Below are 91,994 nucleotides of genomic sequence, written 5' to 3'. Positions count from 1 at the left end.
GGCATCTGCCTGAGTCAGGTAATACGTAACCGTAACATTGGATTGGCCATTGGCAATCTCCAAATCTTTGGTGTTTAAAGTAAACTGCTCAAAACCATCGTTCGGATTGTTGTAATCACACAACTCGTAATCCGTAATTACCGGATTGGCTAGTGGTAATGGGTTTATAACTAATTGTAGCGTGGTAGTCGAATAACAAGTAGGCGAGGCAGTATTGTAAACTTTGATATATAAAGTTTGAGTACCGGGAGCAATATTACAATATAAAACAGACTGGTTTATAGCTGTAGTGCTGGTTGAAGTTTCATAAAAATCAACCACAAGATTAGGATCACCACCGGTGATTTCATTTATTTTAGTAGTTAAATCAAACAAACACGAAAAACCATCATTATTATCATCACATACAACGTATGGGGTTGGATTGGAAATTACAGGCGGCGGAGTAACTGTAATCGTAACTGTACCTGATTCCGGTTGGGTGATAGTACCCGCAATTGTAGTGGTGGTAATGCTCACCAAATCGTAGACTGTTGGACCCGTTACAGGTGGAGTAACAATTGAATTTGTTCCTGCTGCATTCAGAACAATCTGGTTTGGCGTTCCGTTTACGGTATAATCAACAATACCATTTGGCGTTCCGTTAAAAGTAACTATAGCTGTATCACCATTACAAACCGAAGACACATTTGAAGTAATCAAAACAGAAGGCAAGGCTACTACAATCAAATTAAAACTGGTAGTATCATAGCTTGCTGTATTGGCATTATCCTCTAGTCTCACAAAAATGGTTTGAGGATTGGAAGAATTGACAAAAGAACTGATGGAAGTAATCGGATTCGTTCCGGCGTCAGCATCCGCTTGAGTCAAATAGTAAGTAACCGTGTATCCCATAGGACTATTAAGCCCCAGAATAATTGGTGTTTGAGGCGTAAAATCAAAAGTAGAGACTCCTGAATTTAACGTCGTCTCATATTCAATCAAATCGGGTGGCGTTGTGGCCTGTACACACATCCCGGGATTAATACTTAAAGTAAATTGCGTGGTCGTGATACATCCGGTGATATCGTCTTCGACAGCAACGTATATAATTTCTCCGTTAAATCCGGTGTAATTTGTTGGATTGGCAATTGGAGCAAAAAGTTGCTGCGCATTTGCCAAAGTGTGGTAATAACTTACTGTATTTGACATTCCGTTTAAAATAGCCGCCTGATTGTCGGTCAAATTGAATACATCCGAGGCACTGCACTCTACCAATGTACTTGGTGTACCGAGTACTAAAGAAGGAATATGTTCCACAACCGTACAATCGGTTTGGGTACATCCGCCCGGATACGTCAGAGTAACGCAATAAGTTCCGGCCTGATCTAGAGTGTAATTGTAAGTATTGGCTCCCGGAATTGGATTTCCGTCCAAAGTCCAACTGTAAGTCACTCCGGATATCGGCACAGTCCCAGCCTGAACCGTAACAGCTGCAGAACCACAAACTGCATTCGGCCCCGTGAAATCATTCAATCCTGAGTAAGTTCCTGTCCCACCAATGGAAGGAGAACCAATATTAAAACTTCCTCCGCCTAAAAACACTGCAGAATCATAACTGTTGTCATTTCGGTCTGCAACTACCAACTTGATGTGGTAAACATTGTTTGGAATAACCGCAGAACTGGCGGTCATCATAACTGTTTCCCCGTTAAAATTAGTCGCCGCTGTGGCTGCATTTCCTCCTCCGTTATAATTCCCAAAATAAGTCACATTTTGAGAAGAACAACCTGCATTATAGGTATTATCTCTGATAGTTACCACTGAGATTGGCGTGGCTGTACTCGGAATTAACGCCAAATTAGTAGGAGCCGTACCAGCGGTTACATTGGTCAGGAAAAAGGCAAAAGAATCTGAATAATCACATTGAAAAGTCCCATACTCTTCCGAGGCAAAAAGGAAGTCAAAACTCATCGTTGTGGTTAATGGAGTAAAATCAAACTCTAAGACGGTTGCATCGTTGTAACTGTTTAAAAACGGGTCGATTCCTAATCCGGAAATATAATTAAACAAATCATTATCTCCCGGCCAATCCCCATTTCCTTGCGTTGTATTATTAGGCCCCGGTGCTTCGTTAACATCACCGGTACTCAAAATCACCCCTGAAGTCAAAGGGAAATTTGGATTTGTATTCTGAAAATAACCAATCCCATTAGGATTCAATGGGTCAAAATTCGTTCCGGTACTCCATGAAATATTGCTAATGGTACCCACACAAGAGGAACCTCCTCCTCCGGGAGGAGCTGCAAACAAAACATCTTGAACCAGCTGAGGAACTGTATATGTGGTGGTGTTAACCGTAATAGGCTGAGCGAAGGAATTATATCCTGCTAAGAATAAAAAAAGAGGGAGTAGTATTCTCTTCATATATGCTTGTTTTTCAGAGTTTTTCGTGCGATAAAAAAACCCCAATATGTTAATTTCTTGTTTAAATGTCCAAATATAAGTATTCATGGAAAATAAGTTTGTTAAATTTGCAAAAAAATATACTATTACTATGAAAATCACTATAAAAGAAACTCAAAATCCAACCATTTTAAAATTTGAATTTCCCGATTTTATCACTCAAAATGAGAGTTTTGAATATAAGAACATTGATGAAGCTAAAAACTCCCCTCTGGCACAACAACTTTTCTACCTACCGTTTGTCAAAACAGTTTACATTTCAGGGAATTTCATCGCTATTGAAAGATTCAGCATCGTGGAATGGTCAGATGTGCAGGATGCAGTGGCAGAACAAATTGAAAATTACGTTACCAATGGAGGCGTAATTGTGCTGCCTAATGAAAATCCCATCCGAAAACAACCCATTTCAGTTTATGGGGAAACCACACCCAATCCGGCCTCTCTCAAATTCGTAGTCAATAAGGCGTTGACCAAAACTGCTGCGGAATTCAAAAATATAGACGAAGCCAAGCCTTCCCCTATAGCACAGGAGTTGTTCAAATTTCATTTTGTAAAAGAAATTTTCATAGCCGAAAATTACATCTCGATAACCAAATACGACAGCATTTCCTGGGACGAAATTACTCTTGAGCTAAGAACCTTCATCAAACAATTTATAGAAAATGGCGGAACCGTCATCGACGAAAGTCAGATTGAAAACACCGAAAAACAAGAAAAACAGCAAATCAAGAACTTTGACAATCTGGATACCACATCGCAGCAAATCATCAACATTTTGGAAGAATATGTAAAACCGGCGGTAGCTGCTGATGGCGGTAACATTCTCTTTGATTCTTTTGATGAAAACCAAAAGCGTGTAAAAGTGGTGCTTCAAGGCGCCTGTAATGGTTGTCCTTCTTCTACTTTTACCTTAAAAAGCGGCATCGAAAACATGCTCAAAGACATGCTGAACGACAAAGACATTGTGGTGGAAGCACTAAACGGATAATTTATTGCAAAATAAAAACTACTTTTAAGCGTCTGTAAACCGGGCGCTTTTTTATTCACTTTTTGAAGCTGTTTCCTGCTTTCCGCTACAATCTCTTCGAGGATTTTCGCTGCAATCAGGGCTAAAACAAACACATTATGAACGAACTACAATACGAAACCAGCCCTTATCTTTTGCAACATGCCAACAATCCGGTGCATTGGAAAGCCTGGAATACAAACGCATTGGCGCAAGCTCAAAAAGAAAACAAACTCATCATCATCAGTATTGGTTATTCAGCCTGTCATTGGTGCCATGTGATGGAACACGAAAGTTTTGAAGACCATGAAGTAGCTGCCGTCATGAATGCTGATTTTATCAACATCAAAATTGACCGTGAAGAACGACCGGACATTGATGCGGTCTACATGAAAGCCGTGCAAGTCATGACCGGTCAAGGCGGATGGCCCATGAATGTGGTGGCACTCCCCGATGGTAGACCGATTTGGGGAGGTACCTATTTCAGAAAAAACGATTGGATAAACGCCTTGGAAAAACTTCAGGAATTGTATAAGCAAAACCCGGAAACGATTTTGGAATATGCCGAGAAACTTCATGAAGGATTACAATCTCTAAGTGTCATACAAACTCACGCTCCAACTGATTTCAATTTTGAAATTTTGGAAAAACTGGTTGAAAAATGGCAAAAAAGTTTTGATTGGGAATTTGGCGGTATGGCACGCGCGCCTAAATTCATGATGCCAACCAATTACGAATTCCTGTTGCGCTACGGACACCAAACAAACAACTGGTCCTTGCTCGATTTTGCACATCTGACTTTGACCAAAATGGCTTACGGAGGTCTGTTCGACACCCTTGACGGTGGTTTTTCGCGCTACTCCGTGGATATGAAATGGCATGTCCCTCATTTTGAAAAGATGCTTTACGATAACGGTCAATTGGTTTCACTGTATGCCAACGCCTATAAACTGAGCGGAAATAAACTGTATAAAGAAATCATCGAAAAAACTTTGACATTTATCGAAAAAGAATGGCTTACTGCTGAAGGCAGTTTCTATTCCGCACTCGATGCCGATAGTTTGAATGCAGAACAGCATTTGGAAGAAGGTGCTTTTTATGTTTGGAAAAAACCGGAATTACAAAATATCCTCGGTTCTGATTTTGATTTGTTTTCGGAGGTTTTCAATATCAATGATTTTGGTCATTGGGAACACGACAATTATGTTTTGATTCAAAATCAATCTTTGGAAGAAATAGCGCAAAAGTATCCCATTTCTGTAGTGACTTTAGAACAAAAGAAAAAAAGCTGGGAACAAAAACTATACTCCGAGAGAGAAAAACGAAGCAAACCCAGATTGGATGACAAATGCCTGACTTCCTGGAACGCCATTGCAAGCAAAGGCTTTGTCGAGGCATACAAAGCATTAGGCAACCCGAAATATTTGTCCATTGCTTTACAAAATGCGGATTTTATTACCTCAAAAATGTGGCATGCTGAAGGGAATTTGTGGCGCACCCATAAAAATGACAAGGCTACCATTAACGGTTATCTTGAAGATTATGCTCATGTGATTCAGCTTTTTATCAGTTTGTACGAAGTGACTTTGAACGAAAGCTGGCTGAAAAATGCCAAACAACTGACCGATTACTGCTTTGACTTTTTTTATGACGAAAAAGCCCAATTCTTTCTGTTCACTTCACAAAAAGACACGGAGCTAATTACAGCTCATTTTGAAGTGGAAGACAATGTGATTCCGGCTGCAAACTCAGTGATGGCAGGCAATTTATTCCGTTTGAGTATCTATTTTAACAACCAGTATTACGAAACCACAGCCAGACAAATGGTGCAAAACATAATTCCTGCGGTTGATTATCCTTCCGCTTATTCCAACTGGCTTAACGTGTTTTTGAACTTTTCGGAACAAAATCAGGAGTTGGCCATTTGCGGTGAAAAGGCATTGGATTATGTGGCAAAAATAAATCAAAATTATTTGCCGAATATTGTGATTGCCGGAACCCAAACCGATTCAAATCTTCCTTTTTTAATCAATCGTTACACCGAAAACAAAACTTTATTTTATTTGTGCCAAAACAAAACCTGCCAAAGCCCAACATCTGATTTCGAGGAAATTAAACACGAAATCTCATTGAAAAATTAGAAAAAAATCGTAATATTGTTAGTGATAACCAATTAAAACAACAACCATGGGATTAGGGGATTTTTTTAAGAATCTGTTTGGCGGCGCCAAAGGGAAAGCCGTAGACACCACTGACAATTTTATTGATGAGGCCATTGACAAAGCAAAAGAAATGGCAGAACCAATGATGGACAAAGTAGAAGATTTTGTAGAAACTGCGAAAGAAAAGGTTACTGAATATGTACCACAAGCTGCTGATACTATTGACGATTTGGTAAGCAGTGCTAAAGAAAAAGTAAGTGAGCTTACCGACAATGCTGGGGAAACGGTCAAAGCAAAGGTAAGTTCGTTTGCTGACGATGCTTCCGAACACGCCGAAGAGGCTGTTAAAAATGTCACAAATCGGGTTGAGGAGGATGCTGATTAATTTTTAAAATTCTTATTTTTGTACCATACTTTATCCCGATTCGTCGGGATTTTTTTATCATTCCATGGAAAAACAAGAACTACATTATATTCATTCGTTTGCCGAATATGCAGATAATTTTATCAAAGTCTTAATCGATTATTCGCCCAAATTAATTTCAGCTTTTGTCATACTTTTTGTCGGGTTATATACCATTCGTTTTATCAATCGTTTGGCCAAAAAAATTATGGTAAAACGCGAATTGGATCCCACATTGTCCAAATTTCTGGCCGATAGTTTATTATGGGCCTTGAGAGTATTGTTATTTGTAACGTTCATTTCCAAACTGGGCATTGAAACTTCTTCTTTTGTTGCCATTTTGGGTGCCGCAGGCTTAGCCGTTGGTTTATCGTTACAAGGTTCATTGTCCAATTTTGCAGGCGGGGTGCTTATTATTTTATTCAAACCGTTTCGTGTAGGAGATACGATAGAAGCTCAAGGAGTAACCGGTGTGGTCAGTGAGATTCAAATTTTTGTAACCAAATTGATTACGGGAAATAACCAGACCATTTTTGTGCCAAACGGCAATTTGTCCAACGGAACGATTATCAATTACTCCGTAGCCGGGATTCGCAGAGCCGATTTGTTATTTTCACTTTCCTATGAAACTAATATTAAAACCGCAAAAGACATCGTACTACAGGTCATGCAAAATCATCCGAAAGTATTGAAAACTCCGGCTCCAACAGTTTCTGTGAGAGATTTGAGTGATTCTGCCATTCACTTATCGATTAAACCTTGGTCTAAAAACCCTGATTTTGGCGACATGTGTTCGGATATTTTAGAGCATTGCAAAGAGGCGTTTGATTCCGCCGGCATAGTGGTTCAACCTTATGTCAGAGAAGCTTCGAAACAGTAAAATTAAACCACAATCACAGACAAAACCCGTTTTTGATTGGCATGCCAGGGGCTTTATTCTTCTTTTTTGATGGTAATGGTGACATCATCATCAAACTTGTATTCTCCCTTTTTAAAAGTGTCTTTGTTGCTTAAAATGACCTCGTAAGTATAAACCCCTTTGGGGATTTCCAGAAAGCATTCTTTCCCATCGTTTTGAATAACCAAATCCTTTTTGATCTCATTATCATCCTTGTCTTTCCCGGTTATTTTAAAGGTTATTTTTTCAGGCAATTTGTTTTTAACACACAGCATTATTACCGTTTTAGCATCAGAAGTTTTATTTCCTTTAAAAAAACTCAAACCATTGATTAGTGCGCCACCCGCCTGTATTGTTTTTTCAAAATCAGATTGTGAAAATAGAAAAAGAGGAAAGGCTGTGAGTAGGATTAAAAAATATTTTTTCATGATTTTTCTGTTTTAAAATTAGTTTCAAAAATTTTTGTGAAGTTTTGGCTTTCCTGAAAAAAATCTACCGGATAATACAGCAACTCATCTCTTCTCAAAACAGCTTTGTAAAAGGATTCTAGCTTCATCTTTTTAGGATGGAAATTGAATTTTTCTGAATTAGCAATCCGAAGCACTCTTGAACAAAATTCGGAACAATACAACAAATCGTCTTTTCCGTTTAAGTTGAACGCATAATCGAAAAATATTTTCCTGCTGCCATACTTTTGACAGGCCTCTCTTAACTTCAGGAATTCGCGGGAATTATTTTTACACTTCCAAACACTTAGGTAATAGGCTTTATCACAAACAAATGATTTTAAGTCATCTATGACCAATGCTGTTTTGGTGGTGTCACAATCAATAACGTTATAAATTTTCAATTGGTCATTTTCAACAAAACCAATTCCAACATGGGTGATTAACCTGTCCTTAGTATTGAATTTTCCGGCGATGAATCCCGCTTTCGTTTTCGTTCCCCGGCAAAAAACATAAATGGTGTTTTGCTGAAACTTTAAATTTTCAATGTTCTTTTGTGCAATAGTACTTACTGAAACAAGAGCCCATAAAAAAAAGCAATAGTTTCTTTTAACGTTTAAAATCAACCCGATCATTGGATTATTTTATAGAGATATTTGCAGTAAACCGTAAGGCTATATTGTCCTTGAATTCCGGGTTGGAATAATAGCCATACCTGTAATAGCCTCCGACACCGAAACCAATATCAGCCAAATTGAAATAATTAATCTTAATCAAATTATCAAACTCAACTCCCGTTTCAAGATACATCTTATCCTTTGTTTTAAACTCAATCAGCTTATGAAACGCTTCATGAGATAGAGCTCCCCAACCTATATTGTTGTGCCACCATAGAACCGGTTGAAACTTGTTTCTTTTAAACACCAATCCACCGAAATTGTGCGACAAAAATAAATTCACATAGCGATCGGATAAAAATTCATACGGAAGCATCGTTTGAAACGTATTCTTCATAATCAACAGCATGTTTTTATCATGACTCCCTTCCCCGGTGAATAATAGTCCATAGGGCAATGATTTGTTAACATAGCCGGTTTCGACTCTATACCTTGTCGCTCCGATATTTCTGGTGTATAGAGATTGTTCTACAGCCAGTTCTATTTTGGTATAGTCAAAATCTCCTTTGAAAAAGTCTTTGAAGCCTTTTGAAAAAGAAACAAAAACAATTGGATTCTTGGTTCCCGTGCTGATATTTTGATGAAAGGAGTTGACAAATTTTTCTCTGTAGGCAAATCTCAAATCCAACTTAACGGTACTGTTGTTATAATGGGTAAAACTCTGATTGCCGAAAATGAATTCATAGCTATACTTTGGAGTTGTTTTGGATTGGTTAAACCTCAAATCCCATAAAATATATTTGAAACTCCTAAAATGAATTGAAACACCAATCTCATTTATTGCATCGTATTGATATCCTATGAATCTCCTGAAATTTAAAAAATTGTCTTCTGCTGACCTGTTACTGTAACTTCCGGTTTCAATCAAATTATTTTGATAATGAATCCCCAGTTGGCCTTCATTATTTTTAAGAAGCCGAAAAATAAATTCTCCTCCGTATTTCAACGCTTTATCTTTAACACCATAGCCCAGAAAAGCGCCCAAGCTAAACTTTCGAGAAATTCTTTCATTGGTATAAAACCCGGAACCAATACGCAATCCCTCATATCTATTGTACAGCAGAGTTTTCGACAAATCAACATCAAGGCATTTCAAAGGGTACTTACCCTGTAGTATCTTTTCCACTATGGAGAGGTAAGAATCAAAATTCTTTTTTTGACCAATGCTGTCCATTACCCGATAAGTCTTTTGATCAACAGTGTTCAAAGGTTCTACTCGGTACTTTTTCCAAAACAAAGAATCTTTAGAGGCCGATGCCTCGTCTAATCTCACGCTCTGAAGACCGAACCCATTTTTATCCAGCGGCAAATTCAGTTTAACTTGACTTATATAGGATTTGCCATCAATTACCATGGGAGTATGCTCATTCGGGAAATGGTTAAACTGAATGCTGAAATTTAATTGCTCGGGAAACCAGTATTCATTATCCTGCAAAGAATATTTTTGCTGAATTTTAATGTCTATTTTTCCTTTTTCAGCAGGAGATGCTACAACATTTTGAACCGCAAATTTTTTCGAATTGATATAAAGTACTCCTTTTAAGCCATCAAAATTTTTATTCGCTTTCGGTTTGAAGGAGATGATATAGATTGTATCCTTCTCCCTCATTACGGTTTCTTCCAAATGGAACTTATATTTCTTTAAACTCCCTTTACTAATAGGATTAAGATAGTTAATATTGAAAAATTTGATGTTGTCATTATAAAATGAAAACGGCTGAAAATCTGTTGCTATTGAAGCAAAAGAAGGATTTTTAAACCCAGAAACCTTAGTTCCAATCACGACTTCTTCGCTTAAATTGGGTTTCATGAATTTTCTTTCGGTTACGGATTCCATCATAAAAAAATGAGTTCCTCTGAGTTTTTGTCTCAATTGGAGGCTGTCCGTTTTGTCATTTCCCAAAAAGTTATAGTCGTAAATGATTTTATTGTAACAGGAATATTGAAAAGACTTTACGTTCTCAGGATTGTTTTTTTCTTTAAAAACAATCACCTTTTCAATAATACCGTTGGCAGGATTGTCCGCGGCGTTGATAACAACTTCTTTTAAATCATTGAGTACAGGCTCTAATTCAATTACAATAGTTTCATTTTTATGAAATATACATTCTGCTTTTTTAAAACCAACATAGGTACAAATCAGGATATTGCTTTGCGAATGGTTAACAAATGAGAATTTGCCGTTGACATCACAAATGAAGGTGATATCCGTATTCTTAACACTCAAATTTGCAAAAGCCAACGGAAGTTTGGTTTCCTTGTCAACAACTGTCCCCCGGATGAATTCTTGACCATAACTCCGGGTCAGTATAAGACAAAGCAAAAAACAGAATGTATGTTTCATAAAAGCATAGCATTAATCTTTAGAAGAACCCCAAGCAGCTCCAATTATGGCTCCTCCCACGGCACATAAAGGACCGCAAAGTGCCTCACCGACCAGTAGTCCGAGAAGTGCCCCTGCCGCTTGACAAGCATTAGGTCCCGTTTGACCGTCAATATGACACTTGCTGAAGGATTCGGTTTGATTTAAGTTGTACGTTATTGCCAACGAAGTCAGCACAACCTCACTTTCGGAGGCTGATAATTTTTGATGGTTCACCTTATCAACCAGTGCTTCTATATCCGGCGCATTGGTTTGTGATTGCAGTAAAATTTCTTTTGAAAAATCTGTCAGCTTAGAATTCATAACCATATCCTTAACATTAGAAGTCTTCAAGGCATTAACCGTATTTCCCACTACCTCTTCATTTACTGTCGCCTTTATTGGCAGAATACCGAGATAGTAATCTGTAGTAGTTTGATTAATCTCTTTTATTTTCCCATTGTCATAATCGTTTTGTAAAATTCTCAACGCTTTTACAAAATCAACCCCAACAGCATTATAGGAATTGTTTTTTTGACCCATTGTATGCAATACAAAAGAAACGGTGGCCATTACGCCAAAAACTATTTTTTTCATATTTTTGTTTATAATTTTTAATTATTTGCAGTCTTATCTTTTGTCTTCCAAAACACTTTAAGGTAAGGCTGCTTTTTTTGTGGTTTGTTTAATTCTGCTGAAGTCACCAACAAACCTTCTAAAGAAACTTCAGAATCTGTAACTGTCCTGACAAAGTCGATTATTGTTTGTCTCCTGTCACGAAGCGGGGGTGAGCCGGTTGTACACCATTACTTAAGTTTAATGTTATTTGACATAGTAAAAATAACAAGTAATATTGGAATTTTACTACACAAAAAGTGTACTTTTTGTTAAATTACAAAACCTATCTTTCTCATCGTTAAGCAAATAGACAAGAAACATCTCTAAAATAAAAATATGGATTCCGTAGCTGCAGTCAAGTACCTTACAGCATACCTTGGAAAAGAAATATCAGCCGTTTGGAGAAGGGCTGTAAAAGAATAATTATGGCTTTTTGGACAACATGAAATCTTTGAGATAAAACGGCTCAAAATAAGCCACATCCTCAAATTGGTTTTGCTTGAATTTTTCAAAACTGAGCAAACTCATTTCATGGGCGGAAGGAAATACAATTTTGGGAAGAAAAACAAAGTTGGGCTTCGTTAAAACCGTTTGACATTTTTCCTGACAATCGCCAATAAAATAAATTGTTTCCGACGTGTCATTATAACTCTGTTCGTTCAAAACTTCAGCTTGAACTTCTCTCAATTGGGTATGATTGGCATGAAAAACAGCACTGTATACTTCCATTCTTCTCGCATCAATCATGGGTACAATCAATCCGTTTTCTATGACCACTTTTTGGGCTAAAACCTGTAACGTATCAATCGCAATTAAAGGTATGCCTAATGAATAACACAATCCTTTAGCGGTAGAAACCCCAATGCGCAAACCGGTATAAGAACCCGGTCCTTTGCTCACGGCTATGGCTTTTAAATCCCTCACCGTAACACCGGTCTCTTTTAAAATTTCTTCAATAAAAACGTGTAACTTCTCTGCATGAGAATATCCTTGTTCCGCAATTTCTTTGCATGACACGGTAATGCCGTCTTTAGCCAAAGAAACGGAGCAATTTTTAGTAGCGGTTTCTATATTGATGATGTAGGTCAAGGTGGTGCAGATTTATTTTTTAACAGATTTTTCTTTGTCCGGAGTATCTTTAGTGGTTACTTTATCACCCGAATTCAAGTCTTTGGTTACAGTGGTGTAGGGTCCGGTAATAACCACATCCCCCTTCTTCAAGCCGGAAATCACCTCAATATTGGTATCATCCTGAATACCTGTTTTAATCACTCTTATTTTTGCTTTGTCTCCGACTTTCACGAAAACGCATTCAAATTTTTTATCGCTTTTAGTCGTAATTTTTTTGTCTTCTCCCCCTTCTTTCATCTCCGGTTTCTTCGTTGTTGCCGTATCTGATTTGACAACCACCGAACTGATTGGAACCCCGATTACTTTTTCTTTTCGCTTGGTGATAATGTCCACGGTTGCGGTCATCCCAGGTCGGAATGGCGAATAGGTTTCCGGTTTCCCTTTTAACAAATCCTGATACGATTCTTTTAAGATTCTCACTTTTACTTTAAAATTGGTCACCTGATCGGCTGTGGTAGCAGTACTGGCCGAATTAGAAATACTGGTTACTATCCCTTTGAATTCTTTTTTCAAATACGCATCTACCTGGATTTTGGTACTGTCGCCTATGTTGATTTTCACAATGTCATTCTCGTTTACATCCACTTCCACTTCCATATTATTGAGATTGGCTACTCTCAAAAGCTCGGTTCCTGCCATTTGTTGCGTTCCTAAAATTCGCTCCCCTAACTCAACATTCAGTTTGGAAACTGTTCCATCAGCCGGAGCATAAATGGTGGTTCTTCCCAAATTATCTTTGGATTCGGTAACCGTGGCTGAAGCACTCTCTACATTATAATACGCCGATTCTTTGTTTGCTTTTGCACTTTTGAAAGCAGCTTCAGCTTTATCCCAATCTGATTTTGAAATGATGCCTTTATCAAACAAAATTTTGCTTCTCTCATAGTTTGCTTTAGCTTCCTGAAAATTAGCATCGGCTTGATTCAATCCTGCTCTGGTCCCGGATAAATTAGAGACGGAACGTTTTAATCCCGAAGTATATAAATCAGGATTGATTTTCACCAAAAGGTCCCCTTTCTTTACCACTTGCCCTTCTTTTACCGGCAAGTCAATAATTTCACCTGAAACCTGAGACGATATTTTTACTTCTATTTCGGGTTGAATTTTCCCGGTTGCGGAAACCGTTTCAACTATAGTGATTTCATCGGCAGCTGCGGTCTCTACTTCTGTTCCTTTGTTTTTGTTACCAAAAACACCAAACTTGGACATCACCATTAAAATGATGATTATTGCTACTACTATTCCCGTTAGCCAGTATATTCTTTTCTTTGACATGATTTATGGTTTTTGAATGATTGGGATTCCGAAATAAAGTTCAACTACTTTCATTTTAAAAATGTAGTCGTATTTGGCACGAATTGCATCGGATTGCGCATTGGTATAAAGTGTTTGCGATTGATTAAAATCGAAGGCGTTCATCATCCCAACAGCATATTTCTCTTTGGCATAATTAAACGCTTCCTGACGGGCTTCTGCCGTGGCCAGTGACGCTTCATAGGTATTTAGCGCTCCCTTGGCATCCGTTATCGCTTTGTACACATTCGTCTCTAAATCCAATTTGGCTTGTTCAAATGCATTTTTAGATTTTTCATAATTGACTTTGCTGCGGGCAACATTGCCTCGGGCCGTAAACCCATTGAAAATAGGAACCGTCAGTTGCAACCCGAAATTATGTCCCTTGTTGTCACTAAACTGCTCAAAAACGGGTGCCGCTTTGCTGAAAATCGGCAAATAATTGGGCTGTATCACATTTTGTCCGGTTCCTTCCACCTGCCCGATAACAGCGGTGGGATTGGTTGTGCTTAAGGCATATCCTGAGACTCTGTCAGAGTAACTTGCTCGGGTACTGAAGCTGTAAAACCCGGTAAGTCTTGGTTGTAATGCTCCTTTAGTGATGGCGATATCCTTGGCCGCCAAATCTAAATTACTTCGGGCAATTTTGATTTCCACGCGAACTTCGTTGGCTTTGGCCACTATAGCTTCGGGAGTTTCAGCCATGACAGGACTCGGTTTCGCTTCCATATCCACATCGGCTATGTCAAAATTGGCAAAGTCATCCAATTTCAGCAACTGCGCCAAACTCAATCGGGAAATGAGCAAACTGTTTTCAGCAGCAACTACTTTTTGTTTATCCGCCGCTACCGTCGCTTTCATATCCAGCAAGTCCCCTCTGGGTACTGAGCCGGCATCCACCAGCTCCTGTGTTTTGGACAACTGCTTCTCGTCATTATCCTGTTGGTTTTTTTGGACTTTAAGGTTTTCCTTGTTGAACAGAATATCCAAATAGGCATTCGCCACATACAAGGAGATATCATCCTGCATTTTGGTCAGTTGGTATTGCGCTCCCAACTGAGCTAATTTGGCCCGGCGCAGGCGGTTTTGATTTTGCAACCCATTGTAAATGGTGATATCCGAATTGAGGCTAGCCGAGGTATATTGTATGGTTTGATTTTCGAGAAGTCCGGTTGTGATGTTTTGGTTCAAACCGATGTTCCAGGAATGGGAAGCGCCCCCATTTAAACTGGGCAGAAAATTACCAATCGCCAATTTTTTATCGATGCCGGTGGCTTGTAAATCTAACTCTGATTGTTTGATGGAAATGTTGTTTTTGAGCGCGTATTCCACACATTCCTGAATCGTCCATTTCTTAACTTGAGCTGAAGCGGTGGCTGCAAAAAGCAAAACAGAAAAAAGTAAGACTGCTTTTTTTATTATTTCTTTCATAGTGGTTTGGTTAGAAAAGCTTCACGTCCCGGATGAACAAAGATATGATTTTTGTCTTTGAAATCGCTTTGCCAAGACTTACATTCTTAGACTTTACTTTTTTAATTATGTTACACTATTATTGCGCTTTTACATTTATTTTTGTCAAAAATTTATTTCGATTATGTCCTCTTTAAAATCAACATTTGTTTTGCTGCTATTGGCTATATCATTAACCGAATGCTCCACTGCCAAACGAATTGACGCATTAAAACCGTTGCCTTCTGACGACGCTCCGATGGTTTTTACGACCAAAACTTCGTTTGTCAACATGCCGTTGGAAATCTCTTTAAAAGAAATTGAAAACCAATTGAACAAAACGCTAAATGGTCAGATTTACAATGATGACAATTTAAACGATGACAATTCCGAAATGAAAATCACTAAAACAGCTCCTATTAAACTCATCGAAAAAGACGGCAAGATTCAAAGTATCCTACCGCTAAAGATTTGGTCCCGTTTCAAATACGGCACCGACTTCATGGGGATGAACGATACCCGGGAAATTAATTTAAACGGCACCATTATCCTGAACAGCGATGTTCATTTATCGAACTGGAAGATGACAACAACTTCCAAAATTGAAGATTTCAGTTGGTCGGAAAGTCCCACCATAGTTGTGGCCGGAAGAAATGTGCCCATCACGTATATCATCAATCCGACACTTTCGATTTTTAAAGCCAAAATTGCCAAAAAGATTGATGATGCGATTGAAAAAACTTGTGATTTCAAACCCTATGTCTTAGACGTTTTGGAAAAAATGAGTACCCCGTTTTTAACCAGTGAAATGTATCAGGCTTGGTTCAAACTGATTCCAATGGAAGTATATGTAACTGATGCTAAAATTGTCCAAAGCAAAATCAACATGGATTTGGGTTTAAAATGCAACATGCAAACTATGGTAGGACAACAACCCAAGAGCGACTTCAGCCGTGAGGCCATTGCTTTCAAACCCGTGACCAAAGTTCCGGATAAGGTAACGGCAAACGTTGCTGCCATTTCTACTTATGAAAGTGCCGGAAAAATCATCACTGCTAATTTTCAAGGCAAAGAATTCGTTTCGGGTAGTCGAAAAATTGTGGTGCAGAATGTGGGGCTTTGGCATCGCGACAGCAAAATCATCATTGCGTTAGACATGACCGGAAGTATCAACGGAACCATTTATCTTTCGGGGATACCAAACTATAATGCGGTGACCAAAGAAATCTTTTTCGATCAAATGGATTATGTTTTGAGCACCAAAGGACTGCTTACTAAAACCGCCAACTGGCTGTTGCAAGGGATGATTCTGAAAAAAATCCAGGAAAATTGTCGTTATTCTATCAAAGGAAATTTAGAAGAAGGCAAGAAAAACCTGCTGCCTTATTTGAGCAACTATTCGCCCATGAAAGGTGTTTTTGTGAACGGCAGCCTGAATGATTTTGAATTTGAAAAAATGGAAGTCACCGATAAGGCCATGATTGCCTTTATCACCGCCACCGGTAAAATGAACGTGAAGATTGACGGAATGGATTGATTATTGTGAATCCTGACTTTGCGTTCTCTTTTTGGCATACATCTTATACACCACAAAACTGATAACCGCTACTAGAATATAAGGAATGGCCATCAAAAAAACGATACCGTCATTGACGGCTTCTACTTTGGTTTTATTCCCTTCGCTTTCTAAAGAGGCACGACACATGGCGCATTGTGCATTGGCAGCAAGAGACAATCCAAAAGCCATAAGCGATAAAACAAAAACTATTTTGCTGCGTTTGCCTTTTCCCGCTGCGGCTTTGGTTTCTTTACTTAACATAATAAGGAGAAATCATTAAGTAAACAATCACCCCGGTAACGGCCACATACAACCAGATTGGAAAAGTAATCTTGGCTAATTTTTTATGACGGTCAAATTGTTCTGACAAAGCTCTGACATAAGTAAACAAAACCATAGGGATGATGATAACAGAAAGCATTATGTGGGTAATCAAAATAAAGTAGTAAACAAAGCGTATCGCGCCTACTTGTGCTTTTTCCACAACATCTAAAATTCCGTCTCCATTACTGTCTCCGAATTTGGTGTCGCCTGCAGTCATATGATACGCCACATACATTACCAAAAAAATAACCGAACAGCCAATGGCCATGGTCATCAACTTTTCATGCGTTTCCCGGTTACCTTTTTTAATGGCTCTGACTGCCAATATCAGTAACAGCGCCGTGATCCCGTTAATCCCAGCGTAAATGGGTGGTAAAAAAGACAAAGGCTCCACATCAAATCCTAAATCTTTCAACTTTACCGAAAAAAGTAAAGCCACCGCAACCGGAATGATGATGGAAATGGCAATGATTGAACCCTTAAATTTTTTTTCTAATGTTGGTGTTTCTTCTGAATTACTCATTTAATAGCTTTTTAATATCTTCTTGAATTGCTTTTACTCCTTTTTTCTCCAGTCCGTCGTAATACAAAATAGGATTTCCTGAATCATCTTTTCGACAACGAACAAACCCTTTTTTATCAATCAAGGCAAAGAGTCCTGAATGTTCGAAACCGCCTTTGACATTCTTATTTTCGCCGGCATACAAATTAAATCCTTTGTTGGCTATATCAAAGATGTATTGTTTGTCTCCGGTTAACATATGCCAATTGGCAGACTTCACGCCCAAAAGCTCGGCATGCTGCTTGAGCACTTCTTGTGTGTCATGCTCCGGATCGATAGAAATGGAAGCAATACCGAAATTGGGGTTGCCGAAAAAGGCATTTTGAATATCCACCATATTCTTGTTCATTATAGGGCAAATAGACGGGCAGGTAGAAAAGAAAAACTCTACGACATATACTTTGCCCATGTAACTCTTGTTGCTGACTTTATTCCCGTTCTGATCGGTCAGAATGAATTTAGGCGCCGGGCCGATTACCTGCAATCCTGTTTCTTTATTTTTATGGTTCGACACCGCATCAATACGGTCGCCCTGAACCACGGTTCCACTTGTAATTCGGTCTATGATTTTGGGAATAAAAATGATTCCGAAAACCAAGATCACAAACGATATTCCAATGTATGACTTTTTCATCTTCTTTCAAAAAATGCTAAATTTTACGATAAGCATTGTTTCTTTTTAATGCCAAACGATATTCGGCTAAAATGATTTTCACATCATCCACCATATCATTGTGCAGATCGGCTGCCGAAGTGGTATTGTACCCCTCTTTGTACTCAGGGGCTCCTTGAACACTCTTTCCTTTTCGACCGCGAAGGTTTCTCTTTTTGTCAATGATATACACTATCGGGGTTCCGGCTTTATCATCCAGTTTCCCCAGCAATTTCAATTGGGCGTAATACTTTTGTATTTCGGCTTTGGAAGCAAACACAAAATGGTATCCGGACATATTTGAAATCTTGCCTAATTCTTTGACCAAACGCTCCGCCTGCGGCTGAGTTCCTTCGGGTGCGATAAATACAAACTGAAAATCTTTAAACTCGTGGTAGTTGTTATAAATCTTTTGATTCAGGGTAAAAAAATTGCCGCTGTTGTCCATCAGATTTTCACCGGCAAAACCCAAAACCGTAATCTTTTGATTCAGGGTAACAGCTTCTCCGTTCAGGGATTTCCAGTTCGGATTAACGTCGGGGATGGTTTTAGTAATGGTAGGCAATGTGATAAAACTGTTTACACCCGAAGCAAAGAAGAGGTATGCAACTATAGGCAAAACAAACAACACAAAAAGGACAATATTTTTTTTCATTCCAAATGAAGAATTGGTCGTACAAAAATAAAAAAAGGTACGCAATGCGTACCCTTTTTTTTGAATTAATATAGTGTTAAAAATTCCATTTAATAGTGGCATTTTTAAAAACCTCGAAAACGTAATCTGCTTCTACGAGAAGTATAAATAGTAAGTACAATACAAGGAAAATAACGGTGGCTACTACGGCCCATCTCAAACTGCTTCTTTCTCCCTCCATGTGCATGAAAGCCCAAACAATGTAATAAGCTTTATACAAGGTTAAGATGATGAATACCCAGTTCAATAAGTTCATGCTGATAAAATTGTGCATGAATAAAAAGTCAGGTCTTTGAATTCCTAAAAACACTTCAACTGTAGTGACTACAGACAGAAGGGCAAAAACCATCCAGATTCTTTTTGTATTTGAAACGTGTTCGTGTGCGTGTGACATAATGTGTAGACTTTTCTAAAAATTAAACTAAGTAGAAGAATGTAAATACGAAAACCCAAACCAAGTCAACAAAGTGCCAGTAAAGTCCAACTTTCTCAACCATTTCGTAGGTTTTTCTTTTTTCATAAGTTCCTAAAACCACATTCAGAAAGATGATGAAGTTAATCACAACTCCTGAGAATACGTGGAAACCGTGGAAACCGGTAATAAAGAAGAAGAAATCAGCAAACAACTTGCTTCCGTATTCATTTCTTTTAAGGTTAGCTCCTTCAACAACAATGTGAGCATTTCCTACCATTACTTCCGATTCAGCACGAGTTAAAACTTCTCGGTGTTTGTTTTTATTCAATCCCGGTTGCAATGTTTTATTGGCTCTGTCTTCCGGAGTATCTCTGTAGATTTTTTCTGTTCTGATTAACAATTCAGGATGCGCTTTGAAACCGGCTTGTACTTCAGCAACTGAGTACGAGGCCAACGTTTCTTCATCTTTCATAAACCATTTGGCTTTGCTGCGGGTCAACTCTTCTCTTTGTCCCGGTAGTCTCACCGCGAAGTCGGCTAATTTAACACGCTCTCCTTCTTTGTTTACAAATTGAATGATGCTTCCTCCTTTCGTTTCTACTGCTCCGTATTCTCCGCTGATGAAGTTTTTCCACTCCCAGGCTTGAGAACCCACGAAGATTAAACCTCCGATTATTGTCAGCAACATGTAGAAAGCTACTTTCTTTTGTTTCATTTGGTGACCGGCATCCACTGCCAATACCATGGTTACTGATGAGAAAATCAATATAAATGTCATCAACGCCACATAATACATCGGAGCTTCTACTCCGTGCATGAACGGAAAGTGCGTAAACACTTCATCCGCAATCGGCCAGTTGTTAATAAATTTGAATCGAGAAAACCCGTAGGCTGCAAGAAAACCTGAGAAGGTCAAGGCATCCGATACGATAAAAAACCACATCATCAATTTGCCGTAACTGGCCCCCATTGGCTCGTTTCCGCCACCCCAAGTATTTACGTTGTTATTTCCAGTAGTAACTGTAGCTCCCATAAAAGTTATTAGTTAAAAAGTTCCCAAATTTAGATTTTTTTTCTTATTTAAAGAAATATAAAAACAAAAACAAACAAATCCATAAGAAATCAAGAAAGTGCCAGTAGATTGCACCTAGCTCAATTCCAAGCGTTTGCCCTGAATTGTATTTTTGTTTAAAATGATTATAAATTATGATTAAAAGCGAAATCAGCCCTCCTGCAAGGTGTGCCAAGTGTAACACCGCTATCACATACAGAAAAGTCGTGGCAATATTACTCTCCGGACCGGTGAAATAATACCCCGCTTCCATCACTTGTCGGAAGCCCACAAATTGTAAAATCACAAAGCCAATTCCCAAGGCTAAGGTAGCCCAAAGAAAATTAGTGGTGGCCGCTCTGTTGTCTTTCTGAATGGCTTTCTTCGCCAAATGAAATGTAACGCTGCACAGCACTATGGCCAGCGTACTGAAATAAAAAGCCGTTGGTAAATGAAAATCTTTCATCCAGTCCTCTCTGGACTTACTTACCACAAAAGCACTCGTAATCCCGGCAAACATCATCGTCATACTCGCCATGGCAAACCACAGCAACAGTTTGTACGATCGTGAGGTACGGGCTTTATGTTCTTCGGCAGTCATGATTGTTGTTGCCATATTATCTTAAAAATTTATCTGTTATATATACTATTTGTAACAAACTGATGTACAAAACACTCACCAGCATCAGGGTTCTGGCGGCTTTGGCGGTACGCAACTGATACAACTTTATCGCATAAAAAATCATCCAAAGTCCCAACAAAAATACAACTACTGCCGCAATTGGCGAAAGAAATAATCGTCCGGTATATCCCAAACACGGAATTAACGAAGCCAATAACAACCAAACCGAATACAAAATAGTCTGCAAAGCCGTAGAATTGTCTTTCTTTCCGGTAGGCAGCATGAAAAAGCCTGCCTTTTCATAATCGTCATACAAAAACCACCCGATAGCCCAGAAATGAGGAAACTGCCAAAAAAACTGAATCAGAAAAAGAGTTCCTGCTTCAATTCCAAACTGATTGGTAGCGGCGACCCAACCCAGCATAAAAGGTATCGCTCCCGGAAATGCCCCCACAAAAACAGACAGCGGCGTTACCGTTTTAAGCGGCGTGTAAATACTGGTATATAAAAATATCGAAATCGCCCCGAACATGGCCGACTTCGGATTAATCAAATACAAAAGAATCAACCCGACAATAGTCAGCAGGCTGGCCACAAACAACGCATGATTAGGCGACATACGACCCGAAGCCACCGGACGGTTCTTGGTACGGTCCATCAAGGCATCCAAATCTTTTTCAATCACCTGATTGAACGCATTGGAAGCGCCCACCATGCAATACCCTCCTAAAGCCAACATCAATAAAGTGGTAACTTTTAAATCAGCAAAATCAACCACGCCGAGCAAGTAACCGGCAATGGAAGAGAAGACCACGCTTACCGCCAAACCTGCTTTGGTGATTTCTTTAAAATCAACAGCAATTTGCTTCAAGGAAAATGTAGTTGCGGTAGCGCCCATTCGTGGTTTTTAAAACTGGCGCAAAGGTACTTTATAGAAAATGATTTGACAAAAAAATATTGGAGATATATTTCGTGTTTTTTACGTTTGAAGCGAAGTATTCCGCTTTGCGCTACTCCTTTTTACATCCTCAGCAGGTTTAGTCTGAAAGTTGCGCAACTTTCGATAAAATGACCGCCGTCAAATTATAAAAACCTGCTGAACTTTGAACAAAACGACCGCCGTCAAATTGCAAAATGACCGCCGTCGTTTTAAAGGATACTGCGGAAGAATCCGCTTCATCATGCGCAAAAATGGTAACAAAGTATTGCATAAAGCAATTCAAACTTCAAAACAAAACACCCGATACACTTAAAAAGTCTATCGGGTGTGAGGTTACAGTAGGGATTTTGATTCCTAATAATCAAAATACCAGTTGAAAATATCACAGCGCAAGCCTACCGAAAACCAAGTAGTGCTTTCTTTAATGGCTGTGGCGGTTTCCGTCATCGGGTTGAAATTGCGGTAAATAAAACTACCGAACAATTTCATGTTTGTCGCCGGATTAATCAGATATCCCGCCTGAATGTCGGCAATAAATACTTTGGTTTTATTCCCTTGACCAATGTTTACATTCTCATCATACGGACGGTTCTCATCGTAGTCCCGGTAAATATCACTTCCGTAATTAAAGTTGTCCGTACCGTTATTAAAATCCAAGCCGCGTTCACCCACCGTCACTTTGGCGTCGGCAAAATAGCGTCCATGATGGTAACGGGCAATGGCAATGAACTCCTTAAAGTTCCCGCCCCACGGGTGTCCTAAACTCTGATTGTTGTGACCATAGTTGGTAATAGGGTCACTGTGGGCATATACATACGGTCTCACGTGATTGTACTCTGCCTGCAACAACAGGTTTTTAATGTTAAATGCATTGTAGTATTTGACACCCAATTGGTAACCGTATTTGTTTTTCCAGCTTTTTTTTCCGGCCTTCATATCGTTTAACGAAAACTCATCCAACAGGAACTGACCGTAGAAATTCACCTGATTGCTAAACTTGTATTTCGTAGTTAATCCCAACATAGCGTTTCCGGTACGTGCCGAAGATTCAAACTCCACGGAACGGTAGAAAATAATCGGATTCACAAAACTCATATCGAAACCGCGATTGTTCTTATTGGTCCAAATTACCGATTCAAAGAAGCCCAAATTCCAACGGCTGGTAACATTCAAACTCAAGTAGTGACTCGCAGCAAACTTAGTGGCATACGTTCGGTCCACGGTAACTTCGGGGCGTACATCTTTGAGCCAGGTATAAACGTTGGTGTATTTTATTTTCCAAAAAGTGGTATTCAGTTTTAAATACGGATACGGACTGGCCCCGTCGCCTAACAGCAACGAACGATATCCGTCTCCGATAAAGTTCTTTCCGTAACCCAAATTCAGGTTGATGAATTTGCTGGGCGTATAAGACAAATTGGCTTCTGCCATTGGAAAGTCATAAGCATCCGACTTGAATTCTTTGGCAATTCCAATCCCGGGGATAATCGCCGGGTTTCCGCCGTCAGGCTTTATCGATTCCGCATAGCGGTTGAAGTAGTCGGCAAATCGGCCCTGGCTTTCATAAATTGTAGTGGTAAAGTTGAGCTCTTTACCCAACCCTCCGTTAAACTGAACCCCTCGGGTATTGACATACGTATATTTTGACACCGAAGGATCACTCTTTCCGAATTGCAAATCAACAATAGGGTTGAACGTAAACCAGTAATCTTCTCCTTGAAACTCGACCAGATTTTCGTTCCAAAACTTTCGGCCCCACCAGCCTTGTTTGTTTTTCAGCAGCTTTTGGTTTTCTTCCTTTAAGTTATAATACTTGGTTACTTCGGCATAATTATAGGGTTTGGAAGCCGTATGATTGTTGGCGCCAATCTGATTCATTTCGTCATCAAACTGCGAATAATAGCTGTGCGAGAAAGGAATATTCAAATGGCTTTCGTACTGCGGATTGGTGAATTTTTTATACTTAATACTGTCCAGTTCCGGCAACTGTCGGTCATTTGGCGTAAATTTAAATGATACTTTTTCAGTCTGCGCTTCCGCTTCTTTTTGAGCCTGAGTTTCAGCCGCACTTTGTAATGGAATGGCGATTTTAATCGTATACTTGGCATACGTCGGATTGCCGTTGTAGGTCGCCGGACTGATTTTAGGGAACATCCCGAAAACCCTTTTACTTTCTGCCACTAAAGTTTCATCAATGGCATCCACATACATTACTTTGAAGGTTCCTTCGTTGTTTACTTCAAAGAGCACATTGACAAATCCTTTGTAATTGCTTTCCTGAAGCTTTTGCGGTACTTTAAAATGGTTGTAAACAAAGTCCTGAACCTGATTGTTAAAGCAGGTTTCCAATGCCTGATGTTCCATCCCCTGACAGGCCGGAAAAACCGGAAAACGTTCGGTTATTTTCGAGACTTGGGCCTTACACACAAAGACAACAGTGCAACTTAAAAGAAGAATTATTTTTTTCATTTGCAGGGAAATAATAAATTAATAATTGCCGGAAGCGGTCTCGCCGTTAGCAATTGTTTTGGCTGCTGAAGTACCGATGCGTTTCACACCAAGGCGAATCATCTCCTCCGCTTCTTCATAGGTTCTGACACCACCGGCAGCCTTTACCGGAAGTGGCGAGGCATTTTCAAGCATCATGATAATGGTTGGAAAGGTAGCGCCGTTGGGCAATCCGTTTTCGGTTTTATAAAAACCGGTAGACGATTTTACGAAAACATTGGGCAGACAGTTTTCTTTGAAATTGGTAATGACCACATTCTTAATCAAAGCGGAGAACTGTATAATCTGAGCATCGGTCAAGGCAGCCACTTCTATAATCCATTTGACGGCTTTGTGGTTTTCCAATCCCAATAGCGTTCCATTGTAAATTTCGTTTTTTACCAAATCGGTTTCTCCTCTTTTGAACGCTTCGTAATTGGCTACATAATCCAATTCGTCGGCACCGTCTTCTATAGCCTGTAGGGCTTCAGCCAGTTTCTCTTCTAAAGAATCAGTTCCTTCGGGGAAGGAAATCACAGTACCTACCAGCACTTTCGATTTGGCTTTGGCAATCATTTCCCTGGCCATCTTTACTTTGTCCGGCCGAATCATAATCAATTTAAACCCTTCGTCTATGGCTTCCTGAATAAACCCTTGGACAACGGTATTGTTATCTGCTTCTGAAAGACCGGCCTGCTCGGCCGTTTTCAGATAAGTGGAATCGAGGTATTGTTTTATATTCATGGGATAAAAGTAAAAAAAAATCCCGACTTACATCGGGACTTTATGGGTTTACTACGAGCTGATTTTATTTCGTCAGTCTTTATATTTTTTGAGAAAAACAAAAACCAGAAAAGCCATTACTGCTCCGCTCAAATTGGCCAGGACATCCAGTATGTCAGCATGCCTGGTTAGAGTACAAGTTTCCTGTAAGAACTCTATCAGTATGCCGTACACTAAAGAGACCGCTACTACTTTGGCTATTATTTTCAGACTTCGGGAATTTTGGCCAAGCCAAAGCACATGACCCCAGAGCAGGGTAAAAATAAAATGAAAGGTAAAGTGAACGTATTTGTCGGCTCCCGAAAGCGGAATGGTTGGCAACTTTCCAAACTTAACCAGACACAGCACAGCGATAACAGCTGTCCAGCCTATGGCCAAAGCTTTTAGAGTTTTTTTAAGCACCAATAAGCTCTTTGTACGCGTCGGCAGAAAGCAATTCTTCTGCTTCAGCGGCATTGGCAATTTTCACTTTAATCATCCATCCTTTTCCATACGGATCACTATTGACAGCTTCCGGATTGGATTCTAAATCATCATTAAATTCAATGATTTCACCAGATAACGGCAAGAACAAATCTGATACGGTTTTCACGGCTTCTACCGTTCCGAATACTTCATCTTTGTCTAAGGTTTGGTCAAGAGTTTCTACTTCAACATAAACGATATCGCCCAATTCTTTTTGAGCAAAATCGGTAATTCCTACTGTAGCAGTGTCGCCTTCAATTAAAACCCATTCGTGGTCTTTGGTATACTTTAAATTACTTGGTATGTTCATTAGTTTGTAGTTATTTAATTTTCTCCAAAAGTATGATTTCTGGAGAGATTATTAAAGTGATTGTTTTAAAAGTTTCTTAATTTCCAAAATTGTATCTCAAGGTGAATCCGGCCCTGATGTTTGTTAACGGGAACGAAGTAGAAATCACCGGTTTAGAGAAGGAATGATCGTAGAAGAAAATGGCCGTCAGGTTTTTGCTCAACGAATAATCTGCCGTCAGCTTGGCCGACCAGATGTTTTGACCGCCTCCCAACTGATTGTTATTATAATCTAAATAACGCACGATGGTTTTATTGTTTCTGTAAGAGAAATCAATTTTCACATTCAAATCACTCTTGATAATTCCGGTTGGATTGTCGGCTAATTTAGAAGAGAACACAACGTCTTTGAATCGGTATCCTAAACCAATCGTATATTCCTTTCCTTGAACTTCGGTCAATAAATTATTATCGAAACTCATAGACAAGCTTCGGTCTTTTTTCATTTCGGCCAAGAACTTGAACGAGTTTTTCATTTCAAAATCAAAACGAACCAACGGATTGAATTGCTCAACCAAGTTGATATTTCCGATTACAATTTTATTGTAATAGTTTCCGTTAGCATCGGTTCCTCCCGGAGTTTTGTCATAATCAAAATTAGAACGGAAAGAGTTAATGGTATACGAAGCACGGTAAGCATGCTGGATAGAGAAACGTTTAAAAGTATCTTTAAAGAATTTATAACGCATCAAACCACTGTATTTCACATTCCAGTTCGGAATAGGGATGTTACGGAAAGCGTCAAGTGAAATACTCTTAGCGGTTTCCCCCTGCCCTGTACTGTACAACCCGGTGTAGGCAGCTAACAAGGACGGAATCAATACCGCCTGGCTGTTTTTACCATATCCCAAAGGATAACCCTCCGCATCTAAATTCGCCGGATTATTGATATCAATACCTCTTTGCACCGCTAAACGGTTGGCAATAATGATACGGTTATTTCTAAACTCATCAAAAGCCGAAGAGCCGGTTTCATCACTTTTCTTAAAGGATGTTTTTAACATTACCGTTGAAATGGCAAAATTTCCGGTAGTATAAGGCGAATGTGGGTTGTATTGTCCGGTAAGTTCATCTACGTCAAACTGCTCCGAATAATTACTGGCATAGGTTCTGTTGGCTGTCAAATCAATTTTGAAATCAGGGAACAAATCCATATTGGCTGTAAAATCGAGTGTTTTGGTCACCACTTGCGAATAGTTTTGGTTAAAGTTCGGATAGGTCGTTAACCACCCGTTTTTAGCCGCTTCAAAACGAACATCATCCTGAGCCCCGAAGACAAACCCTAAAGACGGTTTGGCCGAACCAAAGAAGCCCAATCCCGGTAGGAAACCAGGGAGTACCGTTCCTTCATTTTGCGTATAGTTCACCTGAATATTTTTCACACTGGTCAGCACCCCTTTCAGTCCGTCTAAAAATACATTACTTGATTTAGCCGGTTGGGCATTGGTATTCGTTATCTTTTGCCCCGGTTTCGGCTGCGCAATCGGTTTTGCAGCAGGAGTTGCCGGTTTCTTTCCTAACCCGATATATTTATAGAAAGTCTCCATATTGAATGTGGTGTTCAGTTTATGAGACCCTGCATTTTGTATGGTATTCCCTAAATCATATCTGACATCCGGATCGGTAGGCGACGGCACCTGTTGCATCGCAACTGAAGCACGTTGCCAACTGTAGTCACCAGTATAAGTATAGCTTGCTTTTATAAAGGCAAATACCGGCAGTTTGTTGATTGGCAAGTCATAGTTAACTACAATTTGCTGATTGTGTTGATTGGGCTCCCCAATATTCCAGAAATCAGTCCAAATGGTATTGCTGTTATCAATAATGTTATTTTCGTCAATATAATTGCGTACAATGTTGTGCGAAGCCGCCGAGTAGTTAATCTTCAGGGATTTGGTCAAATTATAGTTAAACCCATACTGGTAATTGAACAAATAATTTCTTCGGAACAACGGATCCAATTGAATCCCGGCCACATCTACCTGTCGGAACTGTTGTCGGTTGTACTGTCTGGTAATATTGGTACTAAACGAGATGTTGGACGGTAAATAATTAAAATTGAAATCACTCAACATTTTCCAATAATTGCTTTTCTTCAGGTATTTGCTTTTCTTGAAGGGCTCTACGGTTTTAGGTTGGAAAGCATATGTATAATCAGCCGTAGTTGTTACTTGCTGGTCGATGTAATTTTCAATTTCAAAATTGTGTTTTTCCACTTCATTATAGGAATACGATAGGGTTAAATTCTCCGGATCGTAAATGTGTTGTTTTTGTTCCGGAGCTCTTTCCTTTTTCACCCCAATAAAGTTGATACTCCTTCTTTTGGTGTAATCAATAGCCCTGTCTTTAATGTTTGCTTTTGCATTTCCGTCAGCCGTGTTGTCCAACAACTGTTGCAAACGAATATCCTGATTAAACGGATCGTACTCAGGAGTGATGATTTCTTCTCCTACAGCATAATTAAAAGGCAGGTTAATCCCCCATTTTTTAGGCAACAATTTACCCAAACTAAGATTAGTTACAATGTTGTACTGTTTGGTATCTTCACGACTTCTTTCGTTCGGCCCCTGCTCTATTGATCCGAAACCAATCGTGCTTTTTCTTCCGGTGGCCGAAACAGTAGCAAAGTCTGCCATATTCGCATCTACGTTTAACACCGCAGCCATACCGCCTTTATTGTTCATATCTGCCAAACGCAATTCGTTGAACCATACTTCCCCTTCAATTTTGGAGCTCGGATTGGTCGAAGGATTTTTAACCCCCACCATCAAGGTTCTTACCAGACCGAAATTTGGATTTCCTTTAATTCCGAGTCTCAATTTTGTATCACCGTCTCCGTCCGGCAACGTAATATCATCGTCCGGATAATAAATTCCATCCGGCGGCAAAGAGGATTGTGCCACGCTGAATGATCTTACCTTCATGTCGGTTAACAATGACATTGCCAAATTGATTTCATTTTCTTCCGGCCAAATAAATTCAGCTTTTTTCTCACCTTCCTGTGTCACTTTCAGTGGTATTTCAACCTGATAGAAGTTATTGGTAAAGTCATTTCCAAAACGGATAAAGGCTACCATTTGCCCATCCTGCAATATGGTGGTTCCCGGAGAAGTTGAAGGTAATGACTCTGCGTGCAAAAACATTTTCAACTTATTGTACTGACGCATGTCTACGCTTACATTTTTGAATACCGCTCTTGAGTCGCCCGCTTCCAATCCGTCGCCTGAAACTCTTAACGACAAGGATTGCTCATTCAGGTTGATAATCTGCCCGCTTCCTACGGCCTGTTGTTCACGAACCACTCCCGGTGGAGTAACATAAGGAATCGGGGAACGTTGTGAGTTCTCCTGAATATTTACAGACAGCACGTCAAAATTAGTACTTGTATCTTCGGTATTCCCATCGGGATCCTGAGCTACCGTCTGGAATGAATTTTCATATCTTCTCCACTCGCCTCGTACCAAATCTAAAGCTCCAAAACGAAGCGTAACGGGCTGACTGAATCCGGTCATAAACATTCTCATGAAACGAATCGAACGGAAATCACTGATGCTTCCTATAGTAGTTGTTGGTTTTGAAACCGGTATTTTAATTTGTATCCAACGGGCTTGTCCATTAGAATTCCCATTTGGCAAACTAATATTAGGTACCTCTCTCACGTCGGTCACATAGTTCTCTCCAACTTGCATGTTAGGTTTGATGTCGATAGCATATTCATAATAGGCATCTACCGTATTCATGGTATTATCCCGATTGACATCTTCAACATCGGGCAAGGTAGTTGAACCTCTGTTGTTATCGGTAACATTTACCGGGGAGTTGCCCTGCACATTATTGTAGTTTTTATAGCGTTGAAAAACACTACCCGACGCATTTAAAAAGTATTGGTAATTATCTCCTGCCGGGTCACTTAAAGCGGCAAAACCTGATTCTGTAGGTGAAGAAACAATTAGATTCCGTTCGCCATCATCATCTAAACCGTCAAAACCAACATCCTGTGCAGTTCTGTTGGCGCCGTCTGCATCAAAAGCATAAATAAGTGATTGCGAAGATGGTACTTTACCCCAAACCGTTTCGTTGGTTAATGTGTTTGACGTAGGGCTTTGCGGTAATCCGTTTTCATATTGTTTACGTTCATCATTCAATATGTCTTCTGAAATTTCTCCCAAGTTGAAATACAGTTTTCCAATATTACTATGAGGAACTTCTCCTTGCGGGTTAGCCGGATCATAATACGGATCCAACATCCAAAACTGTATGTATTCTACATTACTTTGTTCAAAGTTCGTTGAATTAATCGCACGCATGATTCCTCCGAAATTTTTCTTCGGATCATTGAATCCGGTAGGAGACAATGCTTCAGGATTGTAGTTGTACGGACCTCTTTCATTTGGATAATAAGATAAATCCAAAGTATTGATTACTTGAGACTGCCCAACCTGAATATCTGTATTTGGAAATAATTCGCTGCTGAAGACTCTTCGGGTACTGTTTAACGACAAATCATCATTGGTGATGTCCCCTGGTGTTTGTACATAAATAGTAGGATCGATGCTGTACCAACTTAATTTCCCTCTGTAATTGCCATAGGTTCTGTCAACATGATCGGAATAAAAATCTTCGTAAGCTACGCCGGCTTGCCATTTCGGGACACTGGACAAACTCCAGGAAAGAGGCGCTCGCATGTCGATGGTGGTTTGCGAGCCTTCAAAATCATCTACATATACGGTAGACTCTCCTCTGAAACGGTCTGCGGTTGGCGTGTCCGGTCTCAAAAAAGCTACTTCACCGCGAATGGAAATATTTGACGGCGCATCGGTATCAATGTTTGGCAACTTGTTAACCAATCGAGTCAGAAAAGGAACCTCAGTGGTATAATTTCCATTAAATCCAAAGATGGTATTGTTTACCGATTCCTGACCGTAATTTGATTTACTGGTAAACGGTCTTTCAGTCATTTTGATAAAAGTACCACCCAATAAAAATTTATCTGAAAATTTGTGTTCCACATTAACCCCCATAAATCTTCGGGTTTGTTGACCAAATGTGGAATTGTTCTCTACAGAAACCTGGATAGGAGTGTTAGATGCCTGTAAGGAAGGATCTAATATTTGCACTTTTCCGGCCTGATAATTTACACTGTAATCAATCCCTTCCTGCAACACTCTTCCTCCTGCGGTTACCACGACAGAACCTCTCGGAACGTTGTAGGCCCCAATGGGAATTCCGTCACCTCCCATAGATTTGAATCTTCCTTTTAACTGGAATTTATTTTTTTCCGCATCCTGCAAAGCTCCGGCTTGGGAACTTCTATACATATTTCGGAATACGTATTTGGCCTGGTTGGCGTTGAAATCAGAAGTTAAGGTAGGATCACCATCATAATTTTCAGTGGTGTTGTTTCTCAGTTTCTCAAATAACGTTTTACCAAAGGGTTCCACCGTGGTAAAAATAATTCGTCCGTTTTGTGTGTCAACCGTCAGTCCCGGCAGGAAATCGAAAAATCCGTCTCCGCCTACTTGTGGGTCATTGGTAGAATTCAGTCGATCCAGATTGAATACTTTTAACAATGGGGTTTCATTAACATTGTTTTCAGGATGCAACGGATCATTCGCCGGGAAAGAGGTTCCCGCCACAGGCGAAATATAGTTTATGGGAGAAGGATCTGTATATAAAATATTAAATCTGAAATCCTCTTGTTGCAATTGGAACGCTCCCGGAATCTGATAAATATTCTTCATCATCAAATTCCAAACAGGAGTTGTCACTTTGACCGTAGGATTCGTTGATACAACCCTGTCGATATTGGTCAAGTTACTTTTCAACATTTTTAAAATCAAACTCTGAGAAGAAACTGCTTCAGTAGAAGTTCCTCCACCGGTAACTACTGTAGCATCTACTCCATCGGTACCAAACTCCCCAACCTGATAAACATTATCTCCCACCGTATATTGATATGCTACGGCTAACACTTCATCATTAGCCAAGCGCTGCTGCAATGAAAGGTATCCCAATTGTGGATGAAAAGTATATTCCGAAGGTGATAACTTTCGGGCATTTTCCAATTTTGAATAATCGGTTCCCTCGTCAGGATTAAGATTTGGGTCAAGATAGGTAAACCCTTGTGAAGAGGTAACAATATCTCTAATGTTTGAATTCAATATACCGCCTCCACTTGGAATAAGAGCAGGGTCATATTTGTTGTTCTTATTATCTGCAGGAGTATCCACAACTGAATTCAAGAAGAAATTATTATTGGTGATTTCATTTTGTTTGACTACTACCACCTGATTATCGTTCAATCCTGAAAGTCTGGCCTCTCCCAAATCCTGAAGAGCAATAATGTTTCTTAAGTTGTTGTTGGTTGTTGCTACACGATTTTGCTTGTTGGTTACCCAAACTTCTATACGGGTAATTTGAACCCTACTGTCAATGAACGGATAATTCTTCATTGCCTTATCATACTGGTTTCGGAAGTATTGTGATAAGAAAAAGTGACGGTCATTGTCGTAATCCAAAGCAAACAATTCAAAATTTTGAATGGTTCCTCCTCCTTGTGCTGTTACCGATTTGGTTTGTGATTTTTGTTCCGAGAAAACACCGGTAACCGTAGTTTTTCCAAACTGTAATTGTGCTTTTACTCCAAATAAACTCTGTGCTCCGCGAATCAATGAATTCGATAGCGGCATGCTCACATTTCCAACCTCAATCTTTTGGATAATGTCATCTTCGGTTGGCGCATATTCCAATTTGATAAGGTTTTGGAAGGCAAAAGTAGATTGTGTATCATAATTAGCATTCACACTCAAACGGGTCCCCACTTTCCCCATCAAACTCATGCTGATTCTTTGGTTAAAATCAAAAGTGGTTTGTGCCCTGTTTCGGGGAGAAAAAGCCGGATTATCTTGCTTGGTATACCTCACCCCCAAATCCATCTCAACAGACCCGGTTGGTTTAACGTCTATGGTATTCCCTCCGAAAATTGTTTCAAAAAAACCGGAATTCACATAGTATCTCGGTAGCAAGTCTTTTTTCTTTTCTTCCGACCCCTCCTTTTTACCGTCAATAGCATCTGATTTTTCTTTGAAATACTCCCGCATCGATTCCCTTAGCACCAATTCTTCATATTCCTTTGGTGTTAATATAATGGGATAATTGATATTAAATCCTTCAAAAGTGCTGGTGTAGATATAACGATTGGTTGCCGGGTCGTAGGTGTAGGCATTAACAATACTGTTCGGGTTTTTGATTTCCATTCTCCCTTTTGAGTAACCGGTAGAGTCAGCCGGCGTTACAGGAACCTGTGCAAATGCTGCAGTACCAAGTAACAGCAACATTCCGAGAAGAATCTTTTTCAGGTTTAAAAATGGTTTTGTAAAGTATATTGTTTCCAAGAATTATAAATTTTTTAATGCTTGTTTAATTATTGTTTCCACCGTCGCCTCCGCGTTTTCTCTAATGATTTTATCCACCACCTTTTCGGCATTTTTTCTAACATAACCTAAAACCTCCAAAGCAGATAACGCTTCTTCTCGATTAATATTGTGTTGCGAGGCTGGAATTTCTTCTAAATCATAGATTTTTAACACTTTCTCTTTCAAATCAAGTATTACCCGCTGTGCCGTTTTACTCCCGATTCCCTTAATCGATTGTATCGTCCCCACATCGCCATTTCCTATAGCATGTATAATTTGCTTAGGATCTAAAGACGACAACATGGTGCGGGCTATACCGGCACCAATCCCCGAAACAGAAAGCAACAACTTGAACAATTCTCTTTCTGATTTTTCAACAAAACCAAACAAAGAATGGGCATCTTCTTTGATTTGTAGATAGGTAAACAACTTTATGAAATCGGACTGGGGAAGTAACGAAAAGGTATGCAGCGAAATATTAATATGATAGCCAACCCCATTACAGTCAACAACGACCTCTGTGGGTGTTTTTTCCACTAATTTTCCTTGAATGTGTGCTATCATTTGGCTTGAAATCTAGTTTCAAATATAACAAAATTCTTCATTTGACAAAATCTAAGCGCCATATCTGTACAATTTTACAAAAACTATTGGGCGGTTAGTTTTTTTCTTTTCTCTTTTTCCTGTGCATCTACTACTGAAACGGCAACCATGTTGACCATTTCTTCAACGCTGGCTCCCAACTGAAAAATATGCACTGCTTTTTCCATCCCCAACATAATTGGTCCGACAGAATCTACTTTGTACAGTTCTTTCAATAACTTGTAGGTAATATTGGCTGCTTCCAAATTAGGAAAAATCAAGGTATTCACTTTCTTTCCTGCCAGTTTAGAGAAAGGAAACTTCGCTTTCAACATATCCGGGTTTAAAGCAAAATCGGTCTGAATTTCACCATCTACAATTAAATCGGGGTAGTATTTATGCAAATATGCAACCGCTTCTCTTACTTTAGAAGCACTTACATAGGTAGACGAACCAAAATTAGAGAAGGAAACCATTGCAATAACCGGCTCCATACCAAACATTCTTACGGTTTTAGCGGTCATCAGTGCAATTTTAGCCAATTCGTCCGCTGTAGGGTCAGGGTTAATAGCTGTATCTGATAAAAACATCGGACCGCGATTGGTCATCATCATATTGGTTGTAGCAATGAGTGTAATCCCCGGTGCTTTGCCTATCAATTGCATTAATGGTTTTACAGTTGACGGATAACTTCTGGAATAACCTGAAACCATAGCATCAGCCTCTCCTTCGTTGACCATCATGGCCGCAAAATAATTTCGCTCCCGCATCCATTTTTGCGCGTCAAACAATGAAATCCCTCTGCGTTGACGGGCTTTCCAATACATTTCGGCATAATGCATACGGCGTTGATCTTCTTCTTTGGTTTTTGGATCAATTATGGGCACTTCGGCATCAAATCCTAATTCCTCCTTGAGTTCTAAAATCAATTCTTTATTCCCCAATAGGATGGGCTTGGCAATCCCTTCTTCATAGGCAATTTGTGCCGCTTTCAACACATCCAAATGGTCTGCTTCTGCAAAAACCACTCGCTTAGGATCCGTTTTGGCGCGGTTGGTCAACAAACGAACCATTTTGTTGTCAGAACCCAAACGCTCTAAAAGCTCTTCCTCATATTTTTCCCAATCGGTAATCGGATGCAGCGCCACACCCGAATTCATAGCGGCTTTTGCCACTGCAGGAGCCACTACAGCAATCAATCTCGGATCAAAAGGTTTTGGAATAATATAGTCTTTTCCAAAGTTCAAACGGGTTTCACCGTAAGCAATATTTACTTGTTCCGGCACAGGTTCCTTAGCTAATTCAGCCAAAGCGTGCACCGCAGCCATTTTCATTTCTTCATTAATCTTAGTCGCGCGAACATCTAAGGCACCCCGGAAAATATAAGGGAACCCCAACACGTTATTCACCTGATTCGGATGATCCGAACGGCCGGTAGCCATAATAATATCTTCTCGAGTGGCAATCGCTAAATCGTAATCAATCTCCGGAATAGGATTGGCCATTGCAAAAACAATAGGGTTTTTGGCCATATTCAAGAGCATTTCGGGGGACAAAATATTTCCGGCAGAAAGCCCCAGGAAAACATCGGCATTGACTAAGGCTTCCGCCAAAGTTATTCCCGGTTTACCATGAGTATATTTTTTTTGCAAATCAGATAAGTCGGTTCTTTCCGAAGAAAGCACTCCGTCTTTGTCAAACATGATAATGTTCTCGGCTTTAACACCCAACAGCATGTACAAATTAGCACAAGCTAAAGCGGCAGAACCTGCACCGGAAACCACCACCTTGACTTCGGTAGTTTTCTTCTTTGCCAGTTCCAAAGCATTTAACAAGGCCGCTGAAGAAATAATTGCGGTTCCGTGTTGATCATCGTGCATCACGGGTATGTTCAATTCTTCTACCAGTCGTCTCTCGATTTCAAAAGACTCCGGCGCTTTGATGTCTTCCAAATTGATGCCTCCAAATGTGGGTGCAATATTCTTTACAGTTTCAATAAAAGCGTCTACATCTTTGGCTCCCACTTCAATATCAAACACATCGATGTCGGCAAAAATTTTGAAAAGCAACGCCTTCCCTTCCATTACCGGTTTAGAAGCTTCAGGGCCTATATCGCCCAATCCCAAGACTGCTGTTCCATTGGTAATTACAGCCACCAAATTCCCTTTAGATGTATATTTATAAACATTATTAACATCTTTGGCAATTTCCAGACAAGGCTCAGCCACTCCCGGAGAATAGGCTAAAGACAAATCTCTTTGTGTGGCGTATTTCTTGGTGGGTACTACTTTAATTTTACCCGGTGTGGGCTTAGCGTGATATAAAAGAGCTTCTCTTCGTTTGCTGTATTTATTCATTTTTGGCATTTTTCATCATATATACAAAGGTAAAAGACTTACTGAAATAGGGAAACATTTGACAGTTTCTTTTACAATGATTTTTATTTTAAAAAATCAATATTTCGCTTCACTCCTTGCCATTGCGCCCGCTTTAGCGGTGAATTGGTAAAAACGGCCGAGAAAGTTTCTTCTGTGATTTCTTCCCAATCCTTTTTGGAATAGGACAGCAGTTCAGGATAAGGGGTAAAAAGCGGTTCACTGTGAGCCTTGGAAAAACGATTCCACGGACAAACATCCTGACAGACATCGCACCCAAACATCCAATCATCCATTTTTCCTTTCAGTTCCATTGGAAGGTTGTCTTTCAACTCTATGGTGTAATAAGATATACACTTGCTGCCATCCACCACATAGGGAGCAATAATAGCTTGGGTTGGGCAAGCATCTATACAAGCGGTGCAGGTGCCGCAGTGATCTGTCGTCGGATTATCATATTCGAGTTCTAAATCGATAATTATTTCGGCTATGAAATAAAAAGAGCCAACCTGTTGAGTCAACAGATTACTGTTTTTACCAAGCCAGCCCAATCCGCTTTTAGCAGCCCATGCCTTATCCATAATGGGGGCTATATCTATAAAGGCTCTACCCGGAACGTCTCCAATTTCTACTCGGATAGCCTTTAAGAGTTTCACCGCTTTTTTCTTGATGACATTGTGGTAGTCTTTGCCGTAAGCATATTTGGAAATCTTATAACTGTCCGGATTTTGAGTTTGGGAGGGATAATAATTTATCAGCAATGAAATAACACTTTTGGCACCATGAACCAATAGTCTCGGATCAAGACGTTTATCGAAATGTTCTTCCATGAATTTCATTTCGCCTTGATAATTTTGATTCAGCCAATGTTCCAATCGGGGTGCTTCCTCTTCCAAAAAGCCCGCTTTAGATATACCACAAGACAAAAAACCGAGGCGCTGGGCTTCGGCTTTAATGAAATGGGTGTATTTTTCTTTATTGTTTATCAAAACAAACCTCCCTGTATATTTTTGTTTATTCTTCCCAAATGCGTATAGGCTTTCTCGGTAACTTCTCTCCCGCGCGGTGTTCTGATAATGAATCCTTCCTGAATCAGAAACGGTTCGTACACCTCTTCAATAGTTTCTCCGCTTTCTGAAACCGCAGTAGCTAAAGTAGATAAACCAACAGGGCCTCCTTTAAATTTATCGATGATTGTCGTGAGGATTTTATTGTCCATCTCGTCTAAACCGTGGGCATCGACATGCAATGCTTTTAGGGAAAAACGAGCGATTTCGATATCAATCTTACCATTGCCTTTGATTTGAGCAAAATCGCGAACACGACGCAGAAGCGCGTTGGCAATACGGGGTGTTCCTCTACTTCTGCCGGCAATTTCAATAGCGGCTTCCATACTGATAGGCATTTTTAAAATGCCCGAGCTGCGTTGCACTATAGTAGTCAAAAGCTCCGTGTTATAGTATTGCAAACGACTTTGAATTCCAAAACGCGCCCGCATCGGGGCGGTTAACAAACCGGAACGGGTCGTGGCGCCAACCAATGTAAAAGGATTGAGGTTAATTTGAACCGTCCGCGCATTAGGCCCAGATTCAATCATAATATCAATCTTGAAATCTTCCATGGCCGAGTACAAATACTCCTCCACTACGGGGCTCAAACGATGGATTTCGTCAATAAACAATACATCTCTCTCTTCCAAATTGGTCAACAATCCGGCCAAATCACCGGGCTTATCCAACACCGGACCTGAAGTGATTTTGATTCCAACCCCTAGTTCGTTGGCTAAAATATTAGCTAAAGTAGTTTTCCCTAAACCCGGAGGACCGTGAAATAAAGTATGGTCTAAAGCCTCATTCCTGAGGTTGGCCGCTTCCACAAATACCTTCAAGTTTTCCAATACTTGATCCTGACCCGTAAAATCTTCAAAAGACAACGGTCGTAGTCTTTTTTCTAAATCAAGTTCTTCAGGATTAAAGTGGGAATTGGTTGGATTGAGATTTTCGTTCATATTACAAATATATAACAAAGTTGACTGCAAATAAAAAATGCCTTTCCATAGCGAAAGGCATTTTTTATATTTTAAATTTTGGAATTAGTGGTGTAATACTTCTTCACCCGGTTTCATGGGTACGTTCTGAGGAACGAAATCCTCATCCCATCCCGGCTTGCTGTAATCGTAAGCCCAACGGTGTACTTCAGGTAATTCACCAGGCCAGTTACCGTGGATGTGTTCGATAGGAGCTGTCCATTCCAATGTATTGGATTTCCATGGATTTTGAACTGTTTTCTTACCGTAGAAAATACTACTAAAGAAATTGTATAAGAATACTAATTGGAACGCACCGCCCACTAAAGCAAATGTGGTGATGATAACGTTAACATTTTGTAAATCGTCAAACAACGGGAAGTTGGTATTGGTATAGTAACGACGTGGTAAACCAGCCATTCCGATGAAGTGCATTGGGAAGAATACTCCGTACGCACACACAGCTGTTACCCAAAAGTGAACGTAGCCTAAGTTTTTATTCAACATTCTTCCAAACATTCTAGGGAACCAGTGGTAAATACCGGCAAACATTCCGTAAAGTGCAGAGATACCCATTACCAAGTGGAAGTGAGCAACCACGAAGTATGTATCGTGAACGTTGATATCCAATGTACTGTCTCCTAAAATCAATCCGGTTAATCCACCGGTAATGAAGGTAGAAACCAATCCGATAGAGAACAACATCGCAGGGTTTAACTGCAAGTTTCCTTTCCACAATGTAGTGATATAGTTAAATGCTTTTACCGCAGACGGGATAGCAATCAACAAGGTGGTAAAGGTAAATACCGAACCCAAGAACGGATTCATACCTGAAATAAACATGTGGTGACCCCATACAATTGTCGATAGGAAAGCGATTGCTATGATTGACATAATCATCGCTCTGTAACCAAAGATCGGCTTACGAGAATTAGTAGCAATAATCTCAGAAGTAATTCCTAATGCCGGTAATAATACGATGTATACTTCCGGGTGACCTAAGAACCAGAACAAGTGCTCAAACAATACCGGAGAACCTCCCTGATAATGTAATACCTCTCCGGCAATGTAGATATCAGACAAGAAGAATGACGTTCCAAAGCTTCTGTCCATAATCAACATCAACGCGGCAGACAATAATACCGGGAATGAAATTACCCCAATGATAGCGGTGATAAAGAAAGCCCAAATCGTTAGCGGCAATCTCGTCATTGACATACCTTTTGTTCTTAAGTTGATTACGGTTACGATATAGTTCAAAGAACCTAATAACGACGAAGCAATGAAGATAGCCATTGAAACCAACCAAAGCGTCATACCGGTTCCTGAACCGGAAATAGCTTGCGGTAAAGCACTAAGTGGCGGATAAATTGTCCATCCTGCAGAGGCAGGTCCTGATTCCACAAACAAAGAAATAACCATTACCACACTGGATAAAAAGAATAACCAGTAAGAAATCATGTTTAAGAATCCGGAAGCCATATCACGGGCTCCAATTTGCAATGGAATCAACAAGTTACTGAATGTTCCGCTCAAACCGGCAGTCAATACGAAGAATACCATGATAGTACCGTGTATTGTTACCAGTGACAAATACGTTTCGTTATTCATCACTCCACCCGGAGCCATACGCTCTCCAAGGAAAAAGCTGAACAATTTAAAAGATTCTTCCGGCCAAGCCAATTGCATTCTGAAAAGCATTGACATTCCAACTCCAATAACCCCCATGATGATACCAGTAATCAAATACTGCTTTGAGATCATTTTGTGATCAATACTAAAAATGTATTTAGTAATGAACGTATCTTTATGGTGGTGTTCGTGGTCGTGGTCGTGACTATGATCGTGGTTGTGAGCTTCTGCTGACATATAGGATAACTTTTAAATTATATTAAATTATTTCTTCATTTCTGCTGCCGCTGCAACTAGAGTAGTGTCTTTGCTTTTTGGAGCAGCTGAATCTTTAGTTGTTGAACCTGCTTCAGATGCTTTTGCTTCTGCAGCTGCATTTTTAACGGCTTGAACAATCGTTTTTGGTGCATTTTCTTTTAACCAAGCTTGATATTCTTCTGGTGTATCAACTACTACTTTCATTTGCATGTTGTAGTGAGAAGCTCCACAGATTTTGTTACATAACAATAAATAATCGAAAGTATACGGATCAAGTGCCGGTTGTCCCGCTGCAACCAATGCTTCGCTCTTTTTCGCTCTGATGGCATTGATGTTGGCCACTTTTTCTATCATAGCCGGTTTCTCTCTCATTTCAGCAGTTGTCAGAGTAGGGATAAACGAAAACTGAGTAACCATACCCGGAACACAGTTCATCTGAGCTCTGAAGTGAGGCATATAAGCCGAGTGCAATACGTCTTGAGAACGCATTTTGAAAATAATTCTTTTTCCTTTTGGAAGGTGTAATTCGGTAGCCGTAAAATCATCCTGAGCATTTGGATCAGCTAAATCAACACCCAAATTGTTTACGCCTTCAATGTATCTTACATTCGCTTTTCCTAAAACATTATCGGCACCGGCATAACGGGCTTCCCATTTAAATTGTTGTGCATACAATTCAATTACAATGGCATCTTCTTTGTCTTTGTCATCAACAAACATGATGTTCGTCCACGCATACAATCCGTAAAGAATCAAACCTGCCAAAACTATAGCCGGAATAATACTCCAGATGAATTCCAAACGGTTATTATCTGCAAAATAAAGTGCTTTTTGACCTTCTTTTCCTCGGTATTTGAATGCAAAATAGTGCAATAACGCTTGAGTAATCGTTTGTACAAAAAAGATTAAAACCAAAGTGATGGTCATTAAATTATCCACCTGAGGTCCATGCTGTGAAGCGGAATCCCCTATTAGAGGTAGTTTGCTGTAGTTAAGCAAACATAAAATAGTAGTAAGGTAAATGAATCCAAGGAAAGCGAACATTAAGTAACCGTTTACCCTGTTATCATTGTCATTTGCAATTTGTGTATGATTAACATTTCCACCTACTTGAGTCAAGTCGAATATTTTAGTTAACTGCCATAAGGCAACTGCCAATAAAACTACAACTATAAGTACCAAAAGAGTTGTCATTTGTGATTTACTTTAAATATTAATAATGAAAATGTTTACTTTCTTCAATGAAAGGATTTCTTTTTGGAACTAATGGCGCTTTTGTTAATGTAGTGAACACCACAAAAATAAACAATCCAAAGAAGAATAATAAAGAGGCAACTTCAGGAATTCCGATAAACCATTGTGTCCCTACAGTTCCCGGCATGATCATATTGAAGAAATCAACATAATGTCCTAATAGAATGAAAACACCGGCCATTACAATAATCCAATAAATGCGTTTGAAATCAGTATTGATTAACAACAAAATCGGAATGATGAAGTTCATCACAAAAGCACCCCAGAAAGGCAATGTGAAATGGTCAATACGCATTTTGAAATAAGTAACCTCTTCCGGAATATTAGAGTACCAAATCAACATAAATTGAGAGAACCATAAATACGTCCAGAATACACTGATACCAAACATGAATTTAGATAAATCATGGATGTGGCTTGAATTAACACTTTCCAAATACCCTTTAGATTTTAAATAAAGTGTAACCAATTGAATAGTGGTAATACCACTTACAAAAAAACTGGCAAATACATACCATCCGAATAAGGTACTGAACCAATGTGGGTCAACCGACATAATCCAATCCCAAGACATGATTGATTCTGAAACAATAAAGAAAACTAAGAATGCCGCAGACATTTTGAAGTTCTTTTTGTAGAAAGTATTATCAGAAGCTTCGTCTTGTGCCAAACAGTTTTTACGAGATAAATAACGGTACAAGTTCCATCCTCCTAAGAAAATAGCCGCTCTGATGATCCAGAAAGTAAAATTCAAATATCCTGATTTTCCGGCAATCATGTGGTCGTAGTTTTTATTCCCTACTTCTGTAACGCCTTCTTTCATCCATACAAATAAATGATTCATATGCATACCCGAAGCCAATAAAATCAAGAAGAAAATAATAGATCCCGGAACCAAATAGGAAGTAACTCCCTGCATCACACGGAACAATACCGGGGACCAACCTGCCTGAGCCACTTGTTGGATGGCATAAAAAGCTAAAGCTCCCATTGAAATCAACATCACAAAAATACAAGCAACATATAAAGCTGCCCAAGGTTTGTTTTGTAATTGGTGCAGAACGTGTTCTACATGTTCTTCGTGTTCAGCCTTGGCTTTTTCATCATGTTTCTCAACAGCATGGTGAGCTGCTGCTCCTTCGTGATGGCTTTCTTCGGCTTTTAAAATGGTTTCCACGTCCTGTACGGTTTTAGGTGCGGTCAAAAAACCATATCCGATTCCCAACACTCCAACGAGCATTAAGACGATAGAAAAAGTTTTTAATTTACTTGAAAAGGTATACATATCTATAACAATCTGTTTGTTCTACAATTATAATTTGCTTTTTAGTTCAAGAACATAAGCCGCAATCATCCAACGCTCTTCTTGAGACAATTGATTCGCATAAGAACCCATTGAGTTCAAACCATACGTCTCAACATGGAAAATACTTCCTTCTGTAATTTGTCTGTCTTTGTAATTGGGAACCCCAAGGAATTTTTGTTGTTTCACCAATTTCCCTTGACCGTCACCAGCCGTTCCGTGACATATAGCGCAATAAACATCAAAAAGAGCTTTTGCTTTTTCCATATCCACAGCTGTGGAATCCAATGGAGATTTTAAAGTAGCTTTCGCTAATTCATATCCTGCCGTTGTATTCGGAATATCATAAGGAACAAACCCTCTTTTGATAGAACCATCCGGAGGCAATTGTCCTTCTTTTCCGTGTAATCCGGTAGGCGAATTGAAAGCATCAGACTCTGAATAGGTTTCATAAGCTACAGATTCATACATGTTAGGCATGTATTGATAGTTGGGTTTCGAATTATCTTTACAAGACGAAAAGGAAACTACTATACCTAATACTACTGCTGTTTTAAGTAAACTTTTCATATCTATTATTAATGCTTATCAATTACTTTAACTTCTACTGCACCCGTTGCCTGGAAGAATTTCACCAATTCTTCTTCGTTGTCTTTAACAGAAACCTCCATTAAAAAGTGATCATCAGTAGTTCTAACATCCGGGTTTTCCGCTTGTTTGAATGGCCATAATCTGCTTCTCATGTAAAAAGTGATTACCATCAAGTGCGCGGCAAAAAATACCGTCATCTCAAACATAACCGGGATAAAAGCCGGCATGTTTTGATAGTAGGCAAAACTTGGTTTCCCCCCAATATCCTGAGGCCAATCCTGAATCATAATATAATTCATCATGGTGGTAGCCACTGACAATCCGATACAACCATAAATAAAGGCACAAATCGCTAAGCGGGTTGGTGCAATCCCCATGGCTTTATCCAATCCGTGAACCGGAAAAGGAGTAAAAACTTCTTCAATATGATGATGAGCGGCTCTCGTTTTGTGAACGGCGTCCATCAAGACATCATCGTCATTGTATATCGCGTGTATAACTTTAGTACTACTCATAGTAATTCTTAGTGTTTATCTGAATGATTGTGTCCTTTTGCTTCTCTTTCTCTTTTGTAGTTTTCACCGGAAGACTTCAAAATTGTTTTCACCTCTGCCTGAGCAATCACAGGGAACGTTCGGGCATACAACAAGAACAATACAAAGAAGAATCCAATGGTACCGATGAAAATTCCAATATCGATAAAAGTGGGTTGGAACATCGTCCAAGAAGAAGGAAGATAATCTCTGTGTAATGAAGTCACGATGATTACAAAACGCTCAAACCACATTCCGATATTTACCACAATAGAAATAACAAACGAGAACATGATACTGGTTCTTAATTTTTTGAACCACATGAACTGAGGTGAGAAAACGTTACACGTCATCATCGACCAATAAGCCCACCAGTAAGGTCCCGTTGCTCTGTTCAAGAACGCGTATTGCTCATACTCTACTCCTGAATACCAAGCTACGAATAACTCAGTGATATAAGCCACCCCAACGATAGAACCTGTAATCATGATTACGATGTTCATTAATTCGATATGTTGTATGGTGATGTAAGCTTCCAAATTAGACACTTTTCTCATGATAATCAAAAGTGTATTTACCATCGCAAATCCTGAGAATACCGCTCCGGCAACGAAATACGGAGGGAAGATGGTAGTATGCCATCCCGGGATTACCGAAGTAGCAAAGTCAAAGGATACAATAGTGTGTACGGAAAGTACAAGAGGAGTTGCTAAACCGGCCAATACCAAAGAAACTTCTTCAAAACGTTGCCAGTCTTTAGCTCTACCACTCCATCCGAAAGATAGGATGGTATAGATTTTTTTAGCAAACGGGGTTACCGCTCTGTCTCTTAACATCGCAAAATCCGGTAATAAACCTGTCCACCAGAAAACCAATGATACAGAAAGATAAGTAGAAATCGCAAATACGTCCCAAAGTAACGGGGAGTTAAAGTTTACCCATAACGAACCGAATTGGTTTGGAATTGGCACTACCCAGTAAGCTAACCATGGACGACCCATGTGGATGATTGGGAATAAACCGGCCTGAATTACCGAGAAGATGGTCATTGCTTCCGCTGAACGGTTAATCGCCATTCTCCATCGTTGACGGAATAATAATAGTACGGCAGAAATTAATGTTCCGGCGTGCCCGATACCTACCCACCAAACGAAGTTAGTGATATCCCAAGCCCAACCTACTGTTTTATTTAATCCCCAAGATCCGATACCGGTAGATATAGTATACACTATACATCCAATTCCCCAAAGGAAAGCTATTAATGCGATAGAAAATACAGTCCACCACTGTTTATTGGCTCTTCCTTCTACTGGAGCAGCTACATCTACAGTTACATCGTGATAAGATTTATCACCAATAACTAAGGGTTTTCTAATGGGTGCTTCGTAATGAGACGACATAATCCTTTATATTGTTTCTTAATTAATTATTTTTTGATACTAGGTATTTCTGACTTTAACATGATAAACCACATTTGGTTTGGTACCAACATGCTCTAACAAATGGTAAGCTCTTTTATCTTCAACAAGTTTAGCCACTTTGCTTTCTTTGTTATTGATATCTCCGAAGACCATAGCTCCTGAAGAACAAGCAGCCGAACAAGCCGTTTGGAATTCATCTGCAGCTACTTCTCTTCCTTCACGTTTAGCCGTTAAAATAGTCAACTGTGTTTTTTGGATACACATTGAACATTTCTCCATAACCCCACGAGAACGAACGTTCACATCCGGGTTAATTACCATACGACCTAAATCATTGTTCATGTGGAAATCAAACTCGTCATTGTTGTTGTACAAGAACCAGTTGAAACGACGTACTTTGTACGGACAGTTGTTGGCACAGTAACGGGTACCCACACAACGGTTATAAGCCATTTGGTTTTGACCTTGACGACCATGAGAAGTTGCTGCCACAGGACAAACAGTTTCACACGGTGCGTGGTTACAATGCTGACACATGATGGGTTGGAAAGCCACCTGAGGATTATCTGCAGGATGTTCCATTTGACCAAATCCGCCTAATGAACCTTTATCACCAAATAAGCCGTTGAAGTTTTCTTTTTTCTCATTATCCTGAGCAAAGGTATCTTCTGAAGAGTAATATCTGTCGATACGCAACCAGTGCATATCACGACTTCTTCTTACTTCTGATTTTCCAACAACAGGAACGTTGTTCTCAGCATGACAGGCAATCACACAAGCACCACATCCCGTACAGGCATTTAAGTCGATAGACAAATTGAAGTGGTGTCCTACTGAACGGTCAAACGATTCCCATAAGTCAACTTTAGTAGCTTCTACTTCTTTGTGGTCTAAAGATACCATTGGCATTTCATTCCACTCTTTGCTGTCTTTGGTGTTGAATATTGTTAATGTAGTTTCTTTAATAATATCACCTCTACCCATCAATGTTTTTTGCGATTGAACACAAGCAAACTCATGCTCACCAGCCGCTTTAACAATGGAAGCTGATTGTACGTTATTAAAGTTGGTATAGAATGTGTAAGCGTTAACACCTACCTGCATTTCTTCTTTTAAAGCAGCTTTTTTACCATATCCTAAAGCCAAACCTAAAGTTCCTACTGCTTGTCCCGGTTGAACAATTACAGGAACATCCATTTTAACTCCGTTTACAATAATTGTGGCATTACTTCCGTTAAGACCACCGTTAGCCACGATTTTATTTTCTAAACCGGCTGCTTTAGCATCGGCTTGAGAAATGGTAACATAGTTATCCCAAGATACTCTGGTAATTGGATCCGGAAACTCTTGTAACCATGGGTTGTTGGCTTGTTGTCCGTCTCCTAAACCTGTTTTAGTGTACAACACTAATTCAAAACCGTTAGCCGGTTTTGAAGCAGCCAAAGCATTGGCAGCAGCGGCATAATCTGCCGAACCTGACGTTGCAGCAGTCGAAACACCTACAACCACACCATCGTGTACTGCTTTGTTCCAAGCTACACCATTAGTATGAGCCGCTGAACTTGCTTTTAAATAATCATAATACGTTCCGGCATTACCATTCCAAGACATTAAAGCTTCTTGGAATTGCTTAGAGCTGAATAACGGACGAATCGTAGGTTGTACTATAGAATACGTTCCTTTAGTCAACATTAAATCGTTCCATGACTCTAAATAGTGAGGAGCCGGAACAGCAATATTGGTAATTGAAGCGGTTTCGTCTTCTCTCAAAGAGAATGCCGCTGATAATTTTACTTTTTTCAATCCGCTTACAAATTTAGCGCTGTCGGCTAAAGTGTATACCGGATTCACACCGCTCATGATTAACGTGTGAACACTTCCTGCATTCATATCCGCAATCAACTGAGCTACTTTTTCGTTAGAACCTTTTCTGATTTGACGGGTTCCCATGGTTGAAAATGCTTCACTGGCCAACGCCTGATTTATCGCTAAAACCAATAATTGAGCATTTTTATCCTGGATTCCCGACACTAATAATCCTTTGGTTCCGGCAGCTTTCAATTGCTGCGCTGCTTTCATCACGACGTCTTCGTTCGCTACTTTACCTGTAGCTACAGCTGCACCGGTGATTACATTGTATATTTTAACTAAAGCTAATTTCTGATCTGAAATTTTCATCGGCACACGCTTATCAGCAGCAGCACCTGACAAAGTCATGTTCGCCTCAAACTGATAGTGTTTTGACATTTTTCCGGCTTGCGGAATTCTGCCTTGAGCGTAGCCTGCATCATAACCACCACCTTGCCAATCTCCAAGGAAATCCGCATCTAAAGCAACAATCGTATTCGCTTTGGCAAAGTCATAATTTACTAAAGCTCTTTCGCCATACACCGCTTCGAAAGCATCTAATGCTGCCGACTCAGAAACCGCATCGTAAACTACATGTTTAGCCGTTGGGTTTTTAGCGATAAACTCAGCTATCAAACTTTCAGTAGAAGGACTCGCCAATGTACCGGTCAATAAAACTACCTGACCGCCTTTAGCTTTAGCATCTGCTAAGCTGGCTTTGATTTTCAAATCCGCTTCTTGCCAAGTAGCCTCTTTTTGCGCCACCTTCGTTTGTTTCAAACGCATACTGTCGTATAAAGACAACACAGAAGCGTGAACTCTGGCATTCGCAGCAAATGCAGCTCCAGCTATGGTATTATTTTCAATTTTGATCGGACGACCTTCACGTGTTTTCACCAACAAGTTGGCAAAATCAAAACCGTCAAACATCGTAGTTGCATAGTAATCCGCAACTCCGGGAATGATTTGCTCCGGTTGTAAAACGTAAGGAATTGATTTGTGTACCGGACCCTCACAAGCAGCCAAAGTTGCAGCCGCTGTACTGAATCCTACGTATTTCAAGAAATCACGACGAGTAGTTGATGAAGAAGACAATGACTCTTTATCAGAAAGGAAATCCCCTGTTGGAATTTCTTCCACGAATTCATTATTTCTAAGCGTCTCAACAATAGAACTATTTTCGTTTAGCTCCTCAACACTTTTCCAGTATTTTTTGTTCGATGACATCGTATATAAATATTAGCTTCTTAATAATTTTATTAGTAGTGACACTTACCACACTCTAAACCTCCCATTTGTGCTGCAGTCAATTTGTCTACACCATATTTTTTAGAAAGTTCTTCGTGAATTTTTGTATAGTAAGCATTGCCCTCCATCTTAACATCAGTTTCGCGGTGACATTTAATACACCAGCCCATAGTTAACGGAGCAAATTGTTTTTGGATTTCGTACGTCTGAACCGGACCGTGACATTTTTGACATTCAATACCCGCCACCGTTACGTGTTGTGAGTGGTTGAAGTAAGCAAAGTCAGGCAAGTTGTGAATACGTACCCATTTTACCGGATGTGTTTTTCCGGTATATTTAGCACCGTCCCATCCTACAGCATCGTAAAGTTTTTTGATCTCTCCGTCGTAGAATGCTTTAGAGTGCTCAGGAGTAGCCGTAGTATCGGATACTTCAGAAATATTTTTGTGACAGTTCATACACACATTCAATGAAGGAATACCTGCATTTTTACTCACACGAGCTGCCGAGTGACAATATTTACAGTCAATACCGTTACTTCCGGCGTGGATTCGGTGTGAATAGTGAATCGGCTGAATCGGTTCGTAATCCTGGTCAACACCCACCTGCATCAGGAAGCCGTATACAAAATAGCCACTAGCTAAAATCAAGAATATTGACGCAACCAACACCAAAAATTGATTTTTAACAAAAGCCTGCCATATCGACAATCTTCCCTCTTTAGGCGCCACCTCAATACCATTTGCTTTAGCTACTTTAGTCAATACATTGTTCACAAAGAACAACATGATTACCAACATCAGCAACACCAAAGACAACGCTCCGAGAATCACGTTGTTAGAAATTCCGCCTTCATTTGAAGCACCGGCTACAGCCGCACCAGGCAGCGGAGCTTTCGGCTCTTCTTTTTTCGTATCGGTATACGCTAAGATATTATCCACATCTTGTTTAGACAATTGAGGAAACGCCGTCATTACCGCTTTGTTGTTTTCGTTGAACAACTTCACAGCATCAGGATCTCCTGCTTTTATCAAAGCCGAACTGTTGGCAATCCATTTGTAGAACCAATCTTTAGCATGACGCCCGGTAACCCCTCTTAAGGCAGGACCCGTCATCTTTTTGTCTAAACTGTGACAAGCCGCACAATTGGTGTTAAACAATGTTTTTCCTGCCACAGCATCACCACCCCCCGTTGCAGCAGCGGCCGGAGCAGCAGTTGCATCTGCAGGTGCAGGAGTTGCAGCCGCCGGAGCAGCTGGTGCAGCATTTTGAGATAATGAAGTTAAGGAGAACGATAGCGTTAGAGCTAAACCGAAGAGTATTTTCCTTGAAATCGAATTATGGTTACCCACTTTTTTCATATAATATAATGATTATCGACTAATGTTGGCACGATTTTTTCCGGGTTAAATTCCGTTAAAAAACAAGCACTTTATTAAAAACTTGCACAAAAATACGACTTATGAACTATTCTCAAAACCTTAAATATATCTTAAATATCAATTTATATTAATTCTAAATAGCGTTTTGGCTTTTGTTTAATTTTTTAAGTTTTACATTTGTATAAAAATCAAATCATTATGACCGATTTCGCCAAAATCAAGTTTATTTTCTCCGCGTTTTTACTACTGAATTTATCACAAAAAAGCTTTGCACAAGAGGCAAAAGTTACAGTAAATCAAGACCCCAAGTTTGAGCAACTGCTGAATGAAAAACGAAAAATAAACAGCTCTATCACCATCAATGATCGTTATAAAATTCAGATCTTCAACGGTGACAGTGAAAACTCCAAAAAGACCTTAATTGATTTCAAGAAAGAAAACAAAAACATGGATGCCACTATTGTTTTCAGCACCCCAATGTATAAAGTTTGGGTAGGGAATTTCAAAACCCGCATTGAAGCCGAAAAAAACCTGAGCCTTCTGAAAAAGAAATATCCCAATGCCTTTTTGATCAAACCAAATAAATAAAAAAAAGCCCCGCAAATTGCGGGGCTTTTTTATAGATTGTTACTCTTCTTGTAAAACATCTTTTTATCAGCAGGCGTTCTCTTGGTTTTCTTATACTCCTTCAACAAAGTTTTGTTTGGCTCCAGCATCTGTAAAACATATTTATCAGTTAGAAAGGTTGGTGCCCCGCTGACTCTTTCAATAATCAAAGGGATTGTATTTATTTCTGAGCTACTACTTCCGCCTCCCCCATTTATCAGCGTCATAACCAAGACTCCGCCTGCCCCACCAATCAAACCTGCATAAGTCGCATAATACCCTTTAATATCAAGATTATTTTCAACCACTTCATCAATAAAATAATTAGCTCCCAACAGTTCCGTTTTTAAATAATAACGAACCGTTGAAAATTGGAAAAGATTGATATAAAAGTGTTGTCCATCACTAAACCCATAAAATCCGGTTTCTACTCTTCCGGTTGTCTTGTTTAAAAGACAAAAACCTTCTTTGTACTTGGTAATAGTATAGTCATCAAGACTGAGGGAGTGCTGGTTAAAGACATCTTTATAATTGAGGTAAACCCCTGCCTTAATTTGTGTGTTGTTAACATCAACAGGTTCCTCTTGAAAAAAAGGTATTGGCTCTTTGTAAACTTGTTTGGAATTTTTATAATTCTCAAAAGTGTTTTTTATTGCCGCCGTGATTAATACCGGGTGCAGTTTAGTTACATCGGTACGGGTGTCTTCCCTATTCGAAAAATAAGTGCCGACTATATAGTCTTTCCCATCGGACCCTTTTTCAATAATATCCAAAACAACTGTAGCCGAACCTAATTCTTTATTGTTCTCATTAGTATTATTCGTTTCCGTAACATACAGCTCATTAATTCGAACAGAAACGGCTTTTTTATTTTCCTTTTTAGGATATAAAACAGCGAACAACGACGCTAATTCTTCCGTAAAAGGCTTTTGAAAATTGGCAGAAACTTTGTTGTTAAAAAGCGAAACATAAACGGTTCCGATATTTTCTTTTATTTGTCGGCCATCGTATACGTTTTCAATATAGAAATCGCTATCAATAGCTGTGTTTTTGTCATTGGCTAAAGAAATTAAATGAACTTCATTTTCCTGTGCATAGGCAGTAAAAATAAAAAATAAGCAAAAACCAAGAATTCCTTTTTTCATACTCTTTCGATTTAGTGCTAAAATAAAAAAGTCCTGAAAAATTCAGGACTTTTTTTACAGTTATTTTGTTATTTCAACTTTTTCTTCACTTCCACTTCCTGGAATGCTTCGATGATATCCAATTGCTCAATATCGTTGTAGTTCTTAATCTGCATACCGCAATCGTAGCCTTTGGACACTTCTTTGACGTCGTCTTTGAAACGTTTCAAAGTAGCCAATTCTCCGGTATAAATCACCACACCTTCGCGAATTAAGCGGATTTTAGAGTTACGGAAAATCTTCCCGTCTGTCACCATACATCCGGCAATAGTACCCACTTTTGATACTTTAAAGATTTCACGAATCTCAGCCGTTCCGGTGATTTCTTCTTTCATTTCCGGCGACAACATACCTTCCATTGCATCTTTCAAGTCGTTAATCGCATCATAGATGATAGAGTAACTTCTGATGTCAATCTCTTCCTTCTGTGCCAATTGACGGGCATTTCCGGCAGGACGCACGTTGAATCCGATGATAATCGCATCCGAAGCCGAAGCCAACATAACATCAGTTTCGGTAATGGCTCCCACCCCTTTATGGATAATATTAATTTGAATTTCTTCCGTAGACAATTTAGAGAACTCACTCGATAAAGCTTCTACCGAACCGTCCACGTCTCCTTTGAGAATGATGTTCAATTCTTTAAACTGACCCAACGCAATACGACGACCGATTTCGGCCAAAGTAATATGACGTTGCGTACGTACTGATTGCTCACGCAATAATTGGGTACGCTTGGCAGCAATTTGCTTGGCCTCTCTTTCATCTTCAAATACGTTGAACTTGTCCCCCGCTGTTGAAGCACCATCCAAACCTAATATAGAAATCGGTGTTGACGGACCGGCTTCTTTTACATTGTGTCCGCGCTCATCGTGCATGGCTTTTACCTTACCGTGATTTTTTCCGGCCAATACATAATCGCCTACTCTCAACGTTCCGGATTGTACCAAGATGGTAGACACATACCCTCTTCCTTTGTCCAATTGTGCTTCCACAACTGTTCCTACGGCCGGTTTATTCGGGTTGGCTTTTAAGTCTAATATTTCAGCCTCAAGCAATACTTTTTCTAATAATTCTTTAACTCCTGTCCCTTTCTTAGCAGAGATATCATGCGATTGGTATTTTCCTCCCCAATCTTCCACCAATAAATTCATGGCGGCTAATTTCTCTTTAATTTTTTCAGGATTTGCTCCCTGCTTATCAATTTTATTGATAGCAAAGATCATCGGAACCCCGGCCGCTTGGGCGTGACTGATAGCCTCTTTGGTTTGTGGCATGATGTCATCATCGGCCGCTACCACAATAATGGCAATATCGGTAACCTGTGCTCCACGGGCACGCATCGCGGTAAACGCCTCGTGACCCGGTGTATCCAAGAACGTAATTTTTTGACCGTTATCTAAAGTAACGGCGTACGCTCCGATGTGCTGGGTAATTCCACCCGATTCTCCGGCAATTACATTTTCTTTACGGATGTAATCCAATAAGGATGTTTTACCATGGTCTACGTGACCCATCACCGTTACAATTGGCGCTCGGGTTACTAAATCTTCCGGACGGTCTTCCACCACTTCCAGATTCTCTTCGATATCGGTAGTAATAAATTCTACTTCATACCCAAATTCATCCGCTACAATCGAAAGCGTTTCGGCATCCAAACGTTGGTTCATGGTTACCATGATACCCAACGACATACAAGTTCCGATTACTTTGGTAATCGGCACATCCATCATCGTTGCAATTTCACCAACGGTAACAAACTCGGTCACTTTTAGTGTTTTGCTTCCTTCTTCCAAAGCCTGCATTTCTTCTTCCGTTCTCTGACGGTGCGTATCACGCTTGTCTCTTCGGTATTTGGCCGCTTTGGATTTGTTTCCTTTCCCTTGTAAACGCTCCAGCGTTTCTTTGATTTGGTTTTTAACTTCTTCTTCGGTAGGCTCTACTTTTTGAACAATGGCCGGACGGTTTCCTTTTTGGAAGCCCCCTGGTTTGTTTCCTCCCGGTTTGTTTGGACCAAAAGCATTACCTCCTCCGGTGATGGCCGGTTTTCCGCCTTCTCCCGGTTTGGTTGGAATTCTTTTTCTTTTGTTTTTATTGGCATTAGCCCCTTGTGCCGCATTTTGTCCGGCACCCGGAGTAGCCGGCTTGTTGGCATCCTTCTTGAATTCCTCTTTTTTCTTTTTAGGCTTGTTGAATTGTGACAAGTCAATCACCTGTCCGGTAAGGGTTGCACCGGTTAATTTTTGGTATTGCGTCGTAATGGTTTCATCCGCCGATGGCGTTGCTTCAGGTGCCGGAGCTTGTTTCTCCTCCTTAGCCGCTTTCTCAACCGGAGTTACCGCAACTTCTTCTTTCTTTTCAACAACATTTTCTTTTTTGTCTGAAGCAATCTTAGGCGTCTCAACCGGTGCCGGAGCTGCTGCTGCGGGCGCTTTGGGTTCTAAGTCAATTTTACCTACCTGCTTAGGAGCAGTTACCACGGCTTTGGCTTTGATCAGTTCCAATCGTTGACGCTCTTCGTCGGCTCTGCGCTTGTCTTCTATTTCTTTTTCTCTTTCCAAACGAAGGGCTTCTTTCTCTTTTCTGATTTCTTCGCTTACCCCTTTAGAAGCCTCTTTGTTTCCTTTGTCGCCCGCAAATTGGCCACAAAGAATTTGGTACACATCGTCGGAAATTTTTGTGTTGGGACTCGCTTCAATAGCAATGCCCTTATCCTTAAGATAATCCACAGCTCTTTCCAAAGAAATATTTAATTCCCTTAAAACTTTATTAATTCTAATATTTCCTTCAGACATAAAATCTAATTAATGTTATCTATTGTTGTGTTGGCGAAAGCTTAGTCCTCAAACTCTTCTTTCAATATTTTTATTACTTCTAAAATCGTTTCTTCTTCCAAGTCAGTTCTTCTCACTAAATCCGCCACATCTTGATTCAGGATACTTCTGGCCGTATCCAAACCGATTTTGGCAAATTCATCGATTACCCAGCCGTCGATTTCATCGGAGAACTCTGTTAATTCTACGTCGTCTTCTTCGATAGCGCTTCCTTCTCTGATGACATCCAACTCATAACCGGTTAACAATCCGGCCAATTTGATATTGTGACCGCCACGACCAATCGCTTTGGAAACTTCTTCCAATTTCAAGAACACTTCGGCTCTTTTTTTCTCTTCGTCAATTTTTACCGAAGATACTTTGGCAGGGCTCAACGCTCTGGTGATGTATAACGGCAAATTGTTGGTGTAGTTGATTACGTCAATGTTTTCGTTACCCAACTCACGTACAATGCCGTGAATACGCGAACCTTTCATTCCCACACAAGCTCCAACCGGATCAATTCTGTCATCATAAGAATCAACAGCTACTTTCGCTTTTTCACCCGGAATACGCACCACTTTCTTAATCATAATCAAGCCGTCAAATACTTCCGGAATTTCCTGTTCGAATAATTTCTCCAAGAATTTATCCGCCGTTCTCGACATGATGATTTGCGGTTTATTGCCTTTCAATTCCACACTTTCAATGATTCCGCGAACGTTATCGCCTTTGCGGAAAAAGTCAGACGGAATTTGTTTTTCTTTCGGCAACACGATTTCGTTTCCTTCATCGTCCACCAAAATTACAACTCTTGGACGAACATGGTGCACTTCTGCTGTGTAAATTTCGCCGATTAAATCTTTAAATTGTTTGTAAAGATTGGTATTGTCGTGTTCGTGGATTTTAGAAATCAAATTTTGACGCAGGGCCAAAATGGCGCGTCGTCCTAAATCGATCAATTTGACCTCTTCAGACACCTCTTCCCCAATTTCAAAATCAGGCTCAATTTTTCTGGCTTCTGTCAACGTGATTTCTTCGTTCTCTAAATCCAAATCGTCATCGGCAACCACAATTCTTCTTCTCCAAATCTCCATATCACCTTTATCAGGATTGATAATGATGTCAAAATTATCATCAGAACCGTATTTCTTTTTCAATGCGTTTCTAAATACGTCTTCCAAAATCGCCATCAGCGTTACTCGATCAATAAGTTTATCGTCTTTAAACTCTGAAAATGATTCGATTAATGCAATATTTTCCATGCCTAATTTTTAATTAAATATTATTGTAACAATTGCTTCTTTTATGTCTGAATAAGGAAGTTCCCGACGGTGTTCAACGGTTTCCTTTCCTTTTCCGATTTTCTTTGGTTCTCTTGCCGTCCAAAAAAGCGTGATGCCTTCATCAGTAGCTTTTTCCAGCGTGGCGTCTATGGTTTCGGCAGCGGTTTTTACTTTTACCGTTCGGCCGACATTTTTTTTATACTGTCTGACCAATTTAAGTGGCGATGACACACCGGCCGAAGCCACTTCGAGAGAATAGTCCTGTTCTTCGCGGTCCAAATTGTTTTCAATCATCCGACTCACATCAATACAATCCTGCAAATTCACCCCGGTATCACCGTCCAAAGTTACGGTAATCTTATAACTGTCTGAAATACTTAAATCTACCAGAAACAATGAAGGCTTATCCTGTAATCCTTCTTCCAGTAAATGAGTCACTTTCTCTTTAAATGTCATAGTTGTATAAAAAGAGGGAAGCACTGCTTCCCTCATTATTTAGATTTGAATGGTAAATAACGGGACAAATATAGTGATTTTTTTATAAATCAAAAATTCATTGTCGAATCAAAAAAAAATAATACCTTTATTGTGTTAAAATTACAACCCAAAATTTACAATTTATATTATGAAAAAAATCTTAGTCCCAACAGACTTCTCAGAGCATGCAGGATATGCATTAAAAGTTGCCGCACAAATCGCTAGAAAAAACGGCGGAGAAATTTTCCTTCTTCACATGTTAGAATTGCCTCACCAAGGGAGTGATGCCGTTGGTTCGGGACACGATTTGCCGGAGATTATGCTTTTTAAAAATGCCGCTATCAACAAACTCGAAGATTTAATGGACGATGAAAGTCTGGCAGGCATCAAGGTTTCCGAAATCATCCAATTCGAATTAGCCTTTGACGGAATTATGAATATCAGCAAGAAAAACAATGTTGATTTGATTGTAATGGGTTCTCACGGTGCCAGCGGATTCAAAGAAATGTTTATCGGTTCCAATGCCGAAAAAGTAGTTCGTAACTCTGACATCCCTGTATTAATTATCAAGAAAGAAGCCGGTAATTTTGAAGTAAACAAATTTGTATTTGCTTCTGACTTCTCCGATGAAATCAAAAAACCTTTTGCGAAAGTGGTTGAATTCGCCAACAAGTTTGACGCTGAGTTGCACTTGGTGATGATTAACACTCCAAGCAGTTTCAAGCCTACTCACATTGCACAAGACATCATGAAAAATTTCATTTCCGGTTTTACCGTAAACAAATATTCTACTCATATATATAATGATGTGAATGTGGAAAGCGGGGTGTTGAATTTCACCAACGCTATCGATGCTGATTTAGTAGGTATGTGTACGCACGGCCGAAAAGGATTGGCCCACTTCTTTAACGGAAGCGTAAGTGAAGATTTAGTCAATCACGCCGTACGACCGGTGGTTACTTTTAAAATCTAAGAAAACCATACATAAATAAAAAGCCTCTCCGGTGGAGAGGCTTTTTCATATCTGTTCTTTTGCACAGGAACTGAAACAAAAAATCCCGCTGATGCGGGATCGTTTGTTGGTCTACTAGGACTCGAACCTAGAAAGACGGCACCAAAAACCGTAGTGTTACCATTACACCATAGACCAATTTGTATGCCAAACATTATGCTTAGCTGCATTCACTCAACTCGCGTTTTTGCTGAATGCGAGTGCAAATTTAGAACAAATTTTATTTTACACAAACAATTCCCTGAAAAAATTAAAAATCTACCCTAATTATTTCTTTTTTTCGTCATAATAAACTTGTATTTAATTCGTTATCTATTTGAGAAAATTTTGTTAATACGCCTATAATCGCGTTAAAAAAAATAGTTTCTTTGTAACATCAAAATAAAAACCTTTCATTTCATACTTCTATGATGAATTTCAACTTTAATAAATGGAACACCATTGTCGGATGGACCGCCTTTACCATTGCCTTACTGACTTTTTCGCTGACCGTTGAACCTTCTATGAGTTTTTGGGATTGCGGCGAATACATTCCGACTGCGGCAAAACTGGAAGTAGGACACCCGCCGGGCGCTCCGTTGTTTCAGATCTTGGGTGCTTTCTTTTCGCTTTTTGCCTTTGGCAATGACAAATTAATTGCCCTGATGGTCAACATGATGTCGGTGATTTCCAGCGCCTTTACTATTCTATTCATGTTCTGGTCTTCTTCCATTTTGTTGAAAAAAATCGTTTCCTCCTATACCGAATTTGATAAAAACAAAGCCATTGTCGTTTTGGGAAGCTCCTTTGTAGGGTCTTTAGCCCTGACGTTCTCTGACAGCTTCTGGTTCAATGCTGTGGAAGCCGAGGTATATGCCATGGCGTCCCTCTTCATTGCCTTACTGTTTTGGTTGGGCTTGCGATGGGAACAAGACATGCACACCCCAAGAGGCAACCGCTGGTTGTTATTGATTTCTTTAATAGTAGGGCTTTCGTTTGGTGTACACTTTATGGCCTTATTGGCGATTCCGGCGATAGGGTTCCTGTATTTCTTCAAAAATTACAAAACCGTAACGGTTAAAAATTTCATTTTGGCCAACATCATCATCGTAGCGGTGTTGTTGTTTATTTTCAAACTATTGTTGCCTTACACCCTGGCCTTCTTCGGAAAAATGGAAATCTTTATGGTTAACAGCATCGGGCTTCCGTTCAACTCGGGAACCATCTTTGCCGCCTTACTGATTGTAGCGTTTTTCTATTTCGGATTGAAATATACCCGCGAAAAAGGACATCCGTTTTACAACACGGTGCTTCTTTGTATTCTTTTTGTACTAATCGGATTCTCCACCTGGATGATGTTGCCGATTCGTGCCAATGCCAACGTAGTCATTAACGAAAACAAACCGTCTGATGCCGCCGAGGTTTTGGCGTATTACAACCGTGAGCAATACGGGGTCAACCCCTTGTTCTACGGTCCGCAGTACACCGATACTTTTGCCGGATTAGACAAAGACACCCCGTATTTAGACAAGGCGCCCAATTACGAACGCGATTACAAATCGGGGAAATATGTGATAGTCAACAATTACAAAAACGCCGAGCAAAATACCGATGACAATCAAAAAGCCATCTTGCCGCGTCTTTGGAGTACCGACCATATCGAAAACTACATTCAGTTTACCGGCGTGCCTAAATTCAAACTCAACGAGGACTACCCTTATGAAGAAGACTTAGCGCAGTACGGAGTAAACATAGACAGTCTCAGTGAAGAGCAGGTGGCGCAGGCCGTTGGCCAGTTGAAAGAAGAGGTGCAAAAAAACATCAACGATTTCAAGACAGGATATGCCCAAAAGAAATTTGACAACGAAGATTATGTTTCCTTTTTGAAAAAATTCGGCGACTATATTGTGGTTGAAAAACCTTCTACCTGGGACAACTTAAGCTTTATGGTCGAATACCAATTTGGCTACATGTATGGCCGTTATTTGTTGTGGAATTTTGTCGGAAGACAAAACGACGTTCAGGGGAAATACGACAACCTGGACGGCAACTGGATCAGCGGCATCAAATTCATTGACGACATTCACCTCGGCAAGGGCACTCAGGAAAACCTTCCGGACGATGTCAAAGCCAACAAAGGACGCAACGTATATTACTTCCTGCCATTTATCATCGGTCTGATTGGATTGATGTACCACGCGCAAAGGGATTTAAAAAGTTTCTACGTATTATTGGTATTGTTCCTGTTCACCGGTTTGGCGCTCAAAATTTACCTCAACGAAAGACCATTTGAACCCCGCGAAAGAGATTATGCCTTAGTGGGCTCGTTCTATGTGTTTGCGCTTTGGATCGGCTTCGGCGTGTATGCCCTTTACGAAATCATCACCGATTATGTGAAGTCCAAACTCGTAGGACCAATAGTAATCGGGGCTTGTTTATTGGCTGCACCGGTTTTAATGGCGTCTCAAAACTGGGATGACCACAGCAGAGCCAATCGTTATACGGCGATTGCCATGGCGAAAAACTATCTCGAATCGTGTGACCCTAATGCCATCCTGTTTACCATTGGCGATAATGATACGTTCCCACTTTGGTACGCTCAGGAAATTGAAGGCATCCGAACCGATGTTAAAATAGTCAACACCAGTCTCTTCATGACCGACTGGTATATTGATCAGATGAAATTCAAAACCTATAAATCAGACGGATTGCCGATATCCTTTAAACACAGCGAATACGTTGGGGACAACTTAGACTACGTAGCACACGTACCTAAAACCGATGCCCGTTGGGATTTGAAAGACCTTATCAAATTCATCAAACTACCGAAGTCGACCATCGAAATGCAAAACGGACAAACCATCCATTTTTATCCGACCAATAAAATCCGAATTCCGATTGACAAGGAGACCGTGATTAAAAATAATGTCGTTGACAAAAAATACCGGGATTCTATAGTACCGTTTATCGATTTAGATATCAAAGGCAGCGCGATGTACAAAAACCGTCTGATGATGTTGGATGTTTTAGCCAACAACAACTGGAAGCGCCCTATCTATTTCACCGGAGGAAGCTTTGGAGACGACGATTACCTGTGGATGAAAGACTACCTGCAATTGGACGGATTGGTATACAAACTGGTACCGATCAGAACGCCGATTGACAAAGAAAACCCATACGATATGGGGCAGATTGACAGCAACAAAATGTTTGACCTGGTGACCAAATGGGATTGGGGGAACGGCGATTTGACCACTATTTACCACGATCCGGAAACCCGTAAAAACAGCATCTCTTACCGCACCAATATGGCGCGATTGATGGAACAACTCATCAATGAAGGACAGAAAGAGAAAGCCAAAAAAACAATTGATTTGGCCCTGACCAAAATGCCAATGGACTATTACGGGTATTACACCATGGTAGAGCCGTTTGCCGGAGGGTATTACGAAATTGGCGAAAAAGCCAAAGCCCGTGAGTTGTTGGAGCGTTTGATGACCAAATACAAACAAAGCCTGTTGTATTTTTCTCAAATCCAGCCGTCCATCCAAAACGGAATTGCCACCGACATCATTACCGATATCGAACGCTACAGAAGTTTACTCATCCTGATGAAAGACCGAGGCGATATGGAGTTCTACAACAAGAACAAACCGATTTTCAACTCGTACAATCAACGATTGGCGCGTTTCGGCAGGGATATGGAATAAATACATTTGAAAATTTGAAAATGTGTCAATTTGCTTCGCCAGTTCGCTAAGCTCGGGTGAAAATTCTTATTGACACATTTTTTTTATATTTAACCTATGAGTTTCTGGGTGAAAACAAATCGGTGGGTCAAAGCTATTTTTCCCAATTATGTTTGGGACATTCCCAATGAGGAGCGTCAGGTGTTCCTTACTTTTGACGACGGCCCTACGCCCGAAATTACGGAATGGGTTTTAGACCAGTTACAGCAATACAACGCCAAAGCCACCTTCTTCTGCATTGGCAACAATATGGAAAAGCATCCTGAGATTTTCAAAAAAACTATTGAAGCCGGTCATGCGGTTGGCAACCATACCTTCCACCATCTGAAAGGCTGGAAAACGGCTAAGGCAACCTATATTGAGGATGTTGCCCGGTGCGATTCGCAGTTTACCCAACACTTGTTGCCTGCTGTAAAACTGTTTCGTCCGCCCTACGGCAAAATAAAACCTTCACAATCGAGGTTTTTGCGCCGAATGGGGTATCACATCATCATGTGGGACATCATCAGCATGGATTTTGACCAAACCATCACTCCTGAAAAATGCCTGGAGAATGTGCTTAAAAATGTAACTCCCGGCAGTATTGTGGTGTTTCATGACAGTGTCAAGGCCGAGCGCAACCTGCGGTATGCCTTGCCGAAAACCCTGGCCTTTTTAAAAGAAAAAGGATTTGTTTGCGAAAAAATGGAATAAGCTGTCCTAACTCTAAAGGCAATTAAACCAATAATTGTCACTCTGAGCCTGTCGAAGTACCCATTATCAGAGTCGCAGATGGCTGTAGTGTGTTTAATCCTTACTCTCTTTTCGCATTTCCTTTTCAAACACCTGTTGTTGTCCTTGCAGGCGTTTAAGGTCTATTTGCAGTAAGCGCACTTCCCGGGTATACTTTCTATAGTTGATAATGGCTGCGGCTGTTGCAGTGGGGATTATTTGTGGCTCTAATGCTTTTTTTATTTGGGCCGGTGCGTTTAAAAAGTGCATCAGTTCTACAGCTTTGGCGTATCGCTCCAGTTTTTGCTGTGCTTTGGCTATTTTTCGGGTGATGACCTGCTGCTGGTAATCATTTTCTTTTAGTTGTTTCTGCAGCAGCGCTTCTATTTCGGTATCCACTTTATCCGTATCGGGCAGGTTTTTAAGAGCCTTACCTTCGGGCGAAAGCATATAAATCAGCATTTCGTTATATATTGCCTTGGCCGTTGAAGGCAAATTACGCTGACCTGCTTCAAACATGGCTAATTGGGTTCTTTTCACTTTTAACAACACAGCCAACTCATCCTGAGTAAGCCCTAAGTAGTCTCGGTCGGATTCCTTTCTTCTCATAATTTCGCATTCTAAATGTTATACTATTGCTTTGTGATAAAACTTTTTGTGACAAATTATTTTATCACACTACTTAACATCACGCTTTGTTTTTCATACAAAAATGCTGCCAGAGTTTTTTACGGCCCGAGAACCCAAGCGATAAAAACGAAATAAAAAACAGAAACGGATTAGGGAAAAAGAAGTATATTTGACTGTAATGCGCTACAAAACGGCACCAATACTTTTCAAAAAACTTTCAAAAACAATCATCATTCTGACATGAAAATAAAAACATTTTGGACAACAATTATTAAAATTCTAGGTCTATTGCTAATTTTTGAATTCCTGGAAATAGGAACTCAATTACTTACTTCTCTAACATATATTTTTGTTCCAAACATGGAAAAAGATTTATTGTTCCCCAGCATTTTATCAACTGTTTGCATACTCATACTATATTTAGGAGTAATTTCATTGTTTCTGTTCAAGTCTTCATTGATTGTAAATAAACTAAAACTCGATAGAGATTCTGAAACAGAAGTAATTAAAATTGACTTTAAGGTTTCAACAATTATTACAATAGCGGTAATTATAATTGGCGGGGTAATTTTCATTAATGGCCTTTCTCTTTTGGGCAAAAGTTTGTATGATTATTTTCAACAGAAAAAACTACTCAATTATAATCCTAATGTTGGCTGGATAATCTTTAATTCGATAAAAGCTTTATTAGGTTATTTATTAATGACCAACAGCAAACCTGTAGCTAACTATATCAGCAAACAAAGTGAAATCGATTAGAAACGGCTTATGCGGCGATTTCACGCAACATTAATTTAAACTCAGAAAATGAACAATCAATCAAAACTCGCCAATCGGTTTCGGGAAGTAATTTTAAACGGTACTTGGATTGCAAATACCAATTTCAAAAACGAATTGCAGGATATGGATTGGACAACAGCAACTGAAAAAGTTCAAAATCTCAATACTATAGCCGTCCTGGCGCAACACATTCATTATTATGTCAAAGGAGTAAAAAATGTATTTCTGGGAGGAAATTTAGAGATTAACGATCGGTTTAGTTTTGACTTTCCTGAAATGAACTCAGCAGCAGATTGGAAAATATTCCTCGATACCTTTTGGAAGGATGCAGAAGAATTTGCTGCATTAGTCGAAAAGATGCCGGAAAAACAATTAAGTGAAAATTTCGTTGAAGAAAAATACGGGACCTATTTAAGAAATATTGACGCGATGATTGAACACAGTTATTACCACTTAGGCCAAATCGTAATCCTAAAAAAGATGCTGAAAAATCAATCTTAAAAGCACTATTGTCAAAACCCGTTAGTCGTTTCACCCAAAAAACAAAAGGCGAGCCATATAAATGGTTCGCCTTTTTCTATAGCGTTACTTTACGATTAGAATTGTTCCTGTACCAGATTGATAATGGTATTGGCATCCAGTTCCCCGGATTGTCTCCATACCATTTGTCCTTCTTTGTAAATCATCAGGGTCGGCAATCCTTTGATGCGAAGCGCATCGGCCAATTCCTGATTTTTATCTACATCAATTTTGATCACTTTTGCTCTGTCTCCCAGCGCTGCCGCTACATCTCTGATAACCGGATGCATAGACACTGAAGATTCATTCCACTCTGTGTAAAAATCAATTAACACAGGCACTTGAGCATTGATTAATTCTCCAAATTTTGACATAAAACCAAACTCTTTTTAGTTCTTTTTTATACTTCTCAAGAAATAGTAAAGCACAAATGTAGCATTTTTAACTAATTATGCTACAATATTCCCTTTTTTTAGTTCGAAAACCGTAATTTCAGGCCAAATCCCTACGCGACCCGGATAGGCATGGAAGCCAAAACCGCGGTTGACATACACGTAACGACCGAATTCCTGATACAATCCCGCCCATTGTTTGTACACGTATTGCACCGGACTCCACTTGATCACGCCCGGAATTTCAATACCAAACTGGAATCCGTGGGTGTGGCCCGACAGCGTAAACTGGAAATGTTTTGGGTGGTGCTTCACTTCGTATTCCCAATGGCTCGGGTCGTGACTCATCAGGATTTTAAAATCTTTTTCAGTCAACCCTTCCGACGCTTTGTGAATGTCGCCGGCCTGTTTGAAATTGTGTCCCCAGTTTTCTACGCCCACTAAGGCAATTTCGGCATCGCCTTTTTTGATTTTGATGTGTTCATTCAGCAACAGTTGAAAACCGATTTGTCCGTACAACTCTTTTATCGCTTGGAAATTTTCATCTTTGGCTTTTTGGGAGGGCCACGTCACATATTCGCCGTAATCGTGATTGCCCAGCACGGAGAATTTGCCGTACGGGTGGTCTTCGATGCGGTTAAAGGTTTCTATCCAGGGATGCATTTCTTTGGCGTGCGTATTGACGATATCACCGGTAAACAAAATCATATCGGTCTTTTGTTCGTTGACCAAATCGATGGCGTAATTTATCTTGTCCGGGTTGTCAAAGCTCCCGCTGTGTACATCTGAGATTTGTGTAATGGTAAACCCGTCAAAAGCATCGGGCAAATCGGGGAAGAACAGGGTTTGACGAATCACTTTGTAATTGTATTTCCCTTTGGTCATGCCATACACCAGTCCCATAAACGGAATGGAAGCCAGCCCCAACGCAATTTGACTCACAAACTTTCGCCTTTCGGGCAAAAATTGGCCGCTGTCATTATCTCCCATAAAATGCGTAATGCTCCCGGAAAACACGCGGAAAACATCTTCTAAAAGCATAAAAAAGGAAAGAATCAATTTGGGAATTAAAACCAGCAAGAGCAACCCTAAGGTCACCATGGTCATTTGCGTTTGACCCACACTTCGGTCAAATTTGGTGAATTGATAGGCGATGAAAAGAATGATGGCTAAGGACACCAACTGGTAGGCAACCAATATCCATTTGATTTTGGTAATCGTTTTGAATGCCTGAAAAGAATAGAATTCAATAATAGCCACAACTACTATTACAATCAGCCAGCGAAGTATCATTGTTTTTTGTGCAAATTAACAAAGAAAGTCCATGTCATTTTTTGTTTTTAGATTATTTTAACGTTAGTCCAAACAAAAAAACCGGCAAATTTCTTTACCGGTCTTTCAACAATAACATTTTGCTTGACTCTCTTTTTTACAAAAGATTTTTGTTTGTTATTTTTTAGCAGGTGCAGCCGGTTTAGCAGCTTCAGCAGCAGGTGCAGGAGTTGCTTTTTTCTCCATTTTAGCTTTTTTGTCTGCTTTTTTAGTTGCTTTTACTTCTTTGGCAGGAGCTGCTTTAGCATCTTTAGCCGGAGCTGTTTGAGCGTTTACCATAACAGTAGTTCCTAATACTAGAGCGGCTAACATAAATACTTTTTTCATGATGTTTAAATTTTAAATTGTTTAATTGATTAATTACATCACAAACGTACCACTGTTAAATGAAGATAAAATGAAGATTGGGAGCTATCGGAAATTTTAACTTTTTATTGGGGTTTTCGGTTTTGGAAACACAAATTCAAAAGCACTGCCTTTATGGATTTCCGAGACGGCTCTGATTTCTATCTGATGGAAATCCGCTATGCTTTTTACAATCGCCAGCCCCAGCCCTTGTCCTTCTTTAGTTACATTGAGTCGGGTGAAGCGGTGGAAGATATGTTCCAATTGGGTTTCATCCATACCGCAGCCGTTGTCTTGTATGGTAATGGTATAGTGTCCGTTTTTTCGAGCATCGGTAACCGCAATCCGTCCGTTGGCCGGCGTAAACTTTATGGCATTTACAATAACATTGTAAAACATAATATGAATCAAAGTAGTATTGCCCCGAAAACGATGGTTTTCATTTAAGTCAATACTGAAATGCAATTCCTTTTCCTCCATCCGATCCTGCAATTCCTCCTGTATTGTTGCAAACAACGACCGACAGTGAATGTCTTCATCGGTCATGTATTGGTTGTTTTCTATTCGGGAAATGAGCAACAGGTTGTTGATGATTTTTTTGAGCAGGTCCAAAGTCCGCAGCGAACTCACGACCTTGTTTACGGCTTCTTCATCCAGCGATTCGTTTTGAATCAAATTCTCAAAGCGATTTTTCAATAGGGAAATCGGCGATAATAACTCGTGCGACACATTGGCGATAAATTGCTTCTCAATCAAAAACAAATCCTGAATGCGCGTCATCATTTGGTTCAATACCTCATCCAGTTCCTGAAAATCGGTCGAACTCGATTGTATGGGGGTGTAATTGAATTTGTCGGGTTCGTTGACATGGCGGATTTTTTGATTGATAATCCGATGAAACGGCTGGAATAAATATTCAATAAAAAAGGCATCCACCAAGAAACTGAACACAATCACTATACTCAACACGATGAGAATAAAAACCCGAATGACAAACGTCAACTCCTTGATTTCACTGAGGCTGCTCCCGATTTCGAGTTTGTAGTTCGTGTTCTCATACACAAAGTCATAATACAACACCCGGTAATCGCTTCGCTCGCCTTCAATGATGCGGGGTTCATTTTTAACCACCGTATGGGCTTTTCCCTGCTTCTCTTTGGATTGGTACAGCTGCAAGAACTCATTGTGCAAGGTAGAGAAACTGGCAAAGGTTTCGGTAGAATCGTTTCGGGTTAAAAAGTCATTGATCTCGCGTTTGTCCAGATGCTCGATGAATTTTTCCTTTTTTTCCAAAAGCGTTTTGTCGATGCGCTTGTACACCACTTTTTCGATAAGAATAGGCAACGACAACCATATCGCCAGTATGATTAAAAAGCGTGTCAGGGCGTTAAAGATGGTAAGTTGGTGCTTGATTCTCATATTACATATTGATGCGATAGCCTACGTTTCTGACGGTTTCAAACCAGTCAATCTTGGCATACTTTTCCAATTTTTTTCTCAGGTTGCGCACGTGCACATCGATAAAATTAGAATCCGAGTTGAGTTCCAAAATATCGCCCCAGATGTGTTCCGTCAATTGCAGACGGGTAATCACCCGGTTCTTGTTCAAAACCAGGTATTGAAAAATATCAAATTCTTTTTTGGTCAGATTAATCATTTCACCTTCAAAAGTTACCCGGTAATCCTGCAACTGAATTTTGAAACTGTGAATCTCTATTTCATTAGTGGTCAACCCGTGTGTTCTGCGGATCACGGCAAACAAGCGGGCACCCAATTCGGTTAAAGCAAAAGGTTTGGTCAAATAATCATCGGCTCCGAGTTGCAATCCGTCAATCTTATCGTTGAGCTCCCCCCGGGCCGTGATGACAATCACCGCGGTTTTGGCGTGTTTTTTCCGAATGTGTTTCAACACTTCGAAACCATCGCCGTCGGGCAAACCCAAATCGAGCAACATCACATCGTATTCGTTGACGCTGATTTCTTCCAAAGCCTGCTTCTGACTGGAAACCCATTTGCACAAATAACCCGTTTTAGACAAAAAATCAACCATTTCGTTGGCCAACTCCTGATAATCTTCGACTACTAAAACATTCATAATGGTGTGTAAAGCTTTTAGGTAAATATAATCAAAAAGCCGATAAATCCCTTTATCGGCTCTTCGCAATTAACACTCTAAAAAAACCAATTAAACTACGCACTGTTTAATTGTGGTCAAATGTAGAAGGCAAAAATGAAGATGAGATGAAGAAGTTCAAAACGATAACCAAACCAAATATTTTTTTTCAAAAACAATCCCTCATTCAAAGCTCACCTTCATTCAAATTTATTTTTGTGTTCCGGCGGCCGGTTGGGCAGCGGCTGCAGCAGTGGTTGCTTTTTTAGCTTTTCTGTTTTTTTTGTGTTTTCTCACCACGGTAGTTTTTACTTCTTTAGTGGTGGTTCTTGCAGGTATGGTATTGGCATTTACCATCACGCTGGCTCCCAAAAGGAGGGCGGCTAACATTACATTTGTTTTCATGATTTCTAAATTTTTGAATTAATAATTTATTTTTAGTGAAGTAAAATTACAGCTGTCAGATGAAGAAAAAATGAAGAAACGGCCGTTGTAAAAAGTTTAACTTTCCTTTAGCATTATACCCAAAAATAAACCGCAAATCGCTATTTTTACACTCTTATAAAATTGGTTTCATGTCACAAAAACGACTTTTTCTTCTGGATGCTTACGCTTTGATTTTTCGTGGGTATTATGCTTTTATCAAAAACCCGAGAATTAATTCGAAGGGAATGGATACTTCAGCCATCATGGGTTTCATGAACTCGCTGATGGATGTTATCAAACGCGAAAAACCCGACCATTTGGCCGTAGCCTTTGACAAAGGCGGCAGCGATTACCGTTACGAAATGTATCAGGAATACAAAGCCCATCGCGATGAAACCCCGGAGGCCATCAAAATTGCTGTTCCTTATATACAGGAATTATTGAAAGCCATGCACATTCCCATTATGGAAAAAGCCGGTTTTGAAGCCGATGATTTGATTGGCACGCTGGCCAAGCAGGCCGAAAAAGAAGGCTATCAGGTGTTTATGGTGACGCCCGATAAAGATTTTGCCCAATTGGTTTCCGAAAATATTTTCATGTACAAACCCGCCCGAATGGGGAATGATATTGAGATTTGGGGGATTCCGGAAGTATTGGAAAAATTTGAAATCGAAAACCCGCTACAGGTAATTGATTTCTTAGGCATGATGGGCGATTCTGCCGATAACATTCCCGGGTTTCCGGGTGTGGGAGAAGTAACCGCCAAAAAACTACTGAAAGAATTCGGCACCATGGAAAACCTTTTGGAAAACACAGATAAACTGAAAGGCGCGCTGAAAGACAAAATAGAAAAGAACAAAGAACTGGGCATACTGTCCAAAAAACTGGCCACCATCCTGCTGGATTGTCCCGTTACTTTTGACGCTACCGACTTCGAACTGTCCAAACCCGATGTAGAGAAAACGGATGCTTTATTCCAGGAATTGGAATTTCGCCAAATGAAAGCGCAGTTTGACAAACTCTTCGGCACCGGAAAAGAATACGATGAGATTGAATCCACCGGAACGGAAAGCGATACGGCCGCTCCGGCGAAGAAAATACCGGCGAAGAAAAGCCATCAGGATCAATTTGATTTATTTGGATTCTCCTATGAAGAAAGCGACGAGCCCAAACCCCATTCCTATTATGCCACTTTAGAAAACACCCCACACAATTATATGATTGTTCAGGGCGACTTAGGCGTAAAACTGTTTTTGCAAAACCTGATGAGTCAAACTGTGGTTTGCTTTGATACCGAAACCACCGGAATTGATACCCTTCACGCCGAATTGGTGGGTATGTCCTTCGCTTTTGAAAAAGGAAAAGCCTTCTACGTTCCGTTTCCGGAAAATCAGGAGGAAGCCCAAGCCCTGGCGGACAAATTCAAACCTTTTTTCGAAAGTGAAACGATTGAAAAAGTGGGGCAAAACATCAAATACGATTTAAAAATCCTTTCAAGCTACGGCATACAAGTCAAAGGCCGATTGTTTGACACCATGATTGCGCATTACCTGATTAATCCGGACATGCGTCACAATATGGATGTATTGAGTGAAACCTATTTGAAATATTCGCCAAAATCCATCGAAACTTTAATTGGCAAAAAAGGCAAAAACCAACTATCCATGCGCGATGTCCCTTTGGAAGACATCAAAGAATATGCTGCCGAAGATGCCGACATCACCATGCAGTTGAAAGAAGTTTTCAGTCCGATTTTAGACAAAGCCGAAACCAAAAAACTTTTTGAGGAAATTGAAATTCCGCTAATCCCGGTGTTGGCCGCTATGGAAACCGAAGGCATCCGACTGGATGTGGATTTCCTGAAAACTATGTCGGCTGACATGCAAAAAGAAATTAAAGAGTTTGAACAAAAAATATACGAAACCGCCGGTTCAACATTCAATTTGGCTTCTCCGAAACAATTGGGAGAGATATTATTTGACAAACTGAAAATAGGCGGAGCCAAACAAAAGAAAACCAAGACCGGACAATATGCTACCGGCGAAGAAGTATTGAGCTATTTGGCAAACGAACACCAAATCGTCAAAGACATATTGGATTGGCGTCAAATGGTAAAGCTGCAAAGCACTTATATTGAAGCATTGCCGAATCAAGTGGACAAAAAAACGCAGCGGGTACATACCGATTATATGCAAACCGTGGCCGCTACCGGACGTTTGAGTTCCAATAATCCGAATTTGCAAAACATTCCGATTCGTACGGAGCGCGGTCGCCAAATCAGAAAAGCATTTATTGCCCGCGATGACAATTACACTTTGGTTTCTGCCGATTATTCACAAATCGAACTTCGAATCATAGCGGCTTTGAGCGGCGAAGAAAACATGATTAAAGCGTTCCAAAACCATGAAGATATTCACCGCAGTACCGCTGCCAAGGTATTTAATGTTCCGCTGGAAGAGGTAACCAAAGAGCAGCGAAGCAATGCCAAAACGGTGAACTTCGGAATTATTTACGGTGTTTCGGCTTTTGGTTTGAGCAATCAAACGTCATTGTCCCGTTCGGAAAGTGCCGCTTTGATTGATGCGTATTACAAAACGTATCCGAAACTCAAATCCTATATGAGCGATCAGGTGGATTTTGCCCGCCACCATGGCTATGTGCAAACGGTTTTGGGAAGACGTCGTTATTTAAAGGACATCAATTCCGCCAACGCAGTGGTGCGAAGCGGAGCGGAGCGAAATGCAGTCAATGCCCCGATTCAGGGAAGCGCTGCCGACATCATCAAAATTGCGATGATTAACATCCACAAAAAACTGACTGCAGAAAACTGGCGCTCCAAGATGCTGTTGCAGGTGCATGATGAGCTCGTTTTTGACGTGCACAACTCGGAACTGGAAACCATCCGACCGATGATTAAACACGAGATGGAAAATGCGTTCCGGCTTGCTGTACCGCTGGAAGTAGAGCTGGGAGCAGGCAAAAATTGGCTCGAAGCCCATTAAAAAATAAAAAAGGCAACCTGTTATGGTTGCCTTTTTTGTTCGTTTTTTATTGATTATGGTTATTCTACAATGACTTTTTTCCAGACTTTTTGAGCTTCGTTTTGCAATTCAAGCAAATACACTCCGGTGGATAATCCTTCAACATTGATTTTTGAAGCATTGGTATCATCGGCTTTAATTGTTTTCACAAAATTGCCGGTTAGTGTGTAAACCGATACTTGTTCCAATGTCGTTTTGGTTTGGATTACAAAATTCCCTTTTGACGGATTAGGGGATATCGAAGCGCTTTGTAATGTTCTGTCTTCAACCCCAAGTGTGGTGAAGGGAACACTGGTGTTTACAATTCTGTTGTTGGAACCGTGATACGCCAAACTGAATGAAGCACTGTTTCCATGGGCCACAGCTATACCAATCGTATCGGCAAAGTAATCAAAATCAAAATCTGCCGCATCCGGAGAGTTGAAAGCCCGGGTCGCGACTACTGTTCTGACTCCCGAGGCCACCGTATTGGATGTAACCGTCCAATTATTCTGTGCATCCGCTGAAGGAGCTATTCCAATTCCGTTGTGAGTCGCATCAACCAATGTGGTTCCGTTGTAGTAAACCACATCTGCTCCTGCTTCCATTCCACCTGAAAAAATACCAAACTGACAAGCCATCCATCTGTCTGAAGGCCCTGACAACGTCAAGGTGGCGGTCTGCGTATCATTATTTAACAGCATGGTGGCACTCGCTCCGGTAACCGAAACGACATTTGTAATTTTAGACTGGGCCATTCCCAAAAAGGGCAACAACAGTAATAATGTAATTTTTTTCATGTGCGTTATTTTAATAAGTTAATAATCTCTTCGTTTCCTGAAAAAACAGCGTATTCAAAAGCCGTCTTCCCTTTACTGTCCAATGGTGATTTGTTGGCCTTTTTTTGAAGCAACAACATCACTACTTCTTTGTTTTTAAACATTACGGCATACATTAAAGCGGTAGTTCCGTTGGCATCCGTAAGATTAACATTGGCATTTTTTTCCAATAAATAGCGGGTTATTTCATTGTTTCCTTTTACAATGGCGGCCATCAGCGGTGTCCCCATGCTGCTGTTTTGATTAATATCGCAACCGGTTTCAATCAAATATTTAGCAACATCATTATTGCCGCGGTAACACGCCAGCGTTAAAGGAGAAAATCCCTCTTTATTTACGGTTTTAAAAGCATTGGGGTTGGTTTTGACAACCTCTTTTGCCTGTGCTGTGGTTCCTTTTCGGGCAATATCAAAAACATCAACTGTTTCCTGACCGAAGGCCGTATGCAACAACAAAAACAAAAGAGTGGTAAGTACTGTTTTCTTCATAGCAACTGTTTTGTTGAATCAAAAATAATTCAAATTTCGATGCGGCACTTAAAAAACAAGGTAAACATTTGGTAAACATCTTACTTTTAACATTACCATCTTGCTGTATTACAGTCTTTTGGTAGAATCCCGCTGACGCAGTTCGGTTTTTACGGTAGTGGTGGTAAAGACATAGTTTTCTTCCGTACTTTCCAATTTATCAATCAACAATTGGGCGGCCACCTCTCCTATTTCGGGACCGTGTTGACTTACTGTTGACAAGCTTGGGGTCATGCGGCGTGACCAAACCCCATCGGCAAAACCGATAATCGATAAGTCTTTCGGGATTTTATATCCGTTTTGAATCCCCAGCTTCATCGCGGTGACGGAGGCGTGTTCGTCTAATGCAAAAACACCGTCGGGTTTATTTTTGATAAAAAAGCCGCCGATTCTGGAATTGAACTCTTCGTTGGTATTCGTAAGAATCACCAAATTTTCATCTACTTGAAGACCGTTGGCTTCCATGGCTTTGTAAAAACCTTGGGCTCTTAATTTTCCCACACTGAGATTATCAATGGCGGAGAGCAGGGCTATTTTTTTGCAGCCCGTTTTGATCAAATGTTCGGTAGCATGCACGGCCGAGTCCAAATCATCCACAATAACTTTGTCGCAATTCACTTCATCTACTATACGGTCAAACATTACTATAGGAGTTCCTTCGTTCAGAATTGAAGTGAAGTGATCAAACTTTTTGAGTTTTTGTGATTCTTCGGCTATAGAAACAATGAAACCGTCAATGGTTCCGTTGCTGAGCATTTCCATGACGTTGATTTCTTTTTCCAAAGATTCATTGGAGATGCAGGTAATCACCTTATATCCTTTTTCGTCGGCTACTTTTTCGATTCCGCTGAAGACTTTGGCAAAGAATGAATTCAGGATGTTCGGAATGATAACGCCGATGGTTTTGGTTCGGCGGTTTTTCAGATTCAATCCAATGACATTCGGCTTGTAGTTTTTCAACTTCGCATATTCCTGTACGCGTTGCTTGGTGGGTTCACTGATTTCGGGACTTCCGTTCAAGGCTTTGGAAACGGTAGAAACCGATACGCCCAGTTCTTTGGCAATTTGTTTTAAGGTAGCTTTCGATTTCATTTTCTCATGGTTAAAGTGTAAAAATAGTAAAATTTGTGCTGTTAAAGTCCAAACCGAAATCAAAGTTAGCGGTAAAAGAACCGTCATCCAAGTACTTTTGGTTCCGAAATAACATTCTTTTTGCACTGTTAAGGCCGTTCATTCAAAGGATTTTAGGTAAATCATTGGGCTTTAGCAAAATATTTAAAAAAGGGTGTTTGCATTTATAATAAATAATTGTACTTTTGCACTCCCTTTATTGGGAATGGAATGTTTAATTAAAATAAATTATTGTGAACACATTAAGCTACAAGACAGTTTCAGTGAACAAGGCCAATGCAGACAAGCAGTGGATTGTTGTAGATGCTGAAGGTCATAACTTAGGTCGTTTAGCTTCAAAAGTGGCGATGCTTTTGAGAGGTAAATACAAACCAAGTTATACACCGCACGTTGATTGTGGAGATAACGTAATTGTTATCAACGCAGAAAAAATCAACCTAACTGGTAACAAGTTGGATGACAAAACGTACATCAGACACACAGGTTACCCAGGAGGACAAAGAAGCTTGACTGCTAAAGTAATGCAACAAAAAAACCCTGCATTATTGGTAGAAAAAGCTGTAAAAGGAATGTTACCTAAAAACAAATTAGGTGCTGAACTATTCCGCAATTTAAATGTAAATGTTGGTTCTGAGCACAAACACGCGGCTCAACAACCAAAAACCGTAAACCTTAACGACTTAAAGTAATGGGAGTTATTCACAAAATCGGTAGAAGAAAATGTGCTGTGGCACGTGTGTACGTTACTGAAGGTACAGGAAAAATCACTGTAAACAAAAGAGAATTCAACAACTACTTCCCAACAGCTACTTTACAGTACAAAGTATTACAGCCAATGGCGATGACCAACAACGCTGAGAACTTTGACGTAAAAGTAAATGTATACGGCGGTGGTTCAACAGGCCAAGCAGAAGCTGTGAGAATGGCGATTGCAAGAGCTATGTGTGAAGTAGGGGATGACAACAGAAGCATCCTAAAACCAGAAGGATTACTAACCAGAGATCCAAGAATGGTAGAACGTAAAAAATTCGGTCAGAAAAAAGCGCGTAAGAGATTCCAGTTCTCTAAACGTTAATCGAATATTCGTTCATTTAATATTGAAATTAAAAACAAAGTTGTCGATATTCTTTTTGATGAAAAAGGAATTAGTTTAGCATCTAAATTTTCAAGACTAACGCAAGTGACTACTTGGAAATTGCTATAACACGGAACGTAAACTATTACACAATGGCAAACAAAATTGAAGTAAAAGATTTATTAGAAGCAGGTGTTCACTTCGGACACATGACTCGTAAATGGGACCCAAATATGGCTCCTTACATTTATATGGAGCGTAATGGTATTCATATCATTAACCTATATAAAACAGCTGCTAAAATTGAAGAAGCTAACGAAGCTTTGAAAAAAATTGCAGCATCAGGTAGAAAAATACTTTTCGTAGCTACCAAAAAACAAGCAAAAGATATCGTATCTGAAAAAGCACAAGCGTGTAACATGCCTTACATCACTGAAAGATGGCCAGGTGGTATGTTGACGAACTTCGTTACTATCCGTAAAGCCGTTAAAAAAATGGCTGCTATTGATAAAATGAAGAAAGACGGTACTTTCATGACTTTGTCTAAAAAAGAAAGACTACAAGTAGATCGTCTACGTGCTAAATTAGAAAAGAACTTAGGTTCTATCGCGGATATGTCTAGATTACCTGCTGCATTATTTGTAGTAGATATCAAAGCTGAACACATCGCAATAAAAGAAGCACAAAAATTAAACATTCCAGTTTTCGCAATGGTTGATACTAACTCTGATCCACGTGAAGTAGATTACGTTATCCCGGCCAATGATGATGCTTCAAAATCAATTGATAAAATTTTATCTTTAGTAACTGACGCGGTAAAAGACGGATTAGCTAACAGAACTTCTGACGCTGCTCCTGAAACTGACGCTGAAGAAACTGTAGAAGTAGTTGCTGCTGTTGAAGCTGCTCCTGCTGTTGAAGCTACAGAAACTAAATCTGAAGAATAAAACAAAAAATAATTACGAATTATGAATTGAGAATTACGGATTATTTGACTCGTAATTTGAAATTTGTAATTCGTAATTTACTTTTAAAAGAGATTTTTAATTAAAAAAAATAAAATATTATGTCAACAATCACAATCACTGCTGCAGACGTAAACAAATTAAGACAACTTACAGGTGCCGGAATGATGGACTGTAAAAAAGCTTTAGTTGAAGCGGAAGGCGATTTCGATAAAGCGATACAAAACCTTAGAGAAAAAGGACAAAAAGTAGCTGCTAACCGTTCTGACCGTGAGTCTTCTGAAGGAGCTGCTGTTTCTTTCATTAATGCTGACAACACTAAAGGAGCTATCATCACTTTGAACTGCGAAACTGACTTCGTAGGTAAAAATGAAGCTTTCGTAGCTTTAGCCAAAGCTTTAGTTGAAAAAGCAATCAATTTCTCTTCAAAAGAAGAATTTTTAGCTTCTGATTTCAACGGAATCACTGTGGCTGAGAAACTAATCGAGCAAACCGGTGTTATCGGTGAGAAAATCGAAATCGGTGGTTTTGAAATCTTAGAAGGCGCATTCGTTGGATCTTACGTTCACGTAAACAAAATTGCGGCTTTAACGGCTATTTCTGCAAAAATTGACAACGCTGAGACGCTAACGAAAGACATCTCTATGCAGGTGGCTTCTATGGGAGCTGATACTTTATCTTATAAAGATTTTGATCCTGCTTTCGTTGCTTCTGAATTGGCTGCCCGTATTGCCGTAATCGAAAAAGAAAATGAAGAAGCGAAACGTTTAGGAAAAACGTTGAAAAACGTTCCTAAATACATCTCTTACTCTCAATTAACTCCTGAAGTGATCAAACAAGCTGAAGAAGATGCTAAAGCAGAATTGAAAGCGGAAGGTAAACCAGAGCAAATTTGGGACAAAATTCTTCCTGGAAAAGTAGCTCGTTTTATTTCTGATAACACTACGTTAGACCAAGAGAAAGCCTTATTGGATCAAAACTTCATCAAAGATGACAGTAAAAAAGTAGGTGATTATGTTAAAGGTTTCAACGTTGAAATCACTGGTTTCAAAAGAGTAACTTTAGGATAATTCATGAATTAAAATTATTAATTCACCATACAAAACCCCGGTTCTTTATTGAATCGGGGTTTTTTGTTTACAATAGTTTCCTCTTATTGCTGCCGCTTCCCAAAAAAAGACAGGCTACACTACCGCAACCTGCCTTACATTCTTTAAAACAAGGCACATTACTGCCGTAACCTGCCTATATTGTTTTTAAACAACACCCGTTGCTGTCGCCACCTACCCCTAATTTTTTAAAACAGTACAGGGTACTGCCGCCACTTGCGGGTAGTATTTTTTAAACAGCCCTAAATGCAGCAGGAGTCTGTTTTAACTTGATTTAAAGCCACTTAAAAAATATAAAATCATCACAAAATAAAATAGCCGCCAAAAACTGGCATGCATATTGTATGAAGATATTTACTTATTTGTAGTGAATAAGACTGGTAAATAATCAATTTAAAATGATGTAATCATGGAAAATCCTATCACCACCCCAAATGGAAAAGGAAAATCAAACAGCACCAACACCATTCCTGCTGCTGATATTGATTTTGGTAAAGTAGCTGTTGATGTAGCTGCAAAATGGACCACTACACCAAGCATTAGTCTGGTATGGACTACCGCTTCGGCATTCTCGACTCAGGTTTCAGAGTATAACATTGCCCTTTCAAAAAGAAATCAATCGGGTGGAAACCGTCCTCAGATTACCAATAAATTAAAAACGCTGGATGCTACCATCGATGAATCTTTGGCCTATGTAAAAGGATACCTTTTAGATAAGTACAAAAAAGAATCGGCCCCAAGCTACTATCCTGCTTTTGGTATAGAGCATAAAAAAAATAAATATGTTTTCCCCATAGACCGAAACAAGCGTTCGGCTGCCTTACAACAAATGATAGATGCCTTAGTGACCCATGGATTGCAGGACAAAGACTATGGTGAAGCATTTTGGACCGACATAAAGACCCAGTACGACAATTTATTAAACGAAGCCGTTACCGCAGACGGCGAGGTCTCAAACCATGTAAGCAATAAAAACATGCTCAAAACAGCACTGACCAAGACCATGAATGCTTTAATACAAAGCATCAAATCAAACTACCCCAACACCTATAAAGCCGAGCTCCGTGCCTGGGGCTTCCAAAAGGAGAAATACTAACCCTACTGTTTGTAACTTAAACCCCCGATTCGTAATGAATCGGGTTTTTTTATGAGGATGCCGTCGTACCTACTGACTAAAAGAAAGGTACGAGCGGTGGCGTTGAAAGCAGCTGAGCGTTATTATTTTTGATTTGTAAGAAATAAATTGTATGTTTGAGTGAGTAGTATATAACGCTTAATACTGAAAAGTCATGTAAGCATGCGTATATTACGCTTTAGGAGCAATTATATAAAATAACAACCATGAAAATATTAACTTTTTATAATCACAAAGGGGGTGTTTCGAAAACATCTACTACATTTAACGTTGCACATCTATTAGCAGAAATGAACAAGAAAGTTTTAGTAGTTGATGCAGACCCACAATGCAATATTACTGAATTGCTTATTGGTGATATAATAGCAACGTTCGATGCAGAAATGGAATCAACGGGAAAAGAAAATGAAATTCCTGGAACCACATTGCTAAATATTTTAATGCCAAGAATAAGTGGTGATATACCAGAAGTTGATATAAAGTCTGTTGAGAGCATCAAAGTTAAAGAAAATCTTTTTTTAATAAGAGGTGATGTTCAATTGAGCAGTATTGAAGACGCTCTTTCAGAAGCTCACCAACAGAGATTTTCAACAAAGATTCATGAAAAGAGAACATATGTTGCAATTGGTGATTTTTTGACGAGATATGGTACTGAAAATTCATTTGATTACATTTTTATTGATGTTGGACCTAGTTCGGGCTCACTAACAAGAAGTTGCTTTCTTGCATGTGATGGCTTTTTCGTTCCTGTTGCTCCAGACAGATTTAATATTCAAGCAATAAAAACCTTATCCTTGATAATTGATAGATGGATAGGTGAACATGATAAAATTGTAAATGATTTTAAAACTTTAAATCTACCTATCAAAGAAGGTAAACCAAAATTTCTTGGCGCTATTCCACAACATTATAAATTACTTAAAGGAAAACCAAAACCAGGATACAGATTATGGATGGATAGACTTCCCAAAGCTGTAATTGGCAATTTATTTCCTATACTACAGAAGTATTCTAATGATGAAATTGATCTAACTAATGGATTAACTGAAGATACAATTTCAACACCTTCTATTCCTGATTTTCAAAGTTTAGCACCATTGATGCAAGAATTTTGTGTGCCAGTTTATGCTATTCAACAGAATATGACTGCTTCGATTACTGAAAAAGGTGGGCCGTGGGGAGGAGGAACTTGGGATGATGCGGTTAGACGAATGGCTGATTTTAAGAGTATGTTTGAAAAAATCATAGAGCGAATTAACTAAAAAGAAATCAATAAATGTTAGACTATCACTTTGTTGCTTTTTTAGATATATTAGGTTATTCAAACATGGTCAAATCTGACTTAGAAGGACCTGCAGGAGAAGAAAAATATTTTCACAAACTTATTCAACTTCATAAGGAAACAAATGGGTTAAAATATGATAATCTTGAATTTACATTGATTCAATTTTCAGATTCAATTATAATATCGGCACCATATAATCCAGACACTTTTCATTCATTTTCCAAATTAATTGCAGAGTATCAATATAAACTTTTATTAAACGGAATTCCAATTAGAGGTGGTATCACCTATGGTAAACACTACTATAAAGATGATTTTTTATTTAGCTCCGCATTGATTGATGCATATAGTATTGAAAGTAAATTAGCTCGTTACCCAAGAATAATATTATCTGATGACCTTTACGAACTCCTTAATTCAAATGGAGTTAATTTGGAATATATTGCATATGACAACAATTATAAAATCATAGACTTCTTGCACAATACTAAAATTGACGAAGCTGAAAAAATAATAATCAATGATTTAGTATCTAAACTTGAAAACAACAAAAGCGAGACAGTTTCTGAAAAAGGTTTATGGTTAAAGGAATATTTAAATTATAAACTCCCCGATAATAAACTAAAATATGTACGTTTTAAGAAATAATAACTACTGATAAAAGAGTTTCTACAAAATAGCTTCATTATTGCTTATCCTCATAAAAAAACCTCAAACTTTCGTTTGAGGTTTTTCAATATTAGGGGTTCCCTATTACTTCTTGGTAATCGGGAAATTTCTGGCGCGCATTAAGGCATCAGAGTTGGCATCGCGCCCACGGAATTTTTTGTAGGCAATGGCCGGGTCTACTGTCCCTCCTATGCTGAACACATTGTCGTATAAACGCTTGGCCACTTCCTTGTCGTACATGCCTCCTTTGGATTCGGTGAAGGCTTCGGTAGCATCGGCACTAATTACATCGGCCCACAAATAGCCATAGTATCCGGCCGCATAATCATCGCTGGAGAAGATGTGCCCAAACTGCGGAATGCGGTGACGCATCACAATTTCATGTGGCATGTTGAGCTCTGCCAAGGTGGTTTTTTCGTATTCTTTCGGGTTGATATCGGGGTTTTCCAATAAGTGCAGTTTCATATCCACCAATGAGCTGGCAATGGTTTCTACGGTAGAAAATCCTTCGTTGAAGCTGCCCGCTTTTTCAATACGGTCTACCAAAGCCATCGGCATGGGTTTACCCGTTTGGTAGTGCAACGCAAATTGGTTCAGCACTTCGGGCGTGGCCAACCAGCGTTCCATAATTTGCGATGGGAATTCTACATAATCACGCGGGGTATTGGTTCCCGATAAGCTCGGATAGGTCACATTGGAATTCAAGCCGTGCAGGGCGTGGCCAAACTCGTGAAACAAGGTACTGGCATCTTCCCACGAAATCAGGATGGGTTCGCCTTCTTTTCCTTTGATGAAATTGCAGTTGTTGGACACTATGGTAATGACATCGCCATTCACGCGGCTTTGTTCGCGGTACGCACTCATCCAGGCTCCCGAACGTTTGCCGGTGCGGGCATACGGGTCAAAATACCACACGCCTACTACTTTACCGGTCAATTTGTTTGACACTTCAAAAACACGCACATCCGGATGGTATACCGGCACGTTGTACACTTGTTTGAAGTTCAGGTGGAACAATTCGCCTGCCACCCAAAACATGCCTTCTCTCAATTTCTCCAATTGCAGGTATGGCTTCACGTCGTTTTGGTCTAAATCGTATTTGGCTTTGCGGACTTTTTCGGCATAGTAGCGGTAATCCCAAGGCTCTATTTTGAAATTGCCGCCTTCCAATTCCACGATCTTTTGCATTTCGGATACATCCTGATGTACTTTTTCTACCGCCGGTTTCCAAACGGATAGCATCAAATCGAGTGTTTTTTGCGGGGATTGTGCCATGGTGTTGGACAAGCTCCAATCGGCAAAGGTTTTAAATCCTAACAGTTTGGCTTTTTCGGCACGCAGTTTTAAGATTTGCACCAAAATGGCATTGTTGTTATTGGCATTGTCATTGTCGCCACGACTCACGAAAATCTGAAACGCTTTTTCGCGTAAATCCCTGCGGTTGGAAAAGGTGAGGAACGGTTCAATAGAAGAACGGGTATTGGCAATGCATCCCATTACTGAAAGTTTGCGCTCTTTGGCATCAGAGATGGCGGCATTTTTCAATTCTTCCGGCAATCCGTCAAAATCGGCTGCGGTTTTTAATTCTAAATAATAATTGCTTTCATCTGCCAATTGGTTTTGGCTGAACTTGGTGAACAAGCCGGCCAACTCCTGATTAATCTGCGCAATTCGCGCTTTGCTTTTGGCATCGGCTTTGGCGCCTTCACGAACAAAATTAGAATAATAATACCAGGCAACGCGTTGTTGTTCCGCCGTTAATTTCTTTTTTTCGGGCGAATTATACACGGCGGCTATTCGGGCAAAGAGTTTCTCATTTTGGTATATTTTGCTGGACAATTCCGAGAACTTCGGCGTCATTTCAGACTCAATCGGAGCGAACTCAGGCGTGCTCAAATTGGAGCCATAGATGTCAAAAACGGCACGGATTTGGCTTAGCAATTTGCCGGCTTTTTCCAAAGCGGCAATGGTATTGTCAAAGGTAGCCGGCTTCGGGTTATTGGCAATGGTGTTGATTTCATTCAGTTTTTCCTGCATGGCTACTTCCAGGGCAGGTTTTAAATCCTTCAGTTTGTAATCGGCAAAAGCGGGAACACCACCATAGGGTCCGCTCCAGTTGTTCAGGAACGGATTCGGATTGTTTTGGGCGTTCGCAGTCACTAAGGGAGCACTCATAAGCAAGGTTAAAATTATTTTTTTCATATTTGATTTGTGTTTTCCCAAAAGTAAACAAAATCAGTTTTAAAATAAGTTAAATGGCCAATGCATTTTGGCATAAAAAAGCTTTGGATTGCAGCTTCTTTTATTCCAACAAACCGAGGATTAATCAATTATTTTTATATTTTTGTTTCCGAATTTATCCAATTCTTGTTTGAATAACACTCAAAAAACAAATTTTGAAACATTGTAAATAACCATTTATGAAATACATCAAATCATTACTACTGCTATTAACGGTAATTTCACTTTCCAACTGCAGCACGTCAAGCAGCGATGAAGGGGGAAATATTGTTATCAACCCAACCATCGGATCCGTTGTTACTTATGATGTTTCAGACTTGACCATACACTCTGTCTCTTCGGGAGGAAATGTTTCCTCAGACGGAGGTTCGCCTATCACGGCGCGCGGAGTGGTTTGGAATGTTCATCCCAATCCAACCATTGCGTTGAATACCAAAACCACTGACGGAGCAGGCTTGGGCAGTTTTGACAGTGCTGTAACCGAATTAGAATCTAATACAACGTACTACCTGCGTGCCTACGCCACCAATGAATATGGGACGGCTTATGGAAATCAGGTAACCTTTACGACTCCTATCAATCCGGATGATTTACCAATTGTAATCACCAAAGAACCAACTCAAATCACGACCAATACGGCGCTTTCCGGCGGTATTGTTTCGAGTGTGGGAGCTTCTCCTGTGAGTGCTCGTGGTGTGGTATGGAGCACTACTTCTATGCCGACCATCAACAATACCGGAATTACAGTGAACGGAGCCAACTTAGGTGAATTTGACAGTAACATCACTAATTTACTTCCAAACACCGTGTACTATGTAAGAGCTTATGCGACCAACTTACACGGAACCGGTTATGGGGAGGAATATACGTTTACCACCAGCCCGCTATTATATTCTGTAGGTGGAGGTGTGACCGATGTAGACGGTGTGCCTTACAATACCGTAATCATCAACGGACAGGAATGGACGACCCGAAACTTAAATGTGACGCGCTACACTGACGGAACAGTGATTCCGCAAGTACAAGATGCCGCTGCCTGGACAGCTTTAACTACAGGAGCTTGGTGTTACTATGCATTCCAAACGAGCAATGGTGTAGTATACTCTAAAATGTACAACTGGTATGCCGTAGCCGGAATATGGAATGCGGCCTCTGCTACCAATGCTTCTTTGAGAAAAACATTTGCCCCTGCGGGATGGCATGTGTCTTCTACTGCAGACTGGACATCTTTAGCCACTTTCTTAGGCGGTATGTCGGAAGCCGGAGCTTTCATCAAAGAAACCGGTACCACACATTGGCAAACTCCTAACACCGGCGCAACGAATTCAACCGGTTTGACTGCCTTACCAAGCGGAAGCTGTCTGCCGAACGGTACCTTCAGCGGTATCGGAACCACCGGTAACTGGTGGTGTTCAGACGAGTACAACTCAGCCAGTTCTTGGTGTGCAGGGTTAGTGAATTCTTCTACCACCCTGACCAAAGCACCTATTAATAAAAAATATGGTTTTGCGATACGATTAGTAAAAAACTAATCCTAATTCCTATCAAAAATAAAACCTCGCTTCCCGCGAGGTTTTTTTATTTCAAAGCTATTTGAAAATCTTTTATCTTTGAGATTTTAGTAAATTCCTCACTTATGTTTCAATCCAAAAAAGACACCGTTTATGTCGTGTTAGCCGGAATATTCATCACCAATGCTATCGTGGCCGAGCTCATAGGCGGAAAGCTCATACACGTGGGTTCCGCCGTGATGAGTTTGGGTATTTTGCCTTGGCCTGTCGTTTTTGTCACCACCGATTTGATTAATGAGTATTTTGGCGAAAAAGGGGTTCGGAAACTTTCGCTGATAACCGCCGGTCTGATTGCTTACACCTTTGTCATTCTTTTTATCGGGATGCAGATTCCTGCCGTGAACGGAAAGAACTTAGTCACTGATGAACAGTTTCATGCCGTCTTTGGACAGAGCATGTGGATTATTGTGGGGAGCATCACCGCCTTTATGGTATCGCAGCTCATTGATGTTACCATTTTTCATTATGTCAAAAACAAAACGGGCAACAGAATGATTTGGCTCCGAAGCACCGGCTCCACGGTTATTTCTCAATTATTCGACAGCTTTATTGTACTCGGAATTGCCTTTTGGCTTACGGGAAAAATGGATACTCCCACTTTTATTGTTTCGGCTTTTACGGGCTATTTTGTCAAACTGATTATAGCCATTGGCTTGACGCCTATGATTTATTTAGGCCATTCACTCATAGAAAAATACATTCATGGAAAATAAAGTACGCTGCGCCTGGTGCGAAAAAGACGATTTGTACCGCGATTATCACGACAACGAATGGGGCAACCCCGTGTATGACGATGACAAATTATTTGAGTTTTTGGTTTTGGAAACGTTTCAGGCCGGACTGAGTTGGTATACCATACTAAAAAAAAGAGACAATTTCCGGGCTGCCTTTGACCGGTTTGACTATAGAAAAATTGCCCAATACGGAGAGGATAAAATAGCCGAGCTGATGCAGGATGCCGGCATCATTCGAAACGGATTAAAGATCAAAGGCACTATTGCCAATGCTGTGGCTTTTCTGAAAGTACAGGAAGAATTCGGCAGTTTCTCAGCCTATATTTGGGGCTTTACGGATGGTAAGCCCATCCATAATCAGGTTAAAAAAATGAGTGATGTTCCCGCCACCACCCCTCTTTCAGATGCCATTAGTAAAGATTTGAAAAAACGCGGGTTTAAGTTTGTGGGTTCCACTGTGGTTTATGCCCATATGCAGGCGACCGGTATGGTGAATGATCATATAGAGGAATGCTGGAAGCGCAATCAGTAACCTCCTGATTGCAGCACCTTCATAAAAGTAGCTCTCGAAATCTCAAACGCGCCCAAGCGTTCCAGATGGTCATTGTGCACCTGGCAGTCAAGCAATTTATACTGCTGTTCTTTAAGCTGTTTAATCAGAGAGACAAATGCAATTTTGCTGGCATTGGGCACTTTCGAAAACATGCTCTCCCCGCAAAATACATGGCCTAAATCCACCCCATACAGCCCTCCGACCAATTCACCGTTTTGCCATACCTCTACTGATTTGGCATATCCCATTTTGTGCAACTCGGTATACGAAGCAATAATTTCATCGGTAATCCAAGTCCCCTCCTGACCGCTTCGTACTATCTGCTGACAATTGCGGATGACTTCTTCAAACTTTTGATTGAATGTCACCTGAAATTTATTTTGATTCAGCAAATTGCGAATGCTTTTGGACACCTTGTAATTCATGGGCACCACGACCATTCGTTCTGACGGTGCCCACCAGAGTATCGGTTCGTCTTCATTAAACCAGGGAAAAATACCCTTGCGGTAAGCCAACAGCAAACGCTCGGTCGACAAATCGCCTCCAACGGCGAGAATCCCTTCATAAGAAGCTTCTTCGACCGGCGGAAAATATAAATCTTTGGTTAGGAAATGCATGCGTACAAGTTGCAATGGTTTAAACTCCAAAACTCCATAAAAAAATCCCAAACTGCCATTTTTGGAATTTGGGATTGAACAATGTTATGTTTGATTCACCTTTTAATCAAAAATTAAAATGGTAAATCGTCGTGCTCTTCTTCGTTGAAGTTTGTGGCAGGCTCAAAAGCTTCTGCAGCCGGCATTGGAGGCATTCCGGCAGCCGGTGCTTCCGTTTGCAATCTTTCGATTCTCCAACCCTGAATGTCGTTGAAATATTTGGTTTCTCCCTGCGGATTCACCCACTCTCTACCTCTTAGGTTGATGGAAACTTTTACCGCTTCACCTACATTATAGTTGTTTAGTAGATCGCATTTATCCTGTACAAAATTGATGCTGATAAACTGTGGGTATTGCTCCTCAGTAGCCACAACTAATTCTCTTTTTCTAAAGCTGGCACTTACTTGTTGCTCAGCATTAATCACTTTAATTTTTCCGGTAACTTCCATAATTATTGTTTTGCTAAAAGTACTTTCCAGGCCGAAAGTACTTCGTTGTTATTCAAATATTCTTTTGCTTTTTGGTGGATTTTTTGTTCGTCATCCGAACTCAACACCGCCTTCACGGCAAAATTTTGTTGTACAAATATAGTAATTTCTTCTTGGGTAGGCAAGGCTTCTACATTTCCTAGTTTCCCCAAATCATTACCGTCAAAAACAGGGCTTTTTTTGATATAATCTGGAATAGAATCAACACCAATGCCTAATGTTACCAAGGGTTTCTCAACTTCAAACAATCCCTGATTGGAGCGCGAATACCAATTACCTCCCAAACGCGAAACCAAATCTATTTTGCTTTGGTCAATTTTATTATTGGCATCCAACACACTTTCGTTGATGTGAATTTTTACTACTTCACAAATAATTAAATTGCCCGCACCTCCTTGATGTCCCAAGGCAATAATATCGTTCACTTTACATTCCATTTGCACCGGACTTTCGGCTACACGATACGGTTTCACCATATCCGAAGGCAACATGGTCAAACCCGATTTCTCAAATTCATTCACCCCATCCGGATATTCAGTGCTCGATAACGAAGCTTGTTGCACTATATCATAATTCACCACATTGATAACCACCTGTTTTGTTGCCTGACAGTTTTCCAAAGTGTGTTTGGTTGTATTATTTCTAACGCGGCGGGCCGGCGAAAACACCAATATCGGCGGATTAGAACTGAACACATTGAAGAAGCTGAAAGGAGAAAGATTAGGCCTTCCGTTTGCATCTACCGTACTGGCAAAAGCGATTGGTCTGGGTGCCACCGCACTTTGTAAATAGCCCTGCAAATCAGCAGGTGACAGTGTATGAGGTTCAAAACTGAGCATAGTATTTTATTTTTCCCAAAAGTACAATTTTAATTCATTTATCAAGAGCGGGTGGTTTGGGTATTCCGGTTATCCGTATTCCTGCTGTCCGCCTTTACAAGGTAACCGCTCCCATCAGGGCTAAAGAGGTTTCCATGGCTTATTTTTTAATCTTTCCCACTTTTGTCTATATTTATAAAAAATTTTACATGCAGTTCTCCGAAAAAAGAAACATCACCCGTTGGATTATCATAATGACTTCCTTTGTCATTGTGACTTTGATTTTGTGGAATACGTATTCCTTTTTTCAAATCTTTAAAGAAGAAGAACGTGTCAAAATGGAGCACTGGGCCTTAGCACAAAAAAAAATCAGCGATATGGATTTAAACGCCGATTTGGAACTTCCTTTTGCCATTATTCAAAATCCGAGAATCCCAATCATTCTCACCATAAACGACTCTATAATCAAAACCGTAAACATTGAGGATAACGTAGAAAAAGACAAAAGAAAACTACAGGCTTTTTTAAAAAAATTAAAATTACAAAATGAGCCGATAGTCATGAGAATCTCTAAAGGAAAGTCACAATATTTGTATTATGGTGATTCGTCCTTACTCAACAAATTAAAATACTATCCGGTAGCACTATTGCTCATTATCTTTCTTTTTGCCGCTGTGGTGTATAACTTTTACCGCAGTACTAAGATGGCCACGCAAAACAAACTTTGGGCCGGTATGGCTAAGGAAACAGCCCATCAAATCGGAACTCCCCTCTCATCCTTAATCGGCTGGCTCGAAATTATGAAAGCCGATCAGGTAGATCCAACCACCGTTGCCGAAATTGAAAAAGACGTCAACCGCCTGCAAACCATCACCGACCGTTTTTCTAAAATAGGCTCGGAACCCTTACTCGAAACCAAAGATATTATTGCTGAAACCGAGCAATCGTTTGACTATTTAAAATCAAGATTCTCCAAGCAGGTGATTTTTTCTTTTAAAGCCCCGGGGTATCCTATATTGGTTTCGTTGAACCCGGCTTTGCACAGTTGGACCGTTGAAAATCTGGTCAAAAATGCCATCGACGCCATGAAGGGCCGTGGCACGCTGGACGTGATTATAGAAGACGAAAACAATACCGTGAAAATTTTAGTGAAAGACAGTGGTAAAGGCATACCGAAAAACCAGTTCAAACGTATTTTCGAACCCGGTTTTACTACCAAAAAGAGAGGTTGGGGACTGGGACTGTCATTAACCAAAAGAATTGTGGAAGAATACCACAAAGGAAAAATAAAAGTGCTGCATTCCGAAGTAGGCAAAGGTACCACCATACAAATCACTTTAAAAAAGGCATAAAAAAATCCCGATTTCTCGGGATTTTCATTTATAAATGCTGTTGAATGGCCTCAGCCAATGCTTCGAATTCCTCTTGGGTTAAACTCACCTTTCGTTGAAAACGCATATCGTCCATATCGTGTAACGGAATCAAATGCACATGCGTATGCGGCACTTCCAATCCCACCACCGCCATGCCTATTCTTTTACACGGAACCGTTTTCTCGATGGCTTTGGCTACGTTTCTGGAAAATTGCATCAATCCCATATACAATTCCTCTTCCATGTCGAAAATCTTATTGATTTCCTGCTTCGGAATACAAAGGGTGTGTCCTTTAGCATTTGGATTCACGTCTAAAAAAGCCAAATAATTTTCATCTTCAGCGATTTTGTAACATGGAATCTCTCCGTTGACTATTTTGGTGAAAATACTGGCCATGATTAGTCTCTGGAAATCTCTAATACTTCAAAATTCAATTTCCCGTTAGGGACAGTGATTTCTGCAATCTCACCCACTCTTTTCCCCAACAGGCCTTTTCCGATAGGAGATGTAACCGAAATTTTGCCCGATTTCAAATCGGCTTCGCTCTCTGCCACCAAAGTATATTTCATTTCCATGCCGTTGGCTTGGTTTTTAATTTTCACATTGGACAATACCAAAGCCTTGGATAAATCCAATTGGGATTCATCAATTAAGCGGGCATTGGCATACAGCTCTTCCATTTTAGCAATGCGCATTTCCAATAAACCCTGAGCTTCTTTTGCGGCATCGTACTCGGCATTCTCAGACAAGTCACCTTTATCTCTGGCTTCAGCAATGGCTTGTGAAGCTTTCGGCCTTTCGATGCTCTTCAGTTGTTCTAACTCTTCTTTTAATTTTTTTAATCCTTCTGCTGTGTAATACGATACTGCACTCATGTTTTCCTCTTTTATATAAATAGAAAAAATCCCATCGCAACGGGATTTCTTTTTGCAAAGATACTATTTTTAGTTTATTTCAAATTTCTAAACGTTTCATAACGCTTGTCAAAGTTAATTAATTTAAATTTGTTTCGCTATAGTATTTCAAATAAATTTCGATATGAAAAAGATTTTTGCTTTGTTCTTGGTACTCCCGATTTTATTAAGTTGTGATACCGGCAGAATTAACAACAACAGCCCCAATGTCCCTAATTATGCGGTTAACTGGCAAATTAATTTGAGTTTACCGGCCTATAGCAATCTGACATTTGCCGGCAATTACATCGTTGATGGGTCATATGGGGCCCGCGGCGTAGTTGTTTTCAATACCGGTAGCGGATACGTAGCTTGGGATCTAACCTGCCCCAACCAACTGTTCAGCGCCTGTACCTCACCCATGACCATTACAGGGATAGAAGCCAAATGCAATTGTGACAGCACCACCTACAGTTTGTTTACCGGACTGGGGAATGGTCAACAATATCCTATGAAACAATACCGTACAGAATTAGCCGGCGGCTATCTGTATGTAACCAATTAAAAAAAAGCCCGATTATATCGGGCTTTTTAGATTTTAAAACAGAAGGGTTACTCCGGCCAGGAAGTTAATGCCGGCCTGAGGATAGTAGTACACATAGCCTCCACCGTAATCCGCTCCGTTAGAAATAATATCTTCATTCAGCAGGTTATTAATCAAACCGGAAAACACTATCGATTTAAAAACCGATTTTGGTTTAATCTCATACCTCACATTTAAATCGGTTTGGGTATAGCTGTCCAATTTTGCGTTTTGGTCATTTGTATTTGATAAATATTGCGCGCCAACATATTTGGTCAATAGCGAAACCTGAAAAGATTTAACTGGTTTGAATGTCGTAATAAGTCCGCCCACCACATCCGGTGAATAAGCAATATGGGTGTTCCCTAAATTTTGTAATCCGGCACCGGTATCATAAACAAAGTCAATATTTTTATTACTGCTCACTGTAAAATTAGGCTGTAAACTCCATTTTTCCCATTGAAAGGCAGCTTCTGCTTCCAACCCTAATCGATAGCCTTTTCCAACATTCATCCGGATGGGATTGCCCACCTCATCCAATTTACCGGTCAGCACCAATTGATCGTTATACAACATATAATAGCCATTGATGTTGATTCGGGTTTTCGTGGTGGCATAGCGCCAGCCCCATTCAAAATCATTCAGTTTTTCCGGTTTCACATTCCCTCCTTCATAATCGGTTCGGTTGGGTTCTCTGTTTGCTCTGGCATAGGATAAATACAAATTGTTTTGGGCATCAAGACTGTAGTTTACCCCTGCTTTCGGATTCAAGAAATTAAAGGTATCATCAACTTTTCCGGTTTCAGGGCTGTCTGCTTTGTAACGTACTTTTCTGTATTGCATATCGCCATACAAACTGAATTTTTCAGTCAACTGATAATTGATTTTAGCAAAAACATTCCCGTCTGTTTTGGTAGACGAGTTGTCATAATAATGATCGCCCAAAGTACTGTCTGAAGCATACTGAGCCCAAATTATTTTCCCATAATGGTCGCCTTCATATTTATTCCAGCCGCCGCCAAAGAGAATATCCCATTTTGCTTTTTTATAATTGGCCGAAAAAGTCGTTCCGTAAAAATCATTATCCAACCATTTCTGACGAACCAAGTCTGTAGTATTGATAGTCGTTCCGTCAATAACAATTGGAGTCAATCCGTAATCTGAAAAACTCTGGTCCTCTTGATATTCTTCATAATATCCTTTCCCTTTGGTGTAATGAACGGCTACATTAGTGCTCCAGTTTTCAGACACTTTTTCGTTCCAATGCAACTGATAATGGTCTTGTTGGTAATTATCGGTTTGGTTGTTGTAAAATTGGGTATTCCCCAATGCATCAGTGTACATTCCGGCATAGTTGAACGTTCGGTCGTTGTGCAGCATATCTGCATCTACACCATACCAAGCCTGATACGTTTTCTCTTTTCCGCCAAAAACCAAGGCTTTGATTAAAGTCGTTTTGCCCACATAGGTCCCTTGTAAAAAATAGGACTTCAAATCAGAGGAAGCCCTTTCAATATAGCCATGAGAATCAATATCCGATAATCTTCCGGCCAATTCAAAATGGTCATTCAGCATACCTGAACTGAATTTTACGGTGTGCTTACGGGTGTTAAAACTTCCAAACGAGTTTGAAATTTCACCGTTGCTTTTTTTAGAATAAGAATCTGTAAGCAAATTCAAACTGGCTCCAAAGGCTCCGGCTCCATTAGTTGATGTTCCTACACCACGCTGCAATTGCAAACTCTCCACCGAAGAGGCAAAATCGGGCAAATCAACAAAATAGGTCCCCTGTCCTTCGGCATCGTTATAGGGAATTCCGTTTATGGTTACGTTCACCCTTGTGGCATCACTTCCGCGCACGCGGATTCCGGTATATCCTACACCGTTTCCGGCATCTGAAGTAGTAACTACAGACGGCATAAAATTCATCAGCACCGGGATGTCTTGTCCCAGATTTCGGGGTTGGAGGTCTTTTTTGTCCAGATTGCTGAACGATACCGGTGTTTTAGAAGTGACGCGAACCGCAGAAACCAAAACCTCATCGAGTTGGTTGACCTTAGTAGTGTCTTGTACTTTTTCCTGTGAAAAAGCTGCAAGAGTCAGGAAGCATGAGGCAAGGAGAAAATAGCTGTTGTTTTTTCCGACTCTCTTTGTCTTGCTTCCGAAATGGAATAAAGTTTTCATTCGTAAAAATGTTACGAATAAAAGGGGCAATTATTCTTTGGTTAAAAATTAAAATGATTTGTTCCTATGACAACAAAGCGTGCACTCTCGTTTGTCATTTTTCCCTTGGCAGCATTACCCGCCCAGGTTCA

General features: G+C 40.0%; 79 protein-coding genes and 1 tRNA gene. 25 read left to right on the top strand and 55 right to left on the bottom strand.

What is annotated here, in order from left to right; translation table 11 throughout:
• Nucleotides 1-2,406: choice-of-anchor L domain-containing protein (locus ACSVH6_RS03945; RefSeq protein ID WP_438075744.1), on the bottom strand; the 2,406-nt coding region annotated here is incomplete at its 3' end.
• A 130-nt stretch (nucleotides 2,407-2,536) separates the two neighbouring features.
• On the opposite strand from ACSVH6_RS03945, the gene ACSVH6_RS03940 reads away from it, so the two are divergent.
• From ACSVH6_RS03940 to ACSVH6_RS03925, 4 genes are all read left to right on the top strand, one after another.
• Nucleotides 2,537-3,433: a NifU family protein gene (locus ACSVH6_RS03940; protein ID WP_438075742.1), complete on the top strand. Its 897-nt coding sequence runs from the start codon at nucleotides 2,537-2,539 to the stop codon at nucleotides 3,431-3,433.
• Nucleotides 3,434-3,570: 137 nt separating this feature from the next.
• Complete coding sequence (locus ACSVH6_RS03935; protein ID WP_438075740.1) at nucleotides 3,571-5,592, top strand: thioredoxin domain-containing protein; 2,022 nt, start codon at nucleotides 3,571-3,573, stop codon at nucleotides 5,590-5,592.
• A 46-nt stretch (nucleotides 5,593-5,638) separates the two neighbouring features.
• On the top strand, nucleotides 5,639-5,998 hold the full coding sequence (locus ACSVH6_RS03930; protein ID WP_438075739.1) for a hypothetical protein: 360 nt from the start codon (nucleotides 5,639-5,641) through the stop codon (nucleotides 5,996-5,998).
• Nucleotides 5,999-6,062: 64 nt separating this feature from the next.
• A complete protein-coding gene (locus ACSVH6_RS03925) occupies nucleotides 6,063-6,896 on the top strand; it encodes a mechanosensitive ion channel family protein (protein ID WP_438075737.1) in 834 nt (277 codons plus the stop codon).
• Between the two features lie 53 nt (nucleotides 6,897-6,949).
• On the opposite strand, the gene ACSVH6_RS03920 is transcribed toward ACSVH6_RS03925, so the two are convergent.
• The 7 genes from ACSVH6_RS03920 to ACSVH6_RS03890 form a co-directional block, all read right to left on the bottom strand.
• A complete protein-coding gene (locus ACSVH6_RS03920; RefSeq protein ID WP_438075735.1) occupies nucleotides 6,950-7,342 on the bottom strand; it encodes a hypothetical protein in 393 nt (130 codons plus the stop codon).
• Nucleotides 7,339-7,995: a hypothetical protein gene (locus ACSVH6_RS03915; RefSeq protein ID WP_438075733.1), complete on the bottom strand. Its 657-nt coding sequence runs from the start codon at nucleotides 7,993-7,995 to the stop codon at nucleotides 7,339-7,341. Before ACSVH6_RS03915 ends, ACSVH6_RS03920 begins: the two co-directional genes overlap by 4 nt.
• Before the next feature lie 4 nt (nucleotides 7,996-7,999).
• The gene (locus tag ACSVH6_RS03910; protein ID WP_438075731.1) at nucleotides 8,000-10,381 is read right to left on the bottom strand and encodes a DUF5686 family protein; all 2,382 of its coding nucleotides are present in this window, start codon (nucleotides 10,379-10,381) and stop codon (nucleotides 8,000-8,002) included.
• A 12-nt stretch (nucleotides 10,382-10,393) separates the two neighbouring features.
• The gene (locus ACSVH6_RS03905; protein WP_438075730.1) at nucleotides 10,394-10,996 is read right to left on the bottom strand and encodes a hypothetical protein; all 603 of its coding nucleotides are present in this window, start codon (nucleotides 10,994-10,996) and stop codon (nucleotides 10,394-10,396) included.
• A 444-nt stretch (nucleotides 10,997-11,440) separates the two neighbouring features.
• The gene (gene tsaB / locus ACSVH6_RS03900) at nucleotides 11,441-12,106 is read right to left on the bottom strand and encodes a tRNA (adenosine(37)-N6)-threonylcarbamoyltransferase complex dimerization subunit type 1 TsaB (protein ID WP_438075728.1); all 666 of its coding nucleotides are present in this window, start codon (nucleotides 12,104-12,106) and stop codon (nucleotides 11,441-11,443) included.
• A 12-nt stretch (nucleotides 12,107-12,118) separates the two neighbouring features.
• Nucleotides 12,119-13,423 carry an efflux RND transporter periplasmic adaptor subunit gene (locus ACSVH6_RS03895; protein WP_438075726.1) on the bottom strand — a complete coding sequence of 435 codons (1,305 nt, stop codon included), beginning with the start codon at nucleotides 13,421-13,423 and terminating at the stop codon, nucleotides 12,119-12,121.
• Between the two features lie 3 nt (nucleotides 13,424-13,426).
• Nucleotides 13,427-14,872 carry a TolC family protein gene (locus tag ACSVH6_RS03890; protein ID WP_438075724.1) on the bottom strand — a complete coding sequence of 482 codons (1,446 nt, stop codon included), beginning with the start codon at nucleotides 14,870-14,872 and terminating at the stop codon, nucleotides 13,427-13,429.
• Between the two features lie 163 nt (nucleotides 14,873-15,035).
• Here ACSVH6_RS03890 and ACSVH6_RS03885 point away from each other — a divergent pair, with 163 nt between their 5' ends.
• Nucleotides 15,036-16,427 carry a DUF4403 family protein gene (locus ACSVH6_RS03885; RefSeq protein WP_438075722.1) on the top strand — a complete coding sequence of 464 codons (1,392 nt, stop codon included), beginning with the start codon at nucleotides 15,036-15,038 and terminating at the stop codon, nucleotides 16,425-16,427.
• On the opposite strand, the gene ACSVH6_RS03880 is transcribed toward ACSVH6_RS03885, so the two are convergent.
• The 8 genes from ACSVH6_RS03880 to cyoE form a co-directional block, all read right to left on the bottom strand.
• Nucleotides 16,428-16,709 carry a hypothetical protein gene (locus ACSVH6_RS03880; RefSeq protein ID WP_438075720.1) on the bottom strand — a complete coding sequence of 94 codons (282 nt, stop codon included), beginning with the start codon at nucleotides 16,707-16,709 and terminating at the stop codon, nucleotides 16,428-16,430.
• Complete coding sequence (locus ACSVH6_RS03875; protein ID WP_438075718.1) at nucleotides 16,699-17,295, bottom strand: DUF420 domain-containing protein; 597 nt, start codon at nucleotides 17,293-17,295, stop codon at nucleotides 16,699-16,701. Before ACSVH6_RS03875 ends, ACSVH6_RS03880 begins: the two co-directional genes overlap by 11 nt.
• The gene (locus ACSVH6_RS03870; RefSeq protein ID WP_438075717.1) at nucleotides 17,288-17,968 is read right to left on the bottom strand and encodes an SCO family protein; all 681 of its coding nucleotides are present in this window, start codon (nucleotides 17,966-17,968) and stop codon (nucleotides 17,288-17,290) included. The genes ACSVH6_RS03875 and ACSVH6_RS03870 overlap by 8 nt, the downstream gene beginning before the upstream one ends.
• A gap of 16 nt (nucleotides 17,969-17,984) precedes the next feature.
• Nucleotides 17,985-18,641, bottom strand: a complete 657-nt coding sequence (locus ACSVH6_RS03865; RefSeq protein ID WP_438075715.1) for a hypothetical protein — start codon at nucleotides 18,639-18,641, stop codon at nucleotides 17,985-17,987.
• A 76-nt stretch (nucleotides 18,642-18,717) separates the two neighbouring features.
• Nucleotides 18,718-19,074 (bottom strand): cytochrome C oxidase subunit IV family protein, encoded by a 357-nt coding sequence (locus ACSVH6_RS03860; protein ID WP_438075713.1) that lies wholly within the window; start codon nucleotides 19,072-19,074, stop codon nucleotides 18,718-18,720.
• A gap of 22 nt (nucleotides 19,075-19,096) precedes the next feature.
• Nucleotides 19,097-20,128 (bottom strand): cytochrome c oxidase subunit 3, encoded by a 1,032-nt coding sequence (locus ACSVH6_RS03855; RefSeq protein ID WP_438075712.1) that lies wholly within the window; start codon nucleotides 20,126-20,128, stop codon nucleotides 19,097-19,099.
• Between the two features lie 43 nt (nucleotides 20,129-20,171).
• Nucleotides 20,172-20,762 carry a cytochrome c oxidase subunit 3 gene (locus ACSVH6_RS03850; RefSeq protein WP_438075710.1) on the bottom strand — a complete coding sequence of 197 codons (591 nt, stop codon included), beginning with the start codon at nucleotides 20,760-20,762 and terminating at the stop codon, nucleotides 20,172-20,174.
• 1 nt (nucleotide 20,763) lies between these two features.
• Nucleotides 20,764-21,666, bottom strand: coding sequence for a heme o synthase (cyoE, locus tag ACSVH6_RS03845; protein WP_438075708.1), 903 nt, complete (start codon nucleotides 21,664-21,666; stop codon nucleotides 20,764-20,766).
• 205 nt (nucleotides 21,667-21,871) lie between these two features.
• Here cyoE and ACSVH6_RS03840 point away from each other — a divergent pair, with 205 nt between their 5' ends.
• Nucleotides 21,872-22,021, top strand: coding sequence for a hypothetical protein (locus ACSVH6_RS03840; protein WP_438075706.1), 150 nt, complete (start codon nucleotides 21,872-21,874; stop codon nucleotides 22,019-22,021).
• Between the two features lie 41 nt (nucleotides 22,022-22,062).
• Here the strand turns inward: ACSVH6_RS03840 and ACSVH6_RS03835 are convergent, their stop codons facing one another.
• From ACSVH6_RS03835 to ACSVH6_RS03755, 17 genes are all read right to left on the bottom strand, one after another.
• Nucleotides 22,063-24,177 carry a gliding motility protein RemB gene (locus tag ACSVH6_RS03835; protein ID WP_438075704.1) on the bottom strand — a complete coding sequence of 705 codons (2,115 nt, stop codon included), beginning with the start codon at nucleotides 24,175-24,177 and terminating at the stop codon, nucleotides 22,063-22,065.
• An 18-nt stretch (nucleotides 24,178-24,195) separates the two neighbouring features.
• A complete protein-coding gene (gene deoC / locus ACSVH6_RS03830; protein ID WP_438075702.1) occupies nucleotides 24,196-24,939 on the bottom strand; it encodes a deoxyribose-phosphate aldolase in 744 nt (247 codons plus the stop codon).
• Nucleotides 24,940-25,011: 72 nt separating this feature from the next.
• A complete protein-coding gene (locus ACSVH6_RS03825; RefSeq protein ID WP_438075701.1) occupies nucleotides 25,012-25,380 on the bottom strand; it encodes a VanZ family protein in 369 nt (122 codons plus the stop codon).
• Nucleotides 25,373-25,753 carry a glycine cleavage system protein GcvH gene (gcvH, locus tag ACSVH6_RS03820; RefSeq protein ID WP_438075700.1) on the bottom strand — a complete coding sequence of 127 codons (381 nt, stop codon included), beginning with the start codon at nucleotides 25,751-25,753 and terminating at the stop codon, nucleotides 25,373-25,375. The genes ACSVH6_RS03825 and gcvH overlap by 8 nt, the downstream gene beginning before the upstream one ends.
• Before the next feature lie 76 nt (nucleotides 25,754-25,829).
• Nucleotides 25,830-33,128, bottom strand: coding sequence for a cell surface protein SprA (sprA, locus tag ACSVH6_RS03815; protein ID WP_438075782.1), 7,299 nt, complete (start codon nucleotides 33,126-33,128; stop codon nucleotides 25,830-25,832).
• Nucleotides 33,129-33,188: 60 nt separating this feature from the next.
• On the bottom strand, nucleotides 33,189-33,770 hold the full coding sequence (gene ruvA / locus ACSVH6_RS03810; RefSeq protein ID WP_438075698.1) for a Holliday junction branch migration protein RuvA: 582 nt from the start codon (nucleotides 33,768-33,770) through the stop codon (nucleotides 33,189-33,191).
• Between the two features lie 83 nt (nucleotides 33,771-33,853).
• Nucleotides 33,854-36,145, bottom strand: coding sequence for an NADP-dependent malic enzyme (locus ACSVH6_RS03805; RefSeq protein ID WP_438075696.1), 2,292 nt, complete (start codon nucleotides 36,143-36,145; stop codon nucleotides 33,854-33,856).
• 83 nt (nucleotides 36,146-36,228) lie between these two features.
• The gene (queG, locus tag ACSVH6_RS03800) at nucleotides 36,229-37,152 is read right to left on the bottom strand and encodes a tRNA epoxyqueuosine(34) reductase QueG (RefSeq protein WP_438075694.1); all 924 of its coding nucleotides are present in this window, start codon (nucleotides 37,150-37,152) and stop codon (nucleotides 36,229-36,231) included.
• Entirely contained in the window at nucleotides 37,149-38,171 is a 1,023-nt protein-coding gene (gene ruvB, locus ACSVH6_RS03795) for a Holliday junction branch migration DNA helicase RuvB (RefSeq protein ID WP_438075692.1), read from the bottom strand. The genes queG and ruvB overlap by 4 nt, the downstream gene beginning before the upstream one ends.
• A gap of 84 nt (nucleotides 38,172-38,255) precedes the next feature.
• The gene (locus ACSVH6_RS03790) at nucleotides 38,256-40,058 is read right to left on the bottom strand and encodes a cytochrome c oxidase subunit I (RefSeq protein ID WP_438075690.1); all 1,803 of its coding nucleotides are present in this window, start codon (nucleotides 40,056-40,058) and stop codon (nucleotides 38,256-38,258) included.
• Between the two features lie 27 nt (nucleotides 40,059-40,085).
• Entirely contained in the window at nucleotides 40,086-41,273 is a 1,188-nt protein-coding gene (locus tag ACSVH6_RS03785; RefSeq protein WP_438075688.1) for a cytochrome c oxidase subunit II, read from the bottom strand.
• Between the two features lie 19 nt (nucleotides 41,274-41,292).
• Complete coding sequence (locus ACSVH6_RS03780) at nucleotides 41,293-42,618, bottom strand: quinol:cytochrome C oxidoreductase (protein ID WP_438075686.1); 1,326 nt, start codon at nucleotides 42,616-42,618, stop codon at nucleotides 41,293-41,295.
• Between the two features lie 27 nt (nucleotides 42,619-42,645).
• A complete protein-coding gene (locus ACSVH6_RS03775; protein ID WP_438075684.1) occupies nucleotides 42,646-43,206 on the bottom strand; it encodes a c-type cytochrome in 561 nt (186 codons plus the stop codon).
• A gap of 8 nt (nucleotides 43,207-43,214) precedes the next feature.
• A complete protein-coding gene (locus tag ACSVH6_RS03770; RefSeq protein ID WP_438075682.1) occupies nucleotides 43,215-43,742 on the bottom strand; it encodes a DUF3341 domain-containing protein in 528 nt (175 codons plus the stop codon).
• 8 nt (nucleotides 43,743-43,750) lie between these two features.
• Complete coding sequence (nrfD, locus tag ACSVH6_RS03765) at nucleotides 43,751-45,160, bottom strand: NrfD/PsrC family molybdoenzyme membrane anchor subunit (protein ID WP_438075680.1); 1,410 nt, start codon at nucleotides 45,158-45,160, stop codon at nucleotides 43,751-43,753.
• Between the two features lie 39 nt (nucleotides 45,161-45,199).
• Nucleotides 45,200-48,256, bottom strand: coding sequence for a TAT-variant-translocated molybdopterin oxidoreductase (locus tag ACSVH6_RS03760; RefSeq protein WP_438075678.1), 3,057 nt, complete (start codon nucleotides 48,254-48,256; stop codon nucleotides 45,200-45,202).
• Between the two features lie 32 nt (nucleotides 48,257-48,288).
• Complete coding sequence (locus ACSVH6_RS03755) at nucleotides 48,289-49,638, bottom strand: c-type cytochrome (RefSeq protein ID WP_438075676.1); 1,350 nt, start codon at nucleotides 49,636-49,638, stop codon at nucleotides 48,289-48,291.
• Nucleotides 49,639-49,857: 219 nt separating this feature from the next.
• Here ACSVH6_RS03755 and ACSVH6_RS03750 point away from each other — a divergent pair, with 219 nt between their 5' ends.
• Complete coding sequence (locus ACSVH6_RS03750; RefSeq protein ID WP_438075674.1) at nucleotides 49,858-50,247, top strand: SPOR domain-containing protein; 390 nt, start codon at nucleotides 49,858-49,860, stop codon at nucleotides 50,245-50,247.
• 29 nt (nucleotides 50,248-50,276) lie between these two features.
• Here the strand turns inward: ACSVH6_RS03750 and ACSVH6_RS03745 are convergent, their stop codons facing one another.
• From ACSVH6_RS03745 to rimP, 4 genes are all read right to left on the bottom strand, one after another.
• A complete protein-coding gene (locus ACSVH6_RS03745) occupies nucleotides 50,277-51,410 on the bottom strand; it encodes a hypothetical protein (protein WP_438075672.1) in 1,134 nt (377 codons plus the stop codon).
• A 68-nt stretch (nucleotides 51,411-51,478) separates the two neighbouring features.
• Nucleotides 51,479-54,244 (bottom strand): translation initiation factor IF-2, encoded by a 2,766-nt coding sequence (gene infB, locus ACSVH6_RS03740; protein WP_438075670.1) that lies wholly within the window; start codon nucleotides 54,242-54,244, stop codon nucleotides 51,479-51,481.
• Between the two features lie 41 nt (nucleotides 54,245-54,285).
• Nucleotides 54,286-55,527, bottom strand: a complete 1,242-nt coding sequence (nusA, locus tag ACSVH6_RS03735; protein ID WP_438075668.1) for a transcription termination factor NusA — start codon at nucleotides 55,525-55,527, stop codon at nucleotides 54,286-54,288.
• Between the two features lie 9 nt (nucleotides 55,528-55,536).
• Nucleotides 55,537-56,004 (bottom strand): ribosome assembly cofactor RimP, encoded by a 468-nt coding sequence (rimP, locus tag ACSVH6_RS03730; RefSeq protein WP_438075666.1) that lies wholly within the window; start codon nucleotides 56,002-56,004, stop codon nucleotides 55,537-55,539.
• Between the two features lie 169 nt (nucleotides 56,005-56,173).
• Between rimP and ACSVH6_RS03725 the strand changes: the two genes are divergently transcribed.
• Complete coding sequence (locus ACSVH6_RS03725; RefSeq protein WP_438075664.1) at nucleotides 56,174-56,998, top strand: universal stress protein; 825 nt, start codon at nucleotides 56,174-56,176, stop codon at nucleotides 56,996-56,998.
• Nucleotides 56,999-57,104: 106 nt separating this feature from the next.
• Here the strand turns inward: ACSVH6_RS03725 and ACSVH6_RS03720 are convergent.
• A tRNA-Gln gene (locus ACSVH6_RS03720) sits at nucleotides 57,105-57,175 on the bottom strand.
• Nucleotides 57,176-57,444: 269 nt separating this feature from the next.
• Between ACSVH6_RS03720 and ACSVH6_RS03715 the strand changes: the two genes are divergently transcribed.
• Both ACSVH6_RS03715 and ACSVH6_RS03710 read left to right on the top strand, forming a co-directional pair.
• Nucleotides 57,445-60,726: a protein O-mannosyl-transferase family gene (locus ACSVH6_RS03715; protein WP_438075662.1), complete on the top strand. Its 3,282-nt coding sequence runs from the start codon at nucleotides 57,445-57,447 to the stop codon at nucleotides 60,724-60,726.
• Nucleotides 60,727-60,822: 96 nt separating this feature from the next.
• The gene (locus ACSVH6_RS03710) at nucleotides 60,823-61,458 is read left to right on the top strand and encodes a polysaccharide deacetylase family protein (RefSeq protein ID WP_438075660.1); all 636 of its coding nucleotides are present in this window, start codon (nucleotides 60,823-60,825) and stop codon (nucleotides 61,456-61,458) included.
• A 93-nt stretch (nucleotides 61,459-61,551) separates the two neighbouring features.
• Here the strand turns inward: ACSVH6_RS03710 and ACSVH6_RS03705 are convergent, their stop codons facing one another.
• Entirely contained in the window at nucleotides 61,552-62,085 is a 534-nt protein-coding gene (locus ACSVH6_RS03705; RefSeq protein WP_438075658.1) for a hypothetical protein, read from the bottom strand.
• Nucleotides 62,086-62,346: 261 nt separating this feature from the next.
• Between ACSVH6_RS03705 and ACSVH6_RS03700 the strand changes: the two genes are divergently transcribed.
• Together ACSVH6_RS03700 and ACSVH6_RS03695 are read left to right on the top strand one after the other, a co-directional pair.
• Entirely contained in the window at nucleotides 62,347-62,865 is a 519-nt protein-coding gene (locus tag ACSVH6_RS03700) for a hypothetical protein (protein ID WP_438075656.1), read from the top strand.
• Between the two features lie 48 nt (nucleotides 62,866-62,913).
• On the top strand, nucleotides 62,914-63,387 hold the full coding sequence (locus ACSVH6_RS03695; protein WP_438075654.1) for a DUF1572 family protein: 474 nt from the start codon (nucleotides 62,914-62,916) through the stop codon (nucleotides 63,385-63,387).
• Nucleotides 63,388-63,482: 95 nt separating this feature from the next.
• Here the strand turns inward: ACSVH6_RS03695 and ACSVH6_RS03690 are convergent, their stop codons facing one another.
• From ACSVH6_RS03690 to ACSVH6_RS03665, 6 genes are all read right to left on the bottom strand, one after another.
• Nucleotides 63,483-63,779 (bottom strand): thioredoxin family protein, encoded by a 297-nt coding sequence (locus ACSVH6_RS03690; RefSeq protein WP_438075652.1) that lies wholly within the window; start codon nucleotides 63,777-63,779, stop codon nucleotides 63,483-63,485.
• Nucleotides 63,780-63,854: 75 nt separating this feature from the next.
• Nucleotides 63,855-65,090, bottom strand: a complete 1,236-nt coding sequence (locus tag ACSVH6_RS03685; protein WP_438075650.1) for a metallophosphoesterase — start codon at nucleotides 65,088-65,090, stop codon at nucleotides 63,855-63,857.
• Between the two features lie 156 nt (nucleotides 65,091-65,246).
• Nucleotides 65,247-65,456, bottom strand: coding sequence for a hypothetical protein (locus ACSVH6_RS03680; RefSeq protein WP_438075648.1), 210 nt, complete (start codon nucleotides 65,454-65,456; stop codon nucleotides 65,247-65,249).
• A gap of 96 nt (nucleotides 65,457-65,552) precedes the next feature.
• A complete protein-coding gene (locus ACSVH6_RS03675; RefSeq protein WP_438075646.1) occupies nucleotides 65,553-66,893 on the bottom strand; it encodes a sensor histidine kinase in 1,341 nt (446 codons plus the stop codon).
• A gap of 1 nt (nucleotide 66,894) precedes the next feature.
• On the bottom strand, nucleotides 66,895-67,569 hold the full coding sequence (locus tag ACSVH6_RS03670) for a response regulator transcription factor (RefSeq protein ID WP_438075644.1): 675 nt from the start codon (nucleotides 67,567-67,569) through the stop codon (nucleotides 66,895-66,897).
• Between the two features lie 228 nt (nucleotides 67,570-67,797).
• Nucleotides 67,798-67,992, bottom strand: a complete 195-nt coding sequence (locus ACSVH6_RS03665) for a hypothetical protein (protein WP_438075642.1) — start codon at nucleotides 67,990-67,992, stop codon at nucleotides 67,798-67,800.
• A 170-nt stretch (nucleotides 67,993-68,162) separates the two neighbouring features.
• Between ACSVH6_RS03665 and polA the strand changes: the two genes are divergently transcribed.
• Nucleotides 68,163-71,015 (top strand): DNA polymerase I, encoded by a 2,853-nt coding sequence (gene polA, locus ACSVH6_RS03660; RefSeq protein WP_438075640.1) that lies wholly within the window; start codon nucleotides 68,163-68,165, stop codon nucleotides 71,013-71,015.
• 59 nt (nucleotides 71,016-71,074) lie between these two features.
• Here the strand turns inward: polA and ACSVH6_RS03655 are convergent, their stop codons facing one another.
• The 3 genes from ACSVH6_RS03655 to ACSVH6_RS03645 form a co-directional block, all read right to left on the bottom strand.
• Entirely contained in the window at nucleotides 71,075-71,833 is a 759-nt protein-coding gene (locus ACSVH6_RS03655) for a T9SS type A sorting domain-containing protein (RefSeq protein ID WP_438075638.1), read from the bottom strand.
• A 5-nt stretch (nucleotides 71,834-71,838) separates the two neighbouring features.
• Complete coding sequence (locus tag ACSVH6_RS03650; protein WP_438075637.1) at nucleotides 71,839-72,360, bottom strand: ankyrin repeat domain-containing protein; 522 nt, start codon at nucleotides 72,358-72,360, stop codon at nucleotides 71,839-71,841.
• Nucleotides 72,361-72,468: 108 nt separating this feature from the next.
• Nucleotides 72,469-73,491 carry a LacI family DNA-binding transcriptional regulator gene (locus ACSVH6_RS03645; RefSeq protein WP_438075635.1) on the bottom strand — a complete coding sequence of 341 codons (1,023 nt, stop codon included), beginning with the start codon at nucleotides 73,489-73,491 and terminating at the stop codon, nucleotides 72,469-72,471.
• Nucleotides 73,492-73,763: 272 nt separating this feature from the next.
• On the opposite strand from ACSVH6_RS03645, the gene rplM reads away from it, so the two are divergent.
• The 7 genes from rplM to ACSVH6_RS03610 all read left to right on the top strand — a co-directional run bounded on the left by rplM (nucleotide 73,764) and on the right by ACSVH6_RS03610 (nucleotide 79,747).
• Entirely contained in the window at nucleotides 73,764-74,219 is a 456-nt protein-coding gene (gene rplM, locus ACSVH6_RS03640; RefSeq protein ID WP_438075633.1) for a 50S ribosomal protein L13, read from the top strand.
• Complete coding sequence (rpsI, locus tag ACSVH6_RS03635; protein WP_438075631.1) at nucleotides 74,219-74,605, top strand: 30S ribosomal protein S9; 387 nt, start codon at nucleotides 74,219-74,221, stop codon at nucleotides 74,603-74,605. The genes rplM and rpsI overlap by 1 nt, the downstream gene beginning before the upstream one ends.
• 152 nt (nucleotides 74,606-74,757) lie before the next feature.
• Nucleotides 74,758-75,552: a 30S ribosomal protein S2 gene (gene rpsB / locus ACSVH6_RS03630; RefSeq protein ID WP_438075630.1), complete on the top strand. Its 795-nt coding sequence runs from the start codon at nucleotides 74,758-74,760 to the stop codon at nucleotides 75,550-75,552.
• Between the two features lie 119 nt (nucleotides 75,553-75,671).
• Nucleotides 75,672-76,640: a translation elongation factor Ts gene (gene tsf, locus ACSVH6_RS03625; RefSeq protein WP_438075628.1), complete on the top strand. Its 969-nt coding sequence runs from the start codon at nucleotides 75,672-75,674 to the stop codon at nucleotides 76,638-76,640.
• 448 nt (nucleotides 76,641-77,088) lie between these two features.
• On the top strand, nucleotides 77,089-77,775 hold the full coding sequence (locus ACSVH6_RS03620) for a hypothetical protein (RefSeq protein WP_438075626.1): 687 nt from the start codon (nucleotides 77,089-77,091) through the stop codon (nucleotides 77,773-77,775).
• A gap of 245 nt (nucleotides 77,776-78,020) precedes the next feature.
• Nucleotides 78,021-79,076 carry a ParA family protein gene (locus ACSVH6_RS03615; protein ID WP_438075624.1) on the top strand — a complete coding sequence of 352 codons (1,056 nt, stop codon included), beginning with the start codon at nucleotides 78,021-78,023 and terminating at the stop codon, nucleotides 79,074-79,076.
• Nucleotides 79,077-79,090: 14 nt separating this feature from the next.
• On the top strand, nucleotides 79,091-79,747 hold the full coding sequence (locus ACSVH6_RS03610) for a hypothetical protein (RefSeq protein ID WP_438075622.1): 657 nt from the start codon (nucleotides 79,091-79,093) through the stop codon (nucleotides 79,745-79,747).
• A gap of 105 nt (nucleotides 79,748-79,852) precedes the next feature.
• On the opposite strand, the gene ACSVH6_RS03605 is transcribed toward ACSVH6_RS03610, so the two are convergent.
• Complete coding sequence (locus ACSVH6_RS03605) at nucleotides 79,853-81,970, bottom strand: M3 family metallopeptidase (RefSeq protein WP_438075620.1); 2,118 nt, start codon at nucleotides 81,968-81,970, stop codon at nucleotides 79,853-79,855.
• 218 nt (nucleotides 81,971-82,188) lie between these two features.
• On the opposite strand from ACSVH6_RS03605, the gene ACSVH6_RS03600 reads away from it, so the two are divergent.
• The 3 genes from ACSVH6_RS03600 (at nucleotide 82,189) to ACSVH6_RS03590 (ending at nucleotide 84,846) form a co-directional block, all read left to right on the top strand.
• Entirely contained in the window at nucleotides 82,189-83,541 is a 1,353-nt protein-coding gene (locus ACSVH6_RS03600; protein WP_438075618.1) for a fibrobacter succinogenes major paralogous domain-containing protein, read from the top strand.
• A 104-nt stretch (nucleotides 83,542-83,645) separates the two neighbouring features.
• Entirely contained in the window at nucleotides 83,646-84,293 is a 648-nt protein-coding gene (locus tag ACSVH6_RS03595; protein WP_438075616.1) for a queuosine precursor transporter, read from the top strand.
• Nucleotides 84,283-84,846, top strand: a complete 564-nt coding sequence (locus ACSVH6_RS03590) for a DNA-3-methyladenine glycosylase I (protein ID WP_438075614.1) — start codon at nucleotides 84,283-84,285, stop codon at nucleotides 84,844-84,846. Before ACSVH6_RS03595 ends, ACSVH6_RS03590 begins: the two co-directional genes overlap by 11 nt.
• Here ACSVH6_RS03590 and aat read toward each other — a convergent pair.
• From aat to ACSVH6_RS03575, 3 genes are all read right to left on the bottom strand, one after another.
• Nucleotides 84,840-85,484: a leucyl/phenylalanyl-tRNA--protein transferase gene (gene aat / locus ACSVH6_RS03585; protein WP_438075612.1), complete on the bottom strand. Its 645-nt coding sequence runs from the start codon at nucleotides 85,482-85,484 to the stop codon at nucleotides 84,840-84,842. The genes ACSVH6_RS03590 and aat overlap by 7 nt on opposite strands.
• Before the next feature lie 113 nt (nucleotides 85,485-85,597).
• Complete coding sequence (locus ACSVH6_RS03580) at nucleotides 85,598-85,972, bottom strand: DUF3127 domain-containing protein (protein ID WP_438075610.1); 375 nt, start codon at nucleotides 85,970-85,972, stop codon at nucleotides 85,598-85,600.
• 2 nt (nucleotides 85,973-85,974) lie between these two features.
• Nucleotides 85,975-86,850, bottom strand: coding sequence for a flavin reductase family protein (locus ACSVH6_RS03575; RefSeq protein ID WP_438075608.1), 876 nt, complete (start codon nucleotides 86,848-86,850; stop codon nucleotides 85,975-85,977).
• Nucleotides 86,851-87,038: 188 nt separating this feature from the next.
• Between ACSVH6_RS03575 and ACSVH6_RS03570 the strand changes: the two genes are divergently transcribed.
• Complete coding sequence (locus ACSVH6_RS03570; RefSeq protein ID WP_438075606.1) at nucleotides 87,039-88,181, top strand: sensor histidine kinase; 1,143 nt, start codon at nucleotides 87,039-87,041, stop codon at nucleotides 88,179-88,181.
• 28 nt (nucleotides 88,182-88,209) lie between these two features.
• Here the strand turns inward: ACSVH6_RS03570 and ACSVH6_RS03565 are convergent, their stop codons facing one another.
• Both ACSVH6_RS03565 and greA read right to left on the bottom strand, forming a co-directional pair.
• Entirely contained in the window at nucleotides 88,210-88,599 is a 390-nt protein-coding gene (locus tag ACSVH6_RS03565) for an HIT family protein (protein ID WP_438075605.1), read from the bottom strand.
• A gap of 2 nt (nucleotides 88,600-88,601) precedes the next feature.
• Nucleotides 88,602-89,078 carry a transcription elongation factor GreA gene (gene greA, locus ACSVH6_RS03560; protein WP_438075604.1) on the bottom strand — a complete coding sequence of 159 codons (477 nt, stop codon included), beginning with the start codon at nucleotides 89,076-89,078 and terminating at the stop codon, nucleotides 88,602-88,604.
• A 163-nt stretch (nucleotides 89,079-89,241) separates the two neighbouring features.
• On the opposite strand from greA, the gene ACSVH6_RS03555 reads away from it, so the two are divergent.
• On the top strand, nucleotides 89,242-89,661 hold the full coding sequence (locus ACSVH6_RS03555; RefSeq protein WP_438075603.1) for a hypothetical protein: 420 nt from the start codon (nucleotides 89,242-89,244) through the stop codon (nucleotides 89,659-89,661).
• A gap of 33 nt (nucleotides 89,662-89,694) precedes the next feature.
• Here the strand turns inward: ACSVH6_RS03555 and ACSVH6_RS03550 are convergent, their stop codons facing one another.
• A complete protein-coding gene (locus ACSVH6_RS03550) occupies nucleotides 89,695-91,863 on the bottom strand; it encodes a TonB-dependent receptor (RefSeq protein ID WP_438075602.1) in 2,169 nt (722 codons plus the stop codon).
• Nucleotides 91,864-91,994: the final 131 nt, after the last annotated feature.

It is taken from the genome of Flavobacterium sp. XGLA_31, assembly GCF_051547105.1.
Classification (GTDB): Bacteria; Bacteroidota; Bacteroidia; order Flavobacteriales; family Flavobacteriaceae; genus Flavobacterium.
This window is presented reverse-complemented; position numbering and strand designations above follow the sequence as displayed.

Coding starts and splice junctions, on each gene's coding strand:
- ACSVH6_RS03940 (WP_438075742.1), top strand. CDS start 2,537: ATGAAAATCACTATAAAAGAAACTCAAAATCCAACCATTTTAAAATTT.
- ACSVH6_RS03935 (WP_438075740.1), top strand. CDS start 3,571: ATGAACGAACTACAATACGAAACCAGCCCTTATCTTTTGCAACATGCC.
- ACSVH6_RS03930 (WP_438075739.1), top strand. CDS start 5,639: ATGGGATTAGGGGATTTTTTTAAGAATCTGTTTGGCGGCGCCAAAGGG.
- ACSVH6_RS03925 (WP_438075737.1), top strand. CDS start 6,063: ATGGAAAAACAAGAACTACATTATATTCATTCGTTTGCCGAATATGCA.
- ACSVH6_RS03920 (WP_438075735.1), bottom strand. CDS start 7,342: ATGAAAAAATATTTTTTAATCCTACTCACAGCCTTTCCTCTTTTTCTA.
- ACSVH6_RS03915 (WP_438075733.1), bottom strand. CDS start 7,995: ATGATCGGGTTGATTTTAAACGTTAAAAGAAACTATTGCTTTTTTTTA.
- ACSVH6_RS03910 (WP_438075731.1), bottom strand. CDS start 10,381: ATGAAACATACATTCTGTTTTTTGCTTTGTCTTATACTGACCCGGAGT.
- ACSVH6_RS03905 (WP_438075730.1), bottom strand. CDS start 10,996: ATGAAAAAAATAGTTTTTGGCGTAATGGCCACCGTTTCTTTTGTATTG.
- ACSVH6_RS03895 (WP_438075726.1), bottom strand. CDS start 13,423: ATGTCAAAGAAAAGAATATACTGGCTAACGGGAATAGTAGTAGCAATA.
- ACSVH6_RS03890 (WP_438075724.1), bottom strand. CDS start 14,872: ATGAAAGAAATAATAAAAAAAGCAGTCTTACTTTTTTCTGTTTTGCTT.
- ACSVH6_RS03885 (WP_438075722.1), top strand. CDS start 15,036: ATGTCCTCTTTAAAATCAACATTTGTTTTGCTGCTATTGGCTATATCA.
- ACSVH6_RS03880 (WP_438075720.1), bottom strand. CDS start 16,709: ATGTTAAGTAAAGAAACCAAAGCCGCAGCGGGAAAAGGCAAACGCAGC.
- ACSVH6_RS03875 (WP_438075718.1), bottom strand. CDS start 17,295: ATGAGTAATTCAGAAGAAACACCAACATTAGAAAAAAAATTTAAGGGT.
- ACSVH6_RS03870 (WP_438075717.1), bottom strand. CDS start 17,968: ATGAAAAAGTCATACATTGGAATATCGTTTGTGATCTTGGTTTTCGGA.
- ACSVH6_RS03865 (WP_438075715.1), bottom strand. CDS start 18,641: ATGAAAAAAAATATTGTCCTTTTTGTGTTGTTTGTTTTGCCTATAGTT.
- ACSVH6_RS03860 (WP_438075713.1), bottom strand. CDS start 19,074: ATGTCACACGCACACGAACACGTTTCAAATACAAAAAGAATCTGGATG.
- ACSVH6_RS03855 (WP_438075712.1), bottom strand. CDS start 20,128: ATGGGAGCTACAGTTACTACTGGAAATAACAACGTAAATACTTGGGGT.
- ACSVH6_RS03850 (WP_438075710.1), bottom strand. CDS start 20,762: ATGGCAACAACAATCATGACTGCCGAAGAACATAAAGCCCGTACCTCA.
- cyoE (WP_438075708.1), bottom strand. CDS start 21,666: ATGGGCGCTACCGCAACTACATTTTCCTTGAAGCAAATTGCTGTTGAT.
- ACSVH6_RS03835 (WP_438075704.1), bottom strand. CDS start 24,177: ATGAAAAAAATAATTCTTCTTTTAAGTTGCACTGTTGTCTTTGTGTGT.
- deoC (WP_438075702.1), bottom strand. CDS start 24,939: ATGAATATAAAACAATACCTCGATTCCACTTATCTGAAAACGGCCGAG.
- gcvH (WP_438075700.1), bottom strand. CDS start 25,753: ATGAACATACCAAGTAATTTAAAGTATACCAAAGACCACGAATGGGTT.
- sprA (WP_438075782.1), bottom strand. CDS start 33,128: ATGTTGCTGTTACTTGGTACTGCAGCATTTGCACAGGTTCCTGTAACG.
- ruvA (WP_438075698.1), bottom strand. CDS start 33,770: ATGATAGCACACATTCAAGGAAAATTAGTGGAAAAAACACCCACAGAG.
- ACSVH6_RS03805 (WP_438075696.1), bottom strand. CDS start 36,145: ATGAATAAATACAGCAAACGAAGAGAAGCTCTTTTATATCACGCTAAG.
- ruvB (WP_438075692.1), bottom strand. CDS start 38,171: ATGAACGAAAATCTCAATCCAACCAATTCCCACTTTAATCCTGAAGAA.
- ACSVH6_RS03790 (WP_438075690.1), bottom strand. CDS start 40,058: ATGTCAGCAGAAGCTCACAACCACGATCATAGTCACGACCACGACCAC.
- ACSVH6_RS03785 (WP_438075688.1), bottom strand. CDS start 41,273: ATGACAACTCTTTTGGTACTTATAGTTGTAGTTTTATTGGCAGTTGCC.
- ACSVH6_RS03780 (WP_438075686.1), bottom strand. CDS start 42,618: ATGTATACCTTTTCAAGTAAATTAAAAACTTTTTCTATCGTCTTAATG.
- ACSVH6_RS03775 (WP_438075684.1), bottom strand. CDS start 43,206: ATGAAAAGTTTACTTAAAACAGCAGTAGTATTAGGTATAGTAGTTTCC.
- ACSVH6_RS03770 (WP_438075682.1), bottom strand. CDS start 43,742: ATGAGTAGTACTAAAGTTATACACGCGATATACAATGACGATGATGTC.
- nrfD (WP_438075680.1), bottom strand. CDS start 45,160: ATGTCGTCTCATTACGAAGCACCCATTAGAAAACCCTTAGTTATTGGT.
- ACSVH6_RS03760 (WP_438075678.1), bottom strand. CDS start 48,256: ATGTCATCGAACAAAAAATACTGGAAAAGTGTTGAGGAGCTAAACGAA.
- ACSVH6_RS03755 (WP_438075676.1), bottom strand. CDS start 49,638: ATGAAAAAAGTGGGTAACCATAATTCGATTTCAAGGAAAATACTCTTC.
- ACSVH6_RS03750 (WP_438075674.1), top strand. CDS start 49,858: ATGACCGATTTCGCCAAAATCAAGTTTATTTTCTCCGCGTTTTTACTA.
- ACSVH6_RS03745 (WP_438075672.1), bottom strand. CDS start 51,410: ATGAAAAAAGGAATTCTTGGTTTTTGCTTATTTTTTATTTTTACTGCC.
- infB (WP_438075670.1), bottom strand. CDS start 54,244: ATGTCTGAAGGAAATATTAGAATTAATAAAGTTTTAAGGGAATTAAAT.
- nusA (WP_438075668.1), bottom strand. CDS start 55,527: ATGGAAAATATTGCATTAATCGAATCATTTTCAGAGTTTAAAGACGAT.
- rimP (WP_438075666.1), bottom strand. CDS start 56,004: ATGACATTTAAAGAGAAAGTGACTCATTTACTGGAAGAAGGATTACAG.
- ACSVH6_RS03725 (WP_438075664.1), top strand. CDS start 56,174: ATGAAAAAAATCTTAGTCCCAACAGACTTCTCAGAGCATGCAGGATAT.
- ACSVH6_RS03715 (WP_438075662.1), top strand. CDS start 57,445: ATGATGAATTTCAACTTTAATAAATGGAACACCATTGTCGGATGGACC.
- ACSVH6_RS03710 (WP_438075660.1), top strand. CDS start 60,823: ATGAGTTTCTGGGTGAAAACAAATCGGTGGGTCAAAGCTATTTTTCCC.
- ACSVH6_RS03705 (WP_438075658.1), bottom strand. CDS start 62,085: ATGAGAAGAAAGGAATCCGACCGAGACTACTTAGGGCTTACTCAGGAT.
- ACSVH6_RS03700 (WP_438075656.1), top strand. CDS start 62,347: ATGAAAATAAAAACATTTTGGACAACAATTATTAAAATTCTAGGTCTA.
- ACSVH6_RS03695 (WP_438075654.1), top strand. CDS start 62,914: ATGAACAATCAATCAAAACTCGCCAATCGGTTTCGGGAAGTAATTTTA.
- ACSVH6_RS03690 (WP_438075652.1), bottom strand. CDS start 63,779: ATGTCAAAATTTGGAGAATTAATCAATGCTCAAGTGCCTGTGTTAATT.
- ACSVH6_RS03685 (WP_438075650.1), bottom strand. CDS start 65,090: ATGATACTTCGCTGGCTGATTGTAATAGTAGTTGTGGCTATTATTGAA.
- ACSVH6_RS03680 (WP_438075648.1), bottom strand. CDS start 65,456: ATGAAAAAAGTATTTATGTTAGCCGCTCTAGTATTAGGAACTACTGTT.
- ACSVH6_RS03675 (WP_438075646.1), bottom strand. CDS start 66,893: ATGAGAATCAAGCACCAACTTACCATCTTTAACGCCCTGACACGCTTT.
- ACSVH6_RS03670 (WP_438075644.1), bottom strand. CDS start 67,569: ATGAATGTTTTAGTAGTCGAAGATTATCAGGAGTTGGCCAACGAAATG.
- ACSVH6_RS03665 (WP_438075642.1), bottom strand. CDS start 67,992: ATGAAAACAAATGTAATGTTAGCCGCCCTCCTTTTGGGAGCCAGCGTG.
- polA (WP_438075640.1), top strand. CDS start 68,163: ATGTCACAAAAACGACTTTTTCTTCTGGATGCTTACGCTTTGATTTTT.
- ACSVH6_RS03655 (WP_438075638.1), bottom strand. CDS start 71,833: ATGAAAAAAATTACATTATTACTGTTGTTGCCCTTTTTGGGAATGGCC.
- ACSVH6_RS03650 (WP_438075637.1), bottom strand. CDS start 72,360: ATGAAGAAAACAGTACTTACCACTCTTTTGTTTTTGTTGTTGCATACG.
- ACSVH6_RS03645 (WP_438075635.1), bottom strand. CDS start 73,491: ATGAAATCGAAAGCTACCTTAAAACAAATTGCCAAAGAACTGGGCGTA.
- rpsI (WP_438075631.1), top strand. CDS start 74,219: ATGGGAGTTATTCACAAAATCGGTAGAAGAAAATGTGCTGTGGCACGT.
- rpsB (WP_438075630.1), top strand. CDS start 74,758: ATGGCAAACAAAATTGAAGTAAAAGATTTATTAGAAGCAGGTGTTCAC.
- tsf (WP_438075628.1), top strand. CDS start 75,672: ATGTCAACAATCACAATCACTGCTGCAGACGTAAACAAATTAAGACAA.
- ACSVH6_RS03620 (WP_438075626.1), top strand. CDS start 77,089: ATGGAAAATCCTATCACCACCCCAAATGGAAAAGGAAAATCAAACAGC.
- ACSVH6_RS03615 (WP_438075624.1), top strand. CDS start 78,021: ATGAAAATATTAACTTTTTATAATCACAAAGGGGGTGTTTCGAAAACA.
- ACSVH6_RS03610 (WP_438075622.1), top strand. CDS start 79,091: ATGTTAGACTATCACTTTGTTGCTTTTTTAGATATATTAGGTTATTCA.
- ACSVH6_RS03605 (WP_438075620.1), bottom strand. CDS start 81,970: ATGAAAAAAATAATTTTAACCTTGCTTATGAGTGCTCCCTTAGTGACT.
- ACSVH6_RS03600 (WP_438075618.1), top strand. CDS start 82,189: ATGAAATACATCAAATCATTACTACTGCTATTAACGGTAATTTCACTT.
- ACSVH6_RS03595 (WP_438075616.1), top strand. CDS start 83,646: ATGTTTCAATCCAAAAAAGACACCGTTTATGTCGTGTTAGCCGGAATA.
- ACSVH6_RS03590 (WP_438075614.1), top strand. CDS start 84,283: ATGGAAAATAAAGTACGCTGCGCCTGGTGCGAAAAAGACGATTTGTAC.
- aat (WP_438075612.1), bottom strand. CDS start 85,484: ATGCATTTCCTAACCAAAGATTTATATTTTCCGCCGGTCGAAGAAGCT.
- ACSVH6_RS03580 (WP_438075610.1), bottom strand. CDS start 85,972: ATGGAAGTTACCGGAAAAATTAAAGTGATTAATGCTGAGCAACAAGTA.
- ACSVH6_RS03575 (WP_438075608.1), bottom strand. CDS start 86,850: ATGCTCAGTTTTGAACCTCATACACTGTCACCTGCTGATTTGCAGGGC.
- ACSVH6_RS03570 (WP_438075606.1), top strand. CDS start 87,039: ATGCAGTTCTCCGAAAAAAGAAACATCACCCGTTGGATTATCATAATG.
- ACSVH6_RS03565 (WP_438075605.1), bottom strand. CDS start 88,599: ATGGCCAGTATTTTCACCAAAATAGTCAACGGAGAGATTCCATGTTAC.
- greA (WP_438075604.1), bottom strand. CDS start 89,078: ATGAGTGCAGTATCGTATTACACAGCAGAAGGATTAAAAAAATTAAAA.
- ACSVH6_RS03555 (WP_438075603.1), top strand. CDS start 89,242: ATGAAAAAGATTTTTGCTTTGTTCTTGGTACTCCCGATTTTATTAAGT.
- ACSVH6_RS03550 (WP_438075602.1), bottom strand. CDS start 91,863: ATGAAAACTTTATTCCATTTCGGAAGCAAGACAAAGAGAGTCGGAAAA.